We start from the raw sequence: 115,343 nt of genomic DNA, 5'->3' as shown, positions 1-115,343 counted from the left end.
CTCGCCGTCGTCGCCGGCGTCGTCCTTTTTCGGACGATCCAGCGGCCGGTTGACCGGCTCCGGGAGGCGGCGGCGCGGCTCGAACAGGGCGCCTTCGACGTCCGGATCGGTCTCGGCCGGCGGGACGAGTTCGGCGTGCTGGCCGACGCCTTCGACGCCATGGGCGAGCGGCTCCGGCAGCTCGTCGAAGCGCTCCGAACGGCGAACGCCTACCTCGCCGAAGAAAGCGCCCGGGCGAAGGCGGCCGACCGGGCGAAATCGGAATTTCTCGCCATGATCTCCCACGAGCTTCGGACGCCCCTCGGCGGGATCATCGGGTTTTCCGAGCTTCTTCTGGACGAGCGGGCCGGAGCGCTCACGGAGAAGCAAAAGGCCTACCTCCGTCGGATTCTCTCGAGCGGCCGACATCTTCTGACGCTCATCAACGACCTCCTCGACCTCTCCAAAGCGGAGGCGGGGGCGATGGACCTCATCCGGGAGGAGGTCGAGCTGGAGCCGTTTTTCCGGGAGGCGCTCGACGTTGTCACGGCCCGGGCGGAAAAAGGCGGTGTCACCCTCGGGCTTCGGCTCAACACCCGCCGGAGGCGCTTTTGCTTCGACCCGGTGCGGATGCGGCAGGTGATGTTCAACCTGCTTTCCAACGCGGTCAAATTCACGCCGGCCGGCGGCTCGGTGACGGTCGTCGTCCGGGACGAGGAGGACGCCCTCGCCGTCGACGTGATCGACACGGGGATCGGCATCCGGCCGGAAGCGCTGGAGCGGATTTTTCTTCCGTTTGTCCAGGAAGAGCCGGCGATCGGCCGGCGGTACGAAGGAACCGGCCTCGGCTTAAGCCTCACCAAGCGGCTGGTGGAGCTCCACGGCGGCCGGATTACCGTCGAAAGCGCGCCGGGCAAAGGGTCCCGCTTTACGGTCGTTTTGCCGGACGGGCCGTGTGAGGTGCCGCGGAAGGCGCCGGAGGCACCCCGGTCGGCCGACCGACCGGCGCCGCGGAGGCGCCTCATCCTTGCCGGCCTCCCCCCGCTCGTCGCCGAAGCGCTCGTCCGCCGGTTCGAAGCAGCGGGCCATGCGGTCGAGGTGACGGCGGCGCTTCTTTCGCCTCCGGCCGCGGAGGCGCCGGCGGTGTTCGTTCTCGGCCTGGACCGGGACGAGGACGCCGTGGCGCCCGGAGCTGAGGACGGTTTGGCCGACGGCGCGCCGGTGGATCCGGAGGCGGCCGTCCGGCCGGTGCAGGCGCTTGCCGAGGCGGGGCATCGGATCGTGCTCGCGACGCGGCGGCCGCTTACGCTGGCGGAAAAGGCCCGCCTCCTTCGGTGGGCGAAGGCGATCGTGCCGCCGGAGGTGGAGGCGATCGCCCGGGCGATCGAGACGCAGTGGGAAGGGGGGAACGGCCGTGGCGCGGATCCTCATCGTCGAGGACAATGAGACGAACGCGCTTCTTTTCAGCGACGTTCTGGCGGCGGAAGGGCACGCCGTCGAGGTGGCGCCGGACGGAGAGACGGCCCTCGCCCGCCTGGAGGCGGAGATGTACGACCTCATCCTCCTCGACATCCACCTGCCCGAGATGGACGGCCTCGCGATCGCTCGGGCGCTTCGGTCGACGCCGGCGTTTGACGGCGTCCCGATCGTGGCGCTGTCGGCCTTCGCCACCGATCGGGAGATTCGGGAGGCGTACGCCGCCGGCTTTGACGACTACCTGACGAAGCCGATCGACGTCCAGACGCTCGTCGCCGCCGTGAGCCGCCACCTTCGCTCCGGCCGGATCACCGTCCCGGAAAAAGGCCGGCCGGCGGCCGAGGCCCCGGAGCCCGGGGCTGGAGGAGGCGAAGGGGCCGGGCCGTCCGCCGGGAGGGTTCGGGATGAGGCGCCTTGAGACCGCCGCGGACGTCCGGGCGCTCCTCCGGCGGTTCGGAGCGATCTTCTACACCGGCGATCCCCTCGGGGAGATCGAACTGATGCGGGAGGAGCTGCGGGAGCTTTTTCAGGCCGGCCTGATCGACCGCGAGACGCTTCGGGCGGCGCTCGAGGCGCTCCGGCGCCGGGAGGCGGACCTCCTCGCGGAACGGAATGAGGAGCGGTGAGGCCGTGCGGTTTCTCGCGTCGGAGGGAAGGGGTCGAAGGCAAAAAAATCGCCCTCCGCGCATCGGCGGTGCGCGGAGGGCGGCGCCGGTCGGCCGACCCGGGATCCGTCGGACGGCTTACCGGATGGCGGCGAGGACCTTTTGCAGGACGACCTGCTCCGGGACGGCGCCTTCCTGTTCTTCGACGTCGTTGATGACGGTCTTCGGCACGCCGTAGACGTTGTACTGGCTGGCGAGCTCGGGGAATTCGGTCGCCTCGACCATGTCGGCGCGGATCTTCGGGTGGACCATGGCCATAAAGTGCGCGATCCGGACCGCCCGCGGGCAGTACGGGCACGTCGGGGTGACGAAGACCTGGATGTGAACGTCTTTGTCGACTTCGGCGAGGAGCTTCTCCACCGTCTTTGGCGACAGGCCGTGGGTGCCCTTGCCGAGGTCGACGATGTCTTCGATGAGCGTCGTAAATTCATACCCCGACGGGATGCCGTAGAAGCGGACGCCGGTGTCTTCGCCGTCTTCCCGGGTGAAGACGATCGCCGGTGCCTTGTCGACGCCGTACCGGGCGGCGACGTCGCCGGACGCGGGGTCGTCCAGCCGGTAGACCTGAAGATGGAGCTTGTCGGTGAGCTCCGTGAGTTCTTCCAGGATTTGTTTCGTCGCCTCGCCGTATTCTTTGTTCTCGGCTTCGCTCCAGAAAAAGACGACGTGGACCGGTTTCGTCATCTGGCCGAACCAGTCCCGGATCGTCTCTTTGTCCTTCTCGGCGATGATGCCCATCCGTCTCACTCCTCAAATGGGTTCTGGAAACCGGGATTTCGAACGGCATACCTTGGACCGTAATCCATCGTACTATATTTTCCACAGAAGCACAAGGGGGGATGAGCGCAAGGAGCGCTCGGTCGCTTCCACCCCCCGGCCTTCGGTCCGGCCCTGTTTCGACACGGACGGAACGGATGCTCCCGGCGGCACGGCGTGCTACAATGAAGACAGTGCCGAAAAACGCCAACGACGACTTGAAACGGAGGCCGGCGATGAACGACCAGACCCCTTACGCCGGGCCGGATGCGGCGCCCGGCTTACCGTACGATGAAGCGTTGTTTCGGCAATTGATCGAAGCGCCGGGAGCGCCGGGTTTTGAAGGCGAGGTGCGCCGGGTCGTCAAGGCGGCCCTCGCCGGAGCGGCCGATCGGGTGATCCGGGATCGGCTCGGGAGCCTCTTCGGGGTGCTGGACGGACCGGAAGGCGGGCCGACGGTGATGGTCGCCGGGCACCTCGACGAGGTGGCCCTCATGGTGACCGAGGTGACGGACGACGGCCTTCTCAAGGTGACGGCGCTCGGCGGCTTTTACGATCCGGTGCTCTTGGCGCAGCGGGTGTTCGTCCTCGGCCGGAACGGGGCCGTCCCCGGGGTGATCGGCGCGCCGCCGCCCCACGGCCTGTCGGAGGAGGCCCGGCGGGAGGCGCCGAAGCTCGAGCGGATGTTCGTCGACGTCGGCGCCGCCTCCCGGGAGGACGTCCGGGCTTTTGGCATTCGCCCCGGGGACCCGGTCGTGTTCCCCGGCGTCTACACCTCCCTGGGGGGCGGCCGGCGGGTGCTGGCCAAGGCGTGGGACAACCGCTTCGGCGTCGGGCTCGCCATCGAACTCCTTCGGGCGCTTCGCGATCGGCCCCGGGTGAATACCGTCATCGCCGGGGCGACGGTGCAGGAAGAGGTCGGCCTCAGGGGGGCCGAGACGGCCGCCCGCCTCGTGCGCCCGGACGTTTTCTTCGCCCTCGACGCCGGCCCGGCCGGCGACATGCCCGGCGGAAGCGGGCTCGGCCGCCTCGGCGGCGGGGTCCTCATGCGGGTGAAAGACCGAACGATGGTCACCCACCGGCGGCTTCTCGATTACCTCCTCGACCTGGCCGAGACGGAAGGGATTCCGTACCAGTTTTTCGTCTCCCAGGGCGGGACCGACGCCGGCCGGGTGCACACGATGGGGATCGGCGTGCCGTCGGCGGTGATCGGCATCCCGGCTCGCTACATTCACAGCCCCGTCGCGATCATCGACCTCGACGACTATCGGGCGGCGAAGCAGCTTATCATCGCGGCCGTCTCCCGCCTCGACCGGTCGACGCTGGAGGCGATCGTCGGGTGACGGGCCGGATTTTGAAAAACGACTGGAACGACGTCCTCGGGACGGAGTTCGAAAAGCCGTATTATCAGGCGCTCCGCCGTTTTCTCATCGAGGAGTACCGGTCGACGACGGTCTATCCCGACATGTATGATATCTACAATGCCTTCCACTATACGCCGTATGCGTCGGTGAAGGTCGTCATCCTCGGCCAGGATCCTTACCCCGGACCGAATCAGGCCCACGGCCTCGCCTTTTCTGTCCGGCCGGGGGTGGAGGTGCCGCCGTCTCTGGCCAACATATTTAAGGAGCTGGAGGCGGACCTCGGTCTTCCCCGGCCGAAGCACGGTCACCTCGTCCACTGGGCGCGGCAAGGGGTGCTCCTCCTCAATGCGGTGCTGACGGTCCGGGCCGGGCAGCCGGGATCGCACCGGGGAAAGGGCTGGGAAAAGCTGACGGACGCGGCGATCGCCGCCCTCGGGGCGCGACCGGTGCCGACGGTGTTCTTTCTCTGGGGGCGGGACGCCCAGGCGAAGCGTCCGCTCATCACGTATCCGGGCCACCTCGTGCTCACGGCGCCGCATCCGAGCCCGCTTTCGGCGGCGCGGGGGTTTTTCGGCTCACGGCCGTTTTCCAAGGCCAACCAGTTCCTCGAGGCGGTCGGCCGGGGCCCGATCGACTGGCGCCTGCCGGAGGCGCCGGAGGCGGACGAAGCGCCGGAGCGCCCGGGGCGCGGGTCGTCGGCCGGCCGTGCGGTGGCCCGTCGGCCGGACGCGGCGGGCGGCGGAGAGGCGATCGGCGGCCCGTCCGGAGGTTTGGGTTCCGACGACGGGGCTCTGACGGCGGCGCATCAGAGCACCGGGTCGGTCGGCGGAGAAGGGAGACGATGGGGATGATCACGGAACGGGCGCTGCAGGCGTATCTCGCCTTTGCCCGCACGCTGGCGGAAGAGGCGGGGGCGCTCATCCGGGAGCGGCTTCTTAAGCTGGAGGCGGGCGAGGCGCTTCAGATCGGGACGAAGAGCGGCCCGAGTGACCTCGTGACGGAGGTCGACCGGGCGGTGGAAGCGCACGTCGTCCGGCGCATCCGGGCGGCGTATCCCGACCACGGCGTCCTCGGCGAGGAGGGGACCGACGCGGCCGGGTCGCCGGAAGCCGCCGGACTTCGCTGGGTGATCGACCCGATCGACGGGACGACGAACTTCGTCCACCAGAAGGTCAATTTCTGCGTGTCGATCGCCCTCTACGCCGGCGACGAGGGGCTCGTCGGCGTCGTCTACGATCCGATGCGGGAAGAACGCTTTACGGCGGTCCGCGGGGGCGGTGCCGCCATCAATGGCCGCCCGCTCCGGTTGGACGGCGCGAAAGGGCTTTCGGAAAGCCTGATCGGAACGAGCCTCACGTGGGTGCGCCGGGCGAGACAGACGGGCCTCGTCGAGCCTGTCTGGCGCCTCGCCGAGCGATCCCGGGGGCTCCGTTCCCTCGGCGCCGCGGCGCTGGAGGCGGCGTACGTCGCCGCAGGGCGCCTCGATGCGTTTTTGAGCCTGACGCTCTCTCCGTGGGACTTTGCCGCGGCCAAGCTCATCGTCGAGGAAGCGGGCGGGACGGTGGTGGACTTCGCCGGGCGGCCGGTCGGGCTGAAGCGCCCGGAGCTCGGCTTTCTGGCCGCGCATCCGTCGCTCGTCGAGCCGATCCTCGAGGTGCTCCGGCCGTGGGCGCTGTCGCAGCAGGAAGCCCGCTGAGGCGAGAAAGGGTGCAACGCCGGGGAATATGCAATTATTACATTAACTGAAGGGTTGATTTTTCCCGCGAGCCGTGATACATTAAGCATTGTCGCGGCGGTCCGGTGCGATGGCCGGACGATCCGATGGGCCGCATTCGGCGTGGGGCCGTAGCTCAGCTGGGAGAGCGCGTGAATGGCATTCACGAGGTCGGCGGTTCGATCCCGCTCGGCTCCACCATTTTCCTTTGGTTTTTCACTCACAATTGGCTTTCCTTGTCCTGTGAGCCTCAAGCGGGGCTTTTTGCGTCTTGGTGACGTGGAGTGATACCCAAGTGGTGAAGGGGACGGTTTGCTAAACCGTTAGTGGGCCCCAAAGGCCCAGCGTGGGTTCGAATCCCACTCACTCCACCAGATGGCGGAGTAGCTCAGCTGGCTAGAGCGTACGGTTCATACCCGTGAGGTCGAGGGTTCGAGCCCCTCCTCCGCTACCAGCCGCAGGGGCGTAGTTTAATGGTAGAACAGCGGTCTCCAAAACCGCCAGTGTGGGTTCGATTCCTGCCGCCCCTGCCATCCCCTTGCTTGAGGCGTTCATTGCTTTTATTCGGGAGCATCGCCAAGCGGCAAGGCAAGGGTCTGCAAAACCCTCATCCCCGGTTCGAATCCGGGTGCTCCCTCCACGCGTTCCAGTAGCTCAGCCGGATAGAGCAGCGGCCTTCTAAGCCGTCGGTCGGGGGTTCGAATCCCTCCTGGAACGCCATGCTGAGGAACGGGCCCTTAGCTCAGCGGTGAGAGCGGTCGGCTCATAACCGATTGGTCGCAGGTTCGAATCCTGCAGGGCCCCCCACAGGATCCGCGCCCGACCGATGGGGCGCCGGCGGATCGCCCGGCTGAAGGGGCGGGCGTTCGACCGGGGGCTCGGAGTCCGGCCGCAGGCGTCCGCTGTGGAGGAGTACCGAAGCGGTCATAACGGGGCGGACTTGAAATCCGTTGGGGCCTTCGGGCCCACGTGGGTTCGAATCCCACCTCCTCCACCAGACGCGCCATAGCGCGCCCGTGATGATCGGGGGCACGCGTAGCCGCTGCGCCGCGCGCGTCGGCGCCGGCGTAGAGGAAAGTCCAGGCTCGCCCGAGCTGCGAGGCTCGGAGTGTTCGCGCCCGGGGCAACCCGGGGCGGCGGACGGCCTGCCTCCGGGCAGGTGTCGGGTCCGTCGACGGCGGCGAACGGAACTCTCGGAGTTCCTATTAGCCATAACGTGCCACAGAGACGAGCTCTTCCGGCGACGGAAGAGGTGGAACGCGGTAAACCCCGCGAGCGAGAAACCCAAATGATGGTAGGGGAGCCCTCCGAAGAGAAATGAATCGGAGGAGGGATCGCTGCCGGCTTCGCCGGCGGCGATAGAAAGATGGCTACGCCTCCTGTACGAGGGCCGGGCACCCGTTTGCAGTACGGGAGGACAGAACCTGGCTTACAGTGCCACCGATCGCCCACACGGGCGCATACCGGCCGCGGAAGCACAGGCTTCCGCGGCTTTTGGCGTTTTCGGGGCGGGATGGGGGTTCGGTTGATTTTTCCCGGGACGGCCTGCATACTATACGTAGGGATGAAGGAGGGTGAAGGGATGGCGCCGTATCGCGTGCTCATCTTGAGCGCGAGCTTTGGGGAAGGCCACCGGCAGGCTTCCCGGGCGATCCAGGAAGCGCTCTTTCTTCGCCATCCGGATGCGGCCGTCGAGATCGTCGATTACGTCCAGTCGATCAACCGGACGTGGAGCCGGTTTGCGCAGTTTTTTTACCTCCAGGGGATCAAACGGGCGCCGGTCCTGTACGGCTTTTTCTATAAACAGTTCAACCGCATCCCGACGGATTCGACCTTAAGCCGCAGCATGAGCCGCATCGGCCACATCATCGGCGGTCGGAAACTGAAGGAATATGTCGATCATTTTCGCCCGGATGTCGTCATTCATACGTTTCCGTCTTCGGCCGGAGCCCACGCGGAGCTGAAGCGGCAGGGCGAGACGGCGGTGCCGTCGTTTACGGTCATCACCGATTACGCCGCCCACCGGCAGTGGATCCACCAGGAGACGGACCTTTTTTTTGTCGGAGCGCCGAAGGTGCGCGACGAGCTCATCGCCGAAGGGGTGCCGCGGGAAAAGATCCGGGTGACGGGAATCCCGGTGCGGCAGATGTTTTTGCGGACGTACGACCGGGCGGATCTCGCCCGCCGGATGGGCCTTCGTCCGGATCGGCCGACGGTGCTCCTCCTCGCTGGGGCGTTCGGCGTCTCGGAGCAGATCGTCGCCGTCACCCGGGCGCTCCTCGCGGAGCCGGTGCCGCTTCAACTCCTCGTCGTCACCGGCCGGAACCGGCGGCTCTATGAGACGATGGCGGAGGTGACGGCGGAAGCCGGCGGGCGGCTTCGGGTGTTCGGTTTTGTGGAGAATATCGCCGAGCTGATGGCCGTCTCGGACCTCGTGTTTACAAAATCCGGCGGGCTGACGACGTCGGAAGCGGTGGCGATGGAGGTGCCGATGGTGTTCTTCAAGCCGATCCCGGGCCAGGAGGCGGCGAACGCGGACTTTCTCGCCGGCGCCGGGGTGGCGGTCATCACCCGACAGCTCGACGACCTCATCGCCTTTACCCGCCGGTTTTTGGACGATGCCGGCCTGCGGGCGGCGATGAAGGCCCGGTTTCTGCCGCTCAAGCGGTCGATGCATGAGACGACGATCGTCGAGGAGCTGGAGGCCTTTCTCGCGGCGGCGAAAGGAGTTCGGCGATGACGCTTCTTGCCTTCGTCCTCGCCTACCTCCTCGGCTCGGTGCCGTTCGGCCTCCTCTTCGCCCGGGCGGTCGGCGTCGACCTTCTTCGCTGCGGGAGCGGGAACATCGGCACAACGAACGCCTTTCGCTGCGCCGGCCCCGTCGTCGGGACGCTCACCCTCGTCTTCGACGTGCTGAAGGGGCTCGCCGGCGTTTTTTTGCTGGCGCCGCTCGTCTACGCGCCGTGGGCGCTTTATGCGACGGGGTTTCTCATCATCCTCGGCCACACGAAATCGGCCTTCCTCCGCTTTCGGGGCGGGAAGGCCATCGCGACGAGCTTCGGCGTGCTCCTTTATCTCAACCCGTGGGCGATCCTCCTCGCGGCGGCGGCGTTTGCGGCGGTCGTCGCCTGGACGCGGACGGTGTCTCTCGGTTCGATCACGGCGGGTGTCGTCTATCCGCTGCTTACACCGTTTTTTCGGCATGATCCGCTGTTCATCCTTCTTTCGTACGCCCTCGGCGCGTACGCGATCTGGCTGCACCGGGAAAACATCCGCCGCCTTCTCGCCGGGAAGGAGCCGAAGTTTACGTTCGGCCCGCGGCGGGACCGGCCGCTTCGGTAGGCGCCGGGAAAGGCGATGGGGCCGCTCTGTGGCCTCCGTTCGCCCCGTGTCCGGTGGGTCGCCCGGCCGGCTCGCTCCCGGAGGCAAAGAAGCGGCCGAACGGGAAAAGGACCGACGGCAAAGGCGGTCGAAGGGGGGCGAAGCGGATGCTCGGCCCGGAAGCGGAGCGGCGGCTTGCGGCGCAGCTGATCCGGACGCTTAAGGAGGCGGAGGCGGCGATCGCTCAGGCGTGGTCGACGGGAGATCGGGCGCGGCTTTCACGGCTCGGCCACGCGCTCAAGGGGAACTCCGGCGCCCACTACTTCGGGCTTTCGGCGATCCGGGAGGCGGGCGCGGCGCTCGAGGCGGCCTTTCGCCCCGCGGCGGGTCGCTCCGATCCGACCGTCGGCGAGGCGCCCCGGACGGCCGGACCGAACCCGCCGGCCCATGTTTCGGCGGCTTCCGTAGACGAAAGCGGGGCCGGAGGAGCCTCCGGCCCCGAGGCGGGGGAGCAGGCGGTCGAAGCGGCCCGGCAGGCGATCGCGGCGGCGATCGCGGCGCTTCGGGAACGTTTTCCGACCCCGGGGCCGGACGAGCGCTAGCGCCGCCCGTCGATTTCCGGGCGCCGGGGGGCCGCCGTCGAGGGGCGGACGGCGGGCGGGGTGCCGAAAACGCCGCCGCCGGGGGCCGGCGTCTTGACGGGGCGACAAAAATGCCGCCGGAAGGGCGCGGGCGGCCCGATGGACGTCGGAAGCACCGCCGTAGAGGCTTCGGAAGCGCCGCCGGACGGCCCTAGCGGGGGAGGTAGGCGGCGATCCGGGGCTTGATGCTGTCGATGGCGATGGCGAACCCGATGCTCTGGGACCCTCGGACGATGGCGGCGTTCATGCCGATCACCTGGCCGTAGAGGTTGAAAAGCGGCCCGCCGCTGTTTCCGGGGTTGATGGCGGCGTCGGTCTGGATGACGTCGTCGTAGTCGTGCTGGCCGGTCCGGACCGAGCGGTGTTTGGCCGAGATGACGCCGACGGTGACGGTGTTTTCGAGCCCCAGCGGGTTGCCGATGGCGATGACCCATTCGCCGACGCGGGCCTTGTCGGAACTCCCGAGGACGGCCGCCGCGAGCGGCCGGGGGGCGCTCACCTTGAGGACGGCGAGGTCCCGCCGAACGTCCTGCCAGACGAGGCGGGCGGGCCGGACGAACGCCCCTTGCCGGACGCGGATCTCACCGGCCCGGTCGATGATGTGCTGATTCGTCAGGATGTAACCGCGGGGATGGATGATGAAGCCGGAGCCGAAACTTCGGCCGAGGGGCGGCCCGTCGTCTTCGGGGAGGAAAAAAGGGAGGAAAAACGGGCCGAAGGGCCCGAAGGGAAGCTGCCGTTCCCGGTCGGTCTCGATGGCGACGATGATCGGTTTGACCCGCTCGATGACGTCGACGAAGATGTTGGCCGGATGCGGCCGATCCGCCGGATCGGGTCGCTCTGCCGGTTGGGCCCGAAGGAGGTCCAGGGCGAGGCGTTTTTTCTTCGTCGGCTTCACGATCCCCACCTCTTTCCGGGTTCGCTACAGTGTATGTCCGGCGGCCGGCCCGGTCACGTTCGTCCGCCCATGGCCCGGAAAGATCGGTTCGGCCGTTCGGCCGCGGCGCTCAGGCAACGGGACGGGAAACGGTTCGTCGACCATCCAGTTCGCGTCCGCCACGCCCAGAAAGATCCGTTGCATCTTTTCTATGATGTGATACAATAAAAACGATGAATCGTGCTTGATGCTGGAGTTCTGAATCATCATCCTATGAAACGAGGAGGTTCCCGATGAAGCGGAAGGTGCTCGTCATCGACGATGAGAAGGAGCTGGAGCTCCTCGCCCGGGAGGTGCTCGAGCCGGAGGGGATCGAGGTTCAGGCGGCGGAGACGGGGCTGGACGGGCTGGAGCTCCTCAAGCGGAACCGTTATGACGTCGTTCTTCTCGACCTCAACCTTCCGGACGAAAACGGGCTCGAGATTTTGAAGCAAGTCCGGGACAAGGACCTCATGACGCGGATCGTCATCATCACCGCGTACGGTTCGATCGAGTCGGCAGTCCAGGCGATGAAATCCGGCGCCAACGACTACCTGGCGAAGCCGGTCTCGGCGGAAAGCCTGAAGGACGTCGTGATGAAGCAGCTTTCCGGCAAGCGGGAGGACGAGGCGTATCCGATTTCGATGCAGGAAGTGGAGCGGAAGCACATCGCCTACGTGCTGAAGCTCTTCCGGGGGAACCGCCGGAAGACGGCGGAAGCGCTCGGCATCAGCCTCCGGACGCTGTACTACAAGATCAAGCAGTTTGACCTTCGGGACGTCCGCTGACGCGCCTGACCGGAAAGCGCCTCCGGCGACCGATCGGCGCGGGAGGAGGCGCCCGGTTCAGGGACAAGCCCATCGACCACCGGCGCCGGATGTCGCCGTGGCGGCGGTTTGCCGGCGGCCCTCCGATCACGTACAATGGGGTAGGCGGTGAAAGGAGGGCCGTTTTTGTTTCGCTACGACCTCGTCGCCGTCGATGTCGACGGCACGCTGATCGACGACGCCTTTCGGGTGCCGCCGAAGACGCGGGCGATCCTTCGGGAGATCCACGCCGCCGGCATCGTCGTCGTGCTGGCCACCGGCCGGAACCCGAGCGGAACGGTCCCCTTGCTGTCTGAAATCGGCATCTCCGGTCCGCTCATCGTTCACAACGGGGCGTTCGTTTTCGATCCGGCGACGGGCCGGGAGTTTTTGACCCTTGCCCTCGGACGGTCGCGCTTGCCGGATCTCTTTCGCTTCGCTCGGGAACACGGGCTTCACTACGACGTGAATACCACCTATCACCTGTACGTCGACGCGTTGATCGCGTCGGAGATGGCGGCGCTGTACGAGGCGTATTACGCCAAGCCGCTCGTCGTCGCCGACTGGTCAGAAGTGACGGAGCCGGTCGTCAAGGTGACGATGATCGGATCGGAGGCGCACGTCGATCGGATCTTTCCGGAGGCGGTGCGGGCGTTTCCGGAGTACCGGGTGCTTCGGAGCGGGGAGACGTACATCGACGTCGTCCATCCGGAGGCGAACAAGGGCGCCGGGCTCAAGGCTGTCGCCGCCGCTTATGGCATTCCGCTTTCCCGGACGATGGCGATCGGCAATTACTATAACGACCTCGAAATGTTTGCCGTCGCCGACTTCGCCGTGGCGATGGCGAACAGTCCCGAGGAGGTGAAGCGGCGGGCGGATGCGGTGACGGCGTCGAACAACGAGGAAGGCGTCTACCTCGCCATCCTCCGCTATGTCCTCGGCGACGACCCGGCGGGGCGGGAGACGATCTGACCGCCGGGTGGGCCTGACGGCGCGGCCCTCGCCGGGAGAAACGGCGACGGACCAAAGTAAAGTAATGGATAGAAGTCGCGGCAAGATAGAGGGTCGCGGAGAGAAAGGGACGGAAGCGCGAAGAAAAAGAGCAGTGGAAGGACGAAAAACGGCGAGAGTACGGTAGAACGAGGCGGGGCGCGCGATGGAGCAGGAGAGGGCAGAAAAGCGGGAAGAGGGCGCAGAAAAGCGGGAAGGACGGCGGTTTCGGCTCGATCGGGAGGCGATTTACGCGCATCCGCGCGTCATTTTTTTGCGCGATCTGTTGCCGATCGATCGGTATCTCGACGAGCTGGAGGCGGCGATCAACGCCGTCTTCGTCGCCCGGGGCGAGACGGTCGTCCAGAAGCGGCGGGTGGTGGCGCTTCGGGCGACGGACGACGATCGGCTCGTGTCGGCCTTCAAGGCGGCGGTGTACCTCGGCAATTACCACGACATGACGAACCGCGAGCGGTTTTTGAAGCGGATGGTCCGGGCGGAACATTCGTACGAGCCGATCCGCGGCGAGTCGATCTTGTTCCTCTTTATCGGCGTGGGAAAACCGGTCTACGACCATCTCGTGACGTACAGCGTCGGCCGGACGACGCGGATCGCCGCCGGACAGCGGGCCAATCTCCCGTGGGGGTATGAGGTGCCGGTCGAGGCGAAGCACCCGGAGCGGTACATCGAGATGAACCTGCCTCGCATCCGGGAGGTCGTCGAGTGGGTGACCCGCTCGGCGGACAACCCCGACCCAGAGCAGCTGCAGGCGATGCGGTCCTCGCTTCCGGTCGGCTACATCATGCCGCCGTTTTTGCTGGAGTTCAGCGAGGAGGCGCTGATCAAGCACGTCTTTCGGCAGCGGCTGTTCGAAAAGGGGGCTCAGGGGGCGACGGTCGACGTCGTGAGCGACATGTGGGAGGCGGTGCTCGCGATCGACCGGGAGAAGTGGGAGACGCTCTACGATTACCACGGGCCGCATCTCCCCCGGTGGCGGCGGGCGATGCGCCGGCTCAGGGACGAGAAGACGACCCTTTCGGCGCTCCTCGAGGCGGCGGGCGTGCCGGTGGAGCGGCTTCCGGACGGGCGGCTCGCCGCCCCTGATCGGGAGCTGTATCCGCTGCTCATGGAGACGGTCGGCAAGCTCCCGCCGACGATGTGGGAGCGGCAGGCGGCGGTCGGCGCCGACCGGCCGTCGGGGGAGAACCGCCGGCCGGAGGAACGCCGTCGATCGGAGGAACTCGGGCGGCCGGAAGGACGGAGCGGATCGGAAGCGGCCGGCCGACCGGACGGTTTGAGGTGATTCGGTGCGGCTGTTTCGCGAACTCGGATGGTTTTTCTGGCAGGAACGCCGGGCGTATGGGCTCGGCGCGCTCTTTTTGGTCGTCATTGCGTGCATCAATCTGCTCCCCCCGTACTGGGTCGGCCGGATGGTCGATGCGATCCGGTCGGGGACGGTGACGCCGGCGGAGCTTACGCGAACGAGTCTGGCGATCCTCGCCGTGGCGGGGGTGTCGTACGCCCTCCGGTACGGGTGGCGGCTTTTTCTGTTCGGGAGCGCATATCGGCTCGGGATGCTCCTTCGCAACCGGCTGTTCGCCCGGTTTGTGCGGCTTATGCCGGCGTTTTATCAGCGGGAGCAGGTGGGCGACCTCCTCGCTCACGTGACGAACGACGTGGAGGCGCTGGAGGCGGCCGCCGGCGAAGGGGTGATGACGCTCGTCGATGCGGTGAGCATGGGTGGGCTCGTCGTCGGCATGCTGTTCTGGCTCGACGGGCGGCTTGCCCTCGTCGCTCTCTTGCCGATGCCGGCGATCGCCGTCCTGACGAAGCGCCTCGGAGACGCGATGCACGAGCGCTTCGAGCGGGCCCAGGGGGCGTTCAGCGCACTGTCCGCCAAGGTGCAGGAGGGGATCGGCGGCATTCGGGTGCTTCGGGCGCTCGGCCAGACGGATCGGGAGGTCGAAGCGTTCCGGCGGGCGGCGGAGGCGGCGGCCCGGGAAAACGTCGAGGTGGCCAAGATCGACGCGCTGTATTACCCGGTGATTTTTTTCTTCGTCGGGCTGTCGTACTTTCTCACCGTCGCCGTCGGCGCGCTGTTCATCGTGCAGGGGACGCTCACGCTGGGGACGCTCACGTCGTTTACGATGTACCTCGGGCACCTCATCTGGCCGATGCTCGCCTTCGGGTATCTGTTCAACATCATGGAGCGGGGGAGCGCCTCGTACGACCGGATCCGGCGGCTTCTCACGGCGGAGCCGGCGGCCCCGGACCGACCGGGGGCGGATCCGCGGCCGCCTCGGGGACCGATCGCGATCCGCATCCGGCGCTTCGCCTACCCGAAAGCGGCGGTGCCGGCGTTGGAAGCGGTGTTCATCGATCTGCCGGAAGGGGCGACCCTCGGCGTCGTCGGTCCGGTCGGAGCCGGCAAATCGACGCTCCTTCGCCTTCTCGTCCGGGAATATGACGTCGAAGACGGGGAGATCGCGATCGGGGGCCGGCCCCTTTCGGCGTTCACCCTCTCCGCCCTTCGGACGGCGGTCGTCTATGTTCCGCAGGAGCCGGTCCTCTTTTCGGCGACGGTGCGGGAGAACATCGCCTTTGCCCGGCCGGAGGCGCCGTTTGAGGCGATCGTGCGGGCGGCCAAGCTGGCGGAGCTCCACGACGACATCGTCCGGTTTCCGGAGGGGTATGAGACGCGGATCGGGGAACGGGGGGTGACCCTCTCCGGCGGGCAACGGCAGCGCCTCGCCCTCGCCCGAGCGCTCCTTCTGGATCCGGAGGTGCTCGTCATCGACGACGGCCTGTCGGCGGTGGACGGCCGGACGGAGGCGCGCATCCTGGCCAACCTTCGGACGGAGCGCCGGGGCAGGACGACGATCATCGCCGCCCACCGCCTGAGCGCCGTCGAGGCGGCGGATCGCATCATCGTCCTGATCGACGGGCGGGTGGCGGAGCTGGGGGACCATGCGTCGCTCATGGCCGCCGGAGGGTGGTACGCCCGGACGTACCGGCGGCAGAAGCAGTGGGCGGCCATGCGGGAGACGCTTAAGCAGGCGGAGGGACCAAGCGTTGGACGGCGGGAAGCGTGACGCGGCGGCGGACGAGCGGGTCGAGTACGGCGTCCGGCGGGCCCGCCGCGTCGGCCGACGGCTGCTTCATTATGCGCGGCGGGAGTGGCGGCTTTTTCTCGTCGGGTTCGCGTTCCTTTTTCTGGCCACCGCCGGGAACGTCCTCGGGCCGGCCCTCATCCGGCGGTTTATCGACCGGCACCTCGTCCCCGGCGATTTTGCGCCGAAGCCGCTTTTGCTGCTGGCGGCGGCGTATCTCCTTTCGCTCGTGCTCACGGCGGTTTTTCAGTTTTTGCAGTATGTGGCGTTCGGAAAGGCGGCCCAGCGGATCGTCCTCCGGATCCGGATGGACGTCTACCGGCGGGCGACGGGGTTTGCCATGGCGTTTTACGACCGGGTGCCGTCCGGGTGGCTCGTCTCCCGGGTGACGAACGACACCGAGGCGCTCAAGGAGCTGTACGCCACGGTCATCGCCGCCTTTGTGCAAAACGGGGTGTTCCTCCTCGGGGTGACGGCGGCGCTCTTCATCCTCGATCCCCGGTCGGCCCTCTGGCTCGTCTGGGTGCTCCCGGCGGCCTTCGGGCTCATGGTCGCCTACCGGCGGCTTTCGGATGGCGTCGTCCGCGCGGTGCGGAAGACGCTCTCGGCGCTCAGCGGCTTTTTGGGCGAGGCGCTCGCCGGCATGCGGGTCATTCAGGCGTACCGGCAGGAGGGCCGGTTTCAGGAGCGGTTTGAGGCGCTCACGGCGACGGCCTACGGCGCCCAGCTTCGGCGGATCCGGCTGAACGCCCTTCTCGTGCGGCCGGCGGTCGACGTCCTCTACCTTCTCGCCCTTGTCGTCCTCGTCGACGTCTTCGGGCTCCGGTCCCTCACCGGCGCCGTTTCCCTCGGCGTGCTGGTGGCGTTCATCGCGTATGTCGACCGGATGTTTGAGCCGGTGAACGAGATGATGTTCAGCTTGACCTTTCTGCAGGGAGCGCTCGTCGCCGGCGAGCGGGTTTTCGGGCTTCTCGATCACGATGAGCCGTTCTTTAAGCCCGAGCGGCCGGCGCCGGACGGGATCCGGGAAGGGCGGATCGAGTTTCGCAACGTCTCGTTTGCGTACGATCCGGCCCATCCGGTGCTCGACGGGGTGACGTTCACGGTCGAGCCGGGACAGACGGTCGCGCTCGTCGGCCCCACCGGCGCCGGCAAATCGACGATCGCCGGTCTCATCCTCCGCTTTTACCGGCCGACCGCCGGCGAGATCCGGATCGACGGCCGGCCGCTCGACGACTACGACGAGGCGGTGCTCCGGCGGGACGTCGGATATGTGCTTCAGGAGCCGTTTTTGTTCGGCGGCGACGTGGCGTTCAACATCCGGCTTTATGACGACGTTCCTGAGGAAGCGGTCGAGCAGGCGGCGGCGTTCGTCGGCCTCGACCGGCGCCTGGCGCGCCTTCCGGAGGGGCTTCGGACGCCGGTGATGGAGCGCGGGGCGGCGCTTTCCGCCGGAGAGCGGCAGCTCGTCGCTTTTGCCCGGGTCATGCTTCGAAACCCGAAAATCCTCATCCTGGACGAGGCGACGGCGAGCGTCGATTCGGAGACGGAGGCGCTGATCGAGGAGGCCCTCGCGCGGATGCGGCGGGACCGGACGACGATCATCATCGCCCACCGGCTGTCGACGATCCAGAATGCCGACCGGATCTTCGTCCTCTCCCGGGGCCGGATTGTCGAAGCCGGGACGCACGAGACGCTCATGGCCAAAGGCGGCCTTTACGCGACGATGGTTCGGTTGCAGACGGAAGGAGAGGCGGATTTCGGCTGACGGGCGGGGACCGTCAGGACGGCCGGCGAGCGGTGCGGCCGGCGGGAAGGGCGCGGCGGCGGCGGGGCGGTCGATGAGACAGACGGGACGGGCGCAGCGGCCGGCGGGAAAGGCGCGGCGACCGGCGGGAAGGCGCGACGGCGGGACGGGCGATGGGACGGGCGGGAAGGGGGGCGGACGGCCGGTGAGGTGCGCGCGACGGCCGGCAGGAGTTTTTCGTCCCGGCGGCGAATCCCCCAAGGAACGAGGGATCGGAAAAAGATCGGCCCAAGCGGGCATCCTGTAAAGGAGGCGGGAGGCTTGAGCGATCGGCGCATTTTCGTCAGCCGGCGTCTTCCGGAAGCGGTGCTGGCGCCGCTCCGGTCGCTCGGGACGGTCGAGGTCTGGCCGGAAGAAACCGTCCCGCCGCCGCGGGAGGTGCTCCTCGAAGCGGCGGCGCGCGCCCGGGCGATGCTCACCCTGATCACCGACCGGATCGACGCCGAAATGATCGAACGGGCGGAGTCGCTCGCGATCATCGCCAACATGGCCGTCGGGTACAACAACATCGACGTCGCCGCGGCCCGGCGGCGGGGCATCTGGGTGACGAACACGCCGGACGTTTTGACCGAGACGACGGCCGATCTCGTCATGGCGCTCCTGCTCGCGGCGATGCGGCGGCTTCCGCAGGCGGAGCGGGCCCTTCGGGAGAGGCGGTGGCAGGGCTGGTCGCCGTTTGACTTCGTCGGCCTGGACGTTCACGGCAAGCGCCTCGGCATCTTCGGCATGGGCCGGATCGGCCGGGCGGTCGCCCGGCGGGCCCGGGGATTCGACATGGAGATCCTCTACCACAACCGCCGGCGCCTGCCGGAGGCGGTCGAGCGGGGCATCCCGGCCCGGTACGTCGACTTTGCCGCCCTCGTCCAGGAGAGCGACGTCCTCGTCATCCTGGCGCCGTACGCGCCGGAGCTCTACCACCGGTTCAACCGGGAGGTGCTGTACGGGATGAAGCGCGGCGCGGTGCTCATCGTCGCGTCCCGGGGCGGCATCGTCGACGAGGCCGCCCTCGTCGAAGTGCTTCGGGCCGGTCACCTGGCGGCGGCGGGCCTCGACGTCTTCGAAACGGAGCCGATCCCGCCGGATCATCCGCTTCTTACGGTCGAAAACGCCGTCCTTTTGCCCCACATCGGGAGCGCGACGGTCGAAACCCGCCTCAAGATGGCCGAACGGGCGGTGGACAACATCGTCCGGGTGCTCACCGGCCGGCCGCCTCGGGATCCGGTCGACGCCGACGGGCCGTAACCGGGAGGGGGCGGCCAAAGCGGCGGCGTTGCGGGGATCGCCGGGGAAGGAAAAGAATCGCCGCCGATCGGCCGGGTCGCCGATGCCGGCGCTTTCGGGCGACGGAAGCGCCGGGAGGACGATGCCGGCGCCTTTTACGGCGGAAGAAGCGGGAGAGGCTGCGGCGAAAAGGATGACGCCGGTGCCTTTTTCCGGTATAATGGTGCTGATCAGAGAAACGAAGTTCTGTCAAACGAAACAACGGCGCCGGCCCGGCGGCCGGCGGATGAGGAGGCGGCGCCATGGACGTTCGGACCCTTTGGCGGGAGCTTATCGTCGACGGGAAGGCGTACCGCTACGTCGCCCTGCCGGAACTTCGGCATTTCGGCTATCGGCCGGAGCGGCTCCCGTTTTCCATCCGGGTGCTCCTCGAGGCGGCGATCCGGCAGCTCGACGGTCGGGCGATCACCGAGGAGCACGTCCGGCTCATCGCCGGCTGGGAGACGGCGGACAAGACGAAGGAGATCCCCTTTTTGCCGGCGCGAATCGTGCTCCAGGATTTTACCGGCGTGCCGGCGGTCGTCGACCTCGCGGCGATGCGGGAGGCGGTGGCGAAGCGGGGCGGCGATCCGCGGCGGATCAACCCCCTCGTGCCGGTCGACCTCGTCATCGACCATTCGGTCATGGTCGACGTCTACGGTTCCAAAGAAGCCCTCGAGGCGAACATGGAGTACGAATTCCGGCGGAACATGGAGCGCTACCGCTTCCTCCGCTGGGCGCAGAAAGCGTTTGACGACTTCCGGGTCGTGCCGCCGGCGACGGGGATCGTCCATCAGGTCAACCTCGAATATCTCGCCACCCTCGTCCGGGAAAAGGAGACGCCGGACGGGACGGTGCTCTTCCCCGATTCCCTCGTCGGCACCGACTCCCACACGACGATGATCAACGGCCTCGGCGTCGTCGGCTGGGGCGTCGGCGGCATCGAGGCGGAGGCGGGCATGCTCGGCCAGCCGCTCTATTTCCTCCTGCCGGAGGTCGTCGGCTTCCGCCTGACGGGGAAGCTCCCGGAAGGGGCGACGGCGACGGACCTCGTGCTCACGGTGACGTACATCCTGCGGAAAAAAGGCGTCGTCGGCAAGTTCGTCGAATTTTTCGGCCCCGGGGTCAAGACCCTCTCCCTCGCCGACCGGGCGACGGTGGCGAACATGGCGCCGGAGTACGGCGCGACGATGGGCTACTTCCCCGTCGACGAAGAGTCGATCCGCTATCTCGCCCTCACCGGCCGGGACGAGGCGCTCGTCCGACGGGTCGAGGCGTACTACAAGGCGCAGGAGATGTTCTACGGCGACGGGACGCCGGATCCGGTCTATTCCGACGTCGTGGAACTGGATCTCGCCACCGTCGTGCCGACGATCGCCGGGCCCCGGCGGCCCCAGGACCGGATCGATCTGGACAAGGCCAGGGCGACGATCGAGACGCTGTTCGAAAAACCTGTCGCGGAAGGCGGTTACGGCCTCGCCGGCGAGGCGCGCGAGCGGGCGGTCCTTGTCCGGCACCCGAGCGGCGAGACGTCGACGCTCCGGCACGGCTCGATCGTCATCGCCGCCATCACGAGCTGCACGAACACGTCGAACCCGAGCGTGATGATCGGCGCCGGCCTCGTCGCCAAAAAGGCCGTCGAACGGGGGCTCAAGGTGCCCCCGTACGTCAAGACCAGCCTCGCGCCGGGTTCGCGCGTCGTGACTCGCTATCTCGAAGACGCCGGCCTCTTGGAGGCCCTGGAAAAACTGGGGTTTGCCGTCGTCGGCTACGGCTGCACGACATGCATCGGCAACAGCGGTCCTCTGCCGGATGAAGTGAGCGCGGCGATCCGGGACGGCGACCTCACCGTGGCCGCGGTCTTAAGCGGCAACCGCAACTTCGAAGGGCGGATCCACGCCCAGGTGAAGGCGAACTTCCTCGCCTCGCCGCCCCTCGTCGTCGCCTACGCCATCGCCGGGCGGGTCGACATCGATCTCATGACGGAGCCCCTCGGCACGGACCGGGAAGGGCGGCCGGTCTACCTGAAGGACCTCTGGCCGACGTCCCGGGAGATTCAGGACGCGATCCTCAAGACCGTCACGCCGGAAAAATTCCGCGAGACGTACCGGGACGTCTTTACCGGCAACAGCCGCTGGAACGCCATCGACGTGCCCGAAGGGACGCTTTACGCCTGGGATCCGAACTCGACGTACATCCAGCATCCGCCGTTTTTTGAAGGGTTGGAGGCGGAGCGCGGCATCCGGGACATCCGCGGGGCGCGGGCGCTGCTTCTCCTCGGCGATTCGGTGACCACGGACCACATTTCCCCGGCCGGGGCCATCGCCCCGGATTCGCCGGCGGGCCGCTACCTGCTGGAGCGGGGCGTCGCCCAGCGGGACTTCAACTCTTACGGCTCCCGGCGGGGCAACCATGAGGTGATGATGCGCGGGACGTTCGCCAACATTCGCCTGCGGAACCTGATGCTCCCCGGCACCGAAGGCGGCGTGACGAAGCATTTCCCCAGCGGCGAGATCATGAGCGTGTACGAGGCGGCCATGCGCTATCGGGCCGCAGGGACGCCGCTTGTCGTCCTCGCCGGAAAAGAATACGGTACCGGCTCATCCCGCGACTGGGCGGCCAAGGGGACGGCCCTCCTCGGCATCCGGGCGGTCATCGCCGAAAGCTTTGAGCGCATCCACCGGTCGAACCTCGTCGGCATGGGGGTGCTGCCCCTCGAATTCATGCCCGGCGAAAGCTGGCGGTCCCTCGGCCTGACCGGGGAGGAGATCTTCGACATCGAAGGTCTTCACGACGACCTCCGGCCCGGCGCGGTCCTCGCCGTCCGGGCGACGCGGCCGGACGGGCGGGTGACGACGTTCAACGTCAAAAGCCGCCTCGACAGCGTCGTCGAGATCGATTACTACAAAAACGGCGGCATTTTGCAGACGGTGCTCAAGCAGCTGATGGCATAAAATGGACGCCGCTCGAGCGAGGGACGACGATCGGCGGCCGTCCTTCGTGGCGACATCCGTCCGCCGAGGGGGGCAATGCTTTCGGTCCGCCGCCGCGACGGATGCTTGGAATCGGCTGCCCGTCTGGGCGGACCCTGGCCGCCGGCCGTCCGCCGCGGCGTGTCCTTTTGGAAAAGACGGCCGGTCGGATCCGGCACCGTTTGAGACGGGAAACGGGTTTGTGGAACAGGGATCGCTTTTTGTGGTTCAGGCGCCCCGGCCGGGGCGCTTTTTTTCCGGCCTGTCTCTTGGGGCGGCAGCAGCGCATTTGAAGAATTTTGCTTTACCGTGATAACGGGATAAAGGTTGACAACCGGCGGCGGACGTTTAGAATTAGAGGCATATGAATGCACCGCCTCGCAATCATATGCAGAAGGGGTAGGTTTCTCTTGAAAAGAATGGAGAATGAAGAAAGGGAAGGGAGACCGAAGATGGATCGGGACCGCAAGACAGAAACGCCGGCCGCGCTTCGTCGTCTTGGGCGCAGGCTTCTTCCGCTCTTTTTTCTCGTCGCCTTCGGCGCGGGTCTGGCGGCGTGCGGCGGCGGTTCTCAGGGGGGAGGCGCCGCGGGAGGCGGTGCGCCGTCCGAGGGGCCGGCGGCCGGCGGCGAGAAGACGACCCTCGTCGTCGGAAGCGACGCCGCTTATGCGCCTTTTGAGTACGTGAACGAAAAGGGCGAGATCGTCGGCTGGGACATCGACCTCATCCACAAGCTGGGGGAGCTCGGCGGCTTTCAGGTGGAGATCCGGAACCTTCCCTGGGATTCCCTTTTTCAGGAAGTGAAAAACGGCGGCGTCGACGCGGCCATCTCCGCCATCACGATCACCGACGAACGGAAGCTCACCTACGACTTCAGCGATCCGTACTACGTCGCCCACCAGCTCGTCCTCGTCCCCGAAGATTCGCCGATCCAGACGCTTGAAGATCTCAAGACGAAAGCCCGCTACGTCGGCGTGCAAAACGCGACGACCGGCCACATCGTCGCGCAAAATCTCCTCGGCAAGACGAGCCCAAAGATCAAGGCGTACGAGTCGACGCCGCTTGCGATCCAGGACATGCTCGGCGGCAACACCGACGCCGTCATCGCCGACAACGCCGTCGTCATCGAATACGTGAAAAACAACCCGAAGGCGAAGCTTCGCTACTTCGACGATCCGTCCTTTGAAAAAGAGTATTACGGCATCATGGTCAAAAAAGGGAACACCGAGGTGCTCGATCGGATCAACGCCGCGCTGAAAAAGGCGAAAGAAGAAGGCGTGATTCGGGAGATCTTCGGCGCGGACGTCGAATGAGATCGCGCCGCCGGCACGGGTGAGGGGGACGGACGGTGCTCGACCTTCTGGATTTTCGCCCGGAGATCATCTGGAATTACCGGGAACTCTTTATCCGCGGCGTCTACTACACGTTCATTCTCTCCGTCGCCGGCGTGGCCATCGGGCTCGTCATCGGCCTGTTCGCCGGGATGGCCAAGCTCTCCCGGCGGGCGTGGCTCCGGGTTCCGGCGGTCGTCTACATCGAATTTTTCCGCGGCACGCCGCTTTTCGTCCAGATTCTCCTCATTCACTTTGCCGTCCTTCCGACCCTTCTCGGCAAGGCCCAAAGCCCCATCGTCTCCGGCATCGTCGCCCTCGCCGTCAACTCCGGCGCCTACATCGCGGAAATCTTCCGGGCCGGCATCCAGTCCATCGCCCGCGGACAGATGGAGGCCGCCCGCTCCCTGGGCTTAAGCCACGCCCAGGCGATGCGCTACGTCATCCTGCCGCAGGCGCTCCGGCGGATGATCCCGCCCCTGGGGAACGAATTTCTCATCGTCCTCAAAGACTCGTCCCTCCTTTCGGCCATCGCCGTTCCGGAGCTTGCGAACGCCGGTCGAATCGTCAACGGCGCGCTGCAGCGGCCGTGGGAGGCCTTTCTGACGGTGCTCGTCCTCTACCTCATTCTGTCTCTCGTCTTGAGCGCCCTCATCCACCGCCTCGAAGGCCGCCTTTCGGCGGGCCGAAGCGGCTGAGGCCGGAGGCGACGGGCCGGGATGCACCGGCGTGAAACGCGGCGGCGGGAAGCGTTGGCGTGTAAGCAGGCGGCGGTCGGAAGCGCTTCGGTTCGCCGGCGTCCGGGGCCAAAGGCGGCGTCGCCGGTGCCCGACCGTTTTCGGTGAAGCGGTCACGGCGAGCAGGGAGGTTACGCGATCGATGCTGGAGAAACGATCGGCGCCCGAGACGCATGAGCCCGCAGCGCCCCTCATCTCCGTCCGGGGCGTGAGCAAATCCTTCGGGACAAACCGCGTGCTGAAGAAGATCGATCTCGACGTCTACCCGCAGGAAGTCGTCGTCATCATCGGTCCTTCGGGATCGGGGAAAAGCACGCTCCTTCGGTGCCTGAACCTCCTCGAGACGGTCGACGAGGGGGAGATCGTCGTCGACGGCGTCCGCCTCACCGACCCGAAGACGGACGTCGACGCCGTCCGGCGGGAGCTCGGGATGGTCTTTCAGCACTTTCACCTGTTCCCGCACATGACGGTGCTGGAAAACCTCATCCTCGCGCCGATGAAAGTCCGGCGGCGGCCGCGGGACGCCGCCGTCGCCGACGCCCGGGAACTGCTCCGGAAGGTCGGCCTCGCCGACAAGGAGGACGCCTATCCCGACGCCCTCTCCGGCGGGCAGCAGCAGCGGGTCGCGATCGCCCGGGCGCTCATGATGAAGCCGAAGGCGATGCTGTTCGACGAGCCGACGAGCGCCCTCGATCCGGAGATGGTCAAGGAAGTGCTGGACGTGATGAAGTCCCTGGCGCGGGAGGGGATGACGATGGTCGTCGTCACCCACGAGATGGGCTTTGCCCGGGAGGTCGGCGACCGGGTCGTCTTCATGGACCAGGGGGAAATCGTCGAGGTCGGGACGCCGGAGGCGATCTTTTCTCGGCCGCAAAACCCGCGGACGCAGACGTTTTTGAGCAAGATCCTTTAAGCGGCGGACGTTGGCGCCTCGGTCTTCAACCGCTTCGGGCGTCGGGCTTCTCGACGGATCCGCAACCTCCCGTTTTGATCGCGCTGCGCTTCAGGAGCCGTCCGCTCGCAAGATGAGAAGCCGTCCGGTCCCCGGGCCGGGCGGTATTTTCTTGCAGAAAAAAGGAATTCATGGTAATCTCAAAGCGAGTATCGTCGAAAGAAAGGAAATCTCGTGGCGATGAGGACGCGACGGAACCAGCGGTACCGGCTGCTTCGCCTGCTCATGCTGCTTCGGTCGGGTCGCGCGCCGTCCGCCCGCCAGCTCGCCGATATGCTCGAGATCTCCCTTCGGACGGTCCGCCGGGACCTCGATGAACTGCGGGACGACTGGGGAGCCCCGATCGAGTTCGACCGCCGCCGGGGAGGTTACGTCCTCACGGACCCGAACTGGCAGCCGCCGATCGGTCCCTTTACGGAGCTTCGCCTTTCGGCCGGGGAGGCGGTGGCGCTCCTTTTGGCCCACACGGCTTTTGAAGCGATGCGGGGGACCGGCCTCGAGGACGCCTTTCGCTCTCTCGTCGCCAAGCTGCCGGCGTGGCTTCCGGAGTCGGTGAGCGTCAATCCGGAGGAGCTTCGCGCCATGTTTTCCTTTGCCTTTGAACCTCTGCGGGGGGATGCGCGCGAGGTGGCCGAGCGGCTTCATGCGCTGCGCCAGGCGATCGACGGCCGGCGCCGCATCGTGCTCGAGTACGCCTCGGCCTCCCGCGGCGAGGTGACCCGTCGGGAGGTCGAGCCGTACCATCTCCGTTACTTCGACGGCGCCTGGTACGTCGTCGGCTTTTGCCACCTGCGGCAGGATCTCCGGATCTTTGCCGTCGACCGGATTCGCGCCATCGAACCGACCGGGCGGACGTTCGCTCCGCCGGATCCGGAGCGTTTTTCCCCGGAAGCGTACTTCGCGGCCGCCTGGCGCCTCGAACGGGGCGAGAAGATGGTGCGGGTCGCCGTCCGCTTTACTCCGGAGCAGGCCCGCTACATGCGCGGTCGGAAGTGGCACCCGTCCCAGGAGGCCGTCGAAGAGCCCGACGGGTCGCTCGTTCTTCTCTTTCGCGTCCTCGGCCTCGAGGAGATCAAGCGATGGATCATGCAATTCGGCGCCGCCGCCGAGGTGCTCGAACCGACGGAACTTCGCGACAAAATCGTCGCCGAAGCTGAGAAAATAATTGCACGATCCAGAGTGTCACGTTCTGTCACCCTGGATGGGGTAAAAAAGGGGTAAGCTGGCCTCGGTGTTCCGGCCCTCGGGGGGAGGGTTCCGGATCGTCGGCCCGCGGACCGTCGATCGAGGCGGGCGAGGCGGTGGACATGTCGGACCGATCCGGGTCGCGCTTCGGCGTGGACCGGGCATCGAGCGGTTCGACGCCCGGAGGGTCCTGGGGGATTGGCCGCAAAAGGGGGAGAGCCTTCGATGGCGAGGCGGCAGAAGGAGCCGTCCGTGCCGACGGCGACGTTTCATCTGTCAGCGCCGAGCGGGCATTTTTGGATCGATCTCGGGCTTGCGGTCCTCCATGCGGAGCTCGGCCCGGGGCCGCATCCCGTCGATGCGGTGCTGGCGTGGTTGACCGACCGGTACGTTCAGCCGACCGGCAATACGGGAGAGTACTACGATCGTTCGACCGAAAGCCTTCGTTCGTATCCGAAGAAAAATTGGGTGTATCCGCTTAACTTTTTTATTAAAGTAACGCCGGATTCGGGGGAAAAGGTCAAGCGCCTGATCAACGGACAAGAGAAAGCCTACCCCACCCAGCCGCCGGTTTACCGGCTTGAGCTCAAATTCAGCGCCCGACCGGGGCGATGTACCGTCTGCGGGGCCGAGGCACCGACGACGCAGGCGGGGATGTGGGTCTTTCCGTTCGCCGTCGCTCCGAACAACTTCGGCAATTTTTATTCGATGACCAAGCAGGGGATCGACCTCTGTTCCCGCTGCGCCCTCGCCGGCGCCGCCGGATACCTCGGCTGGCTATGGCGGGCGGCGGGACGAGAATACATGCACTTTTTTATCTTTCACGGCGAACTTTCGACGATGAAGGGGCTTTACGAAAACCACATCCGGCCTGCGCAGCTTAAGGCAACCAAAAGCGGCAACGCTTCGATGGCGTTTTATGGGCCGTATGTCCATGAGTCGACGCTCGGGCTTTTACTCGATCTGTTCGCGCGCCTCCGAGCAAGCGACGGATCGGCCGCGTCGGAAAACGGGGGAAATCTAGGGGCGACTCAAGACGGGGGTCTGGCGATCTTGCGGCGCTTCTTTGACGTGGAAGCGACGGTGCCGGTGCCGCTTACGTTGTATGCCATCCATGGGACGTTCGGACAAGCGCTCGAAATCAAGTCGATCCGGACGTTTTCCCGGCTCGAAGCGCACTACGGCCGGTACGAGCGGTGGTTTGACCGTCTTTCGACGGTCGGTTTTTCGAGTCCGGGGAGGGTGATCGGCCGGATCTTCAGGCAGTTTGTCCGGGAGCGCCGTCAACCCGGTGGAGATCGGAGTCTGCGTCAGGAGACGATCTGGCGGGATCGGGTGGCCCGGGCCGTCCTCACGGAAGAGGATCCTTTCCCGGCCATCGAGCAGTTTCTGTACGAGGAGCGGGCGCGGGATAAGGATCGGCGGCCGCTTGTCGCCGGGACGCTCGTTCTTTTCGATCACTACGCCGAGGAGGTTTTACGGATGAACCCGTCATTTTTAAAGATGCTGTCCGGCTTTGGCTATTCGCTGGGGAAGAAGGCCTTTGAGGAAAAAGAGATGGGCGTTCTGTACATGATGCGAAATGCAAAAAACATCCAGGAGTTTTATCGCGTCCTTAATGACATTCAGTTCCGCCTGAAGATGACGGTGCCCGAAGCGCTTCTCATGTTCGAAGCCGGCGATCGGATCGCCGGCGTACCCTGGATTCGCCTCAAAACGATGCTCGCCATCTACGCGATGAACGCCTATCTTCGGGCAGAAAATGGCGGCAAAGAAGAAGAGACAGAAGGAGAAGCGCTGGACCGCTCGGTTTCGTAAAAGGATCCGAGATCGCCGATCCAGAATGCATTATAGAATCAATAATTCAAAGCAAGGAGGCGTCATTCATGGTTAAAGCCATGGCCATCGGGTATCTGAGCAAAGTGTCCGCCGGCAATGTGAACGCGGCGCATACGGAAGGAAACGTCGTGGTCGCCAAAAAAGTGACGCTTCCGGATGGAAGCGCCTTGCCTTACATCTCGGGACAGGCGATCCGCCGCATGTTCCGCGATCGCCTGGCGGATTTGGGCTTTTCGCTGTCGGAGCCGTTCGCCAAGGTGGACGGGCAGGAAGTCACGCCGCCGGGACGGCCGTGGGAGTTCATCGACGAAGACCTTTTCGGTTATCTCGATGCCTCCGGGTCGAAGCGGCGCACTTCGCCGGTTCGCGTATCGGCGGCGATCGGTCTTTACCCCTATCAGGGCGATCGCGACCTCGGGACCCGCTCTTTTGAAAAGTACAATCAGTCGATGGATGCGGGCGGCAATATGTTTGAGACCGAAGTGTACACCAACGTCTTTCGCGGTTCGGTCCTCATCGAACTCGATCGCGTCGGCGTCTTTACCGCGCGAGAGCTCGGCGAAAAGTCAGAAGCAGGATCGCGTACCCTCGATAGTGTAGAACGGGAAAAGCGGTTGCACGCGCTTTTGGATGCGCTCGGTCTTCTCTGGGGCGGCGGGCGATCGGCACGGATGCTGGCGGATCTTTCGCCGAAGTTTGTCGCGCTCACGTTTCTCAGCGTCAAGCACCCGGTCTTTCTTGAGGCGCTTATGGCCCGATACGAAAACGGAGCGATCACCCTTGATCTTGATCCGCTGAAAGCGGCCCTCGACCGGTTTAAACCCTATCAGGTAAAAACGTTCTTCGGGATGGATGCTGGATTTTTGGCAAACGAAGAGGATGTAAAGCGCGCTCTTGGGGCCTATGGGGAGGTTGGGGAGGTTCATGAAGCGATCCGCCGGGCCAAAGACGAGGTGACGGCGCTGTGGTGCGGGCCCTCCGCCTGACGCTCAGGGCGCCCTTCGCCTCGTTCCGAAGGCCGCTTGATATCAATTATCAACGGACGTTTCCTCTCCCTCCGCCGACGACGATTTTCGGCCTCATCGGGGCGGCCCTCGGGCTTTCAGAGCATGAGCTGTGGCGGCCGGACGGACCGGCTTCGAAGCTCAAGATCGCCGTCTGGAGCGAAACACAGCCGGGGCGCGGCGAAGATGTTTGGACGCTCCTTAAGATCAACAAGGGGAAAATGCAGCGTTCGCCCTATTTGCGGGAAATCCTCTTTGGCGTCCGGTATACGGTGCTCATCGGAGAAGCGGAAGCGGCTTTGCGAAAGGACGCTTCAGTCTCAGGTCCGGAGGAACCTTCGCACTCAGGGATTCTTCAGCAACTGGCCAAAGCGTTTGACGATCCGATCTACCCCCTTTCGCTCGGTCGGGAAGATGAGCTGGCGGAAGTGGAGACGGTTGCATTTGAGACGGTCGAAGCGGGGGAGCCCCGCTTTCACGGGACCGTGCTCCCCTTCGACGTGCGCAAATTTCATCTACGACCGATGCTCGCGGCGGGCGCCCGCCTGATGCCGCCGATCGTCGAGCCGGTTCCGCTTCGGTTTTCGGTCGATCCGCGCGGGGTCCGCAAGTCCGATCGCCTGAGGGTGATGAGCTTTCTCGCGTATGGGGTCATGGTTGAAATTCCGGAAGCCTCGGCGTGGCGCTGCTGCGGGAGGAATTTCGCATGGCTGAACTGAGCCGGGCCGACAGGCCGGACGATCGGGAGGCTCGCCCGCCCTCCTTTGATCAAGGGGATAAACCGGCCGCTTTTTCGGCCGATCCCTGCGGCGGCCTTTTCGCCAAGCCGGACGTTACGCTTTTGGACCATCTCACGGCGGTCCTCGAACTCGGGGAACGGCTGGTAGAGCGGCATTTTGATCAATCGCCGCTGCTTGCGCTTCGGGCCCTGATGGCGTGTGCTTTGCACGATATCGGCAAGGCGACGGTTGATTTTCAAGCAAAGATGTGCCGCCTTCGACAGGGCATCGCCGCCGGACGCGGCCAGACTTTTCCTCATGCGCTTGCCGCCTTGCCTTTTGTGCTGGCGGCCGAACTTCTCCTGGAAGAATCGCCTGCAACGGCCCTCGCGGGCGATGAGACGGCGCAGGGAGCGGCTGGAGGTGCTTTGCGCGAGCGTCGTCGAGAATTGCCGGCTACGGCGGCGGTCCTGGCCCATCATTCGTCCCTTCACGGCGACTTGTTTGTGGGTTTTGGCCTCCCCCGCTATGCAGGCGGTTATGAGGAGATTTTTCGATCGATTTGGAGGCGTCTCGACGAAGCGGCGCGGCGGCTTAAGGCACATCCTCCGATCGTTCTTCCTGACGGCGAAAGGGTGCTGGCGCTGGCCAAAGAGTTGATGAAAGACGATCTGTCCCGACTCCTGCATGGATTTTTCAACGCTTCCGCCCGGCTGATCGATGTGCTCAAAAAAAACGATTCCAAACGGTACGCGGCGGTCATGACGACGCTCCATTTGGCCGACTGGCTGGCGTCTGGAGGCGTCGCATCGGTCGAGGGATTGTACTTGAAGGCGGGCGGCGCAAAGCTGGAGCGTTTTTTGAACCATCGCTCCGAGTCGGAGGGAAAAGCGTTTGTCTGGCGAGCTTTTCAGGTGGCAGCGGGGCGGGCGGAAGCTTCCGGTTTTTGGTTGCGGGCGCCGACCGGGACGGGAAAGACGGAAGCGCTCCTTCGATGGGCGGGCGATGCCAACCGGGTGATCTATCTGCTTCCGACGCAGGCGACGGTCAATGCGATGTGGCGACGGTTAAGGCATATCTACGGCGACGATGCTGTCGGGCTGGCCCATGGCCGGGCTTCGTACATGCTGCGGAAATCCGCCTTCGAAGAAACGTTGGACGACCGCTCAGAGAACGTACGGCTGTTGAGCCGCGTTTTTGCTCGCCCGGTCACGGTCGCGACGCTGGATCAGTGGCTTTTGGCCCATCTTCACGGACGACATTGGGAAGAGCGACGTTTTTTGTCCAGGGAGGCGGCCGTCATCCTGGATGAAATCCATGCTTACGAGCCTTATATGCTGGGACTCCTCTGGGCGGCGCTTGAAAGGGAGCGTCCACGCCGAATCGCTTTGGCCAGCGCCACGCTTCCGGAGGCGCTGATGGAACGGTTTCAGGAGATCGTGTCCTTGGATCGGATCGTAGAAGCCGAACCGCCGCTTTGGAATCGGCGTCGTCACCGGGTCGAGCTTCGTCCCGGAAGTCTGGTGGAGCGGATGGACGAGATCGTCGAGTTTGCCCGAGCCGGCCAAGCGGTCCTCGTCGTCGCCAACACCGTGGAGGAGGCGCAGTGGCTATACCGCGCTTTGAAAGAGGAGGTTCGGTGGCCGAAACTCCATCTCTATCATGGTCGATTTATCTTTCGCGACCGCGAGCGGCGGGAGCAGGCCGTCGCGCATCCGGTGCCCGGCACGATTTTTGTGGCGACGCAGGTGGTGGAGGTCAGCCTGGATATCTCATACGATGTGCTCATGACGGACCTGGCGCCGGTCGATGCGCTCGTCCAGCGCATGGGACGGGTCAACCGGTCCGGGAATCGAGCCCCTGCGCCGGTTGTCATTTACGAAGATGGGTCGGCGATCGCCCGGGGGCGCGTGTATGATGAAGAAGTGTTGGCGCTCAGTCGCTCGATCCTCAAAAACCTTCCGCCAGAGCCGACGGATCGAGACTGGCTGGACGCTAATGAAGAAGTCTATCGCGCTTATCTTAGGAGTCATGCGTGGCAGGATGCCTTTCGAGAGGGACGGGAAAATCTCGAATGGGTTCAAACGGCGCTCGGGACGTTTACCATCGATCTTTCCGATGCGGAGATGCTCCAGCGCTTTGTGACGCGACGGGGTTCGTTGTCGGTCGATGTCATTCCGCTTCGTTTCGTCGATGAGGCGCTTCGGTTGATCGAGCAAGGAGACCGGTGGAGGATGGTCGAATTTCAGGTACCGGTGCGGATTCAGTGGTTGCACGCGTATCGCGAAGCGTTTGAACATTATGCCAGTCTCGATACGCTTGTAACGCAGCTTCCCTATGACGATGAACTTGGCCTCCTGAGCCGTTCGCTGGCCGATGAGTGGGGGATCGGCGCTTCTTCCGGTCCATTGATCCTCTCGTAGGAATGATGTTTGACAGTTTTTGCTTTGTTGCTTTGATTCTTTTGTATGGGCTTTGACGTGGAGGGAATGCTGTCGTCGATCCCCAATCGAGCGAAAATCCCGGGGGATCGACGACATCTTGATATTTGGCGAAAATCCTGTTATGATGATGCCAGAGCGGCGAATGTTCCAGGATAGCGCAGCGGATCTTTTTTGCGGTAAAGGATTAGCGTGCTTTATGATTAACGTTATTTTTGGTTTGCAGCCTACCTATGAGGGATTGAAACTAGTTGAAAATGGAAAAACAGCTTTAAACATATGGTCGTTTGCAGCCTACCTATGAGGGATTGAAACTTTCATCGCCGTACTGCCTCTCTACTGGCAGGAGGGTTTGCAGCCTACCTATGAGGGATTGAAACTATGCTCATCGCGGGCGCCCGCTCGGAGTGTAAAGCGTTTGCAGCCTACCTATGAGGGATTGAAACGTGAGTAGGCTCGGTCTCGGCGGCGCGGAAAAGCGGTTTGCAGCCTACCTATGAGGGATTGAAACGTTGCTCTATGGGGCATGTCATCACTTACATGAGCATGTTTGCAGCCTACCTATGAGGGATTGAAACGCACAAAAGACGGCAGGGCTATCGTACGGCGTGACGGTTTGCAGCCTACCTATGAGGGATTGAAACTTTCGCCCGGCCGCGTGTACTACGAGGGCATGGTGTAGTTTGCAGCCTACCTATGAGGGATTGAAACCGTACACGCGGCAAGCACAAGCGCGCGCACGCGATAAGTTTGCAGCCTACCTATGAGGGATTGAAACTCGCCTCCGCATGATTTTTTTGTGAACCGGTTTCCCGGTTTGCAGCCTACCTATGAGGGATTGAAACCGTGATGATACAGCATGGGTTGATGGAGGCGGGATGGTTTGCAGCCTACCTATGAGGGATTGAAACACTTTGAATAGACGATTCTAAAATTATCTTGAGAAAAGTTTGCAGCCTACCTATGAGGGATTGAAACAGACGCTCATGCTGCCCGTCGAGCAGGCGGTGCATGAGTTTGCAGCCTACCTATGAGGGATTGAAACTCACGCTGGTGATCGAGGCTGGTAAGGCATATGTGGTTTGCAGCCTACCTATGAGGGATTGAAACCAAACCCGAGTTGTTTGTTGATCGGTAGCTTGAGCGGTTTGCAGCCTACCTATGAGGGATTGAAACAAACGCCTTACTCCCGAGGAGGTAAAGATATGGGCGTTTGCAGCCTACCTATGAGGGATTGAAACAAACGGCGCGGACGTCCGCCGAAAAACAAACCCGCGTTTGCAGCCTACCTATGAGGGATTGAAACAAGCGATGCGTTGCGGCATCGACCGCGCGGATGCGGGGTTTGCAGCCTACCTATGAGGGATTGAAACTTTTCACGACGGAAATCGCGCTTAAGCAGGCTTCGGTTTGCAGCCTACCTATGAGGGATTGAAACTTTGCACTCTCTTTTCTTTTTGCGCGAGACCGTGCGCGTTTGCAGCCTACCTATGAGGGATTGAAACACGGCTGATGGCCGCTTCGAGGGCCTGGTCGGCGTCCGTTTGCAGCCTACCTATGAGGGATTGAAACCTCGGGAAAGTGAACGTCTGATTGCCTTCCTCGCTCAGTTTGCAGCCTACCTATGAGGGATTGAAACGCAGAGGTGCCGTCGGCGTCGGCTTCGCCATCAGGTTTGCAGCCTACCTATGAGGGATTGAAACCCGCTCACGCGCACCAGCTTAGCAGGGGGGGCCTCCGTTTGCAGCCTACCTATGAGGGATTGAAACCGCGCGTACAAAACGAGAGGCCGAAACTGAGCTCGCCGTTTGCAGCCTACCTATGAGGGATTGAAACGCGTATCGAAAATACGAACGACGCTAATGGTAAACAGTTTGCAGCCTACCTATGAGGGATTGAAACTCTCAGGTGCGCCGGTACTCTGCAAGAACATGAGCGTTTGCAGCCTACCTATGAGGGATTGAAACTCATAGTGTCCGCCTTTAGTACGCCTACAAGTCACCGTTTGCAGCCTACCTATGAGGGATTGAAACAGTACACAGCCAATATAAAAGATGTTCTCTATAAACGTTTGCAGCCTACCTATGAGGGATTGAAACTATGAAATCCCGCGGCTTTTCTCTGTCTGGCGCCGCGTTTGCAGCCTACCTATGAGGGATTGAAACCATCGCTGTTCACGGTTTCCAAGATGTGCATTTTCGTGTTTGCAGCCTACCTATGAGGGATTGAAACGGGGAACTTCTTTCTCTACGCGGAACCGGACAGGTTTGCAGCCTACCTATGAGGGATTGAAACTGCGCCCCCAATTCGATTGGACGTTCAACATACGCTTGTTTGCAGCCTACCTATGAGGGATTGAAACGATGAATTCAAACGGGACCTGTTCAAAATCGCCGTTCGTTTGCAGCCTACCTATGAGGGATTGAAACGTAGACGTGCAGCCCACCGCCTGTGCGGACATCTTCCGTTTGCAGCCTACCTATGAGGGATTGAAACCCGTCGATGCTGTATTCGTAAATGAACCTGTCGTTTGGTTTGCAGCCTACCTATGAGGGATTGAAACGCGCAGGGCCGCCGACTACAGTCAGCTCGCCGGTAATGTTTGCAGCCTACCTATGAGGGATTGAAACCCGGAACGCCGATCGACGGCGCGGCCGTGGCGACGGGTTTGCAGCCTACCTATGAGGGATTGAAACAACGATCGAGCAGTGAGCGGAGCTCCAGCATGGTAATGTTTGCAGCCTACCTATGAGGGATTGAAACGAAGTGACGCCACCGCTGCCAGCGGCGCCGCCGGATGGTTTGCAGCCTACCTATGAGGGATTGAAACTAGATATTCGTTCTGATGTCCTGCAACACGTCTTCGTTTGCAGCCTACCTATGAGGGATTGAAACAATCGCCGCTTCGGGTGACCTTTCATCCGGGTTCCGTTTGCAGCCTACCTATGAGGGATTGAAACGGCCACGGGGCCGCGACGCAGGTACATGACCGTCTCGGTTTGCAGCCTACCTATGAGGGATTGAAACTTAAAATGAAATATGTAAGGGAAAAGAGAAGAAGAAAGTTTGCAGCCTACCTATGAGGGATTGAAACATGGTTTTATGCGAACCGGTCAACCGGTTCGCTTCGTTTGCAGCCTACCTATGAGGGATTGAAACCAGTTAAAGGAAGAGTTTAAGAATGCGGTTGTACGTGGTTTGCAGCCTACCTATGAGGGATTGAAACGCGGAAAAGGCGGCGGGAGAGGCGTACCTCCACTTCGTTTGCAGCCTACCTATGAGGGATTGAAACCTTCATGGCGATCGAGGAGATCGACGGCGTTCGCCTGTTTGCAGCCTACCTATGAGGGATTGAAACCGGTTTTCAGGACGTAAATTTTTTGCGCAAGATTTGGTTTGCAGCCTACCTATGAGGGATTGAAACTTGGCGCCGGCGCTTGTGGACGCTGTCGGTACGATTGTTTGCAGCCTACCTATGAGGGATTGAAACTAGATATCCGCATCGCGCTCCAGTGCAATTTTTCTCTGTTTGCAGCCTACCTATGAGGGATTGAAACCGCATACCGTCGGAAGATGTGCGTCTGGCCTGGGCGTGTTTGCAGCCTACCTATGAGGGATTGAAACGCGTCTTGATCTCGAAGTCCTTGCGGTTCTGCGAATCGTTTGCAGCCTACCTATGAGGGATTGAAACGTCGCGGTCGCGACGACACAAGTGACAGCGACAGAAGTTTGCAGCCTACCTATGAGGGATTGAAACTCGTTCGCCCGGCGCATTTTTTCCGATCGCCAGTCGAGTTTGCAGCCTACCTATGAGGGATTGAAACGCGCATCTTCCTTCCTCCCCTCATTCTTCTCAGGCAGTTTGCAGCCTACCTATGAGGGATTGAAACGGTCGGCGCCGCGGCGAACAAGGCTGCGATGACGACGTTTGCAGCCTACCTATGAGGGATTGAAACGACCTTTCGCGCCGATCACCCGGCTCTGGTCATCCCGGTTTGCAGCCTACCTATGAGGGATTGAAACTCTTGGCGATGAGATGGAGGTCATGACAGACGGCGAGTTTGCAGCCTACCTATGAGGGATTGAAACCCGGTGTAAAGAGCAGCCTTCGCGCCAATGACCCGAGTTTGCAGCCTACCTATGAGGGATTGAAACGGAGCGCAAGCACCTGGGCGGTCCGGAAAAACGGATCGGTTTGCAGCCTACCTATGAGGGATTGAAACTAGAAAAGACCCGCCAAAGGCCATCCCCCGCCTGCGGGTTTGCAGCCTACCTATGAGGGATTGAAACTCTTCTCGCACAACGGGAAGGCCGCTAAAATCGCTGTTTGCAGCCTACCTATGAGGGATTGAAACCCCCCTCAAGGGCTGCCTCCCTGGCCGCCTGGTACGTCGGTTTGCAGCCTACCTATGAGGGATTGAAACCTAGCACCTCTGATAGTATGGCCGCTCCATGCTGTGTTTGCAGCCTACCTATGAGGGATTGAAACAAGGGCAGCTCCGCCGGTGCGATGCGCGTAACGGGCGAGTTTGCAGCCTACCTATGAGGGATTGAAACTTTGCAAGAGAAAACCGTAGGGCTGTCCGCCCCACGGGTTTGCAGCCTACCTATGAGGGATTGAAACAAAACCCGGTCGTCCGGGAGAATCCGCCCGCCGCTTGTTTGCAGCCTACCTATGAGGGATTGAAACGCTTCCGGCCCGTACGGTTCGACCGGCTTTTCGGGGGTTTGCAGCCTACCTCTGAGGGATTGAAACCCGCGCCCTGCTCGGCCGCCCGGGCCATAATCTCCCAGTTTGCAGCCTACCTATGAGGGATTGAAACCCGCTTCCCCGGAATCCCCGCCGCCGGATCGAACGGCGTTTGCAGCCTACCTATGAGGGATTGAAACCCTCGTGAATGAGGCGGAACAATTCCTCCACGCCTTGTTTGCAGCCTACCTATGAGGGATTGAAACTGATCGTTCTCCTTTCCTTGAAAAAATAAAAACGCCCGTTTGCAGCCTACCTATGAGGGATTGAAACCGGTCGGTACATCAAGACCGCCGGCCTCGGTGCCATGGTTTGCAGCCTACCTATGAGGGATTGAAACTATTTACTAACGATAGAGCCTGCTTTTCGACAGACGCAAGTTTGCAGCCTACCTATGAGGGATTGAAACGCGCGTTCCGGCGCCGGGGAGGCCCAGCCGGGGCGGTTTGCAGCCTACCTATGAGGGATTGAAACCCGTCGACGAGGACGAGGGCCGTCGGCTTGATGCGGCGTTTGCAGCCTACCTATGAGGGATTGAAACATGGAGCGTTTCGTTTTGCATCGTTTCGAGCATGCGTTTGCAGCCTACCTATGAGGGATTGAAACTGCCACATGCTGCCGTGCAAACGGTTGTCGGGTTGGTTTGCAGCCTACCTATGAGGGATTGAAACCTTATCTTTGACAGATTTATTGTTAACATTGATGAAGTTTGCAGCCTACCTATGAGGGATTGAAACACGTCGCCGTCGCCCAGGCTGCGAAGGAGACGGCGTGTTTGCAGCCTACCTATGAGGGATTGAAACTGCGGTATCTCTCCGCGGCGTGCCATGTCGTAGACGAGTTGCAGCCTACCTATGAGGGATTGAAACTCTCTAATCTGGGCGTTGTCGGCGTAACGTTCAAAAGTTTGCAGCCTACCTATGAGGGATTGAAACCCCGCCACCGCGAGGCGGGAAATCACAGTACGAGCGTTTGCAGCCTACCTATGAGGGATTGAAACATCGCTCTGTCGAATTCATTGTAGACATAAAACCTGTGTTTGCAGCCTACCTATGAGGGATTGAAACTTGAAATTGATTTGTCGCCGTTGGGCAAAGAAGAACGTTTGCAGCCTACCTATGAGGGATTGAAACATGCCGGTAATCGACGCGCGCCATCGCGTCGTGTACGGTTTGCAGCCTACCTATGAGGGATTGAAACTTTGCCGCGCCGGCCGGAACTGCTTGATGTTGAGTGGTTTGCAGCCTAGCTATGAGGGATTGAAATCCAGCATGTTCCCATTTGTCTCGATGTTGACGTCCTATGCTCAAGAGTTCGTTCGCCAGGTAAAAAAAGCGTTTGCAGCTTACCTATGCGATGATTTTAAAATTTGAATATGTTTCAATTTTAGTTTTAGCAAGCGCGGTTATAATAACGACATTAATTTGTGCTTTAAGAAAATATAAAGAATAAAATGCGTGACCGTATTGACAAATTTAGATCGTTGTCGGCAGGATTTTTCTTGCTTGCGAAGAACTACTATGATCAGACGGATATCTTCAATTAGATGGATATCTGCATCGAACTCAATCCGGCTTTATCTTCAGCTTCATCTTTTGGAGGTGTTTATGACCGGGAGGAAATTAAAGCTATACGTTGAGTTCGATTGCCGATGAAAGGATGCTGAAGATGCAATTGAAGTTGAAGTTAACGGCACGAGAGCCGATTCAACTGCCTTTTGAACATAACCATATCCTTCAAGCCATCATCTATCGTTGGATCGATCATCCCGGTTTGCGCGCCTATTTGCATGATCATGGATTCATTTTCGAAAAGCGGCCGTTTAAGCTGTTTGTTTTTTCCAGATTGATGGGAAAGATATCCGTCCGTGAGGACAAAAAGGGGATTGTTTTTCATCCTCCTTTTCGAATGGTGATCGCTTCTCCGATTGAAAGGCTCGTTCACGAGTTGGCCGCAGGGCTTTTGAAACGACCGGAGATTCACATCAACGGCCAAAACGCGGTCGTAGAGACCGTTGAAGCGGTATCGACCGTCGTCGCCGATCGCTCGATCACCGTTCGTGCCATCTCGCCGATTACGGTGTATAGCCGTCTAGAGTCGTCGGGAAGACCGTACACGTATTACTACTCCCCCTTCGAATCTCGCTTTGAGGCGCTGGTTCGACACAACTTGATCAAAAAATATATCCTCGTTTTTGCGCGGCCGCCGGAAGATCCATCATTTCAAGTTGAACCGATTTATGTCCACAAGGAAGACCAAAAAATCGTCCGTTTTCGGGGGACGATCATCAAGGGATGGTTGGGGACGTATCGGTTGACGGGCGATCCCAAGCTGCTGGAACTGGCGTTAAGCGCCGGATTGGGTTCCAAAAATTCACAGGGATTCGGCTGCGTGGTGCCGACGTTGGCCTCGGAACGAAACAAAACCGGGCATCCCGTTCGCTAATCACCACGGTTGAGACATGGTTGAGGTCAAAAGCTTAAAACTCCTGAGGTAGAGGATGATGCATGAACCCTATTCCGAAGTCACGCCGCTGACCGGTTCGCTTCTTTATCATTGGGTGGTCTGTTCCCGGTCGGCTTGGCTTTATTCGCGGCAGATCACACCGGATCAGGATCACGGAGACCTGAGCCTCGGCCGCTGGATCGCGAAGACGGCTTATCCGCGGAAAGGGGCGCGGGAAGTGAGCCTGCCCGGTGCCAAGATCGACGTGCTCGACACAGACGGGGATGCCGTCATCGTCGTCGAGGTTAAAAAATCCTCCCGGATGGTCAAAGGTGCGCGCCTGCAGGTTCTGTTTTACCTCTGGCGGCTGAAGGAGCACGGAATCTCGGCCCGCGGCGAGATCCGGGTGCCGAAGGAACGGAAGCGGCTCGACGTCTTCCTGGATGGAGAAGGGGAGGCCCATTTGCTCGCCTCGATCCGCACGCTTGGCGAGGTGCTGGCGCGGCCGAGCCCGCCCCCGGCGGCCTGGATCCCATCCTGTCGATCGTGCGCTTTTCTGGAATTTTGCTGGGTGGATGAGCCCGAGCATCCGGCACCGGAGACGGAGGATCCGGCGCCGGAGGTTCAAGAAGCGTAAGGAAAAACGGGTTGGACGACGAGGGTGGGGCCGGTGAAGGAGACGCTGTACATCACCGGAAGCGGCCGCTTAAGCCGAAAAGACCGGACGCTTCGCTTTGACCGGGAAGGAGACGATCGGCCGCGCTATGTGCCGATCGAGCGGATCCAGGACATCTTCATTTTCGGTGAAGTGGAGCTGAACAAGCGGTTTTTGGCTGTTTTCGTGGTCGGGTCCGCCTGTTTCGCGGTGTAAAGAACATGCCGCCGGCATCAGGTTTACAGCCTACCTATGAGGGATTGAAAAAGGAATAAGGGTAAATTGCGGTTTTCGGAGGTGGGAGACCGTGCAACGGCTGAGCAATCGCAAGCGGTGGGAGACGAAAGAGGTGAAGCTGTGCGTGCTCTCTCCGCTGGTGGTGCGGCGGATGAGCACGTTCGATCACGTGGAGATGCGCATTCCCAGCCTGAAGGGGATGCTGCGCTTCTGGTGGCGTGCCCTGCAGGGGCATCAAACAAGCGTCGAAGCGATCCGCGAACGGGAAGGGGCGCTTTTTGGCGCCGCGGGGACAGGGAAGTCGCCGATGCGAATGGCCCTCGTGTGCACCACGCCGACGGTGCCGGTGGGGGCGTCGCAGGTGTTTCTACTGCCCCACAAAGAGAAGGGGAAAACGGCGTACTTCCCCCCCTTTAGAACGCCTTTTGTCGTGCGTGTCACGGCGCCGACGGGCCAGCTCGAGGAATACCTGCACATTTTGCGCACCGCGCTTTTCCTCGGCGGGCTGGGCGTCCGTGGGAGGCGCGGCTTTGGCAGCTTGCACCTGGATCCGCCGCCAAGGGGGCTTGAGGAGATCTGCGATTGGCTGAACAGGGCCAGCGGGACGAGCGAGGCGAGCGATCCGATCTTCGCCGTGGAGACAGCGGTGCTCGAGGTTAAGGACGCTGTCCGGAACGAGTATCGACAGGTGACGGTAAAGCGCATTGTCCTTCGGAAGGAGAATCCGGCCCTGCCGTTCCCCTACGTCCGGGAGGTGTACCTCGGCGATCCTTTGCCGCTGGATCCGCAGGCCGTGCAGAAATGGTTGGCCAGGATCAGCTACCTTTCAAGCGATCACAACTCCCTGTACACCGGATACACCGCCGCGCTGGCCGGCGCAGATCCGGACCTTCAGAATTTGATGGAGAAGTTGAAAAAACAGAAGCAAGCCCGTTTAGCTTCGCCATTAGTGACGACGTTGGCTCTCGTCGCCGATCGCCCCGATCGCAAGACGCTTCGGCCGGTCGTGGTACGGTTGAAGAGCGTTTTCCCGCCGGCGGTAAAGGATTTTTTGGCGCAGCACCGGAAGCTGAAAATGGCTCAAGACACCACCAAAGCCTTCATCTTGGACGTTCTCAGTGGAGGGATCCGCCGGTGAAGGACGCCGAGACGTTCAAGGCCATCTTTCTTTTCACCCTCACGCCCGTGCAGGGGTTCATCGCCAGCACGCGCAAAACGCAAGACCTCTACAACGCCAGCCTCATCCTCTCCTACCTGTGTGAAGTGGGCATGAAAGCGTTGAAGAGCCTGTGCGCGCAAGACAGGGATGAGGCGGGAGCGCTCGCTTTCGTGCGCATCCTCTTCCCCAGCGAGAAGGTGGCCTCCAAGCCCAACCGCTTTATGGCTGAGGTGGAGGGCAGCGAGGAGACGCTGCGCCGCGCAGGGCGATTTGTGGAGGAGCGAGTGCGTGCCGAATGGTTGGCCATCGGGACGGAGGCGGCCGACAAATTGGAGCTTCTGTCGAGGGAGCACGCCAAGCAGCGCGAGCTATTCAAGGAGCAGCTGCAGCGGTACTTTCAAATCCATTGGCTGTTCTTTCCCTATTCTGGACAAGCCGAGACTTTTGAGGATGAATACCGCAGGGCCGAGCAGCACTTTGCTGCCCTCAAGAACCTGCGCGCCTTTGCGCCAATTCGCCCCCCGGAAGCGGGGCGAAAATGCGCCATGACTGGCGAGGAGAACGTGCTTTTTTATCGTCCCTCCCAGAAGGATGCCGTGCCCTACCTGGTCCGACAGACGGAGCCGACCCCGGTGGCAGTGCACCATGTGAATTTGCACTATTTGGCCGAAGGGGAGGCCTTGGGGGGCGTGGGCATGGTCAAGCGAGTGGCCGGGGAGTACCTGCGTAAGAAGATTCCGGATTACGAGGAAGGTTTTCCGTCGACGGCCCACGTCGCCCTCTATCCGCTGAAGGAGGAGCTGGACTCCGCTCTCCGGGAAGAAGGGCTGTCGGAGAAAGACCTCGAACCGCAATACCTGTTTGCCCTCAACGAGGGACGTCCCTTGTCAACATCGGATGTAAAATCCCCAATAGCAGCGGATAAAGATTCCCCAAAATCACCGGCATGATTTCCTCAAAATCATCGGGATGAATTCCCCACCCCTGTGTCGAACTATGGCACCTGCCATCACTTTTGGGGAGGTGCCGGTGATGAGGGAGAGTGAGAAGATGGAGATCAGGAAGCTGTATGAGGAGGGCGTCAGCATCTCGGAACTGGCCAGAAGATACGGCCATGACCGCAAAACCATCCGCAAGGCTGTGAGTGAGCCGAGGCAGCAGGAGGAGGGGAGGGTGAAGTCGCGCAGCCGTAGGGTGAAAGGCCACAAGCTGGAGCCGTACAAGGCCTATGTGGAGCAGCGCATGCGTATCGGCGTCCTCAATGCGGAGCGAATCTTTCGCGAGATCCGGGAGCAGGGATATACCGGCGGAATTACCGTACTGCGCGAGTTCATGCACCCTCTCCGCCCGGTTGTCTCTGCCAAGGCAACCGTGCGGTTTGAGACGGCTCCGGGGGAACAAGCGCAAATCGACCTGGGCGCATTCCCCTACCTGGATCCGCAGGGCCATCGGCGCAAGGTATGGTGCTTTGCCATGGTCCTCGCCTACTCCCGCATGCTCTACCTGGAGTTTATCAGAGCGGCGGACCAACGGCATATCCTCCAGGCGCTCCGGAACGCGCTGGAGTTCTTCGGCGGGGTTCCAAAGGTCATGCTCAGCGACAACTGCTCCCCGCTGGTCGTGGCCAACGACGGTCATGGACACGTCGACTGGCAGCCGGCGTACATGGACTTCGCCAAGTACTACGGATTCGTGCCCAAGGCCTGTAAGCCCTACCGAAGTCGCACCAAAGGGAAGATTGAACGGCCCATCGGGTATATCCGGTCCAGCTTCTGGCCGGTTTCGTTCGTGGACCATGACGACCTGAACCGGCAAGGTGCCATCTGGCGGGATACGGTGGCTAATGTGCGCATCCACGGCACGACGCGGGAGCAGCCGGTGGTGCGGTTTCAGGCCGAGACGCTTAAGCCCCTGCCTAAGAGCCGGTACACGCTGGCGTACGCCGATATGCGCAAGGTCATGAGCGATTGTCGCATCTCCTGGAACACGAACATGTACACCGTTCCATGGCGGTATGTGGGGCACACCGTGCTGGTCCGGGAGTTTGAGTCAGGCCGCCTGCAGATCGAGTACGGCGGGCAGGTCATTGCCGAACACCGCGTGCTCACAGGCAGGCACCAGGTCTCAACCGACCCTGAGCACTTCAAGGGCATCCCGGCTGGGACGCCTCATCCGGATCGAGGCAAGGTGCCAGGGTTGCAAATCGGGCCGGACGTGGAGCAGCGGGAGCTGTCCGTCTATGAGCAGATCGCGATGGGAGGTCAGGGGCAATGAGTGAGGCGTTGGTTTTGGCCAAGGCCGAGGAGCAGCTGCTGGAGCTGGGATTGAAGCGCGCCGCGGCGGTGCTGCCGGCGTGCGTGGAGTGGGCAGCGGGGCACCAGGCGACCTATGCGGAGTTCCTGCACAGACTGCTGGATGCTGAGCAGGAGGAGCGATACAGCCGTTACATGCACGCCAGACTCCGCATGGCCAACTTCCCGTATCACAAGACCCTTGCAGATTTCGATTTCTCGTTCCAGCCGTCCGTCGATGAGCGACAAATACGCGAACTGGCCGGCTTGACGTTCATCCGGGAGGGCAGCAACGTCATCTTCCTGGGACCGCCGGGGGTGGGCAAGACCCACCTTGCGGTGGCCCTGGGGATGGAGGCGATTCGACAGCGCATGAGCGTCTACTTCGTGACCATGCAGAAGCTGGTCGCTGACTTGCGACGGGCGTACCAAGAGGGACGGCTGGACAAGCGCCTGCGCATCTACACCCAGCCGAAGCTGCTGATCTGCGACGAAGTCGGCTACTTGCCGCTTGACGCCTTGGACGCCGCGAACTTCTTCCGGCTCGTGTCGGAGCGCTACGAGCATGGCTCCCTGATCATCACGTCCAACACCAGCTTCACCAACTGGGGGACACTCTTCGGTGACCAGGTGCTGGCCTCTGCCTTGCTCGACCGGCTCCTGCACCACGCCACCACCATCAACATCCGCGGCAACAGCTACCGGATGAAGGACAAGCTGCGCGCCGGGGTGACCCATGCGCTGAAGGAGGAGGTGACCGCGTAGATCGAACATACGTCTGGGGAATGATGCGCGATGATTTTGGGGAACTGAATCCGCTGTTTGTGGGGAATCGAACGCGATTTTTTTGGGGAGTTTTAATCCGCTATTGACACCCTTCACTGAGGACCAAGCCACCGAGAGAGTCTATAGGAACGTCTTTAGTCGGCTCAAGCGGCGCATGGGACTAAAGCCGAAGGAGCCGCTCCCCCTGGTGCCCTACTACGCCCTGATGGTGTTTGACGGTGATCGGATGGGCGACTGGTTTGCGGGGCGCTTTAAGCCCGCGCACATGCCTCTGCCCCGCTTTCACGACCTCCTCAGCAACAATCTAGGGGAATACGCTGTCTGGGTGCGCAAATATCTACATCCTCCTAAGGGCAAGGTCGTCTACGCCGGCGGCGACGACCTGTTGGCCTTTTTGGCGCTTGACCGGGTGTTTGAAACGGCCCAAGAATTGCGGACCGAGTTTGCGAAACAGGTCAACCTGGAGGAAGTGACCGCGGAACGGCTGACCTTTTCTGCCGGATTGGTGATCGCCCACTACAAGGATCCGCTCTCCCATGTTCTGGAAATCGCGCGGCGTGTGGAGAAGGAGGCGAAGGAGAGCGGGCGCAACGCCTTGGGCGTGGCCGTACTGAAGCGGAGCGGCGAAGCCGTCGAGGCGGTGCTGGCGTGGGAGGACGGCCAGGGCGGCGGCCTGGGAGGCGCTATCGCCAAGGTGGACGCCCATTGGCGGCAGAAGCGCTTCAGCACGCGGTGGGTGCGCGCCTTTGCCGGCTGGATGGCGTCGATTCTGGGGGCGGCCGAAACGGGTGGATCCATGGAGGATCACGCTCTGCAGGAGATGGCCTGGATCGAGCTGGCCCGGGTGGCACGCCGCGCCGCGCAGACGAACAACCGCGACACACGCGAGGCCTGGGTGCAGGCGTTGGTGGAGGACCTTCGCGTGCTGCATCGGTTCTGCCGCGGCAAGAAGAAGGCAAGCTCCGGTGATGCCACGCGGGGCGGCGACTGGCGCACCTTCATCGATCTGCTCAACATTCTCGTATTTTTAAAGGAGAAATGGGACGATGGGCATGACTAAGCGGATGCGCATCGCGGCGTTGGACCCTTTGTTTTTCCGCGACGGCAAACCCTTTACGATGGGCAGCGATCATGTGGCCACCAGCCAGTTCCCCCCGTCGCCCGGGGTGGTGTATGGTGCACTGCGGACGCTGTTTTTCGCCCACCATCCCCTGCTGTTTGCGCGCCTGAAGAAGACGAATGCCTGGGGGCAAAAGGGTATCGATCCCACGGCGGTGTTACGTCTGCGCGGCCTGTATCTGAGCCGGGGGAACGAGTTGCTCGTCCCTCTGCCTCTGGATTGCGTAAGGGAAGTGCGAGAGAAGGGCCAGAAGGACGAAGCGCCGACGGTGATCCTTGCACGCAGACGTGTGGAGGGGATATCCAACTACCCGCTGCCCCAGGTGCTCGTCTCGCCCTTTTCGGATGACCGGCGCGTGGAGTCCGTGGAGCAGGGGCTGTGCACGGCAACCGACTTTGCCAAGTACCTGACCGGAGCGAGCCGTCGGGGGCCGGTTCCGGTTCGGCTTCGTTCGTCCCGTTCTCCGTCACTCGTGGTGACGGAATACAAGGTGGGAATCGGGCGCTCGCCGGCGACCGGCCACGTGCGGGAGGGCATGCTGTACCGCGCGGGAATGGTACGGTTGCACCCGGATGTGTCGCTGGTGGTGGATTACGAGGCGGACAACAGCGCGCCGAGCAATGCGCCCTTTGTCCTTCCCGAGAGGGGCGTGTTGCGCCTGGGGGGAGAAGGGCGGACTGCCGCCTTCACCCACGAGGAACCGACGGCGTGGCCGGCGCCCGAGGTCGACCCGCGGGCGTTCAAGGTGGTCCTCCTGACCCCGGCACTCTTTGCTAACGGGTGGCATCCCGGTTGGCTGCGCGTCGAGGCCGAGAAGGGCTACGTGGGGACCTTCCGTGGGGTGACGGTGGAGCTGTTGGCCGCTGCGGTAGGACGCTACGTGAATGTAGGCGGCTTCGACATGTCCAAGGGCCGCCCCAAGCCGATGTGGCGCGCCGTGCCGGCCGGTTCGGTGTATTATTTTTCCGCCCAGCCTCCAGCGACTTCCACCGATGTGGTCAAGGCGTTCCACTGCGTTTCCCTCTCCGACTTCCGCCAGGAGGAAGGGTTTGGCTTGGCGGTGGTGGCTCGCGAACCCAGCTAAGAATCCATGTCGAACGAAACGTCAAAGGAGGAAAGCGGATGTACCGATTGGTCGCGCCGCTCTTTTTGACCTGCGAGACGCCGTTGCATGCCGGAGCGGGTCAGGATTTGGGCATCGTCGACCTGCCCATCCAGCGCGAACGCGTTACGTCGTTCCCCAAGGTGGAGGCCTCGGGGCTGAAAGGGAGCTTGCGCGAACAGTTTGCCGCTGTCAAACAGATGCCGGAAGCTCAGGTAAATGTGCTGTTTGGCCCTGAAGAGGTGTCAGACAGCACGGCGCACATGGGTGCTCTCGGCTTTACCGACGCGCGAATGCTCTTGTTCCCAATGCGTTCGATGAAGGGGGTGTTTGCCTGGGTCACCTGTCCCGATGTGCTGGCGCGCCTGTACCGTGACTTGGCGTGGGCGGCGGAACAGAACGCCAATCGTGCGCTGCAGGCGCTGCCCTCTATTCCCAAGGCGGGAACGGTGACCTCCTCGAGCATCTTGGTGCATGAGAACAAGATGGTCGTCCTCGACGAGTATGCCGTTAGCGTCGTTTCCGATCCCGCCGTTGACAAGTGGGCCTCGTGGCTGCGGGAATGGGTGATGCCCGACGAGGCTCGCAAGGAGGCGATCGCCCAGCGCCTTGTCGTCGTGGACAACGACACCTTCCGTGACCTCGTCACCTTCCAGACAGAAGTGGTGACGCGGGTGCGCATTGACAACCAGAAGGGGACGGTCCAGCGGGGAGGCCTGTTTACCGAAGAATACCTACCCACGGAAAGCGTGCTATATAGCCTTGTAATGGCGGCGCCTCCCTTTATTGAGGAGCGTTCGCTTTCCGATGCGGTGAGCGTGATGAAGACCTTTGTGGCGCACTTGCCCAAGGTGTTTCAGCTAGGCGGCAATGCCACGCTGGGCAAAGGGCTGGTGCGGACGCAAATTCTTTGGCGAGAGGAGGAACAGGCCGGTGGCAAAGGTGGGAGCGCAACAGGTGGCCCTGCACCGGGCGAAAGTGGCGTTTGACTTCGCAAAGCAAGGGAAAGAGAGCGACAAGTACGTGTCCTATGTGCGACGATTGCCCTCGCTGATCCAGACCAACGGCCTGGGGGCGGCGCTGGCCTTCGTTTTTGCCAAGGCCAAGTTTGGGGCCGAAAAGCGCGGCGCCGACGCGGAGGCCTACGGACTGTTGTACACCCACGTGCGCCAATGGCTGGAAGAGCACAGCATCTTGCGCGAAATCCTGCGCAAGGCGTACGACCAGCTGAAGGAGAACAGAGAGGATGTGAATGGGCCAGATCGGCTGACGGAGGCCATCGTATCTCTTGACCCGCGGTCCTATCGCCTGGCCACGCAGGAGGTGCTCTCCTTTTTGCAGTGGCTGCGCCGGTTTGCGGAGGGCTTAAACCCGCGCGGCGCTGAGATGGTGGACGGTGAGGATGGCGAGAGGATGACCTCCGAAGCTTAAAGCGGCAGAGAAGAAAGGAGGGACAGCGGTGCAGTACGGCAGTGGCAGGGGACGTAGCGGAGACGGGCGAAGGGGCAAAGCGGGCGCCGCACGCCACGTAACTGGGAAGCCGGGAGAGAAGAATAAGGTCTCCTTCTCCATCGAGAACACTTATCTTCCCAAACGCGTGAAGGAACTCAATCCGGAGATTGACAACGCGTACCTCCTGTTCCACAAGGCGGCCAACTTTGTTGACGGGAAATTTGAGGTGCGCGCCTTTGAGGATGCGGTGCACAAAAAAAATGGCAGGCTCTTCGACGAACACCAGGTGAGCCAGTGGGCCGAGCGCCACTGGGCTGCCCTGCGTGATGCGGGGTATTGGCTGCGCGCCTATGACGTCACCTTTGCCGGACGGTTGGTCGTCGGGTTGGGCGGATCCAGCGTGTACGAGACAGGCCTTACCCTCCATCCGGTTTATGGCCTTCCCTATCTTCCTTCCTCATCAGTGAAGGGCACGCTGGCCCACTATATCGTCGACCAGTGTTTTGGCGGCGACAAACAGGCGGCGGCCCAGGACGAAACCTACCAAGCCCTCTTCGGAACGATCCGCAAGCGGGGACAGGTGGTGTTTTTCGACGCTTTCCCGCTCAAAGCGCCCACGTTACGCATGGACGTGATGAACTCGCATTATGGGCCCTATTACATGAGAGGAGAGCCCCCGGTTGATTTCCACAACCCCGTTCCGGTCTTTTTTGTGACGGTGGAGCAGCCAACCTTTCGCGTGGCCATTGGAGTTTCCCCAGAAGTGGAGGAAAAGAAGGCGGCGCACCTCTTGGGAGAGGCGGGCGCCCTGTTGATCGAGGCTCTGAAACTTTTTGGCATCGGGGCCAAGACGGCCGTCGGTTACGGCTACGCCTCCCTCTGCCGCCCCGTCGAAGAGGCGTAGGGGAAATGCGTGATGGATTGTGAAACCCTGTAACTGGCCATTGACCGAACAACCAAAATCATCCACCTTGATTAACCTTGAGGAGCTGCGCCGTCGGCCGACTGAGCGATCAGGGTGCTGTCCGCATCAAAACGAATGCGCATGCGCCGCACGAGGCCGACGAGGTCCTCGACAAATTGCGCCGAGCCCGGGCCTATTTTGCCTAGCAAGGCTATGACTTGATCCATTTGTTCTTCCGCGGCCCGGTGCCGCTGGCGGCCATGGTGGGTGCAGAGCTGGGCAACGACGTGCGCGTGCACGTGTACCAGATGGATAGCCGAATCGGCACTCACTCACTGGGGCTTGCTGAATCGCCGCGGGTTGGAGCAGGCGGCATGAATGTTCGAATGGCGAAGGAGGATGCGCCATGCGCGTGATGGTGACGACGGTGGGGACGAGCGTGCTACGTGCCGTGAAACCCGATGAGCAGGAATGGCTTACGCAGTTGGCCAACCGCCGCGAAGGGGAGCTGACGAAAGAGGAGCAGGAAAAGCTGGAACAGCTGGCCCACGAGGCCCTCGGCTATCTGGCAGCGCGCAGCTATAGCGACGTGCGCGACCTGAGCGCCGAATTGAACGGGCTGCTGGGGTACTATGGCGGAACGCCGACCAGCGAGGCCAAGCGCGACGTGCACTTTATGCTCCATTCCGATACTTACCAGGGAAGGTTGTGCACGAAAATTCTCAAGCTTTGGTTGGAGGATCAAGGGTTTGCGCAGGTCGAGGCCGTTGAGGTACCTGGCCTGAGCACAAAGAACGCCAGCGTTTTTCAGGATTCGGTCGGGCACCTTTTGAAGTGGGTGGAGGAGACCCTTCGTCCCTATAAGGAGAGCGGGTACACCGTGGTGTTCAACACCACCGGCGGGTTTAAGGCTACACTGCTTGTGCTGAGCACCATCGGCATGGTGATGGCCGACGAAATCGTTAACATCTTTGAGGGCAGCAAGGAACTCTTGCGCATCCCGCGCCTGCCGGTGCAGTGGGAGCCGGAGCGTTCACTGGAAGCCCATGTGCCCTTGGTGCGGCGGATGGCCGAGCTTCAGGAGGCAGTGCCGGCTGGCGAGGCGCACGGCCTGCCCGAGGCTTTGCTCCAGCGCCGAGACGACGGGACGGTTACGCTGTCGGTGTGGGGGAAAATGGTGTGGCAAGGGACGAAGGCGCGCTTTTATCAGAAGGAGCTTTTGCCTTCGCCTTCACCGCACGTGCGGTACGGGAGCAAGTTTGTCGAATCCGCCCGCCCCCACGAAGGCCAGCGGGAGATGCGGTACATCAACGAGGCGATCGATGCCTTTGTGCGGTATCTGGTCAGTAATCGCCAAGAACATGTAAGCTCCCACACATTTAAGCAGTTGAAGGGAAACCCGCTCCCTCCGTCTACCCACGAAGTCTATGCCTTTGCCGACAAACGCATCTTCCTGCACGAGGAAGGCGGCGTGTGGGTGCTCGACCTGCTGGCCGAGGGCTTGCACTAAAAGGCTGGTGAATTAAGTCCATTGGATCGACCTTCTTCGCCCGACGAGGTCTGACGTCCAAACGAATAGAACAACCAAAAACGCGGCCGCTCCCCCCGGCCCCGTACCGACGGTTTGTAGATTCTTTCGAACCTAGGCCGTGGCTAGCTTTCCCCGTTCCTGCTTCCCTAGCCACAAGGAAGACCAAAAAATCGTCCGTTTCCGGGGGACGATCATCAAGGGATGGTTGGGGACGTATCGGTTGACGGGCGATCCCAAGCTGCTGGAACTGGCGTTAAGCGCCGGGTTGGGTTCCAAAAATTCACAGGGATTCGGCTGCGTGGTGCCGACGTTGGCCTCGGAACGAAACAAAACCGGGCATCCCGTTCGCTAATCACCACGGTTGAGACATGGTTGGGGTCAAAAGCTTAAAACTCCTGAGGTAGAGGATGATGCATGAACCCTATTCCGAAGTCACGCCGCTGACCGGTTCGCTTCTTTATCATTGGGTGGTCTGTTCCCGGTCGGCTTGGCTTTATTCGCGGCAGATCACGCCGGATCGTGATCACGGGAATCTGAGCCTCGGCCGCTGGATCGCAAAGACGGCTTATCCGCGGAAAGGGGCGCGGGAAGTGAGCCTGCCCGGTGCCAAGATCGACGTGCTCGACACGGACGGCGATGCCGTCATCGTCGTTGAGGTTAAAAAATCCTCCCGGATGGTCAAAGGCGCGCGCCTGCAGGTTCTGTTTTACCTCTGGCGGCTGAAGGAACACGGAATCTCGGCCCGCGGCGAGATCCGGGTGCCGAAGGAACGGAAACGGCTCGACGTCTTCCTGGATGGAGAAGGGGAGGCCCATTTGCTCGCCTCGATCCGCGCGCTTGGCGAGGTGCTGGCGCGGCCGAGCCCGCCCCCGGCGGCCTGGATCCCATCCTGTCGATCGTGCGCTTTTCTGGAATTTTGCTGGGTGGATGAGCCCGAGCATCCGGCACCGGAGACGGAGGATCCGGCGCCGGAGGTTCAAGAAGCGTAAGGAAAAACGGGTTGGACGACGAGGGTGGGGCCGGTGAAGGAGACGCTGTACATCACCGGAAGCGGCCGCTTAAGCCGAAAAGACCGGACGCTTCGTTTTGACCGGGAAGGAGACGACCGGCCGCGCTATGTGCCGATCGAGCGGATCCAGGACATCTTCATTTTCGGTGAGGTGGAGCTGAACAAGCGGTTTTTGGAGTTTATGACGCAGCACCTCATCCCGATCCACTTTTTCAATCGTTACGGCCATTACGTCGGGACGTATTATCCCCGAGAGCATTATAGCTCCGGCCATCTGCTGCTGCGGCAGGTGATGCATTATCTCGATGATGAGCGGCGCCTTGCGCTCGCCCGCAAGTTCGTCGCAGGGAGCCTCTTTCATCTGCAACAGGTTCTCCGGTATTACATTCGGCGCGGGCATTCGGCGATCGAGCCGCTGGCCGAAGAGATCGCGGGGCACCAGGCGCGCCTGGAGGAGCTCACCCGCGTTCCGCAGCTCATGCAGGCCGAGGGGCAGGCGTGGGAAGCCTATTATCGCGCCATGGATGCGATCCTCGACGGAACCGAGTTCGCCTTCGTTCGCCGGAGTCGTCGTCCGCCGCACAATGCCTTGAACGCGCTCCTTTCGTTTGCCAATACGCTTCTGTACACGGCGATCCTGTCGGAAATTTACAAAACTCATCTCGATCCGCGCATTGGCTATTTGCATGAGACGAATTTCCGGCGGTTTACGCTTCACCTGGACGTGGCGGAGGTGTTCAAACCGATCCTCGCCGATCGTCTCGTCATCCGTCTCGTGCAGAAGAAGCAGATTCAGCCGAAGCACTTCACCGCCACGCTCGGTGGGATTTATCTCACCGAAGAAGGGCGAAAGATTGTGCTTCAGGCGTGGGAGGAGCGGATGAAAGCGACGTTTCATCACCGCCCGTTAAAACGCAATGTCAGCTATCGTCGCCTTTTGCGGCTGGAGCTGTATAAGCTCGAAAAACATTTTCTGGGGGATGCCGAATACGTTCCCTTTCGGGCCCGGTGGTGAGCGGCCGAGCCCGCTTGATGAGCGGACGCGTTCCCATGGTTCTGCTCGCTGGGGCGAAACGGGTGACGAGGTGCGGTGAAGCACAGACGGGCCGAGGCGAGGATGAACGCCTAAAGGCAAAGGACCGCGGGAACCGTCCCGGACGGCACAGGAAGGAGGGAAAACGGATCTACGTCATCTTCGTCTACGACGTGCACGTCGATCGGGTGGCTCGGGTGCTGAAAACGGCCCGGCGGTATCTGACGTGGGTGCAGAATTCGGTGCTCGAAGGGGAGCTTACGGCGGCGCAGTTCGAGCGGCTGCAAGACGAGCTGAAGAAGATCATCGATCCGGAAGAGGATGCGCTCCTTTTCTACGTTTTGCGGTCCGCCGGGGACGTCCGCCGGCGAAAGCTCGGGCGGGAGAAGGCGGAAACGGCGTTTTTCTTGTAGGGTAAAGGACGGGGGCGAAAGGGAGGAGGCGCGGTGGCGCGGAAGTTGATTTCGTTTTTGGGGACAAACCCGTATCAAGCTGCTCATTATCGCTTTCGGGGTCAGAGGAGCCGGAGCACTTCGTATGTCCAGGTGGCCTTTTATGAATTTTTGCTTACGGATTTTGACCCGGACGACCGGTTGATCGTGCTGGTCACGGATGGCGCGTATAAGACGAACTGGATCGGCGATGACAAACTGGAGGCTCAACTTCGGCGGGCGCTGGCTGAACTTGGACGCGGGCATACGATGGACCGAAATGTTCGCTTAATCCCGATCCCAGACGGTGACGATGAACCCTCTCTGTGGGAGATTTACAAGATAGTCCTGGAAAAAATTCATCAGGGCGATAGAGTTATTTTTGATATTACTCACGCTTTTCGTTCTCTCCCCTTTTTTGTTTTTTCCGTTGTTCAGTATGCGCGTTTTTTGAAAGATGTGTTCATCGAAGGGATTTATTACGGAAAATTTAACGGTCCCGAGCAAGAAAATCCAATCATTGACCTCATGCCGTTTGTCACACTCCTCGACTGGGCGATGGCAACCGAGGATTTTTTACGTTCCGGAAACGCCGACGCGCTGGAGGCGATCGTCCGTGACGCCCGGCGCCGTTATTTTACCGCCGGCAAAAGAAGGGACATCGCCGATCGGTCCGGGAGGGAGGAAGACGGGAAGGCGCTCATAGCCCATCAGCGGCTCGTCGACGCGTTGAAATCCTTCACCGACGCGATGCGCACGTGTCGGGCGCCTGAGCTCATCGATCTGGCGAACCGGGTGAGGGAAGCGCTCCGGGAAGCGGAAGCGCAGACGATCTCCTTTTTACCGCTTTTAAACCCGCTGCTCGGAAAGGTGAAGGAAAAGTTTGAGGGACGGTTTGTCGATCCGGCCCATGTGCAGCTGGACGCCGCCCGGTGGAGCCGGGAGCACGGGATGATCCAGCAGGCGTATACGTTTTTGCGGGAAGGGGTGATCACTCTGGCGGCGCATGCGACCGGCATCGATCCGGACGACGAAGTGGCTCGTGAACAAGTCGTCGGACCGGTGTTGTCCAGTATGGTGAGATTTGGCAAGGTTGCTGAGCCGGAAGGTGGCGCTTCAGGAAACAGGGCGGAAAACGCTTCCCCGGCTCGGGCGGACGTCGAAGAACGGCTTCGCCCGTATCAGGATCTCATCAAAGAGGGCTACGGTCGACTAATGGACTATCGAAACAGCCTCAACCACGCCGGTATACGCAAAAAGAGCCGTCCCGAGGCGGAAAAACTGATCCGCGGGCTCGAGCATCTTCTCACCTGGGCAAAAACCCTTGACGAAACGCTGGCGCCGGAGATCGAGCGGGTGGGGCGGCGCGGGTCGCCGAAGACGCCTGCAGCGGAGCCGGATGGGGAGCCGACGGGCGCATCGGGCCGTAAGCACCCGGCGTCGTCCCCGGAACCGGAGGGCCCCCCTGCGTCCATGACCGGTGAGCCGGCGCCGCCGGGACGTCCGCCGGCGTCCCCGGAAGGAAGGCCGGCGGCTTCCGGAGAATGCGGGGGCCGACAGCTTCTGATCGTCATGTCGCATGCGCTTCTTCCCGAGCAAAAGCGGGAGGCCGAGGAGCGGTTCGGCGTGACGACGTTCGTTCAGCTCCCGGAGGACCTTCAGGCCCGTTGGTCCAACGTCGATCCGGAACTTTCGCGCCTCGATGACTGGCTTCGGCCGATTGCGGTTTGGATGGAGGAGACCGGACACCCGGGGGATTACGTCCTCATTCAGGGAGAGTATGGGGCGACGGTCTGGCTGGTGGCGAGAACGCGCCGGGCCGGGCTCGTTCCGATCTACGCCACGACGCGGCGGGAGGTGCGGGAACGGCGCGAACCGGACGGGAGCGTGGTGACGGAGCGCATATTTCGCCATGTGCGGTTTCGCCTGTATCCGAAGGGGGATGAGGCATGACGTACGATTGGGCGTCTCTCCGGGATCGGCCGGCGGTCGTCGAGGAACGGTTTCCCCTGGAGGTGCTCACGCCGCTCATGATGCACGGCGCGCGCCGTTCGCAAGCGGAAAGCCGTCCGCTTTCGTTTAAAGGGGTATTCCGATCCTGGTGGCGGTGGCGCTCTCGGCGTTTGGCCGGTTGGTGATGGAAAAGGCGGTCCGGAGGAAGAGGCGCGGTATGAGGCTTACGAGGCCCGCTTCGGCGCGCCGTGCGGGATGTAGACCAGGCTCACACCCGCGGAAACGTCACGCCGCGCTGGCGCTGGTATTTGCCGCTCCGGTCCGCGTAGGTGACGCCGGGACGCGGACCGCGGAAAAAGATGATCTGCATGATCCCTTCGTGGGCGTACACTTTGGCCGGAAGGGGGGTGGCGTTCGAGATTTCGATCGTGATGTGCCCTTCCCAGCCCGGCTCGAGGGGGGTGACGTTGACGATGATGCCGGCGCGGGCGTACGTCGATTTGCCGAGGCAGATGCCGACGACGTCGTCCGGCAGGCGGAAGTATTCGAGGGAGCGGCCGAGGGCATAGCTGTTCGGCGGGATGATGACGGCTTCGTGGGGCCCGACTTCCTTTTTGACCATCGCCGACGACGGAAAATTCTTCGGATCGACGACAGCGGCGTCCAGCGAGGCAAAGATGTAAAATTCGCCGGCGATGCGGACGTCGTAGCCGAAGCTGGAGAGGCCGTAGGAGATGAGCTTGCGGCCGTCCACCTCCCGCACTTGCTCCGGCGTAAACGGCTCGATCATGCCGGCCGCGGCGAGCTCGGCGATGGCCGCGTCGTGCAGGACGGCGTAGCCGGCGTGCGCCGGGTGCCCGGTCGACCGATGGATGCCGTCCTCGTTTTGGGGGGCGTGATGCGGAGGGGCGTCTGGAATGGCGTCATGCTGGGGAGCGTTCTGGGAAGCATTCATTCGCTTGCATCCTTCCTGTCCGATTTGTCGCCGGGACCCGGACTCGGCCGCATAGATGCTGTTCGGCGTGGCGACGCCTAGGCGTTATCTGGCGTCTCGTGTCGCCGGCGCTATGGCGCAGCGACGCGTCGGCGCCGTCCGGCGTCTCGGATCGTTGCGCTTCGTTGCGCCGGTGCCCGGGGGCGGCAGCGCCGTCGGGGGTCCGGTCCCGGCGGGGATTCGGCTCGTTCGGGTGTCTGTGTTCATCCTAGCCGGCAAAGGGGATTTTGTCTACTGCCGGCGTGGGCATCTGCGGGCGGGAATTTTCCCATCACCGGCGTACGGGATTTTGCCCACGCTTCGGCCTGCCCACGCTTCGTCCATAATGCAAGGAAGATTCCCAGAACGTTGTCGCCTACTCAAGCACTCATGTTTCCCGTCTTAGCTCTGAGCGAGGGGGAGGAATGCGCCTTGTGCGAAGAAGAGATTCGCCGCCTGAAGTCAGAACTTCAGGATCTGAGGGATGAAATCTTATTGTTAAGGATGGCGATCATCGAGCTCGCGTATGCCAAGGTAACCGATCCGAAGTTTGCTTACTTTGACTGGCGAATCCGGTACGGCGTCGCTTTTGATGAGGAAAAAATCATGCGCCTGAACTGGGTCTTCCATGTCCTGACGGAGCGGATCAAGGAGGAACCGATCGAGCGAATCAAATCAATCCCCGGGATTTCCGATGCGGTCCTTTACCGGAAGGGACCGCCGACATACCGGGAAGCGTTAACATTATTGATGCAGGCGCTGGGCACGAAAAATGAGATCATGGTCGAGGAGTTAATTGAATCGCTCCAAAGCCAGGGTATATTGAGATAATTGGTGGATTTCCTGTGCGATCGAAAGCGATCCGAAGTCAAAGCACGATCTGAAGACTCTGAAGTCGAAGAAGAGAAAGAAAATGGATAAACAATTAGAGGTGGAGATGTAGCTCTGGCCCCGGCAACCGGCGGGGCTCCATGTCAAGAAGTGTGATCAGGCGATCCGATGAGCGAAGGGAATAAAGGCCAAAAGCATCTTCCGGACAACCCCTTCGCGATTTATGAAGCCATCACGGATCCGGTTCCGCCGTTCGATCTTCGGGTGCACGTCCTCGGTGTCGCCGTTCGTCGTCTGCCAGGGGTGATCGGCAAGGATTTCGTTCTTCCGGCGCTTGAGCGTTCGGCCCCACGGCACGAGCGCCGCGTCACTGGCTCCCTCTGCCTCAAAGAGGATCCGGTCCAAAATCGCCTTGGCTTCCTCCAGGGAGGCGGCCCGGGAGAGGTCTCGCAGCTCTTCCTTGACCCCGTGAAACTGCGCCCCGTTCCGGAGCCCAGCGGGTCGTGGCCGCCTCTTTCGCCGGACGCTCGGTGAGGTCTGCTTCGTTTTTGCGAAGCGGCCGGCAGGAAGACGGTGGCCGGTGCATCTTTCCACCCGCCGGGCCTCATCCACCCGGCGGCCCGCATCCTGAAGCACGTGAAACGGATCGGCCACCACGTGTGCTTCCGGAAGGACCCGCTGAATCCGCTGCTTCCGGCTCTCCGTAAACCCCTTCCGGCAGAAGGCAGCGGCACCGCCGCGGCCGAAGACAGAGATAGACCGGCTTTTGATCCACCCACGTGTGCAGTTTACGCCGCCCCTTTGCCGAACGGCGGTGAACGTAAGCGGCGGATGGCCCGGCCAATGGGGACGGCGCGCTTCCTTTTTCGGCCGCCCGGCATACACATCGACGCTCTGCTCATTTTGCTCAAGGCGATCGATGATCCATTGAAGACCGAGAGCGTGCCCAATAGACTGTTTCATAGGCGGTCAGAGCCTCCTTGGGATGGGGTGTGGTGTTGGTGACTATCCCATTAGCGCTCTGACCGCCTTTTTCCTGCTTGAGCAACCACACTTTTTAGCTTAGGGACTGCTGAACGAATCATGATGTCGTTATTTGAACAGGTGGAGCTAGCCTGAAGAACAATCTTAAAAATGCGTACAAAAGAAGGCGCAGTCGCCTCTCCAGGTTCATCACCAAAAGCGTGAGCGCGATGACGGTTTCACTCGTTCTTTGAAGGCGTGTGCGAACCAGGCCAAGCCCATAAAAGCGCTTGCCCTCGCCAAACTTTCCTTCAATCGTATTGCGTTCTCTCGTATCCTGCTTTTCAAATTGAGCCTGTTCACTTCGGGAAGCCGGTGAAGGCCTGCCCAAAGGCGGCCCACTTAAGCGAATACCGCGTTCCTTGCAGTACTTGAGGTTCTCTCGGGTGCGGAAGATCTTGTCAGCCAGAATGGCTTCCGGATAATACCCGTAGCGCTTCCGGTAGGCCTCCGCTGCTTCCTGCAAGAGATGTCCCTCATGAAAGTTGTTCCACGCCAGATGTTCAAGCCGTGCATAGCCATCAACCATGCTGATGGCTGCCTTGGCGCCAAATTCGACATTTGCCCGTGCCTTGCCCCGTACGATCGGGCGCACATGGGGCTGTGAAATGCTGACGATGCGACCGTCCATGCGTTTGGTACGCTTGCGGTACATCTCTTCTTGTTGGCGATACAGCTCTTGAATGACGAGCAGGTCCCGGTACTGTTTCCGACTGAGCACCTGCAGTCCGATTTCGTCCTTCAATGTCTCGATGATTCGAAGGTCCCGCCTCACGTAACGCAGTTGTTGCCCAATCGCCTTGCGCATGGTGTGCGGCTTTACGCGACGCCTTTTGGCCACCGCAAGGTATGCCTTTCGCGCTTTCTCTCGATACGTGCGAGGCTTACGCTTCCCCGGTTCTCTCGCTTGATGCATCCAATCGATCATGGCTTCCAGTTTTTCCCGCGCTTCATTGAGCAAAGCGAGATCGGTGGGATAGGCGATGTCCGCCGGAGCACAGGTGGCGTCGAGCAAGAGCTTCCCCTTATTGGACGCAAGTTCTCCATGCGTGGACTTCGCTGGGGTGTTCGGCGAGCATGAGGACGCTTGTTCACCAGTCGTGTCCGGTATCATGTGTAAAAACGGATGGTCCAGGTAACATAAAATGAGCCATCCGGCCCTCTTTGGTAGAATGTGAGACGGAGAAGAAACACTTCACCAGGAGGGATACCGGATGGCTCAGTACCAGATTACCGTGGACGACGAGATTTTGGAAGGCCTCTTTCAGCGGGATGGAGGCGTGGCAAAGCTGGTGGAGAGTGTGGTCAACCAGATCCTCCAAGCGCAAGTGCAGGAGCATCTGAAAGCGGCGCCATACGAGCGCACGAAAGAACGCCAAGGCTATCGCAACGGAACAGTCACCCGCACCCTGACAACCCGTGTGGGGCGGCTGGTGTTGCGGGTTCCGAGGGTCCGGAATGGCCAGTTCTCCACAGAGCTGTTTGCTCGGTACCAGCGCAGCGAACAAGCGTTCATCATCGCCCTGATGGAGATGGTGGTAAACGGCGTGTCCACCCGGGACGTGGCGAAAGTCACCGAGCAGTTGTGCGGCACGACGTTCTCGAAGTCCACGGTCTCCGAGCTGTGCAAGCGCCTTGATCCCATCGTTCAGGGATGGAATAATCGCAGCCTTGCTGAGCATCGTTATCCGTTCCTGCTGGTGGACGCTTTGGTACTCCGGATTCGGGAGGAAGGGCGTGTTCGCTCTCGAGCGGCCATGATCGCTGTTGGCATCAACGAAGAAGGGTACCGTGAGATTCTTGGCTTGATGTTGGGCGACAGCGAATCGGAGGCCAGCTGGCGGGAGTTCTTTGCCTGGCTGAAGAACCGGGGTCTCCGCGGCGTTGACGTTGTGGTGTCTGACAGTCATGGCGGGCTGGTGAAGGCACTGCAGACGGAGTTTCAGGGATGCACCTGGCAACGGTGCCAGACCCACTTCATGCGCAATATCTTGGACGCCACACCCAAGGCGTTGCAGAAGGAGGTCTACAAGCGTGTACGAGCCATTCTTGATGCGCCCGACCTCAAGACGGCCCGACTGCTCATGAATGAATTTGTGGAGGAGTACGCTGAGAAGGCACCCAAGGCCGTCAAGGTGCTAGAGGAGGGCTTTGACGACGTCACGGCCGTGCTGGTCTTGCCGGATCGCTATCGGCGGCGCTTGCGTACCACGAACGGCGTGGAACGACTCAACGAGGAGATTCGCCGCCGTGAAAGAGTCATCCGCATCTTTCCCAACCGGGAATCCGTGATACGGTTGCTTGGAGCGCTACTCATGGAGATAGACGAGACGTGGACCACTGGGCACCGCTACCTGAATATGGATGAGTATTGGCAGTGGAAGAAGGAACAACAGAAATCCACTGAGCCGGCCATGCTGCACGTTGTGAATGCCTGAGTGACCTGTCCTTTCATTCGCCGAAGAGGGCAATTTACACATGATACTGGACTTGATCTGTTCACCAGGAGCGCCGTGATCGTCATCGTCATGATCGTCATGATCATCATGACGACAAGCGGCGTTCGAATCGTTGGCTGGGGTGCTCTTTGCTTCCTCTTCCTCCAGGATCCACTCATTGACTTGCTGGAGAAGATGGGCATCAAACCGCTTGCGAAAGTGCGTAAGCAGCGAAGGGTGAAACGGTGGCTCCTACTGAAAATGAGGGAGTCCTAGGAAATACTGAAGGTATGGGTTCTCTGTGATCTGCTGGACGGTTTCCCGGTCGCTTAAACCCAAACGTTCCTGAATAATGAGCGCTCCCAGCGCCACACGAACGGAATATGCCTTCTGGCCACGCGTTGAGGATTGAAACTGCTTTTCGTAGTGCTGCTCAACCTTCCACCAGGGAATCATTTGCGCGAGTTTTACCCAGCGATTGTTTTTATTCAACTTTCCACCGAAAGGCAAAAAGAAGTCATCCGGCAAAATCATCTGTTGTTCGCTTGATGCATACATCAGACAACACCTATGTGCATGGATTTTGAGGGATTAAGCACGAAATCCTTGTACTTGATTTCTCCATCAAGAGGCTGAAATCCTTCTCAGTAAAGGGTTTTTCGTTCGTTCAGCAGTCCCTAGCTTAGAGCCGAAAATCCCTTGACAGAAGATCATCCGTTTTGTAAAATGAGTTCAAGCTTTTACAATTCAATCCTTGAATCTTCGTGAAAACCTTCTTATCCAGAGCGGCGGAGGGACTGGCCCGATGAAGCCCGGTAACCGTCTTGCGGGGAGGCGACTTCGGTGAGGGCAACGGCCGCAAGGCACCTCGTTCGATCGCCAACCGGTCCACGGGCCGCTCATGGGTGGTGCCATGGATGTGGACGTTGGCCACGGTATCACACCACGCCAGGGCCTGCCGGTTCAGGTCATTCAGATCCGTGAATCGAACCGCGGGCCAGAAGTTGCCCTTGACGTCCTTGATGCCGCTTTCCACCCGGCCCTTGGTTTGGGGGCGGTAGCCCTGGCAGAGCCGGATCCCAAAACCCAGCTGCAGGGCAAAGTCCAGAAAGCGTTCATTCCACTTGGGTTCGCCCTTCTCGTCCAGCCCCAACACCACCAGCTTGGTCCGGTCGTACAGGCACGTTTCGGGCACTCCGCCGAAGTACCGGAACGCGTTCAGATGGCAGCGGATGAAGGTCGCGGTGTCGGCCCGGTCGACAAACTCGACGTACAGGGCTCGTGACCAGCTGAGCACCATCGCGAAGACCCGCTTTCGCCGGACCGTACCGTCCGGCAGCGTATAGGCACAGCTGCCCCAATCCACTTGCGCCTCATGCCTGGCTGCGTCTCGAACCGGACCGTGCCAGGGATGGATCGGGGGCGACGCAGGGGCCGGACGAACTCCTTGAGGATGGTGTAGCCCCCCTCGTAACCCTGGGACCGCAGCTCGCGGAGAAGGACGACGCAATTTTCCACTCCTTCCGCGACCCGTTGCAGGATAAACGCTTTGTACGGGTCGAGCTTCGAGCCGCGAGCCGCCCGAGGTGCCGGCTTGGGCACCTCGGTGGCGCGCAAGTACCGCCGCACCGTGTTCCGGGAGATGCCGAGGATTCGCGCGATCTCCCGGATGGACCGACCCTCGCCATGAAGCTCGTATAAGCGTTTCACCTTCCCACCTCCCAGCATGTTGCCGAGGACACCTCCCGCTCCGTGGCCGGATTCGGAGGGTGTATTTGCCGGGGAGTGGGTCAGTTCCTACTTGGCGATCCCGGGTCAGTTTAACACCGGCGATGACATTCGCGGCACCCTGGCGGAGTGGTCGTTGGATGCACTGGGATGGCTGGCAGCATTCCTCGCCGAGGCGAGCCGACGGCAGGGGATAAGTACTCCGTTGATCCTCACGGCGACGCGAACTAAGGAGCCTGTCAACCGTGTCGGTCGACGTCGATAAACGTTGACCGCCGGGAGGGGATCCGGTCTTCGACCACCCCTTCGCGCCGCTCGACCTGGTGTGCATCGTACCGGTCGCCGCGCTGCCGCCGTCTGAACGTCAGTTGCTTCGTGACTCCGGACCCGTTAGCCTGAGTTTCAGCAGCCCGATGCATGGTCTGGTCGGAGAGGTGGTGTCCAAATGTGATGCGGTGGGATTAGCCTGCCCGGCGTCGTTCTGCTTCTTGGCACGAAAGGGGGACATTGATGAAGTATCGAGGCTATCGAAGCTGGCGATCATGGCTCGCATGGTTGGCCTGGGTATCGTTTGGCCGCTTCCAAAGGGCTTTGTCAGTATCTGTCGTCGTGACGATGAGTGCGGTACTACTCGCAAACTCTTGGATCTTTGTCACTGCGGCCCATCCATCGGTGCCCGCTGCCGTGCCCACGGCCGCCCCTGCAGGTGACGTGGCGGGCTTGGAGGAATCCGGTCAATGGGGGAGCAGTACGGACGCCACGGAGGCGCTTCGTTTCTGTAAGTTCTATACGCGAGGCGACTATGTCCACAGATCTTCAACAGGCATCGCAGCGTCTGCGCACGGGTGGTGGCAAAACGTTGACTGTCCTGCCACATACGCCGTTGTTACTGTGCAACTGCAGGAGTATTACAGTGACGGTACTTGGAGAAATGTTGGGGAGCCAGGCCGTAAGACGGTGAGATCCGGTGGCGGTGCTGGTAACCGGGCGACCGCACGTGTGGACTGTCTCAGCACTAAGCTAACGGGATGGCGGAGCGTCGTTGACGTGGACCTTGTCGGCGTGGCCGACGACCCTAGGAAGCTCTACACGCCGGCTGTCAACATTGAGTGCCGGCGATGATGCAAGGCGGTTATACGAACATGGAACCTTCCAGGTACCCTGGCATGCGGCCCACTATTACCATGTTTGCGGCTCTGTACGGCGAACTGGAATTGCATCCGTGGTACGATCCGCTCGTTGCCACTGAAGACGCGTACAGCCTGTTCTACGCGCGGTCGTCTGCGATGGGCTGGCTGGCTGGGGCTAGGGAGCATACTTCCGGCGGCCTCTGGCACATGAACGACGCTGGGCTGGATCGAGACTTCCGATCCAGCCCGGCTCGCATCGCCTGGTTTCAGGTAGCGCTGGCCGAACCGGTTCCTGTTCCCGCTGACCGGCCGCTGCCGTTGCAGCCATTCCTCTCGTGTGCGGGCGACGTAGTGGCCCGCATGGGCAAGATGTGCTTGAAGGCGGTGCAAGTGGTGCTGCCCGTGCACAGCCTCGACGCGCCAGCGGGCGCCTCGTCGCGCCTGGACGCTGTGGGAGCGCTGCTCCAGGCCACCGGCTGGTTCGCCGATTGTGCCTCCCGCTTCCGGACAGAGGTGCGAATCACGCTGGAGGGCGGCCAGGATTCGACCCTCCCCTCAGCAGCGCCCGAAATGCTTCAGTGGATGCAGGGAATCAAGCAGGACGTCTTCACGTGTGATTCGCTCTCCCTGGTGGACGAAGACGCCGTGCATCTGGAGCCCGGCATCCCGAACCACCTGTGGCTCGGGCCTTCTCGACACCGGGTCACGTTTCGCGGCACCCTGTCGGAGTGGTCGTTGGATGCACTGGGATGGCTGGCAGCATTCCTCGCCGAGGCGAGCCGACGGCAGGGGATAAGTACTCCGTTGATCCTCACGGCGACGCGAACTAAGGAGCCTGTCAACCGTGTCGATCGACGTCGATAAACGGGCTCTAAGCTAAAAAGTGTGGTTGCTCAAGCAGGAAAAAGGCGGTCAAAGCGCTAATGGGATAGTCATCAACAACACACCACATCCCAAGGAGGCTCCGACCGCCTATGAAATAGTCTATTGGGCACGCTCTCGGTCTTCAAGGCTGGATCATCTATCGCCTTGAGCAAAACGAGCAGAGCGTCGATGTGTATGCCGGGCGGCCGAAAAAGGAAGCGCGCTGTCCCCATTGCCAGGCCATCAGCCGTTCTGTTCACAGCCGTTCGTCAAAGTGGCGACGTAAACTGCACACGTGGGTGGATCAAAAGCCGGTCTATCTCTGGATTCGGCCGCGGCGGTTCCGCTGCCTTCTGTCGGAAGGGGTTTACGGAGACCTTCCCCGGCATCAAGCCCTGGGCCCGGATGACGGATCGGGCGATGGCCATGCTTTTCGGTCACCTGCGGGACCGAAGCTTTCGCCGCGTGGCCGAAGAGGCAAACCTGAGCCCCGGAACGATTCGGCGCCTTTTGCTTCGAGGCGTTCGTTTCCGCCGAACATCGAGACGCTCCTTGCGGATCTTGAGGAGGTCGTCTTAAGCATCGACGAACACAGCTTTCGCGGACAGGCCGTGTATCACGGTGACCTGCGTTTGGCCCGAGAAGCGACTTCCCTCCTTTTGCCGGACGATCGGCTTAGGACGCTGGAAGCCTTTTTGAAGCGCCTTCCGGAATCCGTCCGGAAAAAGATCCGGGCGGTGACGATCGACCTCAAGGAGAGCTGGAAGAAGCTGATTCAGCGGGTCCTTCCGGAAGCGCGTGTGGTGGCCGATCCGTTTCATGTGCTTCAGGATGCGGGCCGCCGGGTGGATGAGGCCCGGCGGGTGGAACAAGAGGTCACGGGCTACCGTCTTCCCCGCTGGCCGCTTCTCAAAAACGAAGAAGACCTCACCGAGCGTCCGGCGAAAGCGCCGACCGCGATCCGCCGGACTCCGGAACGGGGCGCAGTTTCACGGGGTCAAGGGTGAGCTTCGAGACCTCTACCGGGCCGCCTCCCTGGAGGAAGCCAAGGCGATTTTGGACCGGATCCGCTTTGAGGCAGAGGGAGCCAGTGACGCGGCGCTCGTGCCGTGGGGCCGAACGCTTAAGCGCCGGAAGAACGAAATCCTTGCCGATCACCCCTGGCAGACGACGAACGGCGACACCGAGGGCGTGCACCCGAAGATCGAACGGCGGAACCGGATCCGTGATGGCTTCAAAAATCGCGAAGGGGTTGTCCGGAAGATGCTTTTGGCCTTTATTCCCTTGGCTCATCTGATCGCCTGATCACACTTCTTGACATGGAGCCCCCGAGCCCTTGACAAGGGGGAGCTTCCTTTGTAAAATGGTCTCAAGCTTCCACAATTCAATCGTGATCCCACTGCGGGAACCTTCTTATCGAGAGCGGCGGAGGGACTGGCCCGATGAAGCCCGGCAACCGTCTTGTGCGGAATCGGCTGCGGTCACGCAGGGTCCGGAGGAGCAAGCTCCGGGCGAGACGCTTCCGCACAAGATTTGGTGCCAACTCCTGCGGAAGGCGCGCCTTGCGTATCGCGGGTGTCCGGTCAGGCACGTACGCACGCGAGGCCGTTCCGAGAGATAAGAAGGGGGAGGATGCGCGGCAACCATCCCTCTTCTTATCGAAGAGGGATTTTTTCACGGCCTTGTGAGCGCCGGCGACTCCCACGCCGGCGATGGACAAACGAAGACGCGATCCCTTCTTCTTATCCAGAGCGGCGGAGGGACTGGCCCGATGAAGCCCGGCAACCGTCTTGTGCGGAATCGGCTGCGGTCACGCAGGGTCCGGAGGAGCAAGCTCCGGGCGAGACGCTTCCGCACAAGATTTGGTGCCAACTCCTGCGGAAGGCGCTTTTCGCGTGTCACAGGCGTCCGGACGGAGCGCATGTGCATGCGAGGCCGTTCCGAGAGATGAGAAGAGGGCATTTCGAAGGCGGTTCGAAATCCCTCTTGTCAACATCGGATGTAAAATCCCCAATAGCAGCGGATAAAGATTCCCCAAAATCACCGGCATGATTTCCTCAAAATCATCGGGATGAATTCCCCACCCCTGTGTCGAACTATGGCACCTGCCATCACTTTTGGGGAGGTGCCGGTGATGAGGGAGAGTGAGAAGATGGAGATCAGGAAGCTGTATGAGGAGGGCGTCAGCATCTCGGAACTGGCCAGAAGATACGGCCATGACCGCAAAACCATCCGCAAGGCTGTGAGTGAGCCGAGGCAGCAGGAGGAGGGGAGGGTGAAGTCGCGCAGCCGTAGGGTGAAAGGCCACAAGCTGGAGCCGTACAAGGCCTATGTGGAGCAGCGCATGCGTATCGGCGTCCTCAATGCGGAGCGAATCTTTCGCGAGATCCGGGAGCAGGGATATACCGGCGGAATTACCGTACTGCGCGAGTTCATGCACCCTCTCCGCCCGGTTGTCTCTGCCAAGGCAACCGTGCGGTTTGAGACGGCTCCGGGGGAACAAGCGCAAATCGACCTGGGCGCATTCCCCTACCTGGATCCGCAGGGCCATCGGCGCAAGGTATGGTGCTTTGCCATGGTCCTCGCCTACTCCCGCATGCTCTACCTGGAGTTTATCAGAGCGGCGGACCAACGGCATATCCTCCAGGCGCTCCGGAACGCGCTGGAGTTCTTCGGCGGGGTTCCAAAGGTCATGCTCAGCGACAACTGCTCCCCGCTGGTCGTGGCCAACGACGGTCATGGACACGTCGACTGGCAGCCGGCGTACATGGACTTCGCCAAGTACTACGGATTCGTGCCCAAGGCCTGTAAGCCCTACCGAAGTCGCACCAAAGGGAAGATTGAACGGCCCATCGGGTATATCCGGTCCAGCTTCTGGCCGGTTTCGTTCGTGGACCATGACGACCTGAACCGGCAAGGTGCCATCTGGCGGGATACGGTGGCTAATGTGCGCATCCACGGCACGACGCGGGAGCAGCCGGTGGTGCGGTTTCAGGCCGAGACGCTTAAGCCCCTGCCTAAGAGCCGGTACACGCTGGCGTACGCCGATATGCGCAAGGTCATGAGCGATTGTCGCATCTCCTGGAACACGAACATGTACACCGTTCCATGGCGGTATGTGGGGCACACCGTGCTGGTCCGGGAGTTTGAGTCAGGCCGCCTGCAGATCGAGTACGGCGGGCAGGTCATTGCCGAACACCGCGTGCTCACAGGCAGGCACCAGGTCTCAACCGACCCTGAGCACTTCAAGGGCATCCCGGCTGGGACGCCTCATCCGGATCGAGGCAAGGTGCCAGGGTTGCAAATCGGGCCGGACGTGGAGCAGCGGGAGCTGTCCGTCTATGAGCAGATCGCGATGGGAGGTCAGGGGCAATGAGTGAGGCGTTGGTTTTGGCCAAGGCCGAGGAGCAGCTGCTGGAGCTGGGATTGAAGCGCGCCGCGGCGGTGCTGCCGGCGTGCGTGGAGTGGGCAGCGGGGCACCAGGCGACCTATGCGGAGTTCCTGCACAGACTGCTGGATGCTGAGCAGGAGGAGCGATACAGCCGTTACATGCACGCCAGACTCCGCATGGCCAACTTCCCGTATCACAAGACCCTTGCAGATTTCGATTTCTCGTTCCAGCCGTCCGTCGATGAGCGACAAATACGCGAACTGGCCGGCTTGACGTTCATCCGGGAGGGCAGCAACGTCATCTTCCTGGGACCGCCGGGGGTGGGCAAGACCCACCTTGCGGTGGCCCTGGGGATGGAGGCGATTCGACAGCGCATGAGCGTCTACTTCGTGACCATGCAGAAGCTGGTCGCTGACTTGCGACGGGCGTACCAAGAGGGACGGCTGGACAAGCGCCTGCGCATCTACACCCAGCCGAAGCTGCTGATCTGCGACGAAGTCGGCTACTTGCCGCTTGACGCCTTGGACGCCGCGAACTTCTTCCGGCTCGTGTCGGAGCGCTACGAGCATGGCTCCCTGATCATCACGTCCAACACCAGCTTCACCAACTGGGGGACACTCTTCGGTGACCAGGTGCTGGCCTCTGCCTTGCTCGACCGGCTCCTGCACCACGCCACCACCATCAACATCCGCGGCAACAGCTACCGGATGAAGGACAAGCTGCGCGCCGGGGTGACCCATGCGCTGAAGGAGGAGGTGACCGCGTAGATCGAACATACGTCTGGGGAATGATGCGCGATGATTTTGGGGAACTGAATCCGCTGTTTGTGGGGAATCGAACGCGATTTTTTTGGGGAGTTTTAATCCGCTATTGACACTCTTCTTGTCGAAGAGGGATTTTTTCGTGATACCGCCTAAGAACGGCGTTGCTTATCGAACCCCATCGTTCGGATGCAGGATGGTCAAGGAGGGAGCGCCATGTCGGAAACGATTGGCCTTCGCCCTCACAATGCCTGGCTGGAGTGCATCGAAAAGGCGCTTGAAGGCCTGGAGTACGGAACCGTTCAAATTACGGTTCATGACGGTCAAATCGTACAAATCGACCGGACGGAGAAGATGCGGTTCCCGGTGGCCGCAAAAATGGCCGCAAAGGGACAGGCGGCCGCAGCGGGAATGAAGCAGGAAAATAACGAGGCCGGGTCCAAGCGCCATCGCTGACCATCCTGTGAAACAGCACCGATTGTTCTGCACCGATTTTTCCATCGGCCGACTGGACGACCAGAGGCCCCTGACATCTGCCGTGAGGTGGCGTACCGCCGAGGGCGGCAGAGCAGGGGCCTTTTGTGTTGAAAAGCAAAGAAGAAGGGAGTGGAGATGAACATGAGGACGTGGATCAAAAGGCGCGGGTTCGCCTTCTTCATCTTGATCGTCGCCGTCGCGTTGGGGTTTTCCGCTTGCGGCCGCACCTCCCAAAACACAAGCTCGACGTCCGGGGAGGCAGGCGCATCGTCCGGACGGGCGGTCGAGGGCGGTCAAGGCCCCAGGGCCCCGGTCGAGCTGTTGAACGTCTCTTACGACCCGACGCGGGAGTTTTACGCCGAATACAACCAGGCGTTTGCCGCCTACTGGAAAAACAAAACCGGGCAACCGGTGACCGTCCAGCAGTCGCACGGGGGCTCGGGCAAGCAGGCGCGGGCCGTCATCGACGGCCTGAAGGCGGACGTGGTGACGCTGGCTCTGGCCTACGACATAGACGCGATCGCGGAGGTCGGCCTGATCGACAAGGATTGGCAAAAACGCCTCCCCCACAACAGCTCTCCTTATACGTCGACGATCGTCTTCCTCGTCCGGGCCGGGAACCCGAAAGGCATCAAGGACTGGGACGATCTCGTGAAGCCGGGCGTGGAGGTCATCACGCCGAACCCGAAGACGAGCGGCGGCGCCCGATGGAACTACCTGGCCGCCTGGGGCTACGCGCTGAAGAAGTTCGGCGGCGATGAAGCGCAAACGAAGGCCTTCCTTGCGTCGCTCTACCGAAACGTGCCGGTGCTCGACACCGGAGCGCGCGGCTCGACGACGACCTTTGTCGAGCGGGGCGTCGGCGATGTGCTCATTGCCTGGGAAAACGAAGCCTTTCTCGCGCTCCAGGAGTTCGGCAAGGAAAAGTTTGACATCGTCGTCCCCTCGATCAGCATCCTGGCCGAGCCGCCGGTCGCGGTCGTGGACAAAGTCGTCGATGAAAAAGGCACGCGCGACGTGGCCGAAGCGTATCTCGAGTATCTGTACTCGGAAGAGGGGCAGACGATCGCCGCGAAGCACTTCTACCGCCCGCGGCTCGAGTCGGTCGCCAAGCGGTACCCAGACCGGTTCCCGAAGCTCGAACTTTTTACCGTCGACGAGGTGTTCGGCGGCTGGAAGAAGGCGCAGGAGACGCATTTCGCCGATGGAGGCGTCTTCGATCAGATCTATCATCCGCGGGAGAGAATCTATTAAATCTTCGAAGGAGGATGGATGGATGGTGCAACGAAACAAATTCATGGTTTTCGTCCTTCTTCCCCTTTTCATCGCCGTCGCCTTCGCCGGGCTTGCGGCTTGCAGCAACGCCTCCGGGACGGGGGAGAAAGGCCGGGACGACCGCCTCCCGGCTCAGGAGGAAAGTTCGGCGTCCGGCCGGGCGGCGGACGGTCGGCAGGGAGACGCTCCGCCCGTGGAGATTTTAAACGTCTCGTTCGATGTCGGTCGGGAACTTTACGCCGACTATAACCAGGCATTTGCCGCTTACTGGAAGCGGCAAACAGGCCGGACGGTCACCATCCATCAATCGCACGGCGCGGCGAGCAAACAGGCGCGGGCCGTGATCGACGGCCTGAAAGCGGACGTGGTGACGTTGAACGTGGCCTACGACATCGACGCCATCGCGGCGGCTGGCCTGATCGATAAACATTGGCAATCGCGCCTGCCGCATCACAGCGCGCCTTACACGACGACGGCCGTCTTCCTCGTCCGGGCCGGGAACCCGAAAGGCATCAAGGACTGGGACGATCTCGTGAAGCCGGGCGTGGAGGTCATCACGCCGAATCCGAAGACGGCGGGAGCCGCAAAATGGTTCTATCTCGCCGCCTGGGGCTACGCCCTGCAAAAATATAATGGCGACGAAGAGAAGGCCAAGGCGTTCGTCGCCGAATTGTACCGTCATGTTCCGGTGCTCGATACCGGGCAGCGGGGGTCGACGACGACGTTTGTCGAGCGCGGCATCGGGGACGTGTTCATCGCTTTTGAAAACGAAGCTTCGTTCGTGCTCCAGGAGTTTGGAAAAGACCGGTTCGAAATCGTGGCGCCCTCGAAGAGCATCCTGGTCGAGTTTCCCGTGAGCGTCGTGGACAAAGTCGTCGATGAAAAAGGCACGCGCGACGTGGCCGAAGCGTATCTCGAGTACCTGTACTCGGAAGAGGGGCAGGCGATCGCCGCCAAGCACTTCTACCGCCCGCGTCTCGAGGCCGTCGCCAAGCGGTATGCCGATCAGTATCTTCAGGTGCAGACGTTTACCGTCGAGGAACTGGGAGGCTGGCAAAAGATGCATGACCTTCATTTTGCCGACGGCGGCCTCTTCGACCAAATCTTCAACAGGGCGCGGTAGTTCGGGGGGGGGGGCTTCGGGGCGTCGCCGGGACGTCAAACGAATTTTCGGGAAGGGGGGAAGCGCGGATGACGGTTTTCCGTGCGGCGGTTTTCCGCACGCGGCGTGTCCTTCCGGGGTTCGGCCTGTCCCTGGGGTATACCGTGTTTTACCTGAGCCTCATCGTGCTCTTGCCGTTCGTCGCGCTGTTTTTAAAGTCGGCCACCCTCGGCGGGGAGCGGTTTTGGGCGGCGGTCGCCGAACCCCGGGCGGTGGCGGCCTACAAGCTGAGTTTTCTTTCGGCGCTCGGCGCGGCGCTGGTGGATGCGGTGTTCGGTCTTCTGGTCGCTTGGGTGCTCGTGCGGTACCGGTTCTGGGGCCGGGAAATCGTGAATGCCCTGGTCGATTTGCCCTTTGCGTTGCCGACGGCCGTCGCCGGGATCGCCCTGACCGCGCTGTATGCGGAAAACGGTTGGATCGGAAAGCTTTTTAAGCCGTTCGGCGTGAAAATCGCCTACACGCCGCTCGGCATCGCGGTGGCGCTCGTCTTCATCGGGCTCCCCTTTGTGGTCCGCACGGTTCAACCCGTCCTGGAGGCCCTGGAACAGGAGATCGAGGAAGCGGCGGCGACGCTCGGCGCGTACCGGTGGGAGACCTTCCGCCGCGTCATCCTCCCGGCGCTTAAGCCGGCCCTCCTCACCGGTTTCGCGCTGGCCTTCGCCCGGGGCGTCGGGGAGTACGGGTCCGTCGTGTTCATCTCCGGCAACCTGCCGTTTAAGACGGAGATCGCGCCGGTGCTCATCATGATGAAGGCCGAGCAGTACGATTATGCCGGGGCGGCGGCCGTCGGAACGGTCATGCTCCTCATTTCGTTCGTCATCCTCATTCTCATCAACCTTCTGCAGGGGCGCGCGAGCCGTCGGACGGCGCAGGGGTAGGTCGGGCGGAGGAGCGGGGGGCGCGATGACGTGAGTCGGGCGGAGGAGCGGGGGGCGCGATGGCGTGGGTCGGGCGGAGGAGCGGGAGGCGCGATGGCGTGAGTCGGGCGGAAACGGAGGGGGCGCGCGCATCGGGCCGGGCGGTTTGCGAGTGCTGAAGGAAGGGCGAGCAGAAGGCGAGCAGAACGAGCGGTGAAGGATGGACGGGGGGGAGGACGATGACGATCATCGAGCCGGCCGCCTTTGAGGGTCGGTCGCCTGCGGCGGATCGTCCGCCGCACTTGACGGAGCCGCGCCTCGTGCGGGGGATGTTGATCGCCCTGGCGCTTCTTTTTCTGGGCGTGCTGCTTGTCCTCCCGCTCATCGTCGTGTTCACCGAGGCACTGCAAAAAGGCGTGAAAGTCTACGCAGCAGCGATCACCGAACGGGAGGCCCTGTCCGCCGTGCGCCTGACGCTCGCCGTCGCCGCCATCGCCGTGCCGCTCAATGCGCTGTTCGGCCTCGCGGCGGCGTGGGCGGTGACCCGCTTCACGTTTCCAGGGAAAAACGCGCTCGTCACGCTCATCGACCTGCCGTTTTCCGTGTCGCCGGTCATCGCCGGGCTGATGATCGTGCTCCTCTACGGGGCGCACGGGTTGTTCGGCCCCTGGCTTGCGGAACGGGGCCTCCAGATCGTCTTTGCATTTCCGGGGCTGGTGCTGGCCACGGTGTTCGTGACGTTTCCGTTCGTGGCCCGGGAACTGATCCCGACGATGCAGGCGCTGGGGACGGCGCAGGAGGAGGCGGCGCTGACCCTCGGCGCCGGCGGTCTCCGGATTTTCTGGCGGGTGACCCTGCCGAACGTCCGATGGGCGCTTTTGTACGGTCTGGTGATGACGAACGCCCGGGCGATGGGCGAATTCGGCGCCGTGTCGGTCGTCTCCGGGCACATCCGGGGGCAGACGAACACGATTCCGTTGCACGTCGAGATCTTGTACAACGAGTACCGGTTTACGGCCGCCTTTGCCGTGGCTTCGCTGCTCGCGCTTCTGGCGCTGGTCACCCTTGGGATCCGGCAAAGCGTGGAGCGGCGTCACCTTCGACGGGCGGGAGGCGGACCGGCGGGCTTTCTTGCGGGCGGCGAGGAAGGAGGGTGAGCGATGTCCGTGGAGGTCCGGGGGCTCTGGAAGCGTTTCGGACGATTTGCAGCCGTCAAAGGGATCGACTTTGCCGTCGAAAAAGGGAAGCTGGTCGGGCTCCTCGGTCCGAGCGGGAGCGGCAAGACGACGGTCCTCCGGCTTCTCGCGGGGCTGGAAATTCCGGATGCCGGCGAGATCCGCTTCGGCGGACGCTCCGTCATCGGCGTCCCGCCGCAAAAGCGGCGCATCGGCCTGGTCTTTCAGCACTACGCGCTTTTTCCGCATATGACCGTCTTCGAGAACATCGCCTTTGGCTTGCGTGTGCAAAAAAGATCCGACCGGGAGATCGAAGCGAGGGTCCGGGACCTCCTCGCGCTCGTCGGGTTGAGCGGCTTGGAGCGGCGCTTTCCCCAAGAGCTTTCCGGCGGGCAAAGGCAGCGGGTGGCCTTCGCCCGGGCCCTGGCGCCGGAGCCGGAGCTGCTCCTGCTCGACGAGCCGTTTGCCGCCCTCGACGCCCAGGTGCGAAAAAGCCTCCGCGCTTGGCTGCGGGAGATGGTCCGGCGCCTGGGGATCACGACGATTTTTGTGACGCACGACCAGGAAGAGGCGGTGGAAATGGCGGATGAGCTCATCGTCATGAACGAGGGACGCCTCGAGCAGCAAGGCCCGCCCCTCGAGGTGTACCGGAGGCCCCGGACGCCTTTTGTGGCCCGTTTTCTCGGGGAGTCCATCGAGATCCCCCGCCCCTCGACGCTCAAAGGGTTTGAACATGTGGATCCGGACGCCTTGGCCATCGTCCGGCCGGAGTTCGTCGAAGTGGGCGATCCGCACGAACGTTGGGATCTTCCGTCGGAAACGGGCATCGTGCAGAGGGTGCATTTTCGCGGCCGCGAATGGCAGGTCGAGGTGGCGGTGGGCGGGAAGACGCTGCCTGTGTATCTCCCGTCGGAGCGGGAAGTGCCGCGGCCCGGAGACGAAGTGCGGGTGTTTATCCGCCGCTTGTACGTTTTCCAGGGTGAGAAGATGGCCGTGGTGGAAAACGAAAACGCCTTACAACCCCGTCATCCGGCCCGGCACCAAGGGCCGGCGGCCGACGGATCGGCGGAAGCGCCGCGAGGGAACCCGCCCCCGCAGGCGTCGGGCCCGGCGGCGGCGCGGCGATAAGGCGAGGCGATCAGGCGATCAAAGGGAGGAGGAGGGATGGCGATGGCCGATCTGGTGCTCGATCCGGAGGAAATCCGTTCGCTGGCCGAAACGCTGAGGGACGCGCCCCCGGAGGAAATCTTGCGCACGGCGCTCGAGCGCATTCCGCGCCTCGCGTTGGCGTGCAGCTTCGGCGCGGAAGACCTGGTCATCCTGGACCTCTTGATGAAAATCGACCCAGAGGCGTCCGTGTTCTACCTGGATACGGATTTGTTCTTCCCGGAGACGTACGCGCTTCGGGATGAGGCGGTTCGGCGCTACGGCATTCCGAACCTGCGCCGCATTCGCCCGGACTTGAGCCTCGAAGCGCAGGCCGCGGAATACGGCGAGGCGCTCTGGAGCCGGGATCCGGACCTGTGCTGCTACCTGCGCAAGGTTCAGCCCCTGGAGCAGGTGCTGGCCGGACTGGACGGCTGGATCACCGGCATCCGCCGGGAGCAGGCGCCGACCCGCGCGCGGGCGGAAGTGTTCGAGATCGACGGGAAGTTCGGCGTCGTGAAGGTCAATCCGCTGGCTTATTGGACGTGGGATGACGTGTGGAACTATATCCGGGCGCATGATGTGCCGTACAACCCGCTTCACGATCGGGGATATCCGAGCATCGGCTGCGCGCCCTGCACGCGCCCGGTGCAACCGGGCGAAAATCTGCGCGCGGGGCGCTGGTCGCCCTTCGATAAGACGGAATGCGGCTTGCACGGCTGAAAGCGTCGTCAGGATATCGCTGAAGCTGAGGAAGGCGCTTTTAAGAAGCGCTGTATGTTCAAGAAGCGCTGGAGTCGTATACGAAACGCTTTATCAGAGGAGGGGTTGCATTGGAGCCGGCCGTTTTGCCCCATGGCGGCCATCTCGTTCACCGCGTGCTGACCGGCGAGGCGCGTCGCGAGGCGCTTCTCCGAAGCCGGTTCCTTCCGCGCCTCCTTCTTTCACCCCGGGCGCTGTCCGATCTGGAACTGATCGGCGTCGGCGCTTACTCGCCGCTTGTCGGTTTTCTCGGCCGAGAAGATTACGAAAGCGTCCTCACGTCGATGCGGCTTAGAGACGGAACGGTGTGGCCGATCCCGATCACGTTGCCGGTGGACGAGGAGTTGGCCCGGCGCCTTCGGGCCGGACAGGAGGCGGCGCTCGTCGGGGAGGAAGACGGCGTCGTCTACGGCGTGATCGAGATCACCGAGGTCTATCCGTATGATCCCAGGCGCGAGGCGGAGGCGGTTTACCGGACGACGGAAGACGCGCATCCGGGCGTCCGCAGGCTGTACGCGCAGCCCGGCCGCTATGTCGCCGGCCCCGTTTGGCTGCTCGACCGGCCGAAGCGGGAGGGGTTTCAAAAGTATTGCCTCGATCCGGCGGAGGCGCGAGAAGCCTTCCGGCGCCGCGGATGGCGGACGGTCGTCGGTTTCCAGACGCGCAATCCGATCCATCGCGCCCACGAATACATTCAAAAAAGCGCCCTGGAGATCGTCGACGGCCTTTTTCTCCACCCGTTGATCGGCGAGACGAAAGCCGATGACATTCCTGCGGATGTCCGTCTGCGGAGCTACGAGGTGCTCCTCGAGCATTATTACCCGCGGGATCGCGTGCTTCTTTCGGTTTATCCAGCGGCGATGCGCTACGCCGGCCCGCGGGAGGCGGTGTTGCACGCTTTGGTCCGCAAAAATTACGGCTGCACGCACTTCATCGTCGGGCGCGATCACGCTGGCGTCGGCCATTATTACGGTACGTATGAGGCGCAGCACATTTTCAAGAACTTCAAGCCCGAGGAAATCGGCCTCACGCTTCTCTTCTTCGAGAACAGCTTCTATTGTGAGAAATGCGACGGCATGGCGTCGGAGAAAACCTGCCCCCACCCGGCGGAATACCGCTCCCTTTTGTCCGGGACCAAGGTGCGCGAGATGCTGCGCCGCGGAGAAAAGCCTTCTCCCAAGTTCACGCGGCCGGAGGTGGCGGAGGTGCTCATCCGGGACCTGGAAGAGAAAGGAGTGGCGATCCATGGCACGTGAGAAGGAGCGGTCGGATGCGCAAGAGCGGGCTGAACGGGAGGAACGGGATCAAGATCCGCGGAATGATGCGCAGGCGTTGAACGCGGTGGAAATCCTCAAGCGCGAAAGCCGTTATCTCCGCGGCCACATCAAGGAAGAACTTCAGAACGACGCGCCCAAGTTCTCCGAAGAAAGCGTGCAAATCCTGAAGTTTCATGGGGTTTATCAGCAGGACGATCGAGATCTTCGGCCAAAGCTCAAGAAAGAGGGAAAAGACCGGCACTGGATGATGATGGTCCGCGCCCGCATCCCGGGCGGCGTGCTGACGCCGGAGCAGTACCTGACCTTCGACCGGCTTGCCGATCAGTACAGCGATTACGGGACGCTCCGCCTCACGGATCGCCAAACGATTCAGCTGCACGGCGTCGTCAAAAGCCACCTGAAAGCGACCATCCGCTCGATTCACGAGGCGCTTCTGACGACGCTCGGCGCCTGCGGGGACCTGGTGCGGAACATCGTCTGCTGTCCCGCCCCGGGCGACGACCCATCCCGGGCGGAGCTCCGCGAAGACATGCTGGCGCTGGCCGATCGCCTCGGCGCGAGGACGAATGCGCCGTATGAGATCTGGCTGGACGGCGAGCCGGTCGAACTTCCGGAACATCAACCGGAAGAGCCCCTGTACAAAGAGGCGTACCTGCCGCGGAAGTTCAAGATCGCCCTCACGCCGGAGGGGGACAACTGCGTCGACGTCTACGCCAACGACGTCGGCCTCGTGGCACATCTCGATGAAGGTCGCCGGCATGTCGTCGGCTACACGATCCTCATCGGCGGCGGCATGGGACGGGCCGCCCACGATGTGCACACCTATCCGCGGGTGGCCAGCCCTTTCGCCTATGTGCCGCGGGAACGGCTGGTCGACGTCGTGACCGCCATCGTCACGGTCTATCGCGACTACGGGCATCGGGGGGAAAATCGCCGCCTCGGCCGCATGAAGTATCTCGTAGAGGAGAAGGGGATTCCGTGGTTTCGCGAAGCGGTGGAACACCGGATCGGGTATCGCCTCGCCGAACCGCGCCGGCTGGTCTGGGAAAGCAGCGGAGACCATTTGGGCTGGCAGCGGGAGGAGGACGGCTTAAGCGGGCTCGGTCTTTTCATCCCCAGCGGACGCATCCAGGACACCGAGGCGGTGCGCTTAAAGTCGGCGCTCCGCGACATCGTGCGCGAATTTCGTCCTTCCATTCGGCTGACGGCCCAGCAAAACATCATCCTCAGCGGAATTCGGGACGAACATCGTCCTGACGTCGAAAAGCGCTTGCGCGAAGCGGGGGTGCCGCTTCCGGCGGAACTTTCGACCGTGCGGAAAAACGCCATGGCCTGCGTCGCCCTGCCGACGTGCGGCCTGGCGGTGGCCGAAGCGGAGCGGATTCTTCCCGACGTCGTCGCGGCGTTTGAGCGACTGTTCGAAGAGCTGGGGCTCTCCGAAGAGGCGATCACGATCCGCATCTCGGGCTGCCCCAACGGCTGTTCGCGCCCGTATGTCGGGGAGATCGCGTTCGTCGGCCGCACCCTGGGCAAGTACGAGGTGTACCTGGGCGGCGATCGCTTCGGCACGGTGCTGAGCGAACGGTTCCGAGAGATGGTGTCGCTCAATGAGCTGGTCGCGTCGGTGCGGCCGGTGCTGGAGGCTTATGTCCGCGAGCGCGGGCCGGGCGAAGGGTTCGGCGCGTTTGTGCGGCGTGTCGGGCTGGAGCGTTTTCAATCCGAGGAACCGCGGCCATCGTGACTGAGGAAAATCGTTATCCGATGAAAACGGGATGGCCGGCAGATGACCAGCCGGTTCGAATCGAAACTTCGGCGAAGGGAGGGTGGAGGCATGGACGGTGGTAAAGTCTACTTGGTCGGCGCCGGGCCCGGCGACGCCGGGCTCGTCACGGTGCGCGGGCGGCAGCTTCTGGCGGAAGCCGATGCGATCGTCATCGACCGACTGGCCCCGGCGCGCCTTCTCCGATACGCTCGCGAGGACGCCGAAGTGTATCACGTGGGCAAGGCGGCCGGCCGCCACCTGGTGCCCCAGCGGGAGGTCGAAGCGCTCCTCATCCGGCTGGCCCGGCGCGGTCTTACGGTCGTCCGCCTGAAGGGCGGCGATCCGTTCGTGTTCGGCCGCGGCGGCGAGGAGATCGTGGCCTTAAGCAGGGCCGGCGTCCCGTGGGAGGTCGTACCCGGCATCACCTCCGCCGTGGCCGTCCCGGCGTACGCCGGGATCCCGCTCACGTACCGCGGCGTCTCGTCCGCCTTCACCGTCGTCACCGGGCATCGGTGCACGTGCGAAGAGGCCCAAAACCCGCCGGTCGCGGCGGGCGAAGCGCCCGCGCCCATCGACTGGTCCAGGCTGGCAAAGGCCGACGGCACGCTCGTCATCCTGATGGGCGTGACGCGGCTTTCGGAGATCACCGAGCGGCTCATCGCCTTCGGACGCTCTCCGGATGCGCCGGCCGCCGTCATCCAATGGGGGACGCGCGCCACACAGCGGACGGTCCGCGCCCGCCTCGGCGAGCTCGCCGAACGCGCGCGGGCGGCGGGCATCGGGTCGCCGGCGGTGATCGTCGTCGGCGAGCTTTGCGCGCTGTCCGAAGCGCTTGCGTGGTATGAACGGTTGCCGCTGTTCGGCCGGCGCGTCGTCGCCGTGGCGGAGACGCGCGAGCGGGCGCTGGCCATGGCGGAGGCGGCCGAGGCGCTCGGAGCGGAGGCGGTGGATCTCTCGCTCCTTCCGTACGCGCGCTTTGACCGCTCGGCGGTCGATCGGCTGCTTAAGGGAAGCGGCCTCGGCGCTTCGGCGCCGGGGCGCGGTGAGGCGGGCCGCCGCGCGCTCTGGGTATTTCGGACCGCGCTCGGGGTGGAAGCCGTCTGGCGGGCCCTTGAGGCCCGTGGTCTTGATGCCCGAGCCCTTTCGGGGATCCGGATCGCGGCCGCGGGCCCCGGGGCGGAAGCGGCGCTTCTCCGGCGCGGAATCCGACCGGATGCCCTCCTCCCTGAGCAGGAGGAGGATGCGCCTTTCGACGGCCGGGCGCTGTTCGACCGAAGGGCCCGGCGGTTTTGGGCGGCGATGGCCGAGCCGGGCGCGCCGGTGTTCGTCGAGGCGGGGGGCGGCCTTGCGGCTTTCGGGCAAAAAGCGCCGGAGCGCGGCATGGAAGGCGCGTCCTGTGGCTCTTCTTTTGAGAGGCTTTCCTTATGGACGGTCGACGGGGCAAGGCTCCGCGCCCGACTGGAGCGGCTCCTCTCGGACGCCGTGCCGCCGCGGATCGACCTCCTCTGGGCGGAATCTCCCGCCGCCCTGGCCGTGGGGAAAGCGGCGCTCGACATCGCGTCGAACGCGCAAGCGGCGCCTTTCGTCGTGATCGGCGGCCGCGCCGAAGATCTACCGCCGTCCTTGGAGGCCGGGGCGCCCCTTTCGGGGGCACCGACGGCGGAACGCGCCGGAGAAGGGGAACCGGTGGAGGTTCCGCGCCGATGGCGATGACGGCTTCCCGGACGGCCGCGGTGCTGTTCGTCGGGCACGGTACGCGCTTTCCCAAAGGGCGGCGGGCGTTCCTTAAGACCGTGGCTGACGCCGCGACGAGACTTGGGATCCGGCATTTTGAGGCGGCGTTTTTGGAGTTCTGTCCTCCGACGGTAGCGGACGCCTTGCAAAAGCTGTACCGGAGCGGGGTGCGCGAGGTCCTCATCGCCCCCCTCCTGTTGTTTGCGGCCGGTCATGTGAAGCAGGATCTGCCTTCCGAGGTGGGTCGCGCCCGGGAAGCGTGCCCGGGGCTCAGGGTGCGTTTTGCGCCGGTATTCGGCGAGGATCCGCGCCTTGTGGCGCTGGCCGCGGAGCGGGCGCTTAAGGCCGCCGGCCGGTTCGAGGCCGGCGACGCCCTTCTGGTCGTCGGACGGGGAAGCCAGGATATGGAAGCGTTTGCGGCTTTCCGGCGCGTCGCCGAAGCGATCCGCCGCACGCTCGGGGTCGAGCGCTGGGGGTTCGGGATGCTCACCGGCATCGGGCCGGGGTTGGAAGAGGCGGCCGCGCGTTTGTGGGCGCAGAGTCCGCGGCGGACGGTGGTGTTGCCGTATTTGCTGTTCGAAGGGTATCTGATGCGGAAGCTGCCGGAGCGCCTGAACCAGGCATTGTCGGCGGATTGGGCTTCCGTCGCGATTGCCCGGCCGCTGGGGCCGCACCCGCTTCTTGCCTCGGTCCTGGCCGATCGGGTGCGGGAAAGCATGGACGAGTGCACCGGCCGCAGGAAGGGGAGAGCGATGCCGGGCCTTCCAGGTGTCCATGGCCCGTGGCCGGATCCGTAGGGGGGCGCCGGATGACTTGATGGAGCAGGCGGCGGGGATTCCCAACAGTTGAAAAACCTTTTGCGTTTTTTCCGCTGGCTATGTTAACATGCGCCTAACCGAGCGAAAGCCAGGCTTCGCTGAGAACCGAAGTGAACCTGACCGCGGTGAGAACGGCCCTGCCGCGCGTTCTGCGGGAAGTGAAGCCTGCGGAACCAAGCTCTGCGGCGGAAAGGGATTCCCGGTTTACGAGCCTCTCGTCGATGATGCAAGATGCAACCGGGCAAGGATCCATCGATGGGATGGTTGTTTGTGAGTTACGGAACAGCTATAATGATGCTAAGCCTTTTTACGGACAAGCACAAAGCGGGCGAAGATGGGGCCATGCGCGCCCGGTTCGGGGCATCCAGAGAGCGGAGGCCTGAGGCTGGAAGCCGCCGCTGCCGCCGCGGGCGCGTACCTCCCCGGAGCCGATCCGGCGAAAGGATGGGGGCGTTACGACCGGGCGAGGTCTCGGTCGGGCGGCGGTCCTGTCCGAATCGCGAGTAGCCGGATCCGTCGGCGGCGTTAACGCAAAGAGCGGGTCGGTCGGAGGGCCGGCGGAAGGGGTCCGTTTCCTTTTGATTCGGAATGCCCGGTGAGGGCATCGGTCCGGCGAGGGAACAGGGCTGCCGGTTCGGACCGGCCAAAAAGGGTGGTACCGCGGGAGCCCCCGCCCCTTTGGGGCGGGTTTTTTTGTCGGCGCTTGCGTTTTTTGCTGCCGAAAAACGTCATGCCACAAAACGAAAGAAAGGATGAAGGCCCATGCCGACGGTGGTCCTTCCCGACGGAGCGAAGCGGGCCTTTCCGGACGCCCGGACGGCGGCGGACGTCGCCCGGGCGATCGGCCCGTCGCTCGCCAAACGGGCGCTGGCGGCGGAGATCAACGGTCGCGTCGTCGATCTTTCGCATCCGGTCGCGGAGGGGGATGCGGTCCGCATCCTCACGGCCGAAGACGAGGGCGGCCTTTTGGCGATGCGGCATACGGCGGCCCACATCCTCGCCCAGGCGATCCTCCGGCTCTATCCGGGGACGAAGCTCGGCGTCGGGCCGGTGATCGAAGACGGGTTTTATTACGACGTCGACCCGCCGCAGCCGATCACCGCCGACGATCTGCCGCGGATCGAGGCGGAGATGAAGAACATCATCGCCGAGGACCTTCCCCTCATCCGGGAAGAAGTGACGCGGGAGGCGGCGATCCGCCACTATGAGGCGATCGGCGACCCGTACAAGCTGGAGCTCATCGCCGCCATCCCGGAGGGGGAGCCGATCACCTTCTACCGCCAGGGGGAGTTCGTCGACCTCTGCCGGGGGCCGCACGTGCCGTCGACGGGCAAGGTGAAGGCGGTGAAGCTCCTCTCCGTCGCCGGGGCGTACTGGCGGGGGGATCACCGCCGCCCGATGCTGACGCGGATTTACGGCACCGCCTGGGCGTCGGAAAAAGATCTCGAGGCGTATCTCGCGCGCCTGGAAGAGGCCCGGCAGCGGGATCACCGGCGGATCGGGAAGGAGCTTAAGTTTTTCACCTTTTCGCGGGAAGTCGGCCAGGGGCTCCCGCTCTGGCTTCCGAACGGCGCCAAGGTGCGGCGGATCATCGAGCGCTACATCGTCGATCTGGAGGAGTCGCTCGGCTACCAGCACGTGTACACCCCGGTGCTGGCGAACGTCGAGCTGTATGAGATCTCGGGCCACTACGCCCACTACAAGGACAACATGTACCCGCCGATGGAACTCGACCACGAGCGGCTCGTCCTCCGGCCGATGAACTGCCCGCACCACATGATGATCTACAAGAGCGAGCCTCGGAGCTACCGGGATCTGCCGCTCAAGATCGCCGAGCTCGGGACGATGTTCCGCTACGAGGCGTCCGGGGCGCTGACGGGGCTCCACCGGGTGCGGGGGATGACGCTGAACGACGCCCACATTTTCGTCACGCCGGAGCAGATCGAAAGCGCGTTTTCCGAAGTGGTAGAGCTCATCCTGCGGGTGTATCGGGATTTCGGCATCGACGACTACTGGTTCCGCCTGTCGCTCCGGGATCCGGCGGATACGGAAAAATACGTTCAGAACGACGCGATGTGGGAGATGGCGGAGGGGATGCTCCGGCGGGCGCTTACGAACCTCGGGCTCGACTTCGTCGAGGCGAAGGGCGAGGCGGCCTTCTACGGGCCGAAGCTCGACGTGCAGGTGAAGACGGCCCTCGGCAAGGACGAGACGCTGTCGACGGTGCAGCTCGATTTCGTGCTGCCGGAGCGGTTTGACCTCACGTACGTCGGCGAAGACGGCGCCTCCCATCGGCCGGTCGTCATCCACCGGGGCGTCGTCGGGACGATGGAGCGTTTTGTCGCGTATCTCCTGGAAAAAACGAAAGGGGCGCTCCCAGTGTGGCTTTCGCCGGAGCAGGCGGTCGTGCTCCCGGTGTCGGACCGCTTCCGGGAGGCGGCGGAGGCCGTCGTCCGGGCGCTTCAAGCGGCCGGCGTGCGCGTCCGCCTCGACGCCCGGGCGGAGAGCTTGAACTACCGCATTCGGGACGCCCAGGTGAAAAAGATTCCGTACACGCTGGTCGTCGGGGAGCGGGAGGCGGAAAGCGGGACGGTCGCCGTCCGGCGCCGGGGCGAAAAGGCGGCGGAGACGATGTCGGTCGAAGCGTTCATCGCCCTCGTGAAGGACGACGTGGCCCATCGCCGGTGAAGCACCGAGCTCGCGGCGGTTCTGTAGTCCCTCGTCGCAAGCATGTCGGATCGGCGTCATCGTCGCCCGGGTGAAACGGGGCTGCCGGAAGTCGAAACGACTCAGGCGTCGCGCGGGTCGCAGACGTCGCGAGGGACTCAGGGGTCAAAGAGGCAGACGTCACGTAAGATGCGGGCGGCCGAGGCCGGCCGCTGAAATCGCCGGGCGAAAAGGGGGAATGGCGCGATGGAGCGGCTGGAAGGGGCGGCGCTGGAACGGGCCCGGGCGGCGCTCCGCCGGTGGGAAGGCCGGACGGCGTACGTGCACCTGGAGACGACGCAGGGGGCCTATGCCCGGCACCACCGGGGGGAGGCGCATCCGGTCGGCGGGCTGGTGCAAAACGCCCGCGTCGTCATCGAGCGGGCGTCTCTGCTCGGCCCCGGCCCGCACCGGCTCGGGCTGGTGACGGTCGACGGCTATGCCCTCGTCGAAGGGCTGACGCACTGGGAGGAGGCCGGCGGAGGGCCGGACGGTCGGCCGGAGGACGTTCTGGCGTTTTATGCCCTGCTTGCGGACGGAAAGCTCGCCGCCGCCTTCATCCTTTCGACGGCGCCGCGGGCGCTGGCCGGGCGGGCCTTCGGCGGGACGGAGGTGCTGAATCTTGCGACGGACGCCGAGGCGTCGGAAAATCCGGCGCCGTTCGGCGGAACGGGGTCGGTGCCGGACGCCGGCTTGGGATCGTCCCCGCTCGGTCCACCGGGCGCGACGGTCCTGTCGATTTTTCCGCATCCGGATGATGAGACCTTTGCCGCCGGAGCGACTCTGGCCCGGTGGGCGGCGTCCGGCGCCCGCGTGGTGGCGGTGACGCTCACGCTGGGCGAGCTCGGCCGGAGCCTGGGCGACCCGCCGTTTGCCACCCGTCTGACGCTGCCGGACGTGCGTCGACAGGAGCTTGCGGCGGCCCTCCGGGCCCTCGGCGTCGAGCGGCTCGTCCTGATGCATCTGCACGACAAGACGGTGGAGTTCATCGATCGGGAGGCCCTCGTCCGGCGCCTTCTGGAGACGATCGAAGCGTATCGCCCGCAGACGATTGTGACTTACTATCCCGGGTATGCCGTGCATCCGGATCACGACGCCACCGGAGAGGCGGTCGCGGCGGCGGTGGCCCGCCTGCCGCGGGACCGCCGGCCGGCGGTCTACGGCGCGGCGTTTGCCCCGGGACGGGAGCGGCTCGGACCGCCGGATTTCGTCGTCGAGGCCGGGGCGTTCTGGCCTAAGAAGCTGGCGGCCCTTCGGACGCACGCGTCGCAGACGGGCGCCCTGTTCCGGGAGTACGAGGCACTTCTGGCCGCCGGAGATCAGGCGGCAGAGGCGGCCTTTTTGGCCCGCTTTCGGGAAGAGCGCTTCTGGCGGGTGGACGTGGAGGCAGCGGGAACCGGGAGTGGCCGGTAAACGGCCGCCCCCGGCTTTGGTGTTGCCGGTCATCTTTGTTATAGCTCTTCCGCGGCAGGACCTGCCTCCTTCAGGAGATCGTCGTCGTCCACCGGGACGAAAAGGCGGAGCCGGCGCAGGAACTGGCGGAAGATCTGGTGAGCATCGTTCAGCATTTCGCTGCCCGGCTGTACGGAAGCCGCTCGTACCGGGCGCGAAAACTCGTGCAGACGGTCAAGGAGGCCCTGGGCGATGAAGCGGACCGTTCGGCTCTTAAGCCTCCGGCTGAACCGGAAAAAGTGGGAAACCCTAAAGCGGACGATTGAGGCCTATGCCCGGCAGAAGGATGCCTTTCTCGTCCGGTACGCACATCTCGACTTTCTCTCCTATCTGGGTCCGGGCGGTCGCCGGGCGCTTCGGGATGCGCTCGTCCGGACCGGCTTCAAAAGCCCTTACGGCCTTCAGGCGCGCCTGTGGAAGATGGCCCTGGAGGATGCGCTCCTTACGCTCGAGCGGCACTGGGAGGCGGTGCTTCAGGACATTGCAAACCGCATATCCGACCGGCATTCCTGGTCCGAAGGCATGAAGCACTACACCCGATGGCTTCTGTACCTTCCGGCCAGCGGTTCCCGGGACTGGCGCCGGATTCGGGATCTGATGCGGGGCCATGATGCCGGCGCGCCGAACAACGGTCCGGGCGCCGAACTTATGCCGGAAGAACAAGCACGCGTCCGCCGCTGGCTCAGGCGGCAGGTGCGTCGCCGTCTCACCCGGCCGCGGGTCAAAACCGCAAGAAGCATGATGTTAGGTCATGCGCCCCTCAGACTAGATAAATGCTGAAACTATGTTGTATCCTTCTGTCAAAGGAGGGGCAATCCATGAAACGAACAAAATTCATTCCCGGCTCCATCAAACTCAAAGCGGCTTTGGAACGGATAAAAGGCGAAAAAACGCTCGTCGAATGCTCTCGGGAATACGGCGTTCATCCGAACACCCTCTTGAAGGGAAAGCTTGCCCTTCTGGAAAAAGGCGCTGAGCTCTTTGAACCCTCCAACAAAGAACAGGAATACCCGGGAAGCTAGATCGGCTTTCCCTTCATGAACGCATCCGCCTGGCTCAAGAGGTGCTGGCCAGGCGACTGGATCCCCTGCCGATTCACCTCAAGGCGCCTGATTTCGCGGGCAACCGGGTATGACCAGAAAAAGCGAGAGGTAGCCGAAAGGAAACGAATTGAGGCAGACGAAACGCTCAAGGCACAGATCGAAGCCATCCTTCAGGAACATCCGGAGTCCGGCGATCGCCGCAGTGAAGCCGAGCTGAAACGAAGGGGGACGGTCGTCCATGGAAAGCGGGTTCGTCGTCTCCTCCACACGTTTGAGCTTTCCCTCAAACGAAAGGTGAGAAAACCAAAGCCGAATCCGCTGCTCGAGCCGCTTGTCCTGGCCAAAGAACGGGCGAACCTCACCGCCGGCCTTCTTTCCGAACGGGAACCGGATGCCTTTGAGGGTCTCCACCGATTTCACCCAGCTCGTCTATGGCGGCGGGAAGGTTTGGTTTTTGCCGATTCTGGACCATCGCACGCGGTTGGTACTTGGATACGCCTTTTCTCCCTCTCCGGGTAGTCCATTTTCCGGCCGGACTTGAGTCCACGGAAGAAATTCTTGAACGCCTGCTCCAGATCCCGCAGCGCCTCCTGCGGCGCCCACTTGGACACTTCGACCATCCACGGGAAGTCCGGCTTCTTAAGACGATTGAGTTCCTGGTGGAGTTTCTTGGCGTTTGTGTTGCGGCCTTCTTTTTCGTAGATCTCAATCCACCTCGCCAGGCCCCAGTTGTAGGCGAAGCGGGCCACCCCGGCATGCTTGGCGAGGAGGATGTGTTGTTTTTTATTGGGGTCGAGCTCGTATCGATAGGCCCTATAGATCTTCACGCTCAAGCGCCTCCAGCGCTTTTTTGTCCGGCGTCTCGCGGAACGCTTGCCATAAAGCCGCGCGGCAAGCGAGACGAGGACTTCGGTCATGTCGCGCCAGAGATCGTCATCGATTTCTTTTTCTTCCGCCATGAGAATTCTTCCGTGCGCCCGAAGTACCCTTTTCCTTTAGGGGAGGGAGAAGTCACTTGCTCTACTTATCCATCTGGTTCTGAAATGCCCTCAGATGATGGGTTGAGGCCGTGCGCAGTTTTTCGAAGGCGTTCCGGACATCGGCGGGAAGATCGTTTTGCGATAAAAATGTGTCGTACATAGCGATGTTGTCGATCTCGGCCTGGACGCCGGCCCGGGCGGCCTCCAGAAGCGAAGCGGGATTGGTGATATGAGCGGATGCTTCCGCGCGATTGGGGATGGGGACGCCGTACTTTTCAAGAAGTGGCAGAAGCAGATCGATATGGGTCTGTTCGGCCTGTAGGATGTTGGTATACGGCTTGACCGGACCATATGTCTCGATGATCCATTCGTATTCGGCATAAGCGCCATACTCGTCCTGGATCGCATAGGTGAGCATTTCCGCCAGGGTGAACGATTCTTTTCCTTTTAGAGCCCAATGTCCAAACGGATCGGAAGTATGAGGTTCCTGACGTGACGCTAATGAATCTGGTATGGAATCGGACATCGAGGTCGTTCCTGAAATCGCTTCTGAACCGGTTGCCGATTCCGCCATAAGGGCTTTTTGAGAAGAGAAATCGCTTAAGCCGGCCCCGCCGACAGTGACGGCCGTCAGAACCCCCAACAGCTTTTTTCCCCATAATATCATGGGCATATTCGGTTCCCTCCATCGAGAATTATTTTTGGGAGAAAGCTTGAGTGGATCCGGGAAGCTTTCTACCGACTCCAAGGCTACCGGATGTCGGTTAAGAAATGATGGAGGAAACCTCAAGACGATCTTAAGCCTTTGGAACAAATCCATTAACCATCGATGGATGATCAGCGCTTCGCGGTTGACGGCGTGGCCTTCCTGCCGATGCGGCCGATGACGGCCGCCGAAGCGGCGAACAAGAGGCTTAAAAGCGCTCCGACTTTGGCCTCGGCCTGAAGCGCCCGGTCGTCGGGAAAGGCCGCTTCTGCCATGAACAGGGAGACGGTCAGTCCGCTGGCGGAGCTTAAGGCGATGACAAACAGGCTGAAGCGATCGAAGTCGATGGCGCGGAGCCACCCGATCGACTCGGTCAATCGCCCGGCCAGGTAGACGCCGGCCGTTTTGCCCACGAAAAGGGCAAGGGCGATGACGACAGACAGGGGCCCAAAGGTAGAGAACGGAACCCCTGCGTTGGCCAGGGCGAAGAGAAAAAGACCGTCGTCGACCGGACCGGATACGGTGGATTCAAAACGGTGAAGCGGCGCCGATTTTTTTTCGTGATCGGCCGCCTGAGCATCGGACGCCCCGGCGGGCTGAGGAGCCAACGGCAAAAACGGGACGATCGGCACGAGGGCAAGCGAGGGGTGAAGCCCGGCGCGATACAATCCGTACCAGCTCAAGCCGCCGGCCAAAAAGACGGAGAGGGCCCATTGATTCGGAAGGACGCGGCGAAAGAGCCAGGCCAGGCCAACGGCGAAAAGGACGAAGACGAGTGCCGGCAGGTGCAGCGGATGATGGGGATTGGAGTAGAAGAGCGCGATGATGAGCATGCTCACGATGTCGTCGCCGATCGCGACCAGCAGGAGAAAACTGATCGCCGGATGACGCGGTCCGAGCGCGAGGCGGGCGGCGAGCCAGGCGATGGCGATGTCCGTGGCGGTGACGATCCCAAAACCGTGAATCCAGTCGGGATGACCGAGAAGGAGCGTCGTAAGGATGAACAAAAACGCAGGAACGATGACGCCGAAGGCCATGGCCAGAAACGGGTTAAAAGCGTGAACGATGATGTCCCGCATGCCCCCGTAGCTCGACAGGGTGGCGACGATGTGCGCCGTCACCAGGCCGAAAAAGAAGGCCATGAAGACGTCGTTTACCAGCCAGGCGAAGCTGGTGGGGCCGAGAAAAGGAACGGAAATCGACGGCTCCCGCATCCACGTCGAATAGGAGGAAGGGTCGATATGGACCCAGATCAGGGCGAGGACGATGCCGGATATCAGGGGAACGGCATTCGCCCGCAGTTTTGAATGAAAAGATCGAATATGGTATAACCATACCAAAAAAGATCACCTCCACGGCCATTATACCCGATTTTGTGGCCACGATGCGACGCGCGTCGGTGGACTTCCCCTAGTTTGCTTGACACGGGGTTAAGATTATCGAAATTGAAATGCTTCACGTATGACAGCGTTCGTATTCCTTTGGCGTGAGATAGCCCAGCGCGGAATGCATCCGTTTGCTGTTGTAAAACATCTCGATGTACTCAAACACCGCTTTTTCTGCTTCTCGTACGCCAGCGAACTTCCCGCCGGCCAGGAGTTCCGCCTTCAGCGTCTTGTAAAACGCCTCCATCACTGCATTGTCGTACGGGTCACCCAGCCGTGACATACTGATGACGCCGCCATGACGCTTCACGGTCTCTTGATACCGTCGGCTCGTATATTGCGATCCTCGATCTGTGTGGACAATGAGGCCCGCTGGCGGCTGTTCCCGGCCTACTGCTTGCAAGAATGCATCAATGACAAGCTGCTCGGTCATGCGGGTTTTCATCGCCCATCCAACCACCTTGCGGGAAAAAACGTCGATGTAGGTGGCCAAGTACAGGAACCCGTGTTGCAGCGGAATGTAGGTGATGTCTCCGACCCACAGCACATTCTTGGTCTCAGCGGAAAAGGCTCGCTGAACCAGATTCTCCACAATCCGCCCGGCGGACGGCTTGCGACCCAGACGATGTTTGCGGCGCCATGGCAGAGCCACAAGGCCCATTCGCTGCATATGCCGAGCCACACGATTCTTACTCGTGAAGATGCCTCGCTTACAAAGTTCCAGCGCAATACGTGGGCTCCCATAGCGACCTTTGAATTCACGGTATACCTCACGAATGGCGTCCATGAGCAACTCACTGTCGATTTGTCGCTGGCTCTTACGGCGCTTGCACCAATCGTAGTAGGCTTGCCTGCTTACTCGCAGCAGACGGCACATCACCTTTACTTCGTAGGTCTTTGCGTTTTCCCGGATGAATCGGTACTTGACTTCTCGACCTCCCTCCAGTATGCCTGAAATTTTTTTAGGATCTCGTTCTCCGTCTCCAGCTCTTCAAGCCGCTTTTGCAGACGCTTGATTTCCCAATCGGCATGACGAATTGGGATACCGTTGCCGGAAAAGGCGTCTTCACCATGAGTCTGGTACTCATAAACCCACCGGCTGAGCATGGTTGGGAGAATCCCAAGTGCCTTGGCTACATGGGAGACCTTCTTTCCTTCCTCCAATACCTGTCGGACGGCTGCCACTTTGAAGGCTTTATCATATTTCCTTCGCTTCAACAAAATCATCCCCTTTACACTGAGTCTAACTTGGTCTTAATCCCGTGTAAAGAGGAATGTAGAAAGTCCATCGGGGATTTTTGGGTGAGTGATCTCCGTTTACCGAACGTTGATACGGCCCGGGGCTTTTGGTGGCTTGACAGGTGGGGATCAGAAGGGTATATTGTGAATATAGATATACACAGAATCAGAGCGTGAACAGGATGAAGCGCGATGGACCCGCTGATGATCCGCATCGATCCGGAGGATCCGGCGCCGATCTACCAGCAGATCAAACGGCAGCTGAAGGAGCGCATTCTGAGCGGGTTATTGCCGCCGGGGACGCCGCTTCCGTCGATCCGGGGCCTCGCCGAGGCCCTTCGCGTCAGCGTGATCACGACGCGGCGGGTGTACCAGGAGCTGGAGGTCGAGGGCTGGATCCGGTCGGAGCAGGGAAGGGGGACGTTTGTCGCCGTCTATGACGAGGCGGCGCGGCGGGCGGACCGGCTGGCGCTTGCCCGGGAGGCGCTTCGGGAGGCGATCGAACGGAGCCGGCGCCTCGGTCTAACGGATGCGGAGATCGTCCGGTTGTTCGAAGCGGTGTTGAAAGCGCCCGACGTTTTAGGCGGGCGAGGCAAGCGGCCGGAGAACCGTCCGGAGAGCGGAGCCTAGGCCCGGTATCGATTCAGACAGAAGGCTGCGGTCGGAAGAGTCGGGCTTTGGGGGCGAACCGGGCGATCGCCGGTAACAAGCCGATCGCCGGGCGGATCGTCCTTTTCGGCGAGACGTATCCCGCCGGGGAGGTGGCGATCAAAAGCCGGATGGCCGACTGGCCGGATTGGCCCGAGCTTTTTTCGGCGTGACCGGCGGCGAACTCGTGCGGCAGGCAGAGAGGCCTGCGTCGGACTGGGACCGGGGGCGGTTCCGGGCGCTGGCCCGCAGGCTGGAGATTCCCACCCTCGATCAGCCGTTTGAGACGCTGTCCAAGGGGGAACGGGAGCGGCTCTTCGCGCTTTCTGCGGCCGCGCTGCTGCGTTTGCCGGCCGGCTTTTCCGGCGGACGATCTTGAGCGACGAACCGTGGAGCTGGCGGCAATTCTGGCAGGCGATGCGCGGGGAAGAAGGCGTCTAACAGGCGGGTCGCAAAAGGAAAAATGAGAGGTGAACTCCCATCAGGCGAGTAACTCCACTCGAACGAGAAAGACGGGCAAGGCGCAAGGCGGGAAGTGCGGAACGTGGCGGATGGGACGAACCGAACGGCGCCGGCCCGGCGGAGGGACCGGGGCCGACGGACGAACGGTCGCGGATCGCTTCGCTCGATCTTCTCCGGGGCATCGCCGTCTTCGGCATCGTCCTTGCGAACATGCCGTCGTTTTGGGGGCCGGAGCTTTTCATGCCGTTCGGCGACGTCCGGACGCCGCTCGATCGGGCGCTTCGGATCGGGCTCGATCTGTTCGTGGAGAATCGATTTTATCCGCTGTTTTCGTTTTTGTTCGGTCTTGGATTTTATCTTTTCATGAAACGGGCGCGGGACAAAGGGGCGCCGGCCGAGGCGCTGGCGCTCCGGCGGTTTTTCTGGTTGCTGGGGTTCGGCGCGGTCCATCTGGCCTTTTTCTGGTTCGGAGATATTCTGCACACCTATGCGCTGGGCGGTTTGGCGCTCCTTCTGTTCGAACGGCTTTCGCCTCGGGCGCTCTGGCGCTGGGCGCTCGGGGGACTCGTCGTCGGGGCGCTTTTGTTCGGCCTGCCGGCCCTGCTGCTTCTGACGGTCGATGCCGGGGGCGATCCGCGCCTCGCCGAAGAGGCGGTTTTCGATCTCGCCGACCTGGAGAAGGCGGCGGCGGCGATCGACGTCTATCGGCAAGGGGACGCGGGGGCGTGGCTTCGGTTTCGCTGGAGGACGGAGCTTCCGCTCGTGCTCGGATACGAATGGTTGGCGCTCGTTCAGGTCTTGCCGTTTATGCTCGTCGGGCTCGCCTTCGGCAAGCTCGGGGTGGCCGAACGGCCGGCGGCGCACCGGGCGCTCCTGAACCGGGGGCTCCGGTGGGCGCTCGTCGTGTGGCTTCCACTTTTTGCGCTTTTGCTCTGGCGGCGGCTCGGCGTTTCGGCCGTCGGACCGACGTACGAAGACTGGGCGCTCGTGCTTCTGACCGGCTGGGCGATGAGCTTTGTCTACGGGCTCGTTTTCTTCCGGTGGGTGCCGCCGGCGCTTCCGGCCTGGACGGCGCCGATCGTCGCCGCCGGCCGGATGGCGTTTACGAATTACATCCTGCAGACCGTTCTTGCCGTCGGTTTGATGCGGCTTTTCCGGTTGTACGGAGCGACGACGCTCGCGGAGGAGCTTTTGGCGGCGGTGGCGATTTACGGCGTCAACGTCGCGGTGAGCCGCTTCTGGCTCCGGCGGTATCGCTTCGGTCCGCTGGAGTGGCTCTGGCGGATGGGGACGTACGGGCGATGGATTCCGCTTCGACGATAGCCCGCTCCGCTCCGGACGGAGCCCGCTTCCGGCCGGGGATGCACCGGCGCGCGCCCGCCACGGTGACGAAGACGGGGCGGCATCCTGAAGACCGAACCAACCGGCAGGACGAACATACGTTCAATTGACATTTCTCGGCGGATCCGATACACTGCCTTTATGTGTTGAATTCATCGGCGGGATGAAAAAGCAGAAGCCCCGCGCTTCTCACCTTGCGGCGTTCGCCGGCAAGGTCATCGACCACCGCCGCTTTGTTCCGCCGGAGCCTAAACTGCGGAAGGACGGACGCAGGACGGAAGGACGCGATCGCCGGAGGCGTCGAATCCGGCGCCCTAAGGTCCCAGGCGGATCGTCGCCCAAGCGCCCGGAAGCGGCGGGCGTCGATCCGCTTTGGGCTGATGGCGAACCGTTACGGGTCTGCGTTGGATCCGGCCGGGCCGGGCGGAAGGAAGCGAACGGCAAAGGGTGAGCGCGTGGGGTCACGCGCTTTTTTTCATGCCGCGGAGAGCGCCGGTCCCGGGTCGGGGGGACGGTGCGGTTCGGACGCATGGCTCGGGTCGCGCGCCTCGGCGGGTCGGGCGTCTCGACGGGTCGCGCTTCGGGGCATCGGAGGCGAGCGATCTGAAGCGCCGGCGCCGACCCATATTCGGTGATGGAGGTGGCTTCGATTAGCAAAACGAACCGTGACATTCAGGTGAATGAGGCGATCCGCGCGCGGGAAGTGCGCCTCATCGACGTCGACGGCCGGCAGATCGGCATCGTGCCGCTCCGGGAGGCGCTCCGCCTGGCGCGGGAGAAAAACCTCGACCTCGTCAACATCGCGCCCCAGGCCTCGCCGCCGGTGTGCCGGATCATGGATTACGGCAAATATAAGTTTGAGCAGAGCAAAAAAGAGCGGGAGGCCCGGAAAAAGCAGAAGGTCATCACGATCAAGGAAGTCCGCTTCAGCCCGACGATCGAGGAACACGACTTCAACACGAAACTCCGGCACGTGATTAAATTTCTCCAGGAAGGCGATAAGGTGAAATGCTCGCTCCGCTTCCGCGGACGGCAGATCACCCACGCCGAAATCGGCGCCGAAGTCATGCAGCGGGTGATCGAAGGCACGAAAGACATCGCCGTCGTCGAGCGTCCGCCGCTCATGGAAGGCCGGAGCCTGATCATGATCCTTGCGCCGAAGGCGGAAAAGCCGGAGAAAGGCGAGCGAAAAGACGCGACGCCTCGGGCCGAGCGCTGAGGGCGGGCCGCCAATGGCGGCCGCCCGACGTGCGGAAGGGCCACGGCCACCGTCGGGCTTCTTGGGGCGGAGGAACGACGGCCAACACCGGATTGGCGGTGGAAGGCCGAGGGCCGGCTTCCGGCGGCGGAGGGCCGTCGACCGAGGCAGCGCGGGCGTCATTCCCGCCTGACCGACGGCCGCCCGGACGGGGGCGCTCGGAGTGAAGAGAACCGAAGGAGGACCGAACGATGCCGAAGATGAAGACCCATTGCGGCGCGGCAAAGCGCTTTAAGAAGACCGGAAGCGGCAAGCTCATCAAATACCGCGCCAACAAAAGCCACCTCCTCACGCACAAAAACGCCAAGCGGAAGCGGCGCCTGCGCGGGGAGAGCGTGCTCAAGACCGGCGACTACAAGCGGACGATCCGCCTGCTGCCGTACTGAGCTTCTGAGCGGATGACCGTCCGCCGGGGGTTCGTCGGATCGCCGGCAATGGCAAGGACGGCTCCCGGGACGGTTGGGTCGCCCTCGAGAGAGGTTTCGACCGGAGACGGCACGGACCCGTCGAACCGGCGCGGAAAAAAGGTGCGCTCAAAAAGGAGGAGTCGACCGTGGCACGGGTCAAAAATTCGCCGGTCACCCGCCGGCGGCGGAAGAAGATCTTAAAGCTCGCCAAAGGGTATTTCGGCGCCAAGCATGCCCTTTACCGCACCGCCAAGCAGCAGGTGTGGAAATCCCTCGTCTACGCGTATCGGGACCGGCGGCAGCGGAAGCGGGACTTCCGGCGGCTCTGGATCGTCCGCATCAACGCCGCCGCCCGAATGAACGGTCTTTCGTACAACAAGTTCATGTACGGCCTCAAGCAGGCGGGCGTGGCGATCAACCGGAAGATGCTCGCGGAGCTCGCCGTTCGGGATGCCGAGAGCTTCAAGCGGCTCGTCGACGTGGCCAAGCAGCATCTGAACGCGCAAGCCTGAGGCGAAAGCCGATCGGGCAGTCCGGGGCAGGGCGGATGAAAAACGCCCTGCCTTTTTTCGCCGTTTTTCAGTTTTGTCCTTTCACATATTGTGCTATAATCGTACCGGTCGTTTCAAACCGCAAGACGCCGTTTCTTCTCAAAAACCGAAGGGCCGATCCGATTACCCGAGCAAAGGAGCGGAGAAGATGGACTATCGTCCGGGGCTCGAAGGGGTCATCGCCGCCGAGACGGCCATTTCGTTCCTGGACGTCGATCACGAAGAGATCGTCGTCCGCGGCTACAACCTGCTCGATCTGGCCCGGGAGAAAACGTACGTCGACGTCGCCGCCCTCCTCATCGACGGGGCGCTCCCGGATGAGGCGCGGCGAAGCGAGCTGGAGCGGACGCTCGTCGCCGAAAGCCGGGTGCCGGAGGCGATCTGGACGATTCTCCGGGCGCTCCCGCCGTCGATGCACGCCATGGACCGCCTCCGGACGGCGGTGTCGGCCCTCGCCGGATTTGACCCGGAGGTGGACGACCACTCGCCGGAGGCGAACCGCCGGAAGGGGATCCGGGCGCTGGCGAAGATCGCCACCGTCGTCGCCAACCTGCACCACATCGCCGAGGGCCGGCCGCCGGCGGAACCGAACCCCGGCCGCGGTTTCGTGGAAAACATGCTGACGATGATCGTCGGCCGGAACGTGACGCCGGCGGAAGTGCGGGCGTTCGACATCTCGCTCATCGCATACAGTGAGCACGAAATGCCGAACTCGACGTTCACCGCCCGGGTCATCGCCTCGACGATGAGCGACCTCTACGGGGCGCTCACCGGCGCCGTCGCCTCGCTGAAGGGGCCGCTCCACGGCGGCGCGAACGAAGCGGTCATGCACATGATGCTCGAAGCCGGGACGCCGGAGGGGATGGAGGCGCTCATCCTGAACAAGCTCGCCGCCAAGGAGCGGATCATGGGTTTCGGCCACCGGGTGTACATGAAGAAGATGGACCCCCGGGCCGCTCTGCTCAAAGAGACGCTCCGGACGCTCGTCGACGCCGGGGCCGACGGGAGGTGGCTCGCGATGGGCGAGGTCGGCGAAGCGGTGATGCAACGGGAAAAGGGCCTCTACCCGAACCTCGACTACTACGCCGCGCCGGTCTACTACGTCCTCGGCATTCCGATCGAGCTCTACACCCCGATCTTCTTCGCCGCCCGAACGGCGGGCCTCGTCGCCCACGTCGTCGAACAGCATGCGGCCAACCGGCTCTTTCGGCCGCGGGTTCGTTACACCGGCCCGCGGGGGCTCAAGCCCACAAGGTGACGCGGGGGCTCAAGCCCGCAAGGTGAAAGGTTCAAATCCGGACGGTGCACCCTGACCGTTCGCCCGTCCCGGCCGCCGCCCCGGCGCGTCGGCGGCTGGGCGATCGGGGGCCTTCTCAGCCGATCGAAGTCGAGCATCACGGAAAAGCGGCCGGCCATGCCGGCCGAAGCGGGAAAGGAGCGGTAGGTGTGACGCCAGGGTCGCCGAAGAACGAGCGATCGTTCGACCGGCTCATCGTCGAGATCGCCGATTATGCCAAAAACGCCAGCATCGAAAGCCCCCTCGCCTACGAGACGGCCCGCTATGCCTTTGCCGACGCCCTCGCCTCGGGCCTTTACGCCCTCGCCTATCCGGAGGCGACGAAGATGATCGGGCCGGTCGTCCCGGGAGCGACGCTTCCCGGCGGCGCCCGGGTGCCGGGGACGCCGTACGAACTCGATCCGGTGACGGCGGCGTTCAGCATCGGCACGATGATCCGCTGGCTCGACTACAACGACACGTGGCTCGCCGCCGAATGGGGGCACCCGTCGGACAACCTCGGCGCCATCCTCGCCGTTGCCGACTATGAAAGCCGCCGCCGGCGGGCGCTCGGCGAGGCGCCGCTTAAGGTCCGGGATGTGCTGACGGCGATGATCAAAGCATACGAGATCCAGGGCGTGCTGGCGCTGGAGAACAGCTTGAACCGCGTCGGCATCGACCACGTCCACTTCGTCAAGGTCGCCTCGACCGCCGTCGCCGGGGCGCTCCTCGATCTCACCCGGGAAGAGATTCAAAACGCCGTCTCGAACGCCTGGATCGACGGGGCGGCGCTCCGGACGTACCGGCATTTCCCGAACACCGGTTCCCGGAAGTCGTGGGCGGCCGGCGACGCGACGAGCCGGGCGGTCCGGCTCGCCCTGTGGGCGCAAAAGGGCGAGATGGGCTACCCGACGGCGCTTTCGGCGCCGACGTGGGGCTTCGAAGCGGTCGTCCTCAAGGGCAAACCCCTCACCCTCGCCCGGCCGTTCGGAAGCTACGTCATGGAAAACATCCTCTTTAAGATCAGCTTCCCGGCGGAGTTCCACGGCCAGACGGCCGTTGAGGCGGCGCTCAAGCTCCATCCTCAGGTCAAAGACCGGCTGGACGAGATCGACCGCATCGTCATCACGACGCAGGAGCCGGCGGTCCGCATCATCGACAAAAAGGGCCCGCTCCACAACCCGGCGGACCGGGACCACTGCATCCAGTACATGACCGCCGTGGCGCTCATCTACGGGGACCTCACGAGCGACCACTACGAGGAGCCGATCGCCCTCGACCCGCGGATCGACCGGCTTCGGGCCGTGACGGACGTCGTCGAAGACCCGGCCTACACCGAAGCGTATTACGATCCGGAGCGGCGGGCGATCCCGAACGCGGTGCAGGTCTTCTTCAAAGACGGCTCCGCGACGGAGAAGGTGGAAGTCTTCTACCCGATCGGCCACCGCCGCCGCCGGCAGGAAGGGATTCCGCTTCTCCTCGAGAAGTTCGAGCGAGCGCTCAAGAGCCGCTACCCGGCGAAAAAGGCGGCGGCGATCTACCGCCTTTTCGCCGAGGATCCGGCCTTCCCCGACTGGGACGTCGACCGGCTGATGACGCTTCTTGCGGAGTGACGGCCGATCGAGACGATGAAAAGGCCCGGCCGGGGCGATCCGCGGCCGGGCGGATCCGTGAAAGGAGGGACGGAGATGGCGTGGTTTACCGAGCGGGGGACGCCGCAGCCGGAGCTCGCGGCGGCGTTTCGCCGCCTCGTCGAGGCGAAGGAGATCCTCATCCTCCCCGGCGCGCCGGACGCCCTCGCGGCGCGGCTGGCCCGGGCCGCCGGCGCGCGGGCGCTCTACCTTTCCGGCGCCGCCTACACCGCCAGCCGGGCACTCCCCGACCTCGGCCTGGTGACGTCGGCGGAGGTGGCGGAACGGGCCCGGGACATCGTCCGGGCGGCGGATCTGCCGCTCCTCGTCGACATCGACACCGGCTTCGGCGGTGCGCTGAACGCCGTCCGGACGGCCCGAGAAATGGTCGAAGCCCGGGTCGCGGCGATCCAGATCGAGGATCAGGTGCTGCCGAAAAAATGCGGGCACTTAAACGGCAAGGCCCTCGTCGATCCGGAGGAGATGGCCCAGAAGGTCCGGGCGATCAAAGAAGTCGAACCGACGCTCTACGTCGTCGCCCGGACGGACGCCTACGCCGTCGAGGGGCTCGAGCGGGCCCTTGAGCGGGCGCGGCTTTACGTCGAGGCGGGCGCCGACGCGATCTTCCCCGAGGCGCTCCCGGACGAAGCGGCGTTTCGGGCGTTTCGGAAAGGGATCGATGTGCCGCTTCTCGCCAACATGACGGAGTTCGGGAAGACGCCGTACTACACGGCGGCCCAGTTCGAGGCATGGGGCTACCAGATGGTCATCTTCCCGGTCACGGCGCTCCGGATGGCGGCGAAGGCGTACGAGAGAACGTACCGGACGCTCATTGCCGAAGGGACGCAGACGGCCCTCCTTCCGGAGATGCAGACGCGCAAAGAGCTGTATGAGACGATCGACTACTATGCCTACGAGGCGCTCGACGCGAAGATCGCGAAAACCGTTCTGGAGGGATCGGGGCGGGCGCCGTTTTGAAATGCATCTCGCCCTCCGGCCGCTTTTGAAAGCGAGGCCGGGCGTCGCCGCGTCGAATGAAGTCGAATGAAAAGAAAAACACCGCCGCCTTCCGGGGCGGCGTTTTTCTTGCCGTTGGCGGGTTCATTCCGCCTCGGGCGTATCCCCTCGGGCGGTTTGCTTCCGGCCGACGACCCGTGATACAATCAGATCGCAGTTTACGTAAGTTTGCCGGCGATCTTTTCCAGGACCGCCTTCCGTTCGACGTCATCGCTCGCCTGCCAGAGGAGCTCGAACAAAAAGCCGAGGCCGGGGAGGGTTTTTTCTTCCTGAGCGTCGATGGCGTCTTCGATGATCTCCCGGAGCCGGTCGGGCTTGATCCCGTGGAGTTTTTGTTCAAGGGCCTGGCGGATGTCGATGTCGCGATAGGTGATGGCCACGGGGACGCCCCCTTTCGCACGATCTTGCGGCCTTCTTCGCCGCGCCTCTTTTAACGTTTCCCGGCGGCCGGCGCTTATGCGCCGCCGAAAGACGAACAGAGGAAGGAGGGAGACGCATGGCCGGACGGTCGCGACCGGAAGAGGCGGTGATTGCGTCGCCCCACAACCCCCGGATCCAGGCGTGGGCCCGGTTGAAGATGCCCCGGGAGCGCCGGCGGTCTGGGCGCTTTCTCGTAGAGGGGCCGCACCTCGTGGCGGAAGCGCTCCACGACCCGGGGCTTGAGGCGGTGCTTGTGGCGGCGGACCGGGCGGAAGCGCCGCCCCTTCGATTCATCGTCGAAGCGGTCGAAGCGCTGCGGGCCGCCGGTCGGCCGATCTCCCTCGTCCGACTCGGCGCCGCGGCGGTGCGGCGGCTGGCCGAGACGGAGACGCCGCAGGGGATTTTCGCCGTCGTCCGGCTGCCGTCTCCGGAAGGGGCTTGGTCGGCGATCGTCGACCGGGCGCCTTTCATCCTCATCCTCGACGGGGTGAGCGATCCGGGGAACGTCGGCACGCTCCTTCGCTCGGCGGACGCTTTCGGCGCCGGCGGCGTCATCGTCGGGCCGGGGAGCGCCGACCCTTGGAGCGGGAAGGTGCTCCGAAGCGCCCAGGGGGCGCATTTTCACCTGCCGATCTACGCGCTTTCGCCGGACGGGTCGGGCGGCGCGGCCTTTCCGGCCGGGGCGGAAGATCCGAGCGGTGCGGTCGGTATTTCCGAAGCAGACGAGTCGGAGGCGGCGTCCGTCCGGGCCGCCGCCTCCGGGTTTACGGCCGCCCTCGAAGCGCTCCGGCGACGGGGCGTGCAGATTCTGGCCACCCATCCTCGGGACGGGATCGACATCGAGGCCGTGCGCCCGGCCGGACGATTTGCCCTCGTCATCGGCAACGAAGCCCGCGGCGTGTCTCCGGCGGCGCTCCGCCTTTCGGATCAAAACGTTCGCATCATGCAGTGGGGGCGGGCCGAGTCGCTGAACGCCGCCGTCGCCGGGAGCATCCTGCTCTACGTCCTTGGCCGCCATCGGGCCCGTTTCTTAAGCGGCGGGGGGATGGGGCGATGAGGGCGGCCCTTCGTTTCGTCCGGCAGGGGCTCGGCATCGTCGTCGGAACGTTCCTCGTCGCGGTGGCGCTCAAACTTCTCCTCATCCCGTTTCGGATGATCGACGGCGGGACGGTGGGGCTTTCGATCATCGCCCATCACCTCACCCGCTCGCCCCTCGGGCCGTGGATCGTCCTTTTTATCTTCCCGTTTCTCTGGCTTGGCTACCGGGAGATCGGCAAGACGTTCGTCTTTTCCACCCTCGGCGCCAACCTGCTCCTCGCCGGCTGGGTGACGCTCCTCGACCGGGTACCGCCGATGGTCGACAGCGCGTTTCTGGCGACGGTGTTCGGCGGCGTCCTCCTCGGTGCCGGCGTCGGTTTGGTCCTCCGGAGCGGCGGATCGCTCGACGGGACGGAGATCGTCGCCATCGTGCTGAACGAGCGGACAGATTTTTCCGTCGGCGAAATCGTCATGTTTTTTAACCTGTTCGTCTTCACGACCGCGGCGTTCGTCTTTTCTTTGGAGAGCGCCATGTATTCGTTGATCGCCTATTACGTCGCCTATCGCGTCATCGACATCGTGCTCACCGGTCTTGAGGAGATGAAGTCGGTCGTCATCATCTCCGATCGGGCGGATGCGATCGGGGAGGCGATCATCGCCCGGCTCGGGCGCGGGGTGACGTATCTCACCGGCGTCGGCGGCTACAGCAAGGAGGAAAAAAAGCTCCTCTACTGCGTGGTGACGCGCCTCGAGGTGACGAAGCTAAAGTCGATCGTCCAGGACCTTGACCCGGCGGCGTTTGTCATCTTTGAAAACGTCCACGACGTGCTCGGTGGTCGGTTCAACAAGCGGGCGATTCATTGACCGGAGGATGTCGGAGGACGGCCGGCTGGGTTTGACGGCGCCGCCGGCGGCGGCTATAATGAGGGACAGCCGAACGGGTGGGACAGCCGCTCCGGATGGATGCGGCCGGACGGGATGACAATCGGATGCGGGATGCGAGGATGAAGCCATGTGTCCGGAAGGCCCCCTGCCAGGGAGAAGGGGTCGGCGACTGGAAGCCCCTTTCAGGCGGGCGCCGGGCATTTCCCTTCGGAGCACCGGCGGTGAACGGCGCCCGTCGTCCGCCGCGCCGACGAAAGCCATCGGCCGGTTTTCGATGCGTCCGGCCGATCGGGCCGCTTAAAAAGGCGCAGCCACGCGGCGTCCCAGTAGCCGTCGGCGGCGGTAAGTCGCCGTTATCGCCAAAGAAGGCCGGAGCGGGCCGGAATGCATTTGGGTTCGGGCGCCGACCGGCGAAGAAGGGTGGTACCGCGGACCGATCCGCCCCTTTGGGGGCGGATTTTTTATTGAAGACGCATCGAGGGGAGGACGACGATGGTGGAGGACGATCGACCGATGTCTCCGGAGGAGCGGTCGAGAGGCAAGGAAGTGTCGGAGGGAAGGCTTAAGGAGCGGTCCCTCGAGGAAGAAAAGGCGGCGCTTTCGACGCTGGCCGAAGCGGCCTGGCGCCGAATTGCGGCGGCAAAGACGCCGGAGGCGCTGGAGGCCGTTCGGGTGCAGCTGTTCGGGAAAAAAGGGGAGCTCGCCCGCTTTCAGGCCGTGCTTCGGTCCCTTCCGCCGGAGGCGCGGCCGGCGTTCGGCCAGGCGCTGAACGCCGCCCGCTCGGCCCTCGAAGCGGCGTACGGGGAGCGGAAGGCGGCCCTCGAGGCGGCGGCCCTCGAGGCCCGGCTCGCCGCGGAGGCGATCGACGTGACGCTCCCCGGCGAGCCGCTCGCGCCGGGGGCCCGGCATCCGCTGTCGCTCATCATCGAGGAGATCGAGGAGATCTTCGTCAGCATGGGGTACCGCGTCGCCGAAGGGCCGGACGTGGAGTGGGACCGGTATAATTTTGAAATGCTCAACATTCCGAAGGACCACCCGGCGCGGGAGATGCAGGACAGTTTCTACCTTACGGAGGAGATGCTCCTTCGGACGCACACGTCCCCGGTGCAGGTGCGGGAGATGCTCAAGATGGGCGGGAAGACGCCGCTTAAGATCATCTGCCCCGGCAACGTCTACCGGCGGGATACGGACGACGCGACCCATTCGCACATGTTCACCCAGGTGGAGGGGCTCGTCGTCGGCGAGGGCGTGCGGATGAGCGACCTCAAGGGGACGCTCGAGGCGTTTGCCCGGCGGCTGTTCGGCGAGGGGACGAAGATCCGCCTCCGGCCGAGCTATTTTCCGTTTACGGAGCCGAGCGCCGAGGTGGACGTCACGTGCCATGCCTGCGGCGGTGCCGGCTGCCGGGTGTGCAAGTGGACCGGCTGGCTGGAGGTGCTCGGCGCCGGCATGGTGCACCCGAAGGTGCTCGAGGCGGGCGGCTACGATCCGGAGCGGGTGAGCGGCTTTGCTTTCGGCCTCGGGGTGGAGCGGATCGCGATGATCAAATACGGCGTCGACGACATCCGGCAGTTTTACCTGAACGACGCTCGGGTGCTCCGGCCGTTTGCCGCCGATCTCGCCGGCCCACCGCTCCCGACGGCGGAGGCGGGCGTTCCGGTAGGCGGGGCGGACGGCGCCGGATGAAACCGGCGCGGGGCCGGCGGCGCCCGGCTGAAGCGCGGGAGCAGGGCGGAGCGGTTGGCGGCGAGACGAGGACACGGCAGGATGAAGGAGGAGGGGCGCGGTGCGGGTTTCGTGGTCGTGGCTTTCGGACTGGATCGATCTTTCCGGCGTGACGCCGGAGGAGCTGGCGGAGCGGCTCACCGCCGCCGGCGTGGCGGTGGAGGCGGTCCACCGGCGCAATCCAGGGGTCGCCGGGGTCGTCGTCGGTCGGGTGGTGGACGTCCGGCCGCATCCGGAGGCGGACCGGTTGAAGATCGCCGTCGTCAAAGCCGCCGCCGGCGGTCCGACGCACGTCGTCGTCACGGGCGCGCCGAACGTCGCGGTCGGCGGCCGGTACCCGTACGCGACGGTCGGCGCCCGTCTGCCTGGCGGGGTGGAGATCCGGCCGCAGGCGTTTCGGGGCGTGACGTCGGAGGGGATGCTCTGCTCGGCGGAGGAGCTCGGGCTGGAAACCCATCTCCTTCCGCCGGAGGCGCGGGAGGGAATCTACCGGCTGCCGGACGAGGCGCCCCTCGGGGCGGACGTCGTCTCCCTCCTCGGCCTCGACGACGTCGTGCTGGAGCTGGATCTGACGCCGAACCGGGCCGACTGCCTGTCGATCGTTGGCGTCGCCCGGGAGGTGGCGGCGCTTCTGGATCGGCCGCTTCGGGCGACGGAGGTGGAGCGGGCGACGGAACCCGATGAAGGCGGAGCGCCTCCGTCGACGACCGGGGAGGCGTTTTCCGTCGCCGTCCTCGATCCGGCCCTCGCCCCGCTCTACCTCGGGCAGGTGGTCGACGGGCTTTCCGTCCGGCCGTCGCCGCTCTGGCTGCAAAACCGGCTGCTGGCCGCCGGCATCCGGCCGATCAACGCCGTCGTCGACGTGACGAACTACGTCATGCTCGAATACGGCCAGCCGCTTCACGCTTTCGACGCCGACCGCGTCGGGACGGGGCGGATCGTCGTCCGCCGGGCGACGGCCGGCGAGACGCTCGTCACCCTGGACGGCCGGGAGCGGGCGCTTTCGCCGGACGACCTCGTCATCACCGACGGGGCGCGGCCGATCGGCCTCGCCGGGGTGATGGGCGGGGAGAACACCGAGGTGGTGCCGTCGACGCGGCGGGTGTTTTTGGAGTCGGCCCTGTTCGACGGGACGGCGATCCGCCGGACGGCGGTCCGGTTCGACCTCCGCTCCGAGGCGAGCCGCCGGTTCGAAAAAGGGGTCGATCCGGAGCGGGTGGAGCTCGCGCTTCGGCGGGCGACGGCGCTTCTCGGCCGCCTCGCCGGCGGCCGTCCGGTCGGAGGCATCGTCGGCGTGCGGGACGAGGCGGCGCTCGGGCGGTACCGCCCACGGACGGTGCGGCTTTCCCTCGACCGGCTGAACCGCCGCCTCGGCACCGCCCTCGACCGGGCAGCGGTGGAGGACGTTTTCCGGCGGCTTCAGTTTTCGACGGCGGTTGAGGAAGGGCCGGCGGGGCCGGTGTTCCGGGTGACGGTGCCGACCCGGCGGATGGATGTGGCGCTTCAAGAAGACTTGATCGAAGAGGTGGCCCGCCTCATCGGCTACGACCGGATTCCGAGCACCGTCCCGCTTCTTCCGGAGACGGTCGGCGGGCGAACGTCCCGGCGGGAGGCGGAGCGGGCGATCGCCCGGCTGCTTCAGGGGCTGGGGCTTTCGGAGGCCCGGACGTACGTCCTCGTCGATGGGGAGGCCGTCCGGCGGTTTCCGATCTTTGATGCCGAGGACGGGCGCGAAGGGGACGGCGTCGGTGCTTCAGGCGGCGGCGAGACCGGCGCCGGCGGCCAGAGGAGCGGTGCGGAGGCGCTGGCGGTGCTTCAGCCGATGCACGAAGGGCGAACGCACCTCCGGCGTTCGCTCCTCCCGGGGCTTTTGGAGGTGGCCGCCTACAACCGCCGCCATCAGGTGGAAAGCGGCCGTTTCTTTGAAATCGGCAAGGTGTTTCACCCGCGGGGCTCCGGCGCGCTCCCGGCGGAGCCGGTGCATGTGGCGGCGCTCTGGTTCGGCCTTAGGCCGAAGGCGGTCGCTTCCGGTTCCGCGGTGGCCGGCCGGGGCGGAGCGTATGATTTTTACGCCGCCAAGGGGGCGGTCGAGGCGATTCTGGAGCGGTTCGGCATCGCGGCCCGGTTTGTGCCGGCGGCGCTTCCCGGCCTACACCCCGGCCGTACGGCCCGGATCGAGGCGGACGGCGCCGTCCTCGGGTGGGTCGGGGAGCTTCACCCGGCGGCGGCGAAGGCGTATGAGCTCAACCGCCCGGTCGCTTTTGAGCTTTCCCTCGACCGGCTCCTCGCCCGCCGGCGCCCGGCGATCGCCTACGGCGCGCCGCCCCGGTATCCCGGCGTGCGGCGGGATGTGAGCTTCTGGATCGATCGGGCGGTGCCCCATGAAGCGGTGCTCGAGACGATCCGCCAGGCGGCCGCCGGGGGGCCGGCGCCGCTGGAGGGGGCGGCGTTGTTCGACGTCTACGAGGGGCCCGGGGCGCCGGAAGGGCGGCGGTCTTTGGCTTATGCTTTGGTTTTCCGCCATCCGGAGCGGACGCTCGCGGAGGCGGACGTCGACAAAAGCGTCCGGGCGATCGTGGCGGCGGTCGAGGCGGCGCACGGCGCCCGCCTGCGGGGCGAGGGGCCTGAGCAGGGGAAAGCCTAAGAGGCGGCATCGGCCGCGGGGCGCGGGACCCATCCGGTCGCAGAAAAGCCGGCGTCGGTTGACGCCGGCTTTTGTTTGGCTTACGCTGTAGGGAGAGACGGTAGGGGGAACGCGCGGTGAAGGAGCCGATTTCCACGCAGGTGTCGATCTTCGGCGAGACGTACATGCTCAAAGGGACGGCGCCGCCGGAACATCTCCGGCGGGTCGCGGAGTATGTCGACGCCAAGATGAAGGAGATCGCGCGGCGAAACGACCGCCTCGACCATAAGAAAACGGCGGTGCTGGCCGCCCTGAACATCGCCGACGAGCTCATGCGCCTGGAGCGGGAGCGGACGGAAGTGGCGGAAGGGCTGGCGGCCGCCCGGGCGCTCGTGCGGGAACGGGAGCAGGACCTCCACCGGCTGGAGGCGGAACTCGATGAAGCCCGCCGGGAGCGGGAGGCGCTCGTCCGGCAGGAGGCCGAACTGCGGAAGGAGCGGGATGAACTGCGAACGGCGCTCGAGGCACTCGAGCGGGAACGGGAGGAACTCCGGCGGGAGCGGGCCGACCTCTTGCGCGAGAACGAAGCGCTCCGGCACGAGCGGACGGAACTCTTGCGCGAGCGGGAGGAGCTTCGGCGCGAGCGGGACGAGCTTTTTCTTTTGCTCGATGAGACGAGTGCGCCGCGGGAGGCGGCGCCGGCCCGCATCATCCATCGGGAGAATACGGGTTCAGGTGGATGAGCACTTCCCGGATGCGGTCATCGGCGGCCATGAGGGCCGCCTTGATCTTCCGGCCGAGGTCGTGCCCCTCCTGAACCGTAAAATGGGACGGGACGCTTAAGCGGACGTCGAGGAGGATGTAGTGGCCGTGCTCCCGGGCCCGGATGCGGTCGATCCGCTTGACGTCCGGGAAGCGGGCAATGATCGACCGGTAGATGTCGATCGCCTGCGGGTCGACGGAGCGTTCCATCAGGATGTGAACCGCCTCGACCATCATCCGCCAGGCGATGCGGACGATGAAGGCGGCGACGATGAGTCCGCCGATCGGGTCGGCATAGGCCAGCCCGGGGACGCCGAACTGCCCGCCGGCGACGGCGAAGAGGACGCCGAAGAGGGCGGCGAGGGAGGCGGCGATGTCCGTCTGGTGATCGTAGGCGATCGCTTCGATCGCCTTGCTCCGGAGCCTGCGGGCGACGTGCAGCGAATAGCGAAAGAGCGCCCATTTTAGGGCAAACGAGGCGGCGGCGACCCAGGCCGCCGCCGGATCCGGAGGGTGGCCCACTCCCTCAAGGAGCGTCTGGCCGGCCTCGACGACGATGAAGCCGGCGACGATGAAAAGAAGCAGGCCGACGACGCCGGAGGTGACGACCTCCGCCTTGCCGTGGCCGTACGGGTGGTCGTCGTCGGCCGGCTTGTTGGCGTACCCGATGACCCCGAGCACGACGGCGGAGGCAAACAGATCCGCCGCATTATGGAGCCCGTCGGCGAAGAGGGCCTCGCTGGCGGCCCGGAGGCCGACGGCGATCTTTCCGACGGTGAGAAACAGGTTGGCGATGACGCTCAGCCACGCCGCCCGGCGCTCGCCGGAGAGCCGTTTGGCGTCGAGCGACATGGCGCATCCCTCCGTTCGTCCGCATGGGGGGACGGCGGGTTTTTTCTTTTGCTGCTATTATACGGCGCCGGCACCGGGCATGCAAATTTTGGCAGACGGAAAAAGTGTTGTTGTCGTCGGAAGGGTCATGTTATAATCAGTTCAATGTGGATGAGTTAGGAAGGGACGACGATGCGACCGAAGGGGATGCTCACACGACAGCGAAAATTGATCTTGGTGTCAACATCGGATGTAAAATCCCCAATAGCAGCGGATAAAGATTCCCCAAAATCACCGGCATGATTTCCTCAAAATCATCGGGATGAATTCCCCACCCCTGTGTCGAACTATGGCACCTGCCATCACTTTTGGGGAGGTGCCGGTGATGAGGGAGAGTGAGAAGATGGAGATCAGGAAGCTGTATGAGGAGGGCGTCAGCATCTCGGAACTGGCCAGAAGATACGGCCATGACCGCAAAACCATCCGCAAGGCTGTGAGTGAGCCGAGGCAGCAGGAGGAGGGGAGGGTGAAGTCGCGCAGCCGTAGGGTGAAAGGCCACAAGCTGGAGCCGTACAAGGCCTATGTGGAGCAGCGCATGCGTATCGGCGTCCTCAATGCGGAGCGAATCTTTCGCGAGATCCGGGAGCAGGGATATACCGGCGGAATTACCGTACTGCGCGAGTTCATGCACCCTCTCCGCCCGGTTGTCTCTGCCAAGGCAACCGTGCGGTTTGAGACGGCTCCGGGGGAACAAGCGCAAATCGACCTGGGCGCATTCCCCTACCTGGATCCGCAGGGCCATCGGCGCAAGGTATGGTGCTTTGCCATGGTCCTCGCCTACTCCCGCATGCTCTACCTGGAGTTTATCAGAGCGGCGGACCAACGGCATATCCTCCAGGCGCTCCGGAACGCGCTGGAGTTCTTCGGCGGGGTTCCAAAGGTCATGCTCAGCGACAACTGCTCCCCGCTGGTCGTGGCCAACGACGGTCATGGACACGTCGACTGGCAGCCGGCGTACATGGACTTCGCCAAGTACTACGGATTCGTGCCCAAGGCCTGTAAGCCCTACCGAAGTCGCACCAAAGGGAAGATTGAACGGCCCATCGGGTATATCCGGTCCAGCTTCTGGCCGGTTTCGTTCGTGGACCATGACGACCTGAACCGGCAAGGTGCCATCTGGCGGGATACGGTGGCTAATGTGCGCATCCACGGCACGACGCGGGAGCAGCCGGTGGTGCGGTTTCAGGCCGAGACGCTTAAGCCCCTGCCTAAGAGCCGGTACACGCTGGCGTACGCCGATATGCGCAAGGTCATGAGCGATTGTCGCATCTCCTGGAACACGAACATGTACACCGTTCCATGGCGGTATGTGGGGCACACCGTGCTGGTCCGGGAGTTTGAGTCAGGCCGCCTGCAGATCGAGTACGGCGGGCAGGTCATTGCCGAACACCGCGTGCTCACAGGCAGGCACCAGGTCTCAACCGACCCTGAGCACTTCAAGGGCATCCCGGCTGGGACGCCTCATCCGGATCGAGGCAAGGTGCCAGGGTTGCAAATCGGGCCGGACGTGGAGCAGCGGGAGCTGTCCGTCTATGAGCAGATCGCGATGGGAGGTCAGGGGCAATGAGTGAGGCGTTGGTTTTGGCCAAGGCCGAGGAGCAGCTGCTGGAGCTGGGATTGAAGCGCGCCGCGGCGGTGCTGCCGGCGTGCGTGGAGTGGGCAGCGGGGCACCAGGCGACCTATGCGGAGTTCCTGCACAGACTGCTGGATGCTGAGCAGGAGGAGCGATACAGCCGTTACATGCACGCCAGACTCCGCATGGCCAACTTCCCGTATCACAAGACCCTTGCAGATTTCGATTTCTCGTTCCAGCCGTCCGTCGATGAGCGACAAATACGCGAACTGGCCGGCTTGACGTTCATCCGGGAGGGCAGCAACGTCATCTTCCTGGGACCGCCGGGGGTGGGCAAGACCCACCTTGCGGTGGCCCTGGGGATGGAGGCGATTCGACAGCGCATGAGCGTCTACTTCGTGACCATGCAGAAGCTGGTCGCTGACTTGCGACGGGCGTACCAAGAGGGACGGCTGGACAAGCGCCTGCGCATCTACACCCAGCCGAAGCTGCTGATCTGCGACGAAGTCGGCTACTTGCCGCTTGACGCCTTGGACGCCGCGAACTTCTTCCGGCTCGTGTCGGAGCGCTACGAGCATGGCTCCCTGATCATCACGTCCAACACCAGCTTCACCAACTGGGGGACACTCTTCGGTGACCAGGTGCTGGCCTCTGCCTTGCTCGACCGGCTCCTGCACCACGCCACCACCATCAACATCCGCGGCAACAGCTACCGGATGAAGGACAAGCTGCGCGCCGGGGTGACCCATGCGCTGAAGGAGGAGGTGACCGCGTAGATCGAACATACGTCTGGGGAATGATGCGCGATGATTTTGGGGAACTGAATCCGCTGTTTGTGGGGAATCGAACGCGATTTTTTTGGGGAGTTTTAATCCGCTATTGACATTGGACATCGTCCGGGAAAGCGACGATCACCCGAGCGCCGCCGACGTCATCGACCGGCTGCGGGAGAAGGGGATCGTCGTCGCCTACGGGACGGTGTATAATTCCCTCCGCTACTTGAGCGAACACGGCTACATCCGGGAGATTCACGCCGGGGACGGCGTGGCGCGTTACGACGGGCGGATGGACGCCCATTACCACATCCGCTGCCGGATCTGCAATCGGCTGGAGGAAGTGCACGCCCCTGCGCCGCCGGAGTGGCTCCGGCGCGTCGCCCAGGAGACGGGTTTTGACATCGGCGAGGGGGGCATTTTGCTGGAGGGCATCTGTGCCGACTGCCGGAAGAAAGAAGCGTCGGCCGTCGTCGCCCGGGCCGACGAGGACGACGCATAAAGGGGCGGGCCTGGCGGTGGACGACGAAAGGCGCCAGGAGGTCCCGTGGACGATCATCGCCGCCGTCGATCGCCGGGGAGCGATCGGCCGGGGCGGGCGGCTGCCGTGGCACCTGCCGGACGATCTCCGGCATTTTCGCGAGACGACGTGGGGCCACCCGGTGATCATGGGCCGCCGAACGTACGAAAGCCTCGGGCGGCCGCTTCCGGGGCGGGAGAATGTCGTCCTGAGCCGTCGCCTTCGCCCGGAAGACGTCCCACCGGAGGTCCACCTTTTTTCATCCCCGAACGCGGTCCTCACGGCGTACGGCGGCCGGCCGGCGTTCGTCATCGGCGGGGCGGAGGTGTTCGCCCTTTTTTTGCCGGTCGTCCGGCGGCTTCTCCTGACCGCCGTCGCCGCCGACGTCGGCGGCGATGTTTTCTTTCCGCCGTGGCGCCGGGAGGCGTGGCGGAAGGTGTCGGCGGTGTTTCATCCGGCCGACGGCCGCCACGCCTATCCGTTCGTCATCGAGACGTACGAGCGAACCGGCGGCGGGCGCTGAGGGCGGCGAGGACGAGGACGGTCGGGGCGACCAGGGTCCACAGGACGTGGACGGCCGGGTGGGCGAAGAAAGGCCGAAGGAGCGGATCGTCGGCGATCATGCCGAAGGCCGTCCACTCGATCACCCAGGCGCCGAGGGCGATCAAAACGGGAAAGCGGTCGATCAGCCGGAGGATGAGCCCGCTTCCGGCGACCATGATCGGGATGCTGATGAGAAGCCCGAGGACGACGAGGAAGACGTCGTGCCGGGCGGCGCCGGCGACGGCGAGGACGTTGTCCAGGCTCATCACCGTATCCGCCAGGGCGATCGTCCGGATGGCGGACCAGAGGTCCGGGGCGGCACCGTGGTCGTCTCCTTTCCGCCTGCCGCCGAGGAGCTTCAGCCCGATTCCGATGAGGAGCGCCCCGCCGACCGCAAGAAGAAGGGGGATCCGGAGAAGGTAGACGACGCCGGCGGTGGCAAGGGCCCGGATGACGACGGCGGCGGCGGTGCCGAAGAAGACGGCCCGTCGCCTTTGCCCGGGCGGGAGTTCTCGGGCCGCCAGGGCGATGACGAGGGCGTTGTCTCCGGCGAGGACGAGGTCGATGACGATGATCGCTCCGAGGGCGAGCCAGAAATCGGCGATGGGCAACCGGCATTCCTCCTTTAAAGATAAGGTCATAAAAAATCGCCTCTGCCGCTCGGCAGAGGCGATTTTTGCACCGGTCAGGGGAAGTCCGGGCGAGCCTTTGCCGGCGCGGCGCCGGATCAGGTCTCGCCTGCGGGTCCAGAAGGCGTCCGCCGACCGGCCGGGGCTTCCGCCCGTCTTGACGGCCGGCCTGCCCGGCGGGGCGCGCCGGGAGGCTACTCCCCTGTCGTTTTCCGAAGGAAAACTGCGGTCATCAAACGCTGCGTGCGGCGTTCAGACCGACGGCACATCGGAAGTATAAAAATCCCGGCCGGCCTTGTCAAGCGCGGCCGGCCGGGGCTTTACGATTTGTTCGATTCCAGACGAATCCAAACGGGCCTCCTGTGGTCTCACGCTGCTGCCTCAAAAGGGGCGTCGATGTGTTCAAGGCCGTTACGCGTTCATGGCCGTTACGCCTTCTTACTCCTTCAAAAAGGCGCCGATGCGTTCGAAGCCGTTACGCGTTCAACGGGGCGTCGACGCGGCCGAGGGCCTGCTTGAGCTCGGCGTAGCCGCCGAGGAGGTTGTAGACCTCCCGGTAGCCGTTCGCCCGGAGGATGCTCGCCGCGATCGCCGAGCGGCCGCCGAGCTCGCAGTGGACGAGGATCGGCCGGTCTTTCGGCACCTCCGCGAGCCGGTCCGGGAGATCGCCGAGCATGATGTGGGTCGAGCCCTCGAGGGCCCCCGCCTTCCGCTCGCTTTCGCTCCGGACGTCGAGGATGAAGAAGTCGCCGAGGCGGTCTTTGACGTCTTCCGGCCGGACGTTCGCGTAGCGGTCGAGCTTTTCCGGCCCGCGGGCGAGGACGTCGGTCGGGGCGATGATGCCTTCCAGCCGGTCGATGCCGATCGAGCGGAGGGCGATGCGGATCTCCTCCGCCGCCGCCTCATCGGCGACGACGGCGAGCGGCCGGTCGTAGTCGACGAGCCAGCCGGCCCAGGTGGTAAACGACTTGCCGAGGGGGATGTTGATCGAGCCGGGGAGGTGCCCCTCCTGGAAGGCGGCCTGGGGCCGGGCGTCGACGATCTGGACCCCTTCCGCCTGAAGGCGCTCGAGCGTCTCGTCGTCGGCGCCGAAGCGGACCGGTTCTTTGAGTTCTCGAAGCAGCGCCGGGCCTTCTTTGTTGATCCGCTTCATGTGCTTGAAGTACTTCGGCGCCTCCGGCTGGTCGGCGAGGAGCGCCTCGACGAAGGCGTCCTCGTCGTCGATCTGGAGCGCCCAGTTGGTGAGCTTCTCGTAGCCGACGGTGGACGACGGGACGGCGCCGAGGGCCTTGCCGCAGGCGCTTCCGGCGCCGTGGGCGGGCCAGACCTGGAGGTAGTCGGGGAGGGCTTTGAAGCGCTTTAAGCTTTGGAACATCTGCCGGGCGCCGGGGACGGCGGTGCCTGCGAGGCCCGCGGCCGCTTCGAGGAGGTCGGGGCGGCCGACGTCGCCGACGAAGACGAAGTCGCCGGTGAAGATGCCGATCGGCTTTTGGGTCGCCGGGAGGTCGTAGAGGAGGAAGGAGAGGTGCTCGGGGGTGTGGCCGGGGGTGTGGAGGACCTCCAGGCGAATGTTGCCGATCTGGATGACGTCGCCGTCCTTGAGGAGGCGGTGGGGCAGGCCGTCGAGATAGCGGTACTTCCAGTTTTCGTCGCCCTCGTCGGAGAGGTAGAGGGTGGCGCCGACCCGGTCGGCGAGCTCCCGGGCGCCGGAGACGAAGTCGGCGTGGATGTGGGTTTCGGCGGCGCCGACGATGCGGACGCCTTCCCGGGCGGCCGTCTCGAGGTACGGCTCGATGTTCCGCATCGGGTCGATGACGATCGCCTCGCCGGTCGCCTGGCAGCCGACGAGGTACGAGTAGTGGGCGAGCTTTTCATCGACAAAGGTGCGGAGCAGCATGTCCGACCCTCCTTCGGCGGTGATCGGTCATCAGGACATGAGCAAAGACCGGGGTGTGCAACGGGATGGGCTTTGTCGTAAAGGCGCGCCTCGGTCGCCAAAGGACGTGTCAAAATACCCCTATGGGTACTCTACCATCATGGTAATGGCTAAATCGACGTTTGTCAATATGGAAAGCGTAAAAACCTTCGCCGAGGGCGGAGCACCGTCGCCCGGCCGGCTCCGCCGGCCCGGACGGCGGTTTGGGGGATCGACGGCGGAAGGCTGGTTTGAGGGTGTCGGCGACGACTCGGCCGGCCGGACGTGGCGATTCGGGCGGCTGGACGGCGGCGCGGGCGTCCGCTAGACTGGAGACGAGAAGAACAAAGGAGGAAGACGATGAAAAGCGGTGGGACGGCCGATCGGCCTGAGGTCGGCGGGGAGGCCCGCCGGGCGGCGATCCTCGAGCGGCTCCGGGCGGCCCGGGGGCCGGTCAAGGGGGCGGCGCTCGCCGAGGCGTTCGGCATCAGCCGCCAGACGCTCGTGCAGGATATCGCCCTCCTTCGTCGGGACGGCCATCGCATCTTGAGCACGATCCGGGGCTACGTCCTCGAAGAGCGGCCGGAGACGCTGCAGCACGAGGTGATCGGCATCCACCACCCGCCGGAGCGGCTTGAGCGGGAGCTCGAGATCCTCGTCGCCCACGGCGTGACGGTGAAAGATGTGATGATCGAACATCCGGTCTACGGCCGGCTGACGGCGGAGCTCGATATCCGGACGCCGGAGGACATCCGGGCGTTCGTCGCCCGCTGGCGGGCGTCGTCGCTGCCGCTTTTCAGCGAGTGGACCGGCGGTTTTCACTACCATACGCTCGTCGCCCCGGAGGCCGAGGCGATCGAACGGGCGATCCGGGCGCTCATCGAGGCCGGGTTTCCGGTCGTGCGGACGTAACTCATGCCGCCACGACGCCGATAAAAATCGCCCGGTGCCGGAAGGCACCGGGCGAAGTGCGCTTCTTGACTTGACCGCCTTGGCTGGACCGCTCTGGTTTGTCTCGACTGGTTCCTTTGCCGACCGTGAACTTCGGGCGTCCCATGGGCGACGTTTTTGGAGCGTCCCGCATTCGAAAGACGTCCGCTCTCCTCATTCGGGGCCAACCCCTGTCTTTAGGCCTACCACGTCCGGTATCCCCGCACGAGGGGGGCGCCGTGGTTCGCGATGTCGATGAGGGGGACGGTGTAGGCGATGACGATGAGGACGGCGGTGAGGGTGAGCCAGAGCCGCCAGTTTTCCAGCATCGCCGGCTGCATTCCCTCCTCTGCCGCATCCGCCAGCGGGAACGGCTCTGCCCGGTCCGGGGCGGCCTTCGGGGCGAAGAAAGCGAGGTAGGCGGCGAGACCGACCATGAGGACGGCGGCGGTAAAGAGGAGGGCACCGCCTACGGCCATCGTGGCGTAGTTCGCGATCGGCGTCGAGAACCAGCTTTCGGCGACCGGGTGATTCTGGTAGGTCGTAAACGCCGTCCGCCTGGGCGCTCCCATGAGGCCGAGGGCATGCTGGGCGATCGACATGAGCAGCATGCCGGCGGCCCAGAGGATGGCCTGAACGAGGCCGAGGCGGCGGGCGCCCGCCGGGAGCGTCCGGCCGGTGAGGTTAGGGATGAGCCAGAAGCTTGCGCCGAAGAAGGTGAGCATCACCGGCGTGCCGACGGTGACGTGGAAGTGGCCGACGACGAACAGCGTGTTGTGGACCATGGCGTTCATCTGGTAGCTGGCGTTGATGAGGCCGCCGATGCCGCCGGGGATGAAAAAGAGCATGGCCAAAAACGGCGCGAGAAACCGGACGTCCTGCCAGGGGAGCGCCCGAATCCAGCCGAAGAGGCCCCGGTGGCCTTTCTCCCGGGCGGTGAGCTCGAAGGTGGCAAAGACGTTGAACGCGGTCATCAAGGACGGGACGACGACGGCAAAGGTCAGCACGACCTGGAAAAATTTCCAGACGTCACGAATGCCGGGCTCCGTCAGCTGATGGTGGACGCCGACCGGGAAGGAAAAGACGAGGAAGAGAAGAAAGGCGAACCGGGCGAGGGCGTCGCTGAAGAGCCGCCCGCCGATGATCTTCGGCAGGTTGACGTACCAGACCATGTACGCCGGAAGCAGCCAGAAGTAGACGAGCGGGTGGCCGAAATACCAGAACAGGGTGCGGGAAAGCTCGACGTTGACCCCGGAGACCCAGCCGAGGGAAAGGGGAATCATCTGAAAGAGGACGGTGGCGGCGACGCCGAGGGAGGCGATCCACCAGAGGAGGAGCGTCACCGTGGCCATGAAGGCAAAAAGCGGCGTCCGCTCGCCGGGGTGCGCCTTTTTCCAGGCAAAATACTGCCGGATGAGGGCGAAGGCGACGCTCCACGTGCCGACGACGAAAAGCGCGAGCCCGATGTAAAAGAGCGGGTGGGCCTGAAGCGGAAGGTAGAACGTGTAGAGGACGCTGGCGTCTCCGGTGAGGATCATGGCGGCGGCGAGGAGGATGCCGACGGTCATCAGCCAGAACCCGACGGCG

103 protein-coding genes, 8 tRNA genes, 1 other RNA gene, 7 pseudogenes, 1 CRISPR repeat array and 2 riboswitches (2 of these 122 only partly in view) are annotated in these 115,343 nt (G+C 63.2%); of the genes and pseudogenes, 98 read left to right on the top strand and 21 right to left on the bottom strand.

Going from position 1 to position 115,343, the window contains the following annotated elements:
* The 3 genes in view from K2M58_RS09450 to K2M58_RS09440 are tightly spaced (each overlapping or abutting the next) and all read left to right on the top strand, a layout consistent with a single transcriptional unit that may run on beyond the window.
* Positions 1-1,425, top strand: partial view of a sensor histidine kinase gene (locus K2M58_RS09450; RefSeq protein ID WP_220677346.1) — the 3' portion only. Its footprint begins 615 nt before the window's first position; only the last 1,425 of its 2,040 coding nucleotides appear in the window; the start codon falls outside the window, past its left edge; it ends in the stop codon at positions 1,423-1,425.
* On the top strand, positions 1,394-1,873 hold the full coding sequence (locus K2M58_RS09445; protein WP_220677345.1) for a response regulator: 480 nt from the start codon (positions 1,394-1,396) through the stop codon (positions 1,871-1,873). The genes K2M58_RS09450 and K2M58_RS09445 overlap by 32 nt, the downstream gene beginning before the upstream one ends.
* Positions 1,860-2,081 (top strand): YqgQ family protein, encoded by a 222-nt coding sequence (locus K2M58_RS09440; RefSeq protein ID WP_220677344.1) that lies wholly within the window; start codon positions 1,860-1,862, stop codon positions 2,079-2,081. Before K2M58_RS09445 ends, K2M58_RS09440 begins: the two co-directional genes overlap by 14 nt.
* Positions 2,082-2,198: 117 nt before the next feature.
* Here the strand turns inward: K2M58_RS09440 and K2M58_RS09435 are convergent, their stop codons facing one another.
* Positions 2,199-2,858: a protein disulfide oxidoreductase gene (locus K2M58_RS09435; RefSeq protein WP_220677343.1), complete on the bottom strand. Its 660-nt coding sequence runs from the start codon at positions 2,856-2,858 to the stop codon at positions 2,199-2,201.
* A 254-nt stretch (positions 2,859-3,112) separates the two neighbouring features.
* Here K2M58_RS09435 and K2M58_RS09430 point away from each other — a divergent pair, with 254 nt between their 5' ends.
* The 15 genes and pseudogenes from K2M58_RS09430 to K2M58_RS09360 all read left to right on the top strand — a co-directional run bounded on the left by K2M58_RS09430 (position 3,113) and on the right by K2M58_RS09360 (position 9,877).
* On the top strand, positions 3,113-4,219 hold the full coding sequence (locus K2M58_RS09430; protein ID WP_220677342.1) for a M42 family metallopeptidase: 1,107 nt from the start codon (positions 3,113-3,115) through the stop codon (positions 4,217-4,219).
* Positions 4,220-4,227: 8 nt separating this feature from the next.
* Positions 4,228-4,884, top strand: a pseudogene (locus K2M58_RS09425) (uracil-DNA glycosylase); the annotation flags it as partial.
* Positions 4,885-5,087: 203 nt separating this feature from the next.
* Positions 5,088-5,936, top strand: a complete 849-nt coding sequence (locus K2M58_RS09420; RefSeq protein WP_220677341.1) for an inositol monophosphatase family protein — start codon at positions 5,088-5,090, stop codon at positions 5,934-5,936.
* A 143-nt stretch (positions 5,937-6,079) separates the two neighbouring features.
* Positions 6,080-6,155, top strand: a tRNA-Ala gene (locus K2M58_RS09415).
* An 80-nt stretch (positions 6,156-6,235) separates the two neighbouring features.
* Positions 6,236-6,328 (top strand) — tRNA-Ser (locus K2M58_RS09410).
* Between the two features lie 3 nt (positions 6,329-6,331).
* A tRNA-Met gene (locus K2M58_RS09405) sits at positions 6,332-6,408 on the top strand.
* Between the two features lie 5 nt (positions 6,409-6,413).
* Positions 6,414-6,487: transfer RNA gene (locus tag K2M58_RS09400), tRNA-Trp, on the top strand.
* Between the two features lie 33 nt (positions 6,488-6,520).
* A tRNA-Cys gene (locus K2M58_RS09395) sits at positions 6,521-6,594 on the top strand.
* Between the two features lie 3 nt (positions 6,595-6,597).
* A tRNA-Arg gene (locus K2M58_RS09390) sits at positions 6,598-6,674 on the top strand.
* 11 nt (positions 6,675-6,685) lie between these two features.
* Positions 6,686-6,761: transfer RNA gene (locus K2M58_RS09385), tRNA-Ile, on the top strand.
* A gap of 99 nt (positions 6,762-6,860) precedes the next feature.
* Positions 6,861-6,951: transfer RNA gene (locus K2M58_RS09380), tRNA-Ser, on the top strand.
* Between the two features lie 30 nt (positions 6,952-6,981).
* Positions 6,982-7,391, top strand: an RNA gene (gene rnpB / locus K2M58_RS09375) — RNase P RNA component class B.
* 145 nt (positions 7,392-7,536) lie between these two features.
* Complete coding sequence (locus K2M58_RS09370) at positions 7,537-8,694, top strand: MGDG synthase family glycosyltransferase (protein WP_220677340.1); 1,158 nt, start codon at positions 7,537-7,539, stop codon at positions 8,692-8,694.
* Positions 8,691-9,296, top strand: a complete 606-nt coding sequence (gene plsY, locus K2M58_RS09365; protein ID WP_220677339.1) for a glycerol-3-phosphate 1-O-acyltransferase PlsY — start codon at positions 8,691-8,693, stop codon at positions 9,294-9,296. Before K2M58_RS09370 ends, plsY begins: the two co-directional genes overlap by 4 nt.
* 146 nt (positions 9,297-9,442) lie before the next feature.
* Positions 9,443-9,877 carry an Hpt domain-containing protein gene (locus K2M58_RS09360; RefSeq protein ID WP_220677338.1) on the top strand — a complete coding sequence of 145 codons (435 nt, stop codon included), beginning with the start codon at positions 9,443-9,445 and terminating at the stop codon, positions 9,875-9,877.
* Between the two features lie 190 nt (positions 9,878-10,067).
* Here the strand turns inward: K2M58_RS09360 and K2M58_RS09355 are convergent, their stop codons facing one another.
* A complete protein-coding gene (locus tag K2M58_RS09355; RefSeq protein ID WP_252393443.1) occupies positions 10,068-10,823 on the bottom strand; it encodes a S1C family serine protease in 756 nt (251 codons plus the stop codon).
* Positions 10,824-11,086: 263 nt separating this feature from the next.
* Here K2M58_RS09355 and K2M58_RS09350 point away from each other — a divergent pair, with 263 nt between their 5' ends.
* The 28 genes and pseudogenes from K2M58_RS09350 (at position 11,087) to cmr6 (ending at position 48,886) form a co-directional block, all read left to right on the top strand.
* Complete coding sequence (locus tag K2M58_RS09350) at positions 11,087-11,620, top strand: response regulator transcription factor (RefSeq protein WP_066199032.1); 534 nt, start codon at positions 11,087-11,089, stop codon at positions 11,618-11,620.
* A 165-nt stretch (positions 11,621-11,785) separates the two neighbouring features.
* Positions 11,786-12,610, top strand: a complete 825-nt coding sequence (locus K2M58_RS09345; protein ID WP_220677337.1) for a Cof-type HAD-IIB family hydrolase — start codon at positions 11,786-11,788, stop codon at positions 12,608-12,610.
* 184 nt (positions 12,611-12,794) lie between these two features.
* Positions 12,795-13,931 carry a hypothetical protein gene (locus tag K2M58_RS09340; RefSeq protein ID WP_252393442.1) on the top strand — a complete coding sequence of 379 codons (1,137 nt, stop codon included), beginning with the start codon at positions 12,795-12,797 and terminating at the stop codon, positions 13,929-13,931.
* Between the two features lie 4 nt (positions 13,932-13,935).
* Positions 13,936-15,720: an ABC transporter transmembrane domain-containing protein gene (locus tag K2M58_RS09335; RefSeq protein ID WP_220677336.1), complete on the top strand. Its 1,785-nt coding sequence runs from the start codon at positions 13,936-13,938 to the stop codon at positions 15,718-15,720.
* Positions 15,701-17,506, top strand: coding sequence for an ABC transporter ATP-binding protein (locus K2M58_RS09330; protein WP_220677335.1), 1,806 nt, complete (start codon positions 15,701-15,703; stop codon positions 17,504-17,506). Before K2M58_RS09335 ends, K2M58_RS09330 begins: the two co-directional genes overlap by 20 nt.
* A 300-nt stretch (positions 17,507-17,806) precedes the next feature.
* The gene (locus K2M58_RS09325) at positions 17,807-18,787 is read left to right on the top strand and encodes a 2-hydroxyacid dehydrogenase (RefSeq protein ID WP_220677334.1); all 981 of its coding nucleotides are present in this window, start codon (positions 17,807-17,809) and stop codon (positions 18,785-18,787) included.
* Positions 18,788-19,068: 281 nt separating this feature from the next.
* Complete coding sequence (gene acnA / locus K2M58_RS09320; protein ID WP_220677333.1) at positions 19,069-21,759, top strand: aconitate hydratase AcnA; 2,691 nt, start codon at positions 19,069-19,071, stop codon at positions 21,757-21,759.
* A 470-nt stretch (positions 21,760-22,229) separates the two neighbouring features.
* Positions 22,230-23,090, top strand: coding sequence for a basic amino acid ABC transporter substrate-binding protein (locus tag K2M58_RS09315; protein WP_220677332.1), 861 nt, complete (start codon positions 22,230-22,232; stop codon positions 23,088-23,090).
* 35 nt (positions 23,091-23,125) lie between these two features.
* Entirely contained in the window at positions 23,126-23,806 is a 681-nt protein-coding gene (locus tag K2M58_RS09310) for an amino acid ABC transporter permease (protein WP_245637631.1), read from the top strand.
* Between the two features lie 181 nt (positions 23,807-23,987).
* On the top strand, positions 23,988-24,758 hold the full coding sequence (locus K2M58_RS09305) for an amino acid ABC transporter ATP-binding protein (RefSeq protein WP_066199042.1): 771 nt from the start codon (positions 23,988-23,990) through the stop codon (positions 24,756-24,758).
* A gap of 219 nt (positions 24,759-24,977) precedes the next feature.
* The gene (locus K2M58_RS09300; RefSeq protein WP_220677331.1) at positions 24,978-26,018 is read left to right on the top strand and encodes a helix-turn-helix transcriptional regulator; all 1,041 of its coding nucleotides are present in this window, start codon (positions 24,978-24,980) and stop codon (positions 26,016-26,018) included.
* 189 nt (positions 26,019-26,207) lie between these two features.
* Positions 26,208-27,800, top strand: a complete 1,593-nt coding sequence (locus K2M58_RS09295; RefSeq protein WP_220677330.1) for a hypothetical protein — start codon at positions 26,208-26,210, stop codon at positions 27,798-27,800.
* Positions 27,801-27,868: 68 nt separating this feature from the next.
* Positions 27,869-28,807 (top strand): type I-B CRISPR-associated protein Cas7/Cst2/DevR, encoded by a 939-nt coding sequence (cas7i, locus tag K2M58_RS09290; protein ID WP_220677329.1) that lies wholly within the window; start codon positions 27,869-27,871, stop codon positions 28,805-28,807.
* A complete protein-coding gene (gene cas5 / locus K2M58_RS13025; protein ID WP_220677328.1) occupies positions 28,786-29,544 on the top strand; it encodes a CRISPR-associated protein Cas5 in 759 nt (252 codons plus the stop codon). The genes cas7i and cas5 overlap by 22 nt, the downstream gene beginning before the upstream one ends.
* Positions 29,532-30,281, top strand: a pseudogene (locus K2M58_RS13020) (CRISPR-associated endonuclease Cas3''); the annotation flags it as partial. The gene cas5 and the pseudogene K2M58_RS13020, both read left to right, overlap by 13 nt.
* 24 nt (positions 30,282-30,305) lie before the next feature.
* Positions 30,306-31,967, top strand: a complete 1,662-nt coding sequence (gene cas3, locus K2M58_RS09280) for a CRISPR-associated helicase Cas3' (RefSeq protein WP_252393439.1) — start codon at positions 30,306-30,308, stop codon at positions 31,965-31,967.
* Between the two features lie 236 nt (positions 31,968-32,203).
* A CRISPR array of direct repeats spans positions 32,204-38,001; the repeat unit is 30 nt; unit sequence GTTTGCAGCCTACCTATGAGGGATTGAAAC.
* A gap of 402 nt (positions 38,002-38,403) precedes the next feature.
* Positions 38,404-39,180 (top strand): CRISPR-associated endoribonuclease Cas6, encoded by a 777-nt coding sequence (cas6, locus tag K2M58_RS09275; RefSeq protein ID WP_220677326.1) that lies wholly within the window; start codon positions 38,404-38,406, stop codon positions 39,178-39,180.
* Positions 39,181-39,238: 58 nt separating this feature from the next.
* On the top strand, positions 39,239-39,817 hold the full coding sequence (locus tag K2M58_RS09270) for a CRISPR-associated protein Cas4 (RefSeq protein ID WP_220677325.1): 579 nt from the start codon (positions 39,239-39,241) through the stop codon (positions 39,815-39,817).
* A gap of 24 nt (positions 39,818-39,841) precedes the next feature.
* A complete protein-coding gene (locus tag K2M58_RS09265; RefSeq protein ID WP_220677324.1) occupies positions 39,842-40,051 on the top strand; it encodes a CRISPR-associated endonuclease Cas1 in 210 nt (69 codons plus the stop codon).
* A 91-nt stretch (positions 40,052-40,142) separates the two neighbouring features.
* Complete coding sequence (locus K2M58_RS09260) at positions 40,143-41,210, top strand: RAMP superfamily CRISPR-associated protein (protein ID WP_220677323.1); 1,068 nt, start codon at positions 40,143-40,145, stop codon at positions 41,208-41,210.
* Positions 41,207-42,181, top strand: coding sequence for a type III-B CRISPR-associated protein Cas10/Cmr2 (locus K2M58_RS09255; protein ID WP_220677322.1), 975 nt, complete (start codon positions 41,207-41,209; stop codon positions 42,179-42,181). Before K2M58_RS09260 ends, K2M58_RS09255 begins: the two co-directional genes overlap by 4 nt.
* 46 nt (positions 42,182-42,227) lie before the next feature.
* Positions 42,228-43,505, top strand: coding sequence for an IS21 family transposase (gene istA / locus K2M58_RS09250; protein ID WP_252393391.1), 1,278 nt, complete (start codon positions 42,228-42,230; stop codon positions 43,503-43,505).
* A complete protein-coding gene (gene istB / locus K2M58_RS09245; protein WP_220676869.1) occupies positions 43,502-44,287 on the top strand; it encodes an IS21-like element helper ATPase IstB in 786 nt (261 codons plus the stop codon). The genes istA (K2M58_RS09250) and istB (K2M58_RS09245) overlap by 4 nt, the downstream gene beginning before the upstream one ends.
* A gap of 175 nt (positions 44,288-44,462) precedes the next feature.
* Positions 44,463-45,368 (top strand): type III-B CRISPR-associated protein Cas10/Cmr2, encoded by a 906-nt coding sequence (gene cas10 / locus K2M58_RS09240; protein ID WP_289628243.1) that lies wholly within the window; start codon positions 44,463-44,465, stop codon positions 45,366-45,368.
* On the top strand, positions 45,355-46,512 hold the full coding sequence (gene cmr3 / locus K2M58_RS09235; protein ID WP_220677320.1) for a type III-B CRISPR module-associated protein Cmr3: 1,158 nt from the start codon (positions 45,355-45,357) through the stop codon (positions 46,510-46,512). Before cas10 ends, cmr3 begins: the two co-directional genes overlap by 14 nt.
* A 38-nt stretch (positions 46,513-46,550) precedes the next feature.
* Positions 46,551-47,519 (top strand): type III-B CRISPR module RAMP protein Cmr4, encoded by a 969-nt coding sequence (gene cmr4, locus K2M58_RS09230; RefSeq protein ID WP_220677319.1) that lies wholly within the window; start codon positions 46,551-46,553, stop codon positions 47,517-47,519.
* Positions 47,464-47,961, top strand: coding sequence for a type III-B CRISPR module-associated protein Cmr5 (gene cmr5 / locus K2M58_RS09225; RefSeq protein WP_220677318.1), 498 nt, complete (start codon positions 47,464-47,466; stop codon positions 47,959-47,961). Before cmr4 ends, cmr5 begins: the two co-directional genes overlap by 56 nt.
* Positions 47,962-47,989: 28 nt before the next feature.
* Positions 47,990-48,886: a type III-B CRISPR module RAMP protein Cmr6 gene (cmr6, locus tag K2M58_RS09220; protein WP_220677317.1), complete on the top strand. Its 897-nt coding sequence runs from the start codon at positions 47,990-47,992 to the stop codon at positions 48,884-48,886.
* A gap of 71 nt (positions 48,887-48,957) precedes the next feature.
* Here cmr6 and K2M58_RS09215 read toward each other — a convergent pair whose 3' ends face one another.
* Complete coding sequence (locus tag K2M58_RS09215; RefSeq protein WP_220677316.1) at positions 48,958-49,218, bottom strand: hypothetical protein; 261 nt, start codon at positions 49,216-49,218, stop codon at positions 48,958-48,960.
* 74 nt (positions 49,219-49,292) lie between these two features.
* On the opposite strand from K2M58_RS09215, the gene K2M58_RS09210 reads away from it, so the two are divergent.
* The 7 genes from K2M58_RS09210 (at position 49,293) to K2M58_RS09180 (ending at position 55,028) form a co-directional block, all read left to right on the top strand.
* Complete coding sequence (locus tag K2M58_RS09210; RefSeq protein ID WP_220677315.1) at positions 49,293-50,396, top strand: putative CRISPR-associated protein; 1,104 nt, start codon at positions 49,293-49,295, stop codon at positions 50,394-50,396.
* A gap of 139 nt (positions 50,397-50,535) precedes the next feature.
* The gene (locus tag K2M58_RS13015) at positions 50,536-50,769 is read left to right on the top strand and encodes a CRISPR-associated endoribonuclease Cas6 (RefSeq protein ID WP_220677314.1); all 234 of its coding nucleotides are present in this window, start codon (positions 50,536-50,538) and stop codon (positions 50,767-50,769) included.
* A 58-nt stretch (positions 50,770-50,827) separates the two neighbouring features.
* On the top strand, positions 50,828-51,406 hold the full coding sequence (locus K2M58_RS09200; RefSeq protein WP_220677313.1) for a CRISPR-associated protein Cas4: 579 nt from the start codon (positions 50,828-50,830) through the stop codon (positions 51,404-51,406).
* Positions 51,407-51,439: 33 nt separating this feature from the next.
* Positions 51,440-52,441, top strand: a complete 1,002-nt coding sequence (gene cas1b / locus K2M58_RS09195) for a type I-B CRISPR-associated endonuclease Cas1b (protein WP_220678875.1) — start codon at positions 51,440-51,442, stop codon at positions 52,439-52,441.
* Positions 52,442-52,503: 62 nt separating this feature from the next.
* Entirely contained in the window at positions 52,504-52,872 is a 369-nt protein-coding gene (cas2, locus tag K2M58_RS09190) for a CRISPR-associated endonuclease Cas2 (RefSeq protein ID WP_252393438.1), read from the top strand.
* A gap of 33 nt (positions 52,873-52,905) precedes the next feature.
* Entirely contained in the window at positions 52,906-54,843 is a 1,938-nt protein-coding gene (gene csx20 / locus K2M58_RS09185) for a CRISPR-associated protein Csx20 (RefSeq protein ID WP_220677312.1), read from the top strand.
* Entirely contained in the window at positions 54,840-55,028 is a 189-nt protein-coding gene (locus K2M58_RS09180; RefSeq protein WP_220677311.1) for a hypothetical protein, read from the top strand. Before csx20 ends, K2M58_RS09180 begins: the two co-directional genes overlap by 4 nt.
* Positions 55,029-55,111: 83 nt before the next feature.
* Here K2M58_RS09180 and dcd read toward each other — a convergent pair whose 3' ends face one another.
* The gene (gene dcd, locus K2M58_RS09175) at positions 55,112-55,633 is read right to left on the bottom strand and encodes a dCTP deaminase (protein WP_066199107.1); all 522 of its coding nucleotides are present in this window, start codon (positions 55,631-55,633) and stop codon (positions 55,112-55,114) included.
* 615 nt (positions 55,634-56,248) lie between these two features.
* Between dcd and K2M58_RS09170 the strand changes: the two genes are divergently transcribed.
* Positions 56,249-56,647 (top strand): hypothetical protein, encoded by a 399-nt coding sequence (locus K2M58_RS09170; RefSeq protein ID WP_220677310.1) that lies wholly within the window; start codon positions 56,249-56,251, stop codon positions 56,645-56,647.
* Positions 56,648-56,803: 156 nt separating this feature from the next.
* On the opposite strand, the gene K2M58_RS09165 is transcribed toward K2M58_RS09170, so the two are convergent.
* Entirely contained in the window at positions 56,804-57,610 is an 807-nt protein-coding gene (locus tag K2M58_RS09165; protein WP_220677309.1) for a transposase, read from the bottom strand.
* Between the two features lie 118 nt (positions 57,611-57,728).
* Positions 57,729-58,700 (bottom strand): annotated as a pseudogene (locus K2M58_RS09160) (transposase); the annotation flags it as partial.
* A 184-nt stretch (positions 58,701-58,884) separates the two neighbouring features.
* On the opposite strand from K2M58_RS09160, the gene K2M58_RS09155 reads away from it, so the two are divergent.
* On the top strand, positions 58,885-60,108 hold the full coding sequence (locus tag K2M58_RS09155; protein ID WP_220676936.1) for an IS256 family transposase: 1,224 nt from the start codon (positions 58,885-58,887) through the stop codon (positions 60,106-60,108).
* A gap of 255 nt (positions 60,109-60,363) precedes the next feature.
* Here K2M58_RS09155 and K2M58_RS09150 read toward each other — a convergent pair.
* The 3 genes and pseudogenes from K2M58_RS09150 to K2M58_RS13005 all read right to left on the bottom strand — a co-directional run.
* A pseudogene (locus tag K2M58_RS09150) lies at positions 60,364-60,666 on the bottom strand (transposase); the annotation flags it as partial.
* A gap of 124 nt (positions 60,667-60,790) precedes the next feature.
* Positions 60,791-61,618 carry an IS21 family transposase gene (istA, locus tag K2M58_RS13010; protein ID WP_354667512.1) on the bottom strand — a complete coding sequence of 276 codons (828 nt, stop codon included), beginning with the start codon at positions 61,616-61,618 and terminating at the stop codon, positions 60,791-60,793.
* A gap of 101 nt (positions 61,619-61,719) precedes the next feature.
* Positions 61,720-61,836, bottom strand: a pseudogene (locus tag K2M58_RS13005) (helix-turn-helix domain-containing protein); the annotation flags it as partial.
* Positions 61,837-63,020: 1,184 nt separating this feature from the next.
* On the opposite strand from K2M58_RS13005, the gene K2M58_RS09135 reads away from it, so the two are divergent.
* From K2M58_RS09135 to K2M58_RS09030, 22 genes and pseudogenes are all read left to right on the top strand, one after another.
* The gene (locus K2M58_RS09135) at positions 63,021-63,830 is read left to right on the top strand and encodes a hypothetical protein (protein WP_220677305.1); all 810 of its coding nucleotides are present in this window, start codon (positions 63,021-63,023) and stop codon (positions 63,828-63,830) included.
* Positions 63,831-64,021: 191 nt separating this feature from the next.
* A pseudogene (locus K2M58_RS13000) lies at positions 64,022-64,168 on the top strand (hypothetical protein); the annotation flags it as partial.
* The gene (locus tag K2M58_RS12995; RefSeq protein WP_354667537.1) at positions 64,134-64,409 is read left to right on the top strand and encodes a helix-turn-helix domain-containing protein; all 276 of its coding nucleotides are present in this window, start codon (positions 64,134-64,136) and stop codon (positions 64,407-64,409) included. The pseudogene K2M58_RS13000 and the gene K2M58_RS12995, both read left to right, overlap by 35 nt.
* The gene (locus K2M58_RS12890; RefSeq protein WP_354667536.1) at positions 64,370-64,837 is read left to right on the top strand and encodes a transposase; all 468 of its coding nucleotides are present in this window, start codon (positions 64,370-64,372) and stop codon (positions 64,835-64,837) included. Before K2M58_RS12995 ends, K2M58_RS12890 begins: the two co-directional genes overlap by 40 nt.
* A 28-nt stretch (positions 64,838-64,865) precedes the next feature.
* Entirely contained in the window at positions 64,866-65,135 is a 270-nt protein-coding gene (locus K2M58_RS12675; RefSeq protein ID WP_252393616.1) for a transposase, read from the top strand.
* Between the two features lie 105 nt (positions 65,136-65,240).
* Positions 65,241-65,454, top strand: a riboswitch (SAM riboswitch).
* A 115-nt stretch (positions 65,455-65,569) separates the two neighbouring features.
* Positions 65,570-65,784, top strand: a riboswitch (SAM riboswitch).
* Positions 65,785-65,928: 144 nt separating this feature from the next.
* On the top strand, positions 65,929-67,206 hold the full coding sequence (gene istA, locus K2M58_RS09110; protein WP_252393391.1) for an IS21 family transposase: 1,278 nt from the start codon (positions 65,929-65,931) through the stop codon (positions 67,204-67,206).
* Complete coding sequence (istB, locus tag K2M58_RS09105) at positions 67,203-67,988, top strand: IS21-like element helper ATPase IstB (RefSeq protein ID WP_220676869.1); 786 nt, start codon at positions 67,203-67,205, stop codon at positions 67,986-67,988. Before istA (K2M58_RS09110) ends, istB (K2M58_RS09105) begins: the two co-directional genes overlap by 4 nt.
* 210 nt (positions 67,989-68,198) lie before the next feature.
* On the top strand, positions 68,199-68,438 hold the full coding sequence (locus K2M58_RS09100) for a YezD family protein (protein ID WP_220677301.1): 240 nt from the start codon (positions 68,199-68,201) through the stop codon (positions 68,436-68,438).
* Positions 68,439-68,594: 156 nt separating this feature from the next.
* A complete protein-coding gene (locus K2M58_RS09095) occupies positions 68,595-69,713 on the top strand; it encodes a sulfate ABC transporter substrate-binding protein (RefSeq protein ID WP_252393435.1) in 1,119 nt (372 codons plus the stop codon).
* A 22-nt stretch (positions 69,714-69,735) separates the two neighbouring features.
* On the top strand, positions 69,736-70,857 hold the full coding sequence (locus K2M58_RS09090; RefSeq protein ID WP_220677300.1) for a sulfate ABC transporter substrate-binding protein: 1,122 nt from the start codon (positions 69,736-69,738) through the stop codon (positions 70,855-70,857).
* A 68-nt stretch (positions 70,858-70,925) separates the two neighbouring features.
* On the top strand, positions 70,926-71,774 hold the full coding sequence (gene cysT, locus K2M58_RS09085) for a sulfate ABC transporter permease subunit CysT (protein WP_066200531.1): 849 nt from the start codon (positions 70,926-70,928) through the stop codon (positions 71,772-71,774).
* Between the two features lie 218 nt (positions 71,775-71,992).
* Positions 71,993-72,910 (top strand): sulfate ABC transporter permease subunit CysW, encoded by a 918-nt coding sequence (gene cysW, locus K2M58_RS09080; protein ID WP_220677299.1) that lies wholly within the window; start codon positions 71,993-71,995, stop codon positions 72,908-72,910.
* A gap of 3 nt (positions 72,911-72,913) precedes the next feature.
* Positions 72,914-74,056: a sulfate/molybdate ABC transporter ATP-binding protein gene (locus K2M58_RS09075; protein WP_220677298.1), complete on the top strand. Its 1,143-nt coding sequence runs from the start codon at positions 72,914-72,916 to the stop codon at positions 74,054-74,056.
* A 42-nt stretch (positions 74,057-74,098) separates the two neighbouring features.
* The gene (locus tag K2M58_RS09070) at positions 74,099-74,797 is read left to right on the top strand and encodes a phosphoadenylyl-sulfate reductase (RefSeq protein WP_220678872.1); all 699 of its coding nucleotides are present in this window, start codon (positions 74,099-74,101) and stop codon (positions 74,795-74,797) included.
* A 110-nt stretch (positions 74,798-74,907) separates the two neighbouring features.
* On the top strand, positions 74,908-76,092 hold the full coding sequence (sat, locus tag K2M58_RS09065) for a sulfate adenylyltransferase (protein ID WP_220677297.1): 1,185 nt from the start codon (positions 74,908-74,910) through the stop codon (positions 76,090-76,092).
* On the top strand, positions 76,082-77,854 hold the full coding sequence (locus K2M58_RS09060) for an NADPH-dependent assimilatory sulfite reductase hemoprotein subunit (RefSeq protein WP_220677296.1): 1,773 nt from the start codon (positions 76,082-76,084) through the stop codon (positions 77,852-77,854). The genes sat and K2M58_RS09060 overlap by 11 nt, the downstream gene beginning before the upstream one ends.
* Positions 77,855-77,944: 90 nt before the next feature.
* Complete coding sequence (gene cobA / locus K2M58_RS09055; protein ID WP_220677295.1) at positions 77,945-79,588, top strand: uroporphyrinogen-III C-methyltransferase; 1,644 nt, start codon at positions 77,945-77,947, stop codon at positions 79,586-79,588.
* A complete protein-coding gene (locus K2M58_RS09050; protein ID WP_220677294.1) occupies positions 79,579-80,406 on the top strand; it encodes a sirohydrochlorin chelatase in 828 nt (275 codons plus the stop codon). Before cobA ends, K2M58_RS09050 begins: the two co-directional genes overlap by 10 nt.
* Before the next feature lie 783 nt (positions 80,407-81,189).
* Entirely contained in the window at positions 81,190-83,115 is a 1,926-nt protein-coding gene (gene thrS, locus K2M58_RS09045) for a threonine--tRNA ligase (protein WP_220677293.1), read from the top strand.
* A 225-nt stretch (positions 83,116-83,340) separates the two neighbouring features.
* Entirely contained in the window at positions 83,341-84,546 is a 1,206-nt protein-coding gene (gene bshB2, locus K2M58_RS09040; RefSeq protein ID WP_220677292.1) for a bacillithiol biosynthesis deacetylase BshB2, read from the top strand.
* 231 nt (positions 84,547-84,777) lie between these two features.
* The gene (locus tag K2M58_RS09035; protein WP_220677291.1) at positions 84,778-85,365 is read left to right on the top strand and encodes a hypothetical protein; all 588 of its coding nucleotides are present in this window, start codon (positions 84,778-84,780) and stop codon (positions 85,363-85,365) included.
* A gap of 38 nt (positions 85,366-85,403) precedes the next feature.
* A complete protein-coding gene (locus K2M58_RS09030) occupies positions 85,404-85,607 on the top strand; it encodes a hypothetical protein (protein ID WP_220677290.1) in 204 nt (67 codons plus the stop codon).
* A 78-nt stretch (positions 85,608-85,685) separates the two neighbouring features.
* On the opposite strand, the gene K2M58_RS12670 is transcribed toward K2M58_RS09030, so the two are convergent.
* Positions 85,686-85,895, bottom strand: a complete 210-nt coding sequence (locus K2M58_RS12670) for a hypothetical protein (protein ID WP_252393434.1) — start codon at positions 85,893-85,895, stop codon at positions 85,686-85,688.
* Here K2M58_RS12670 and K2M58_RS12990 point away from each other — a divergent pair.
* On the top strand, positions 85,794-86,147 hold the full coding sequence (locus K2M58_RS12990; protein WP_354667535.1) for a hypothetical protein: 354 nt from the start codon (positions 85,794-85,796) through the stop codon (positions 86,145-86,147). The genes K2M58_RS12670 and K2M58_RS12990 overlap by 102 nt on opposite strands.
* On the opposite strand, the gene K2M58_RS09020 is transcribed toward K2M58_RS12990, so the two are convergent.
* The 6 genes and pseudogenes from K2M58_RS09020 to K2M58_RS09000 form a co-directional block, all read right to left on the bottom strand.
* Positions 86,045-86,455 carry a helix-turn-helix domain-containing protein gene (locus K2M58_RS09020; RefSeq protein ID WP_252393615.1) on the bottom strand — a complete coding sequence of 137 codons (411 nt, stop codon included), beginning with the start codon at positions 86,453-86,455 and terminating at the stop codon, positions 86,045-86,047. The genes K2M58_RS12990 and K2M58_RS09020 overlap by 103 nt on opposite strands.
* A gap of 21 nt (positions 86,456-86,476) precedes the next feature.
* Positions 86,477-86,605: pseudogene (locus K2M58_RS12665) on the bottom strand (IS607 family transposase); the annotation flags it as partial.
* Between the two features lie 43 nt (positions 86,606-86,648).
* On the bottom strand, positions 86,649-87,251 hold the full coding sequence (locus tag K2M58_RS09015) for a ferritin-like domain-containing protein (protein ID WP_220677287.1): 603 nt from the start codon (positions 87,249-87,251) through the stop codon (positions 86,649-86,651).
* A gap of 194 nt (positions 87,252-87,445) precedes the next feature.
* Positions 87,446-88,654 carry a Na+/H+ antiporter NhaA gene (locus tag K2M58_RS09010; protein WP_220677286.1) on the bottom strand — a complete coding sequence of 403 codons (1,209 nt, stop codon included), beginning with the start codon at positions 88,652-88,654 and terminating at the stop codon, positions 87,446-87,448.
* Between the two features lie 115 nt (positions 88,655-88,769).
* A complete protein-coding gene (locus tag K2M58_RS09005; protein ID WP_252393614.1) occupies positions 88,770-89,612 on the bottom strand; it encodes an IS3 family transposase in 843 nt (280 codons plus the stop codon).
* Positions 89,582-89,926: a transposase gene (locus tag K2M58_RS09000; RefSeq protein ID WP_066201946.1), complete on the bottom strand. Its 345-nt coding sequence runs from the start codon at positions 89,924-89,926 to the stop codon at positions 89,582-89,584. Before K2M58_RS09000 ends, K2M58_RS09005 begins: the two co-directional genes overlap by 31 nt.
* 204 nt (positions 89,927-90,130) lie before the next feature.
* Between K2M58_RS09000 and K2M58_RS08995 the strand changes: the two genes are divergently transcribed.
* The 10 genes from K2M58_RS08995 (at position 90,131) to prpB (ending at position 98,490) form a co-directional block, all read left to right on the top strand.
* Positions 90,131-90,568 (top strand): GntR family transcriptional regulator, encoded by a 438-nt coding sequence (locus tag K2M58_RS08995; RefSeq protein ID WP_252393433.1) that lies wholly within the window; start codon positions 90,131-90,133, stop codon positions 90,566-90,568.
* Positions 90,569-90,615: 47 nt separating this feature from the next.
* Positions 90,616-90,759: a hypothetical protein gene (locus K2M58_RS08990; RefSeq protein ID WP_220677285.1), complete on the top strand. Its 144-nt coding sequence runs from the start codon at positions 90,616-90,618 to the stop codon at positions 90,757-90,759.
* Between the two features lie 14 nt (positions 90,760-90,773).
* Positions 90,774-90,965 (top strand): hypothetical protein, encoded by a 192-nt coding sequence (locus K2M58_RS08985; protein WP_220677284.1) that lies wholly within the window; start codon positions 90,774-90,776, stop codon positions 90,963-90,965.
* A 323-nt stretch (positions 90,966-91,288) separates the two neighbouring features.
* A complete protein-coding gene (locus tag K2M58_RS08980) occupies positions 91,289-92,371 on the top strand; it encodes a DUF418 domain-containing protein (protein ID WP_220677283.1) in 1,083 nt (360 codons plus the stop codon).
* A 652-nt stretch (positions 92,372-93,023) separates the two neighbouring features.
* Positions 93,024-93,608: a translation initiation factor IF-3 gene (gene infC, locus K2M58_RS08975; RefSeq protein ID WP_220677282.1), complete on the top strand. Its 585-nt coding sequence runs from the start codon at positions 93,024-93,026 to the stop codon at positions 93,606-93,608.
* A 230-nt stretch (positions 93,609-93,838) separates the two neighbouring features.
* A complete protein-coding gene (rpmI, locus tag K2M58_RS08970; RefSeq protein ID WP_220677281.1) occupies positions 93,839-94,033 on the top strand; it encodes a 50S ribosomal protein L35 in 195 nt (64 codons plus the stop codon).
* Between the two features lie 167 nt (positions 94,034-94,200).
* Complete coding sequence (gene rplT, locus K2M58_RS08965; RefSeq protein WP_066200490.1) at positions 94,201-94,566, top strand: 50S ribosomal protein L20; 366 nt, start codon at positions 94,201-94,203, stop codon at positions 94,564-94,566.
* A gap of 187 nt (positions 94,567-94,753) precedes the next feature.
* Positions 94,754-95,863 carry a citrate synthase gene (gene mmgD / locus K2M58_RS08960; RefSeq protein ID WP_066200487.1) on the top strand — a complete coding sequence of 370 codons (1,110 nt, stop codon included), beginning with the start codon at positions 94,754-94,756 and terminating at the stop codon, positions 95,861-95,863.
* A 188-nt stretch (positions 95,864-96,051) separates the two neighbouring features.
* Positions 96,052-97,494: a bifunctional 2-methylcitrate dehydratase/aconitate hydratase gene (locus K2M58_RS08955; protein ID WP_220677280.1), complete on the top strand. Its 1,443-nt coding sequence runs from the start codon at positions 96,052-96,054 to the stop codon at positions 97,492-97,494.
* Between the two features lie 75 nt (positions 97,495-97,569).
* Entirely contained in the window at positions 97,570-98,490 is a 921-nt protein-coding gene (gene prpB / locus K2M58_RS08950) for a methylisocitrate lyase (protein WP_220677279.1), read from the top strand.
* Between the two features lie 197 nt (positions 98,491-98,687).
* Here prpB and sspI read toward each other — a convergent pair whose 3' ends face one another.
* Positions 98,688-98,909 carry a small acid-soluble spore protein SspI gene (sspI, locus tag K2M58_RS08945; protein ID WP_220677278.1) on the bottom strand — a complete coding sequence of 74 codons (222 nt, stop codon included), beginning with the start codon at positions 98,907-98,909 and terminating at the stop codon, positions 98,688-98,690.
* A 116-nt stretch (positions 98,910-99,025) separates the two neighbouring features.
* Between sspI and K2M58_RS08940 the strand changes: the two genes are divergently transcribed.
* From K2M58_RS08940 to zapA, 5 genes are all read left to right on the top strand, one after another.
* Complete coding sequence (locus K2M58_RS08940) at positions 99,026-100,006, top strand: TrmH family RNA methyltransferase (protein ID WP_220677277.1); 981 nt, start codon at positions 99,026-99,028, stop codon at positions 100,004-100,006.
* On the top strand, positions 100,003-100,851 hold the full coding sequence (locus tag K2M58_RS08935) for a YitT family protein (RefSeq protein WP_220677276.1): 849 nt from the start codon (positions 100,003-100,005) through the stop codon (positions 100,849-100,851). The genes K2M58_RS08940 and K2M58_RS08935 overlap by 4 nt, the downstream gene beginning before the upstream one ends.
* Before the next feature lie 513 nt (positions 100,852-101,364).
* On the top strand, positions 101,365-102,558 hold the full coding sequence (gene pheS / locus K2M58_RS08930) for a phenylalanine--tRNA ligase subunit alpha (protein ID WP_289628241.1): 1,194 nt from the start codon (positions 101,365-101,367) through the stop codon (positions 102,556-102,558).
* Between the two features lie 100 nt (positions 102,559-102,658).
* Positions 102,659-105,241, top strand: a complete 2,583-nt coding sequence (gene pheT / locus K2M58_RS08925; protein ID WP_220677275.1) for a phenylalanine--tRNA ligase subunit beta — start codon at positions 102,659-102,661, stop codon at positions 105,239-105,241.
* A gap of 116 nt (positions 105,242-105,357) precedes the next feature.
* Positions 105,358-105,963 carry a cell division protein ZapA gene (gene zapA, locus K2M58_RS08920; protein WP_220677274.1) on the top strand — a complete coding sequence of 202 codons (606 nt, stop codon included), beginning with the start codon at positions 105,358-105,360 and terminating at the stop codon, positions 105,961-105,963.
* On the opposite strand, the gene K2M58_RS08915 is transcribed toward zapA, so the two are convergent.
* Positions 105,929-106,834: a cation diffusion facilitator family transporter gene (locus K2M58_RS08915; protein ID WP_220677273.1), complete on the bottom strand. Its 906-nt coding sequence runs from the start codon at positions 106,832-106,834 to the stop codon at positions 105,929-105,931. The genes zapA and K2M58_RS08915 overlap by 35 nt on opposite strands.
* Positions 106,835-107,162: 328 nt before the next feature.
* Here K2M58_RS08915 and istA (K2M58_RS08910) point away from each other — a divergent pair, with 328 nt between their 5' ends.
* The 4 genes from istA (K2M58_RS08910) to K2M58_RS08895 all read left to right on the top strand — a co-directional run bounded on the left by istA (K2M58_RS08910) (position 107,163) and on the right by K2M58_RS08895 (position 110,262).
* Positions 107,163-108,440, top strand: coding sequence for an IS21 family transposase (gene istA / locus K2M58_RS08910; protein ID WP_252393391.1), 1,278 nt, complete (start codon positions 107,163-107,165; stop codon positions 108,438-108,440).
* A complete protein-coding gene (gene istB, locus K2M58_RS08905) occupies positions 108,437-109,222 on the top strand; it encodes an IS21-like element helper ATPase IstB (protein ID WP_220676869.1) in 786 nt (261 codons plus the stop codon). The genes istA (K2M58_RS08910) and istB (K2M58_RS08905) overlap by 4 nt, the downstream gene beginning before the upstream one ends.
* 103 nt (positions 109,223-109,325) lie before the next feature.
* Positions 109,326-109,721 (top strand): Fur family transcriptional regulator, encoded by a 396-nt coding sequence (locus K2M58_RS08900; RefSeq protein WP_252393432.1) that lies wholly within the window; start codon positions 109,326-109,328, stop codon positions 109,719-109,721.
* 16 nt (positions 109,722-109,737) lie between these two features.
* Positions 109,738-110,262, top strand: coding sequence for a dihydrofolate reductase (locus K2M58_RS08895; protein ID WP_220677272.1), 525 nt, complete (start codon positions 109,738-109,740; stop codon positions 110,260-110,262).
* Here the strand turns inward: K2M58_RS08895 and K2M58_RS08890 are convergent.
* Positions 110,225-110,893, bottom strand: coding sequence for a TerC family protein (locus tag K2M58_RS08890; protein WP_252393431.1), 669 nt, complete (start codon positions 110,891-110,893; stop codon positions 110,225-110,227). The two genes, K2M58_RS08895 and K2M58_RS08890, sit on opposite strands and share 38 nt — an antisense overlap.
* Positions 110,894-111,386: 493 nt before the next feature.
* A complete protein-coding gene (locus K2M58_RS08885) occupies positions 111,387-112,808 on the bottom strand; it encodes an MBL fold metallo-hydrolase (RefSeq protein ID WP_220677270.1) in 1,422 nt (473 codons plus the stop codon).
* A gap of 378 nt (positions 112,809-113,186) precedes the next feature.
* Between K2M58_RS08885 and K2M58_RS08880 the strand changes: the two genes are divergently transcribed.
* Entirely contained in the window at positions 113,187-113,738 is a 552-nt protein-coding gene (locus tag K2M58_RS08880) for a transcription repressor NadR (RefSeq protein WP_220677269.1), read from the top strand.
* Positions 113,739-113,959: 221 nt separating this feature from the next.
* On the opposite strand, the gene K2M58_RS08875 is transcribed toward K2M58_RS08880, so the two are convergent.
* Positions 113,960-115,343, bottom strand: partial view of a b(o/a)3-type cytochrome-c oxidase subunit 1 gene (locus K2M58_RS08875; RefSeq protein ID WP_220677268.1) — the 3' portion only. 278 nt of this gene lie beyond the right edge of the window; 1,384 of the gene's 1,662 nt are visible here — the last part of the coding sequence; the start codon falls outside the window, past its right edge — the gene reads right to left on this strand; the stop codon is at positions 113,960-113,962.

The sequence above is a fragment of the Hydrogenibacillus sp. N12 genome (assembly GCF_019645935.1).
Taxonomy (GTDB): Bacteria; Bacillota; Bacilli; order Thermicanales; family DSM-22653; genus Hydrogenibacillus; species Hydrogenibacillus schlegelii.
This window is presented reverse-complemented; position numbering and strand designations above follow the sequence as displayed.

Excerpts from the sequence above, each read along its gene's own strand:
- K2M58_RS09270 (WP_220677325.1), top strand. The coding sequence starts at position 39,239 with ATGCATGAACCCTATTCCGAAGTCACGCCGCTGACCGGTTCGCTTCTT.
- K2M58_RS09315 (WP_220677332.1), top strand. The coding sequence starts at position 22,230 with ATGGATCGGGACCGCAAGACAGAAACGCCGGCCGCGCTTCGTCGTCTT.
- K2M58_RS08880 (WP_220677269.1), top strand. The coding sequence starts at position 113,187 with ATGAAAAGCGGTGGGACGGCCGATCGGCCTGAGGTCGGCGGGGAGGCC.
- K2M58_RS09135 (WP_220677305.1), top strand. The coding sequence starts at position 63,021 with ATGTTTGCGGCTCTGTACGGCGAACTGGAATTGCATCCGTGGTACGAT.
- K2M58_RS09095 (WP_252393435.1), top strand. The coding sequence starts at position 68,595 with ATGAACATGAGGACGTGGATCAAAAGGCGCGGGTTCGCCTTCTTCATC.
- K2M58_RS09420 (WP_220677341.1), top strand. The coding sequence starts at position 5,088 with ATGATCACGGAACGGGCGCTGCAGGCGTATCTCGCCTTTGCCCGCACG.
- istB (WP_220676869.1), top strand. The coding sequence starts at position 108,437 with ATGAGTGAGGCGTTGGTTTTGGCCAAGGCCGAGGAGCAGCTGCTGGAG.
- K2M58_RS09165 (WP_220677309.1), bottom strand. The coding sequence starts at position 57,610 with ATGAAACAGTCTATTGGGCACGCTCTCGGTCTTCAATGGATCATCGAT.
- K2M58_RS09370 (WP_220677340.1), top strand. The coding sequence starts at position 7,537 with ATGGCGCCGTATCGCGTGCTCATCTTGAGCGCGAGCTTTGGGGAAGGC.
- cmr3 (WP_220677320.1), top strand. The coding sequence starts at position 45,355 with ATGGGCATGACTAAGCGGATGCGCATCGCGGCGTTGGACCCTTTGTTT.
- K2M58_RS09050 (WP_220677294.1), top strand. The coding sequence starts at position 79,579 with ATGGCGATGACGGCTTCCCGGACGGCCGCGGTGCTGTTCGTCGGGCAC.
- K2M58_RS09305 (WP_066199042.1), top strand. The coding sequence starts at position 23,988 with ATGCTGGAGAAACGATCGGCGCCCGAGACGCATGAGCCCGCAGCGCCC.
- prpB (WP_220677279.1), top strand. The coding sequence starts at position 97,570 with ATGGCGTGGTTTACCGAGCGGGGGACGCCGCAGCCGGAGCTCGCGGCG.
- istA (WP_252393391.1), top strand. The coding sequence starts at position 65,929 with ATGGCACCTGCCATCACTTTTGGGGAGGTGCCGGTGATGAGGGAGAGT.
- K2M58_RS09300 (WP_220677331.1), top strand. The coding sequence starts at position 24,978 with ATGAGGACGCGACGGAACCAGCGGTACCGGCTGCTTCGCCTGCTCATG.
- pheS (WP_289628241.1), top strand. The coding sequence starts at position 101,365 with ATGGTGGAGGACGATCGACCGATGTCTCCGGAGGAGCGGTCGAGAGGC.
- K2M58_RS08935 (WP_220677276.1), top strand. The coding sequence starts at position 100,003 with ATGAGGGCGGCCCTTCGTTTCGTCCGGCAGGGGCTCGGCATCGTCGTC.
- rpmI (WP_220677281.1), top strand. The coding sequence starts at position 93,839 with ATGCCGAAGATGAAGACCCATTGCGGCGCGGCAAAGCGCTTTAAGAAG.
- K2M58_RS08940 (WP_220677277.1), top strand. The coding sequence starts at position 99,026 with ATGGCCGGACGGTCGCGACCGGAAGAGGCGGTGATTGCGTCGCCCCAC.
- K2M58_RS09350 (WP_066199032.1), top strand. The coding sequence starts at position 11,087 with ATGAAGCGGAAGGTGCTCGTCATCGACGATGAGAAGGAGCTGGAGCTC.
- K2M58_RS08980 (WP_220677283.1), top strand. The coding sequence starts at position 91,289 with ATGCCGTTCGGCGACGTCCGGACGCCGCTCGATCGGGCGCTTCGGATC.
- istB (WP_220676869.1), top strand. The coding sequence starts at position 67,203 with ATGAGTGAGGCGTTGGTTTTGGCCAAGGCCGAGGAGCAGCTGCTGGAG.
- cysT (WP_066200531.1), top strand. The coding sequence starts at position 70,926 with ATGACGGTTTTCCGTGCGGCGGTTTTCCGCACGCGGCGTGTCCTTCCG.
- K2M58_RS09075 (WP_220677298.1), top strand. The coding sequence starts at position 72,914 with ATGTCCGTGGAGGTCCGGGGGCTCTGGAAGCGTTTCGGACGATTTGCA.
- K2M58_RS09180 (WP_220677311.1), top strand. The coding sequence starts at position 54,840 with ATGACGTACGATTGGGCGTCTCTCCGGGATCGGCCGGCGGTCGTCGAG.
- bshB2 (WP_220677292.1), top strand. The coding sequence starts at position 83,341 with ATGGAGCGGCTGGAAGGGGCGGCGCTGGAACGGGCCCGGGCGGCGCTC.
- K2M58_RS09440 (WP_220677344.1), top strand. The coding sequence starts at position 1,860 with ATGAGGCGCCTTGAGACCGCCGCGGACGTCCGGGCGCTCCTCCGGCGG.
- K2M58_RS09360 (WP_220677338.1), top strand. The coding sequence starts at position 9,443 with ATGCTCGGCCCGGAAGCGGAGCGGCGGCTTGCGGCGCAGCTGATCCGG.
- K2M58_RS09070 (WP_220678872.1), top strand. The coding sequence starts at position 74,099 with ATGGCCGATCTGGTGCTCGATCCGGAGGAAATCCGTTCGCTGGCCGAA.
- mmgD (WP_066200487.1), top strand. The coding sequence starts at position 94,754 with ATGGACTATCGTCCGGGGCTCGAAGGGGTCATCGCCGCCGAGACGGCC.
- dcd (WP_066199107.1), bottom strand. The coding sequence starts at position 55,633 with ATGATCGAGCCGTTTACGCCGGAGCAAGTGCGGGAGGTGGACGGCCGC.
- K2M58_RS08885 (WP_220677270.1), bottom strand. The coding sequence starts at position 112,808 with ATGCTGCTCCGCACCTTTGTCGATGAAAAGCTCGCCCACTACTCGTAC.
- cas10 (WP_289628243.1), top strand. The coding sequence starts at position 44,463 with ATGGGACTAAAGCCGAAGGAGCCGCTCCCCCTGGTGCCCTACTACGCC.
- infC (WP_220677282.1), top strand. The coding sequence starts at position 93,024 with ATGGAGGTGGCTTCGATTAGCAAAACGAACCGTGACATTCAGGTGAAT.
- K2M58_RS08995 (WP_252393433.1), top strand. The coding sequence starts at position 90,131 with ATGGACCCGCTGATGATCCGCATCGATCCGGAGGATCCGGCGCCGATC.
- K2M58_RS09295 (WP_220677330.1), top strand. The coding sequence starts at position 26,208 with ATGGCGAGGCGGCAGAAGGAGCCGTCCGTGCCGACGGCGACGTTTCAT.
- K2M58_RS09430 (WP_220677342.1), top strand. The coding sequence starts at position 3,113 with ATGAACGACCAGACCCCTTACGCCGGGCCGGATGCGGCGCCCGGCTTA.
- cysW (WP_220677299.1), top strand. The coding sequence starts at position 71,993 with ATGACGATCATCGAGCCGGCCGCCTTTGAGGGTCGGTCGCCTGCGGCG.
- K2M58_RS09000 (WP_066201946.1), bottom strand. The coding sequence starts at position 89,926 with ATGATTTTGTTGAAGCGAAGGAAATATGATAAAGCCTTCAAAGTGGCA.
- cmr4 (WP_220677319.1), top strand. The coding sequence starts at position 46,551 with ATGTACCGATTGGTCGCGCCGCTCTTTTTGACCTGCGAGACGCCGTTG.
- K2M58_RS09155 (WP_220676936.1), top strand. The coding sequence starts at position 58,885 with ATGGCTCAGTACCAGATTACCGTGGACGACGAGATTTTGGAAGGCCTC.
- K2M58_RS09100 (WP_220677301.1), top strand. The coding sequence starts at position 68,199 with ATGTCGGAAACGATTGGCCTTCGCCCTCACAATGCCTGGCTGGAGTGC.
- plsY (WP_220677339.1), top strand. The coding sequence starts at position 8,691 with ATGACGCTTCTTGCCTTCGTCCTCGCCTACCTCCTCGGCTCGGTGCCG.
- cobA (WP_220677295.1), top strand. The coding sequence starts at position 77,945 with ATGGACGGTGGTAAAGTCTACTTGGTCGGCGCCGGGCCCGGCGACGCC.
- istA (WP_252393391.1), top strand. The coding sequence starts at position 107,163 with ATGGCACCTGCCATCACTTTTGGGGAGGTGCCGGTGATGAGGGAGAGT.
- K2M58_RS09090 (WP_220677300.1), top strand. The coding sequence starts at position 69,736 with ATGGTGCAACGAAACAAATTCATGGTTTTCGTCCTTCTTCCCCTTTTC.
- K2M58_RS09035 (WP_220677291.1), top strand. The coding sequence starts at position 84,778 with ATGAAGCGGACCGTTCGGCTCTTAAGCCTCCGGCTGAACCGGAAAAAG.
- cas3 (WP_252393439.1), top strand. The coding sequence starts at position 30,306 with ATGACGACGCTCCATTTGGCCGACTGGCTGGCGTCTGGAGGCGTCGCA.
- cas6 (WP_220677326.1), top strand. The coding sequence starts at position 38,404 with ATGCAATTGAAGTTGAAGTTAACGGCACGAGAGCCGATTCAACTGCCT.
- istB (WP_220676869.1), top strand. The coding sequence starts at position 43,502 with ATGAGTGAGGCGTTGGTTTTGGCCAAGGCCGAGGAGCAGCTGCTGGAG.
- K2M58_RS08915 (WP_220677273.1), bottom strand. The coding sequence starts at position 106,834 with ATGTCGCTCGACGCCAAACGGCTCTCCGGCGAGCGCCGGGCGGCGTGG.
- istA (WP_252393391.1), top strand. The coding sequence starts at position 42,228 with ATGGCACCTGCCATCACTTTTGGGGAGGTGCCGGTGATGAGGGAGAGT.
- thrS (WP_220677293.1), top strand. The coding sequence starts at position 81,190 with ATGCCGACGGTGGTCCTTCCCGACGGAGCGAAGCGGGCCTTTCCGGAC.
- acnA (WP_220677333.1), top strand. The coding sequence starts at position 19,069 with ATGGACGTTCGGACCCTTTGGCGGGAGCTTATCGTCGACGGGAAGGCG.
- cas7i (WP_220677329.1), top strand. The coding sequence starts at position 27,869 with ATGGTTAAAGCCATGGCCATCGGGTATCTGAGCAAAGTGTCCGCCGGC.
- K2M58_RS09200 (WP_220677313.1), top strand. The coding sequence starts at position 50,828 with ATGCATGAACCCTATTCCGAAGTCACGCCGCTGACCGGTTCGCTTCTT.
- K2M58_RS09340 (WP_252393442.1), top strand. The coding sequence starts at position 12,795 with ATGGAGCAGGAGAGGGCAGAAAAGCGGGAAGAGGGCGCAGAAAAGCGG.
- K2M58_RS09030 (WP_220677290.1), top strand. The coding sequence starts at position 85,404 with ATGAAACGAACAAAATTCATTCCCGGCTCCATCAAACTCAAAGCGGCT.
- K2M58_RS09060 (WP_220677296.1), top strand. The coding sequence starts at position 76,082 with ATGGCACGTGAGAAGGAGCGGTCGGATGCGCAAGAGCGGGCTGAACGG.
- K2M58_RS09435 (WP_220677343.1), bottom strand. The coding sequence starts at position 2,858 with ATGGGCATCATCGCCGAGAAGGACAAAGAGACGATCCGGGACTGGTTC.
- K2M58_RS09210 (WP_220677315.1), top strand. The coding sequence starts at position 49,293 with ATGCGCGTGATGGTGACGACGGTGGGGACGAGCGTGCTACGTGCCGTG.